Source organism: Candidatus Tenderia electrophaga, assembly GCA_001447805.1.
Taxonomy (GTDB): Bacteria; Pseudomonadota; Gammaproteobacteria; order Tenderiales; family Tenderiaceae; genus Tenderia; species Tenderia electrophaga.
Map to the genome: position 1 here is coordinate 1,321,768 of CP013099.1, position 115,343 is coordinate 1,437,110.

Here is a 115,343-nt window from a genome sequence, read left to right on the forward strand (position 1 = left end):
TGGTTTAGGTTTTAACCAATCCACCCCAAACGAGCTTCATGGCGAGCTTGTATGAGTCGACCCCGGTTGACCAAGCGTACAAGCACACATTGGGCCGAGGGCACCCTACCGGGTTTTAAGCGGCGAGTGCGTAGTTGTCTTCGTTGGCAACTATGAATTTGCGAATGGTTTTACGAGGTTATCCGCACCTCGGCATGCACCTTGGGTTTCGCGATCCACGTCGAAGCCAAATCGCCCCCTTGGTTACGAAGATAAGACATTGTACGCGAGGAAATAGTTCCCGGCCAGGGTATTGCAGGCTACCAGTGCAGGGCGCGCATGTGGGAGCGCTTCTTTTGCTGATGATCCTGCATGCGCACCAGGATGGAATTGAGGGTGCCGGCGGCGCTGAGGATGTATGGGCCCTTGTTGAGCATGACGCATTCGGCGCGGCCGGACATGGCGGCGTCGGTGAGTTCGGGGCGGCTGGAGATGCCTTTTTTGGCCAGGGTCTCCAGCACCTGGGTGGCCCAGATGACGGGCACGTGGGCGGCCTCGCAGAGCCATAGCAGTTCTTCCTGGATTTCGGCCATGCGCACGCCGCCGAGTTCCACGGCCAGATCGCCGCGGGCGATCATGACACCGAGACGGAAACGGGGCAGGGCGCTGAGGATGATTTCGGGCAGGTTTTTGACCGCCATACGGGTCTCGATCTTGGCGACGATGCCCAGGTGGGCGGCGTGACGTTGGTCCAATTCGGCGATCAGGGTCTGCATGTCGGCGCGGCTTTGGACGAAGGAGAAGCCGACCAGGTCGGCATGGCGGCAGACGAAGTCCAGGTCGTCCAGGTCCTTGGCGGTGAGACAGGGTAGCTGGATGTGGGTGTCGGGGAGGTTGATGCCTTTGTCCGCGCGCAGTTTGACGCCTTTGGGACGGCAGTGCACCACGTGCAGCCAGGCGCCGTGTTCGTCGATGCTGTCGACGATGGTGCCCAGTTTGCCGTCGTCAAACCAGGCCCACTGGTCCGCGTGCAGGCTGTCGATGAGCTGCGCATGGGAACAGCCTACGGCGGCGACGCCGCCGGGTGCGGTGGTGAGGTCGCGCGCCAGCAACAGGCGGTCGTCCAGGTGCAGGTGCAATTTGGCGGCGGCGGGGTCGAGGCGGGTGCGGATCTTTTGCCCGGCCAGGTCCATCAGCACGGCGCAGTCGGCACCGGTCTCGGCGCGCGCCTTGACGATGTTGTCCACCATGCACTGCCAGCTGGCATGGTCGTCGTGGGCGCAGTTGATGCGGGCGCAGTTCATGCCGCGCAGCATCAGATCGCGCACCAGGCGGGGGTCGTCGGCGGCCTCGCTGGGCAGGGTGACCATGATGCGCGTGCTGCGGTGTGCATCCGGCGGGCCGAACAGGCGGGCGGTGTTGTCGCTCAGCAAGCGCCGGCCCTCGCGGTAATCGGGGCCGCCGTAGAGGTCGGCTGGGTCGATGGGGGCGGCGACGTCACGCTGCAGCATATTGATGACCCGGTTCAGGGTGTACATGACGTGGGCCTCGCAGCGACCCAGGGAGGAGAGGCCGGCTTCCGCCAGCTGGTCTTGTAGCTGTCGCAGATCGTGGCGCCGGAGTGCTAAATAATGCCCCAAGTTCCTGGCGCTCTTGCTGTGCTGCAGGCAGGCCTCATTGGCACAGTACTGGGTCAGGATCTGGTGGGATTCCTGCTCGATTTGGCTGCGCAGGGCAATGAGCGGGTCGCTGAGAGAAGTTTGCAGGCGTTGCACGGGGGAACAGGGCATGATGAAGGTCACGGGTCACTCGGTGTTCCCGAGTGTAGGGGACGTGTATGACAATTGGATGACGGGGGTGTGCGCCCGCCCGTTTGCCCTCAGCCGCGTTTGAGAATGCGCTGTTTCTCGCGCGCCCAGTCGCGTTCCTTGAGGGTGGCGCGCTTGTCATGGCTTTGTTTGCCCTTGGCCAGGCCGATTTCGACCTTGACCCGGTTGTTTTTCCAGTAGAGGGCGATGGGCACGATGGTGTAGCCCTGGCGCTCCACCGCGCCGACGAGGCGATCTATCTCGCGCCGGTTGAGTAGCAGCTTGCGGGTACGGTTTTGGGTCGGCGTGACATGGGTGGAAACGGTCTGCAGGGGGGTGATCAGCACATTCACCATGAAGGCCTCGCCGTTTTTGACGAAGACGTGGCTGTCACGCATCTGCACCCGCCCGGCGCGCAGGCTCTTGACTTCCCAACCCTCCAACGCGATGCCGGCCTCGAATTTATCTTCGATGAAAAACTCGTGCTTGGCCTTTTTATTGAGGGCGATGGTGGAAGAGGGTTTTTTATCCTGTTTTTTAGGTTTTTTTGCCATGGCGGCAATTATAAAGCCTGACTGGCGTTAAATGTAAGTTTTCGGGGGTGATTTCAGCCCCGGCGAGTTGAGCATTAAGGATATTTTGCGGACAATACCGCGTTAGGGTCGCCGGCGCATAATTAGAGACAAGGGGAGCATCAATGGCACAACGGCGTAGCAGCATGCACGGGCAGTGGTCATCGCGCTGGGTGTTTGTCCTGGCGGCCACCGGCTCGGCCGTGGGGCTGGGGAATATCTGGAAATTTCCTTATATCACCGGTGAGAACGGCGGGGGTGCCTTCGTCTTGGTGTATCTGGTGTGCATCGCCGGCATCGGCATTCCCATCATGATGGCCGAAGTGCTGCTGGGACGGCGCGGTCGCCAGAGTCCGATCAATACCATGGCCACTCTGGCGCGGGAGGCCAAACACAGTCCGCACTGGAAATACCTGGGTTGGTCCGGTGTGCTGGCGGGGTTTTTGATTCTCTCGTATTACAGCGTGATCGCCGGGTGGGCGCTGTCTTATGTGTTTCGTGCGGCTTCCGGTCGATTCACTGACGCCTCGGCCGACGAGGTGGGCGCCATTTTCAATAATCTGTTGGCCTCGCCCGAAAGTCTGTTGGCCTGGCACACCATATTCATGGTGATGACCATGGTGGTGGTGGCGCGGGGGGTGCGCCACGGCCTGGAAAAGGCGATTCGTTTTCTCATGCCGGCCCTGTTCATGTTGTTGCTCATCATGGTGGGCTATGCCCTCAACACCGGTTATTTCGACGAGGGGCTGGCATTTCTGTTTGATGCCGATTTCTCCAGCCTCAGCGGCGATAGCGTTCTCATCGCCATGGGGCATGCCTTTTTCACCCTCAGCCTGGGCATGGGCGCGATTATGATTTACGGGTCCTATGTGCCGGAAAAGGCCTCCATTGCCGGGACCACTTTCATGATCGCCGGGGCCGATACCCTGGTGGCGCTGGTGGCGGGCATGGCCATCTTCCCCATCGTCTTCGCCAACGGCCTGGAGCCGGGGCAGGGGCCGGGACTGATCTTCGTCACCCTGCCCATCGCCTTCGGCCAGATGCCCGGCGGTCTGTTCTTCGGCACCCTGTTTTTTGTGTTGGTGGTGTTCGCCGCGTGGAGCTCGGCGATTTCACTGATCGAGCCCGCCATCACCTGGCTGGTGGAAAACAAGGGCATGAAGCGCGCCACAGCCAGTATCGGCGCCGGCATCGTGACCTGGTTCGTGGGGCTGGGGACGGTGTTGTCGTTCAACCTCTGGTCCGGCTACACCTTGTTCGACAAGACCTTTTTCGACTTGCTCGACTACCTCACCGCCAATATCATGTTGCCCCTGGGGGGCTTGTTCATCGCGGTTTTCGCCGGTTGGATCATGACCCGGGAAGCGACGCAGGATGAACTGCGCATGCGTGATCACGTCGGTTATCGGCTGTGGCGCTTTCTGGTACGTTATGTGACCCCTGCGGCGGTGATAGTTGTGTTTCTCGAAGCCACCGGTTTGCTGGGTTGGCTGATGACAGTATTGGAACGTTGATATGAAGACCATTAACCGTAACGCCCTTGTGCCCTATTCCGCGGCGGAGATGTTCGCCCTGGTGGACGATATCGAGTCCTATCAGGATTTTCTGCCCTGGTGCAGCTCCAGCAAGGTGCTGAGCCGGGACGAGGACCTGGTGCGCGGCGCCATCCGGCTGAGTAAGGGCGGCATCGAGAAGTCATTCACCACGGCGAATCGCATCCAAAAAAATAAAATGATCGAAATGCGTCTGGAGGAGGGACCGTTTCATCATCTGGAAGGCTTCTGGCACTTCGATGCCTTGGATGAGCAGGCCTGCAAGATCTCGCTGCTGATGGAGTTTGAGTTTTCCAGCAAATTACTGGGTCTGACCATCGGTCCCGTCTTTAATCAAATCGCCAACAGCATGGTGGATGCCTTTGTCAAACGAGCGGCCGATGTCTATGGAAAACGATAACAAGATACGCGTGGAGGTCGCCTTCGCCCGCCCGGATAATCAATTGATCATTCCTCTGGAAGTCGCGCCCGAGGCCACGGTGGAAGAGGTGATCAAACTCTCCGGCATTCTCGATAAGTTTCCCGAGATCGATCTGGAGGAGAACAAGGTCGGTATCTTCGGCAAGCTGACCAAGCCCAGCAATACCCTGCGCGAGGGCGATCGCATTGAGATCTATCGCAAGCTCTTGGCCGATCCCAAAGAGGTGCGCCGGCGCCGCGCCGCCGAGGGCAAAAAGACCAAAAAGGGCGGTGGCGATGATGCCTGAGCGGCGTCGCGCTTAGTCGTCGCCCTTCTCGTGTTCGATGCGGCTCAGCGTGTCACCGTCGAAGTAGAGAATCAGATGTTTGTAGGCGACGCGCTCGCCATCCTGCCTCAGGCTGTAAATATAGTCCCAGCGCTCTGGGTGAAACGGATCGTTGAGCTGCGGCGACCCCATTAGAAACCGCACCTGGCGGGTGCTCATGCCGGGCTTGAGCTGGGCCAGCATTTCATCGGTAATGATGTTGCCTTGCTGAATTTCCAGCTGGTGCGGACTGCAACCCAAAACAAAGGTTGCGCAAAACATGATAGAAATGAGAAGCTTTTGCATTGCTAAAATAATTATCTATTATTGAGGTTTCCGGGACGCCGCCACTATTTGGGGCGGAAATACGGGCGGCCTGATGCGGCAAGCAGGGCTTGCCCACAGCAACCGTTCGGCAGCCGGAAGCTTACACCAATCCCGGCCGTACTGTCATGGTGGCCGATTGTGGAGGAGTTGAACTTGGTGCAGACACAAGAATTAAAAAAGGCGGGGCTGAAGGCGACCGTGCCCCGGCTCAAGATTCTGGAAATCCTGGAGGCGCACAAGGATCAACACATGCGCGCCGAGGATGTCTACAAGGCCCTGCTGGACAGTAACGAAGACATCGGCCTGGCCACCGTCTACCGGGTATTGACCCAGTTCGAAGCCGCCGGCCTGGTGGAGCGTCATCACTTCGAGGGCGGCCATTCGGTGTTCGAGCTGGACCAGGGCGAGCATCACGATCATATGCTGTGCATCTCCTGCGGCCGGGTGGATGAGTTTGTCGATGACACCATCGAGGAGCGCCAAAAGGCGATCGCCAAGAAGGCCGGCTACAAGATCACCAATCACAGCCTGCATATCTATGGCGTGTGTCCCGAGTGCCAGAAGAAGGAAGCCGAGGGTAACTAGCCCGCATTTCTCACCACTGTTCGTTGCGAGAGCGCCAAGGCGCTGATTTGACGGGGTGCTCGGAGCGGAAGACGGTGCAGGCGTAGTCGACACTACGTCAAGCTGGCTGGAGTGAGAACGCCCCGTCAAATCAGATGGGTTGGCGTTCGCAGTAGGAGAGTGGTGAGAAATGCGGGCTAGCCTGCATTCCCCGCCGGCCTAGTCTTCGCGGCCGATTCAGTCCCCCCAACCAGCCACGCAGGCATCAGGCGTCATGCCGTGGCGGCACGGTTGATCATTTCCTCGGCATGGGCGCGGGTCTGATGGGTGATCTCCACCCCACCCAGCATGCGCGCGATTTCGTCCTGGCGCGCCCGCTCGTCAAGCCGTGCGATGCCGGTGCGGGTGCTGCCCTTGTCGATCTGCTTGCTGACCTGAAAGTGATGATGGCCGAGCGCCGCCACCTGCGGCAGGTGGGTGACGCACAGCACCTGGTGGCTCTTGCCCAGGGTGCGCAGCTGGCGGCCGACGGTTTCCGCCACGGCGCCGCCGATGCCGGTGTCCACCTCGTCGAAGATCAGGGTGGGGATGCGTTGGCTGTTGCTGAGCAATACCTGGATGGCCAGGGCGATGCGCGACAGCTCGCCGCCCGAGGCGACTTTCGCCAGCGCCTTGGCCGGCTGGCCGGGATTGGCGCTGACTTCGAAGCAGACCGTCTCCAGGCCGTGGCGATGCGGCGTGGTGGTGTCGCGCGGCGTCAGGGCGATGCTGAATTTGCCCGCCGGCATGCCCAGCGCCTGAATGATGGTCGTGGCCTGTTTGGCCAGCTTGGCGGCCGCCTTGCGGCGCTTCTGGCCCAGTTGGGCAGCGCTGTCGCTATAGTCGCGGCGTAACTGTTCGATTTCGCGTTCCAAGGTTTCCAGTTCGATGTCCACATTTTCCAGCTGCTGCAGTTCGGCGCTGAATTGGCTCAGCAGTTCGGGCAGGGCCTCGGGGTCGACATGGTGTTTGCGGGCCAGGTCGTGGATGCTGCCCAGGCGCTGCTCCACCCAGGTCAGGCGCTCCGGGTCCAGCTCCAGGCGGTCGACGTAGTGGCGCAGTTCGCCGCAGCCTTCCTGAATCTGGATGGCGGCCTCGCTGAGCAGGTCGCACACCGCTGCCAATTGCGGATCGAGCCGGCGCAGCGCCTCCAGTTCGGCGAGGTGCTGGTTGATCAGCTGCAGGGCATTGCCTTCGTCGCGCTCGTAGAGGGCCTCCAGGGCCGCGCCGCATTGCTCCAGTAGTTTGCCGCCGTTAGCCAGGCGGCGTTGTTCTTCATCGAGTTGTTCCAGTTCACCCTCATCCAGGTCGAGGGCCTCCAGTTCCTTTACGTGATAGCGCAGCAGTTCCAGGCGGGCGTCTTTTGCGCGTGCGTTGTCGCGCAGCGCCTCCAGCTTTTCGCTGGCCTCTTGCCAGCGCCGCTGCAGTGTGCGGACCTGCTCCACCAGCGCCTTGTGATCCGCGTAATCGTCCAGTAGCAGGCGTTGGACGCCGGGTTTGAGCAGGGATTGGTGCTGATGCTGGCCGTGGATATCCACCAGCATTTCGCCCAACTCCTTCATCAGTTGCAGCGGGGCCGGGCTGCCGTTGATATAGCCGCGTGAACGGCCTGCGGCGGAAATGACCCGGCGCAGCACGCATTCTTCGCTGGCGTCCAGGTCATGGCGGGCGAGCCAATCGCGCACCGTGCTGAGATGGGCGAGGTCGAAATAGGCGCAGATTTCGGCGCGCTCGGCGCCGTGGCGAACCACGTCACTCTCGGCGCGGTCGCCCAGCACCAGGCCCAGGGCGTCCACCAGGATGGATTTGCCGGCCCCGGTTTCGCCGGTCATGACGCTCATGCCCGACTCCAACTCGAGTTCGAGTTGGTCGATAATGGCGAAGTTGCGGATATAGATCTGGGTCAGCATCGCGACGCTGTGTCAGCCCCAGTTCAACTTGGCGCGCAGCAATTGAAAATGATCGTGGCCGGCCGGATGAATCAGGCGAATCGGCGCGTCTTTTCTGCGGATTACGATGCGGTCGTCATCGTTGACCTCGAAGTTGTCCTGGCCGTCCAGGGTGATGCGCACATGGGGCTGGCTGCCGGTGTTCACAATCAGTTCCACCACGCTGCCGCCGTCGATCACCAGCGGCCGGTTACTGAGAGTATGGGGGCAGATGGGCACCAGGGCGATGGCGTTCATGCTGGGATGCAGGATCGGGCCGCCACCGGACAGGGCATACGCGGTTGAGCCGGTGGGGGTAGACACAATGATGCCGTCGGAGCGCTGGCAGTTGACCAGCTGGCCGTCGACGCGGGTCTCGAACTCGATCATGCGCACTGAGTTCCATTTGTGCAGCACCGCATCGTTGAAGGCATAGCCCTCGATAACGCAGGCGCCGGCGCGTTCCACGTGGGTGGTGAGCAGAAAACGCCGTTCCTCGAAATAGTGGCCGTCCAGGATCTCGCCCAGCTTCTCGATCATCTCGTCGGGCAGGATGTCGGCCAGAAAACCCAGGCGGCCCAGGTTGACGCCCACCAGCGGGATGTCGGCGTCCGCCAGGGCCCGGGCGGAATGAAGAATGGTGCCATCGCCGCCGACGACAACGGCCAGATCGCAACGCCGGCCCAGGCGAGCCAGGTCGACCGTATCCAGTTCGGAGGGCGGCAGGGTCTTGGCGGCGCTTTCATCCAGCACCACGTTACAGCCCCGTTCGAGCAGAAAGTTGATCAGGGTGGTGACGCTGGCGCCGACGCTCAGGTCGCTGAACTTACTGATAATTCCGATGGTTTTAAATTCTGCCTTCATAACCCCCAACTCTATGATAACCGGGCTGGATTTTCCATCTTCTTTTTATATAGGCTCGGCTTGACACTCTCCAGGGCAGTTGATAGGTTTTTTGCAGGCTTGGCGTGTGGCGACCGCTTTCTGTCAAGCGCGATCCCTTGAAAGCGAATCTCAGCCCGGAAGAAGCGTTTCAACATGGCGATAGAAGGTCTCAATGAGCGTTCCCAGCACCTGCTTCGCACGCTGATCGAGACCTATATCCAGCAGGGTCAGCCGGTGGGTTCGCGCAGCCTGGCGCATGACTCAGGACTCGACATCAGTGCGGCCACGGTGCGCAATGTGATGGCTGACCTGGAAGCACTGGGCCTGATCGTCTCGCCCCATACCTCCGCCGGTCGCATTCCCACCGCCAAGGGCTATCGTCTGTTCGTTGACAGCCTGCTCCAGGTCAAACCGCTGCAGTCCGCCGAGGTGAAACGTATCGAGCACGAGTTGCAGGGCGCGTCGCTGCACAATACCGAGATGTTGATCAGCCGCGCCTCTGGCCTGCTGTCCGATGTCACCCGCCTGGCCGGGGTGGTGATGGTGCCCAACCAGGGCGGCATGTCGCTGCAGCACATCGAGTTTATGCCCTTGTCGGGCAAGCGGGTGCTGGCCATCCTGGTGATCAGCTCCACCGATGTGCGCAATGTGATCATCGATGCCGGGCGCGACTATGCCAAGTCCGAGCTGGAGCAGATCGCCAACTACCTGAATGCCGCCTTCGCCGGCAAGGGGTTGCGCGCGGTGCGCGAGACCCTGCTCAGGGAAATGCGCGAAACCAAGGCCGACATGGACGCGGTGATGCAGTCGGCCATCGAGATGGCGGACAAGGTGTTTTCCGGCTCCGAAGGCGGGGACGGCGATTACGTCATGGCCGGGCAGACCAATCTGATGGAAGTTTCCGAGCTGTCTCAGGTGGAGCGGTTGCGCCGGTTGTTCGAGGCCTTCAATGAAAAACGCGACATACTTTATCTGCTCGACAACTCGATGCAGGCCAAGGGCGTCAAGATCTTCATCGGCGAGGAATCCGGCTACCAGGTGCTGGACGAGTGCAGCGTGGTGACCGCCCCCTATGAGGTCGACGGCCAGTGCCTCGGCGTGCTCGGCGTCATCGGCCCCACACGCATGGCCTATGAGCGTGTCATTCCTATCGTGGACGTGACCGCAAAATTGTTGGGTTATGCCTTGAATCGGCGCTAAGCACCCCCATATCCCATAGTCAGTTTTGGACTAAGTGTTATCATGGCCGCCGCTATGACGGGGTTCAGTTTGGAGGAAAAGGCCGAAAGTCATGACTAAAAAGCATCAGGAAAACAACCAAGCAGAGGCACACGAGCAGCCTGAAGCCGAGGTTTTGCCGCCGCAGGAGGCGCAGACCGAGGCCCCGCCCGAGGGCGAGCAGGCGGCCCAGGAAGCAGCCGCCAGCGAGGCGCTGACGCAGCAGTTGCAGGAGGCCCAGCTCAAGGCGACGGAACACTGGGAACATGTGCTGCGCCTGCAGGCCGAGCTTGAGAATGTCCGCCGCCGCGCCGAGCGCGATGTGCAGGGCGCCCACAAATACGCGCTGGAAAAATTCGTCAACGAGCTGCTGCCGGTCAAGGACAGCCTGGAGCTGGGCGAGGCCGCGGCCCAGGTGGAAGAGACCGATCTGAACAAGGTGCGCGAGGGCATCGAGCTGACCTTGAAGATGATGGGCGATGTGATGGGCAAATTCGGCGTCACCGAAATCAATCCGGCGGGTCAGCCTTTCAATCCCGACCTGCACCAGGCCATGTCCATGCAAGATGTGCCGGACGCCAAGCCCAACACCGTAGTGACCGTCTACCAGAAGGGTTACCAGCTCAACGATCGCCTGGTGCGCCCCGCCATGGTGGTGGTGGCGAGCTCCAATTCCGGTTCGGACACGCCGCCCGGCGGCGGCAACGGCAACAACGGCAACAACATCGACGAAATGGCTTGAATTCCCGCGGCGCTGTCCCCATATGAGGGATAAGCAGCTGATACAGCCAAGAAAATTTGCACTACGAGATTAACAACGGAGATTTTTTCAATGGGTAAAATCATCGGTATAGACCTAGGTACCACTAATTCATGTGTGGCCATCATGGAAGGCGGCAAGCCGCGCGTCATTGAAAACAGTGAAGGCGGTCGCACCACCCCGTCCATCGTCGCCTATGCCGACGACGGTGAGGTGCTGGTGGGGCAGTCGGCCAAGCGCCAGGCGGTCACCAATCCGCAGAATACCCTGTTCGCCATCAAACGCCTGATCGGCCGCAAGTTCAAGGACGCCGAGGTGCAGAAGGACATCAAGATGGTGCCCTACAAGATCATCGCGGCGGACAACGGCGACGCCTGGGTCGAAGTCAACGGCAAAAAGATGGCAGCGCAGGAAATTTCCGCGCGCATTCTTATGAAGATGAAGAAGACCGCCGAAGACTATCTGGGCGAGCCGGTCACCGAAGCGGTGATCACCGTGCCGGCCTACTTCAACGACTCACAGCGCCAGGCCACCAAGGATGCCGGCAAGATCGCCGGGCTGGAGGTCAAGCGCATTATCAATGAGCCCACCGCCGCGGCCCTGGCCTACGGCATGGACAAGAAGGGCGGCGATCGCAAGATTGCGGTCTACGACTTGGGCGGTGGTACCTTTGATATCTCCATTATCGAGATCGCCGAGATCGAAGGCGAGCATCAGATCGAGGTGTTGTCCACCAACGGTGACACCTTCCTGGGTGGTGAGGATTTCGACCTGCGCCTGATTGATTATCTGGCCGACGAATTCAAGAAAGAGAACGGCATTGATCTGCACAATGATCCGCTGGCCCTGCAACGCCTCAAAGAGGCCGCTGAGAAGGCCAAGATCGAGCTGTCCTCGGCGCAGCAGACCGATGTCAATCTGCCCTATATCACCGCCGATGCCTCCGGGCCCAAGCATCTCAACATCAAGGTGACCCGCGCCAAGCTGGAGTCGCTGGTGGATGAGCTGGTGACGCGCACCATCGGACCCTGCCGCACCGCCCTCAAGGACGCCGGTCTGTCGGCTTCCGACGTGGACGAGGTCATCCTGGTAGGTGGCCAGACCCGCATGCCCAAGGTGCAGGACGCGGTGAAGGAATTCTTCGGCAAGGAGGCACGTAAGGACGTCAATCCCGACGAGGCCGTGGCCGTGGGCGCAGCGATCCAAGGCGGTGTCCTGGGCGGCGACGTCAAGGACGTGCTGCTGCTGGACGTTACCCCGCTGAGCCTGGGTATCGAGACCCTGGGCGGCGTCATGACCAAGCTGATCGACAAGAACACCACCATCCCGACCAAGGCATCGCAGGTGTTTTCCACCGCCGACGACAACCAGAACGCGGTGACCGTGCACGTGTTGCAGGGGGAGCGCGAGCAGGCCACGGCCAATAAATCCCTGGGCCGTTTCGACCTGGCCGATATCCCGCCGGCGCCGCGCGGCGTGCCCCAGATCGAGGTCACCTTCGACATCGACGCCAACGGTATCCTCAATGTCTCGGCCAAGGACAAGGCCACCGGCAAGGAGCAGTCCATCGTCATCAAGGCCTCTAGCGGTCTGAATGACGAGGAGATCGAAAAGATGGTCAAGGACGCCGAGGCCCACGCTGAGGAGGATAAGAAGTTCCATGAACTGGTGGCGGCGCGCAACGCGGCGGACAACATGATTCACGCGACCACCAAGTCCATGGAAGAGCTGGGTGACCAGGTCGAGGCCGACGAAAAGTCGCGTATCGAAACTGCCATCGAGGCCTTGCAGACCGCCATGAAGGGTGAGGACAAGGACGAGATCGAGGCCAAGACCAAGGACCTGGCTGAGGCCTCCGGCAAGCTGGCCGAGCGCGTTTATGCCCAGAAGGGCGGTGAGCAGGGCGCCGGCGAGGCCCAAGCCGAGGCCGAGAGTGGCGGTTCGTCATCCAAGGAGGATGTGGTGGATGCCGAGTTCGAGGAAGTCAACGACGACAAGAAGTAGTTTGACTCAGGTGTCCGGCGATGACAGGCGCGGCTGCCAGCCGCGCCTGTCATCGCACGTTAAAAAGAATGGAAAAGTTTACGCCCTCGGAGGGCTATAAAACCAGAAGTAGGCGATAAATGGCCAAACGAGATTATTACGAAGTACTAGGGGTGGCGCGCAACGCCAGCGAGGCGGATGTTAAAAAGGCCTACCGCCGCGCGGCGCAGAAGTACCATCCCGACCGCAATCCCGACGATGCCGACGCCTTGGCGAAATTCAAGGAGGCCAAGGAGGCCTACGAAATCCTGTCCGATGCCCAGAAGCGTGCCGCCTACGACCAGTTCGGTCATGCCGGGGTGGACGCCTCTATGGGCGGCGCCGGTCCGGGCGCAGGCGGCTTCGGCGGCGGCAGTTTCAGCGATATTTTCGGCGATGTCTTCGGTGACATCTTCGGCGCTGGCCGCGCCGGTGGCGGCGCCAATGTCTATCGCGGCGCCGATCTACGCTACAACCTGGAGCTGAGCCTGGAGGAGGCGGTGGCCGGCACCACGGTCAAGATTCGCGTGCCGACCCATGTGACTTGCAAGACCTGTCACGGCTCCGGTGCCAAGAAGGGCACCAGCCCGGTGACTTGTACCACCTGCGGCGGACGCGGTCAGGTGCGCATCCAGCAGGGCTTTTTCTCGCTGCAGCAGACCTGCCCCCAATGCCACGGTAAGGGCAATGTCATCAAGGATCCTTGCGGCACGTGTCACGGCCAAGGCCGGGTCAAGGAGCAGAAGACCCTGTCGGTGAAGATCCCGGCCGGCGTCGACAGCGGCGATCGTATCCGCTTGGCGGGCGAGGGCGAGGCCGGCGAGAACGGCGGTCCGCCCGGTGATCTCTATGTCCAGATCAAGGTGCGTCCGCATGCCATTTTTACCCGCGAGGACAGCGACCTGTATTGCGAAGTCCCCATCAGTTTCACCACCGCGGTGCTGGGCGGCGAGCTGGATGTGCCGACCTTGGAGGGCCGGGTCAAACTGAAGATCCCGCCCGAGACCCAGACCGGCAAGCTGTTTCGTCTGCGCGGCAAGGGGGTTAAATCGGTGCATGGCGGGGCGGTGGGTGATCTGCTGTGCCGTATCGAGGTGGAGACTCCGGTCAATCTGAACCGCAAGCAAAAAGAGCTGCTGGAAGAATTTGAGCGCTCCATGGAAGAAGGTAAGGGCAAGCATAGCCCGCGTACCAGCAACTGGTTCGATGGGGTAAAGAAGTTTTTCGAAGACATGAAGTTTTAGCCCGCCTTTCTCACCGGCGGGCCAACGGCTGTGGTATAGGTGATTTAAGCCGATGCAGGACGATCAACAATGTTGATCAACCCGGCGCTGTTCACGCCGCGCCTATGCCGGTGGGAGATACGGGCTAGGCTGAACACGCGACGCGATCAGTTCCAAGGGAGAGAATCATGACACGAGTGGCGATCGCCGGTGCCGCCGGCCGTATGGGGCGCAATCTGGTGACGGCCTGTCATCAGCATCCGGATCTAACGATTACCGCAGCCACGGAGCGTCCCGGCGGCGCCTTCGTGGGCGCCGACGCCGGTGAAGTGGCGGGTATCGGTAATATCGGGGTCAGGCTGGTGGAAGACCTGTCCAGTGTGATTGATCAGTTCGATGTCTTGATCGACTTTAGCTCCGTCGAAGCCACCCTGAAGCATATTGAGGTGTGTAGCGCCGCCGGTCGTTCCCTGGTGATCGGCACCACCGGTTTCAGCGATTTGCAAAAACAACAGATCGGCGTGGCGGCCAAGGACGTCGGCATCGTCTTCGCGCCGAATATGAGTGTCGGTGTCAATCTGTGTCTCAAGCTGCTGGATATGGCGGCGCGGGTGTTGGGCGACGCGGTGGATATTGAAGTGATCGAGGCCCACCATCGCCACAAGGTGGATGCGCCCTCCGGCACCGCGCTGCGCATGGGTGAGGTGGTGGCCGAGGCGCTGGGGCGTGACCTAAAAGAGTGCGCCGTCTACGGTCGCGAAGGCCAGACCGGCGCGCGCGAGCGCCACACCATCGGCTTCGAGACCATTCGCGCCGGCGATATCGTCGGCGAACACACGGTGATGTTCGCCGACATGGGCGAACGGGTGGAGATTACCCATAAGGCGTCCAGCCGCATGACCTTTGCCAACGGTGCGGCGCGGGCGGCGGCCTGGCTGGGTGTCAAGGAAAGCGGCTTGTACGACATGCAGGACGTCCTGGGCTTGAAAGAGTGAATTTGAAAACGCCTGAGACGGCGGGCTCCGCGTGGACAGGCAGAGCCCAATTTAGTAGAATTTGCGTAATTAAATTTGTCAGACGCAGGGGCGGGGTGAGTCGTAAGGGTCACCCCGTTTTTGCAGCTAGCGCTCGGAGGATCAATTGGATAAGTCGGCCCTGTTAGTCTTGGAAGACGGTACTGTGTTTCACGGGAGAGCCATCGGCGCGGAAGGGCAGACGGTGGGCGAGGTGGTGTTCAACACGTCCATGACCGGGTATCAAGAGATCCTCACCGATCCGTCCTATTGCAGTCAGCTCGTCACGTTGACCTACCCCCACATCGGTAATGTCGGCGTCAATCCCGAAGACGATGAATCGTCCAAGGTGTTTGCCAGCGGCCTGATCATTCGCGACCTGCCGCTGCTGGCCAGCAGCTGGCGCAAGCGTGAAGGCTTGGATATTTATTTAAAACGCAACGACGTGGTCGCCATCGCCGACATCGATACCCGCAAGCTGACTCGTATTCTGCGTGAAAAGGGCGCCCAGAACGGCTGCATTATTGCCGGCGACAGTGCGGATGAAGCGACCGCCCTGGCGGCGGCCAAGGCCTTTGGCGGCTTGCAGGGTCTGGATCTGGCCAAGGATGTCAGCACCCACGCACCTTATGAATGGGCCCAGGGGAGCTGGACCATCGAGAAAGGCTTGCCGGCGGCGCTGCACCCGGTCGATGAAATGCTGCCCTATCACGTGGTGGCCTATGACTATGGCTGTAAGCGCAATATTCTGCGCATGCTGGTAGACCGCGGCTGTCGCCTGACCGTCGTGCCGGCCCAGACCCCCGCCGGCGACGTGTTGGCCATGCAGCCCGATGGGGTGTTTCTCTCCAACGGTCCGGGTGATCCCGAGCCCTGTGACTATGCCATCACAGCGATCAAGGAGATCCTGGAGACCAATATCCCGGTATTCGGGATTTGCCTCGGGCACCAATTGTTGGCCCTGGCCAGCGGTGCCAAGAGCGTGAAGATGAAGTTCGGCCATCACGGCGCCAACCATCCGGTGTTTGACGAAGACGCCCGGCGCGTCATGATTACCAGCCAGAACCATGGCTTCGCCGTGGACGAAAAGACATTGCCCGACACCTTGCGCGTCACTCACCGTTCGCTATTCGACGGCACCCTGCAGGGCATCCATCGCACCGATGCGCCGGCGTTTAGTTTTCAGGGGCATCCCGAGGCAAGCCCGGGGCCGCATGATGCGGCGCCGCTGTTTGACCATTTTATTGAATTAATGCGATCAGTCCGCGAATGAACGCGGATGGACGCATATAAGGCTCCCCTCTTTTCTAAAGAGGGGCTGGGGGAGATTTATGGCTAACAGCTCCAAACCTTTAAATCCCCCTCAATCCCCCCTTTAAAAAAGGGGGAAGCTGGGAGTGTTTTTAATTTGAGTCCATCCGCGTTCATGCGCGGACTAAATTTTATTCAGAGTTAAAAAATGCCAAAACGTACTGACATCGAAAGCATCCTGATTATCGGCGCCGGCCCCATCGTCATCGGTCAAGCCTGCGAGTTCGACTACTCCGGCGCCCAGGCCTGTAAGGCGCTGCGCGAAGAGGGCTATCGCGTCATCCTGGTCAACTCTAATCCGGCCACCATCATGACCGATCCGGAGATGGCCGATGCCACCTACATCGAGCCCATCACCTGGCAGACCCTGGCCAAGATCATCGAACAGGAAAAGCCGGACGCTTTGCTGCCCACCATGGGCGGTCAGACGGCGCTGAATTGTGCCCTGGATCTGGACAAGCAGGGGGTGTTGCAGAAATACGGCGTGGAACTGATCGGCGCCAGCAAAGACGCCATCGATAAGGCCGAAGACCGCGACCGCTTCGCCCAGGCCATGCGCAAGATCGGTCTGGACCTGCCCACCTCGGCCGTGGCCCACAACATGGAAGAGGCCTTCAAGGTTCAAGAGACCGTCGGCTTTCCCACCATCATCCGCCCCTCTTTCACCATGGGCGGCAGCGGCGGCGGCATCGCCTATAACAAAGAAGAGTTCGTCGAGATCTGCGAGCGCGGTCTGGACTTGTCGCCTACCAACGAATTGTTGATCGAGGAATCCATTATCGGTTGGAAAGAATTCGAGATGGAGGTGGTGCGCGACCATCAGGACAACTGCATCATCGTCTGCTCCATCGAGAATCTCGACCCCATGGGCGTACATACCGGCGACTCCATCACCGTCGCCCCGGCCCAGACCCTGACGGACAAGGAATACCAGATCATGCGTGACGCCTCATTGGCGGTGCTGCGCGAGATCGGCGTTGATACCGGCGGTTCCAACGTCCAGTTCGCCATCAATCCGGTCGACGGTCGCATGATCGTTATCGAAATGAATCCACGCGTGTCGCGTTCATCGGCCTTGGCGTCCAAGGCCACCGGCTTCCCCATCGCCAAGGTGGCGGCCAAGCTGGCCGTGGGCTACACCCTGGACGAATTGCGCAATGAAATTACCGGCGGCGCGACGCCGGCCTCGTTCGAGCCGACTCTGGACTATGTGGTCACCAAGGTGCCGCGTTTTACCTTCGAGAAATTCCCGCAGGCGCAGCCGGTGCTGGGCACCCAGATGAAGTCGGTGGGCGAGGTGATGGCTATCGGCCGCACTCAGCAGGAGTCCCTGCAAAAGGCCTTGCGCGGTTTGGAGACGGGCGTCGACGGCTTGGACGATATTATGGATTTCGCCAACATCAGCGCCGAGGATGCCCTGTCGAAGCTGCGCCAGGAACTGCGTATCCCCGGCCCCGAACGGCTTTGGTATGTCGCCGAGGGTTTCCGTCTCGGCTGGTCGGTGGAAGAGGTGCACGAGCACAGCATGATCGACCCCTGGTTTTTGGTGCAGATCGAGGACCTGGTCAAAGAGGAAAAACTGGTCAAGGAGCAGGGTGTCAGCGCATTGACCAAGTCGCGTCTGTATAGCCTGAAGCGTAAGGGCTTTTCCGATCGCCGCCTGGCCACGCTGCTGGATACCGATGAGGATGAGATCCGCAAGCTGCGCCATGATCAGGATGTGCATCCGGTCTACAAGCGTGTGGATTCCTGCGCCGCGGAATTCGCCACGGCGACGGCCTATATGTATTCCACTTATGAAGAGGAATGCGAGTCCGATCCCACCGGCAAGGACAAGATCATGGTCCTGGGCGGCGGTCCTAATCGTATCGGACAGGGCATCGAATTCGACTATTGTTGCGTCCATGCCGCGTTGGCCATGCGCGAGGACGGTTATGAAACCATCATGGTCAACTGCAATCCGGAGACGGTCTCCACCGACTACGACACCTCGGATCGGCTCTACTTCGAACCGCTGACCCTGGAAGACGTATTGGAGATCGTGCGCAAGGAAAACCCCAAGGGCATTATTGTCCAGTATGGCGGCCAGACGCCGCTCAAGCTGGCTCGCCCTCTGGAGGCCGCCGGCGCGCCCATCATCGGGACGACGCCCGACTCCATCGATCTGGCCGAAGACCGCGAGCGCTTCCAGAAGATGCTGGAAAAGCTCGGTCTGCGCCAGCCGCCCAACTGCACCGCCCGCAACGCCGAAGCGGCGGTGGAGGCGGCGCGCGAGATGGGCTTTCCTCTGGTGGTACGGCCCTCGTATGTATTGGGCGGTCGGGCCATGGAGATCGTCTACAGCGAAGAAGGACTGCTCAACTATATGCAGAACGCGGTCAAGGTCTCCAATGATTCGCCCATTCTGCTGGACCGTTTTCTGGATAATGCCGTGGAGCTGGATGTGGACGCTGTCAGCGACGGCAAAGATGTCGTCATCGGCGGCCTGATGGAACACATCGAACAAGCCGGCGTCCATTCCGGCGACTCGGCCTGTTCGCTGCCGCCCTACAGCGTCTCCGCCGAGCACCAGGCCGAGCTGCGTGAGCAGGTGGTCAAAATGGCGCGCGAGCTCAACGTGATCGGTCTGATGAATGTGCAGTTTGCCATCCAGGACGACGAGATCTATGTTATCGAGGTGAATCCGCGCGCCTCGCGCACCGTGCCCTTCGTCTCCAAGGCGGTGGGTAAGCCGCTGGCCAAGGTCGCGGCCCGTTGTATGGCCGGCCAGACACTGGCGCAGCAGGGGTTTAGCAGCGAGATCGTGCCCAAGTATTTCAGCGTCAAGGAGGCCGTGTTTCCGTTTGTGAAGTTCCCCGGCGTGGACCCTATTCTCGGTCCGGAGATGAAATCCACCGGCGAGGTCATGGGCGTCGGACGCACCTTTGCCGAGGCCTTCGCCAAGGCCCAGCGCGGCGCCGGCGTGCTGTTGCCTTCGAGTGGCAAGGCCTTCGTCAGCGTGCGTGATGCCGACAAAGGCGGGGTGGTCAGAATCGCCCGCGATCTGGTTGAACTGGGCTTCCAGGTCTGTTCCACCCGCGGTACGGCGGAGGTGCTGTCCGTGGCCGGGGTTCCGTGCGAGGTGGTCAACAAAGTGGATGAGGGTCGTCCCCATATCGTGGATATGATCAAGAACGATGAAATCACCTTGATCGTCAACACCACGGAAGGGCGCCAGGCGATTGCGGATTCCTACGTCATCCGGCGCCAGGCCTTGCAACACAAAGTCACCTATGCCACCACGCTGGCGGGTGGCCGGGCCATGTGCATGGCGCTTAAGCACGCCGATGAATACGGCGTAAACCGTCTGCAAGATTTGCACGAGGAGTTGTCGGCATGAGTACCGTACCAATGACTGCCAAGGGCGCTGAACGCCTGCGTGAAGAATTGTCGCGTCTAAAAGCTGTGGACCGTCCGCGCATCATCCAGGCCATTGCCGAGGCACGCGCGCACGGTGATTTGAAAGAGAATGCCGAATACCACGCCGCCAAGGAGCAGCAGGGGTTTTGCGAAGGACGCATCGCCGAGTTGGAATCCCAGCTTTCCGCGGCGCAGATCATCGATGTCACCAAACTCAATGCCGGCGGCAAGGTAGTGTTCGGCACCACCGTCGATCTGTTGGAGTTGGAGACGGAAAAGCAGGTGACCTATCAGATTGTCGGCGATCTGGAAGCGGACATCAGCCAGCATCGTATCTCCATCAGTTCACCCATCGCCCGCGCTCTGATCGGCAAGGAGGCGGGTGACGAGGTCATCGTCAAGGCGCCGGGCGGCGACAAAGAATACGAAATCGTCGCTGTTCACTACGTTTAGATAGAAAATGAGTCCTTGGATAATGAATGCTTATCTCCTGAAACACGGCGTCCATACCTCCCTGCGCGCGCGGTGGCTGCGGCCATGCGGCCAACGGTTTCGGGAGACGAACATTCATTATTCCCGCGCCAGTGGTAAGTCTCGTTGACCCGTAAATTTTTAGTTGGTTTAGAAAGCGTCCTGCAAACCCTTTGGGTCGGTGGCCTGTGGGTGATCGGTTACCTGGTCGCCCCGATTCTGTTTGCCAGTCTTGATGAGCGCCGCCTGGCCGGCGAATTGGCCGGGCACATGTTTACCGCGATGAATTATGTCGGTCTGGTATGTGGGGGCCTGTTGCTGATATTTGCCCTCTTGCGCGCGGGTAGAGCATGGTTGAAAGAGCTCAGAGTGATTGCTCTGGTATCGATGCTGGCGCTGGTTCTGATTTCACTGTTCGTACTGCAGCCCATGATGCAGGAATTGAAACTGGCCGGACTGACGCCGGGCAGTGAAGCCGCTGGACGTTTCGGCATGTTGCACGGTGTTTCCTCGATCTTGTATCTGATCACCAGCTTGCTGGGCCTGCTGCTGGTGGTTCGCCGCGAGACGGGAGATTATCGTTCCAGATGAATTTTTGGGTTTTCCGGATTGCGGCGGTAAACTAAGGCCACATGACCGACGCGCTGTACGAGTTCGGCGGCGCAGCGCTCACAGAGTGATGCGATGATGGCATCGCGCTCGTCCCGGTCCGCGGCATTGACCTTGACTTTGAGTAGCTCGTGATGGGCCAGTGAGAGGTCGGCCTCATTGCACACAGCCTCGGTCAGGCCGTTGGCGCCGATCATGACCACGGGTTTGAGATGATGGCCGAGTTTGCGTAACTGGCGTTTTTGATGTTCCGATAATGACATTTCTGAAGTAACTCCGATATGGCCCAAGCGAAAGGCGACGAGAGTCTATCACGGCAAGGCAAAGGATTCACCGTCCCGGCCAGTCCGTTCAATGCGGTCAAGCTCGATCTGGCGCTGATCATTATCATCGCCGTGGTGCTGTGGTTGATCCATGATCGCCTGATTGCAAATCAGTTGGGGCAGTTTCTGCTGTTGTCGGGCTACGGCCTGGCGGCCATGGGCTGGATCGTATTCAGAACCCGGCGTGTGGCCCGGCGCTTGGCCGCGGCCGATAGTGCAACAGCTGTGGCCGCCGGCGCTGCCGCGCAAGCGCATGGATGGGAACGTGGCGAAGAGTAAGAGTAGTCGGCGCTGGTTGAAGGAGCACGAAAATGATCCCTTTGTGCAGCGTGCCCGTCAGGCAGGGTATCGTTCACGCGCGGTGTACAAGTTTCTCGAAATCAATGACAAGGACCGCCTGGTCAAACCCGGCATGACCGTGGTGGACCTGGGCGCCGCTCCCGGTGGTTGGTCCCAGGTGGTCGCCGGCATGGTCGGCCCCAAGGGGCGCGTCATCGCTATGGATATTCTGCCGATGGAGCCGTTAGCTAACGTAGCCTTCCTGCAAGGGGATTTTCGCGAGCAGGAGGTGTTGGACCAGTTGCTGGCGATGATCGGCGACCACGGGGTTGACCTTGTAATCTCGGATATGGCCCCCAATGTTAGTGGCATGGAGGCGGTGGATCAGCCGCGCGCCATGTATCTGGCGGAACTGGCATTGGATATGGCGCGGCAGGTGTTGAACCCCGGCGGCGATATTTTGGTCAAAGTGTTTCAGGGCGTTGGCTTTGATGAATATTTGCGTGATATGCGCGCTTGTTTCGCCACGGTGATCACGCGCAAGCCGAAGGCCTCCAGACCCCGCAGCAAGGAGGTCTACCTGCTGGCCAGAGGCTTTCAGATGTAGTATTTTGGGTTTCTTAATTGGCATATGTTGTTCCGGCTATCCCTGTCTGGACAGCAATACAAAAACCTTCCACTGGAGGGAAAATCGTTGAGTGATATGGCAAAAAATCTGATTCTATGGGTGGTCATCGCCGTTGTGCTGATGTCGGTATTCAGCAGCTTCGGTCCGACGCAGATCGGGCAGCAATCCACACCTTATTCGCAGTTTATCAACGACGTGCAAAACAACGTCGTGGATAAAGTGGTTGTCGAAGGGCGCACCATCCACGGTGTCACCCGTACCGGCGAGCGCTTCACCACCTACAGCCCCGGCGACCCCGGCCTGGTGGGCGATTTGCTCGACCACGGTGTTCAGATCACCGCCCGGCCACAGGAACAGCAGGGGCTGCTGACGCAGATCTTCATTTCCTGGTTCCCCATGCTGTTGTTGATCGGTGTGTGGATCTTCTTCATGCGCCAGATGCAGGGCGGCGGCGGTGGCCGTGGCGCCATGTCGTTTGGTAAGAGCAAGGCCAAGCTGCTGAGTGAAGACCAGGTCAAAGTGACCTTCGGTGACGTGGCGGGTGTGGAAGAGGCCAAGGACGAAGTCAGCGAGTTGGTCGAGTTCCTGCGCGATCCCAGCAAGTTCCAGAAGCTGGGCGGCAAGATCCCCCGCGGCGTGCTGATGGTCGGATCACCGGGTACCGGTAAGACCTTGCTGGCCAAGGCCATCGCCGGTGAAGCGAAAGTGCCGTTCTTCTCCATTTCCGGTTCTGATTTCGTGGAAATGTTCGTCGGTGTCGGCGCCTCCCGTGTGCGCGACATGTTCGAACAGGCCAAGAAGCACGCGCCCTGCATTATCTTTATCGATGAGATCGATGCGGTGGGGCGTCATCGTGGTGCCGGTCTGGGTGGCGGCCATGACGAACGTGAGCAGACCCTCAACCAATTGCTGGTGGAGATGGACGGCTTTGAAGGTAACGAAGGCGTCATCGTCATCGCTGCCACCAACCGCCCCGACGTATTGGACCCGGCCTTGCTGCGCCCCGGTCGGTTCGACCGTCAGGTGGTCGTGCCACTGCCCGATCTGCGCGGCCGTGAACAAATCCTGCGGGTGCACATGCGCAAGGTGCCGTTGGGCGATGATGTACAGCCCAGCCTGATCGCGCGCGGTACGCCCGGTTTCTCCGGTGCCGACCTGGCCAACCTGGTGAACGAGGCGGCGCTGTTCGCTGCGCGCGCCAATCGGCGCCTGGTGAGCATGGAGGAATTCGAGAAGGCCAAAGACAAGATCATGATGGGTGCCGAGCGCAAGTCCATGGTCATGAACGACGATGAGAAGAAGCTCACCGCCTATCATGAGGCCGGGCATGCCATTGTCGGTCGTCTGATGCCCTCACACGATCCGGTCTATAAGGTGAGCATCATTCCGCGCGGCCGTGCCCTGGGTGTGACCATGTTCCTGCCCGAGGAGGACCGCTACAGCTATAGCAAGGAGCGCCTGGAAAGCCAGATCAGCAGTATGTTCGGCGGTCGTATCGCCGAGGAGCTGATCTTCGGGCCGGAAAAGGTGACCACCGGCGCCTCCAATGATATCCAGCGCACCACCGAGCTCGCGCGTAACATGGTGACCAAGTGGGGGCTGTCCGAACGTCTCGGTCCGCTGACCTACAGTGAAGAAGAGGGCGAAGTATTCCTCGGTCACTCGGTGGCGCAACACAAGAATGTCTCGGATGAAACTACGCATATTATTGATGAAGAGGTGCGCGCGATTGTCGACCGCAACTATGAGCGGGCGCGCAACATTCTGACTGAGAAGTTGGATATCCTTCATCTGATGGCCAATGCCCTGATCAAATATGAAACCATCGATGCCAAGCAGATCGACGACATCATGGAGGGCAAGGAACCACGCCCGCCGCAAGGCTGGGTGGATCAGGAGCCGCGCGGCGGTTCCGGCTCCGGGTCTGATGCCGTGGCATCCGCGGATCAGGATCAGGACAAGGATACCGGCAAGGCCGACAAGCCGGGTGATGACAAGCTCGGGGATCCGGCCGGTTCGCACTGATCAGATATCCAAATGTCACCTGCAACGCCCTGCCTCTGGCAGGGCGTTTTGCTTACGGGTCTACTCACCCGCTGAGAAATACGAGCTAAAAGCAAAAGCGAGCGAGGCATACTGATGAAGCTGGTATTTGACCGCCCTAAAATTATGGGTATTCTCAATGTGACGCCCGATTCCTTTTCCGACGGGGGGCGATTTAATGCCCCTGATCGGGCCTTGCAGCGTGTCGAACAGATGGTGAGCGAGGGTGCGGATATTATCGACATCGGCGGTGAGTCGACGCGACCCGGTGCCCAGCCGGTCAGCGAGGCGGAGGAGATCGAGCGTGTCGCGCCCCTGATCGAGGCCGTGCGCAGCCGTTTCGAAATCCCGATTTCGGTCGATAGCAGTAAAGCGGGGGTGATGCGCGCTGCCGTGGCTGTCGGTGCCGATATGTTGAATGATGTGCGTGCCTTGCGCGACGAGGGCGCGCTGGCGGCGGCGGCCGAACTGGATGTGCCGGTTTGTTTGATGCACATGCAGGGGGAGCCGCGCACCATGCAGGCCGATCCGGTTTATGGCGATGTGGTGGGCGATGTGACGGCGTTTCTCTCCGGCCGGGTCCAGGCCTGCGTGGCGGCCGGCATCGCCAAAGACAGGCTGTTGATCGATCCCGGCTTTGGCTTTGGTAAAAAATTGTCACATAATCTGCTTTTGCTAAAGGAGTTGCATCGTTTCAAGGCTCTGGGGGTGCCGCTGTTGGTCGGTATTTCGCGCAAAAGCATGATCGGCGCGATCGTCGATAAGCCGGTGGAGCAGCGCCTTTGTGGAAGTCTGGCGGCGGCGTCCCTGGCGTTGTGGCAGGGGGCGGACATTGTGCGGGTGCATGATGTGGCGGCGACGGTGGACGTATTGAAGATTTGTCAGGCGGTCAGGCAGGCCTCTGCGTAGAACATAACAGGTGATTGGAATGGCGGGCGAGCGTAAATATTTCGGTACCGACGGGGTGCGCGGCGAGGTGGGACAATTCCCCATTACGCCCGAATTTATTATGAAGTTGGGCTGGGCCGCCGGTCGCGTGCTGGCTCAGTGTGAGGGCGACCAGAGCAAGGTGGTGATCGGCAAGGATACGCGCATTTCCGGCTACATGTTTGAGTCGGCGCTGGAGGCGGGATTGTCCGCGGCCGGCGTGGATATCATGCTGCTCGGGCCCATGCCGACACCGGGGATCGCTTATCTCACCCGTACCCTGCGTGCTGAGGCCGGGATCGTGATCAGCGCGTCCCATAACCCTCATTATGACAACGGTATCAAATTCTTTTCCGCCCAGGGTCTGAAGCTTGCCGATGAGGTGGAGTTGGCTATCGAGGCCGAGTTGGACAAGCCCATGGAAACGGTGGCGTCCAGCCGGCTGGGCAAGGCGGCGCGGGTAATCGACGCGGCCGGGCGTTACATCGAATTCTGCAAGAGTACCATCCCGTCGCGTATCTCATTGAACGGTCTAAAGATCGTCGTGGATTGCGCCCACGGCGCCACCTATGATATCGCACCTAAGGTGTTCGACGAGCTTGAAGCACAGGTGATCGAGATCGGGACGGAGCCCAACGGGCTCAATATCAACCAGGCGTGTGGCTCGACTCATCCTGCTGAATTGCAGCAGAGGGTGTTGGACGAGGAGGCCGATTTGGGGATCGCCCTGGACGGTGACGGTGATCGTGTCATCATGGTCGATCACAAGGGCGAAATCGTCGACGGGGATGAGATTCTTTACATCATCGCCTGCGCCAGTATCGATAAACCCGATTTTCGCGCCGGGGTGGTCGGCACCCTGATGAGTAATCTCGGCCTGGAACATGCCCTGACCGAGAAGGGTATCTGCTTGCATCGCGCCCAGGTCGGTGATCGTTATGTCATGGAAATGCTGCAGCGCCACAATCTGCTGCTGGGCGGCGAGTCCTCCGGTCACATCATTTGTCTGGAGCGCACCACCACGGGCGACGGTATCGTCTCGGCCCTGCAAGTGTTGGCGGCCATGGTGGAGCGGGACGTGTCCCTGCATGAGCTCAAATCAGGGATGACCAAGTACCCGCAGACCATGATCAATGTGCGCACCGCACAGCGCTTCGATTTTTCCGGCTCCGCCGAGGTGGCCGCTACGCAGCGCGAGATTGAATCCCAACTCAATGGCCGCGGGCGGGTGTTGTTGCGGGCCTCCGGCACCGAGCCGGTGATCCGGGTGATGGTCGAAGGGCAGGACGCCGACGAGGTCGATGAATGCGCCCGCCATCTGGCGCAAAAGGTTGAAGCCGCCTATCAAAGTTCACATTCCTGAGCAAGCCCCGGGGCTCCCGACGGCATTTCCAAGTGACTCAAAATATTTGATTTATCCCGTCCGGATCGGTAAGCTTGGCCTTCTTTTTTCAAAGCCCGGAAGAGGAATGTAATGCGTAAGCCGTTAGTAGCCGGAAACTGGAAAATGAATGGTTCCAGGGATGCCGCCCAGGACCTGATCGCAGGGATCAGGCGCGGGTTTGAGGCGGGTGTGTCCGCCGATGTGGCGATCTGTCCGCCGTTCGTTTATCTCACGCAAGTGGGCGGCCTGCTCGACGGTAGCGATATCGCGCTGGGCGGACAGAATGTGTCCCAGCACGAAAGCGGTGCCTATACCGGCGAGGTTGCACCGGCCATGCTCGCGGACGTGGGCTGCGAATACGTCATCCTGGGCCATTCCGAACGCCGTTCGTATTACGGTGAAGACGACGCGCTGGTGGCAGACAAGGTGGTCGCCGCTCATGCCGCGGGCCTCAAGCCTATTCTCTGTGTCGGTGAGACATTGGACCAGCGCGAAGCCGACCGCACCGAGGCGGTGGTGGCGAGCCAATTGGATGCACTGCTGAATTCAGCCGAGGGGCTGGCCGCCTTGAAGACCGGCGTAATCGCCTACGAACCGGTGTGGGCCATCGGTACCGGTAAGACGGCTAGCCCGCAACAGGCGCAGGATATGCACGCCTTTATCCGCCAGCGGGTGGCCGCGAAGGACGCCGAGCTGGGGGCCAAAATCCGTATCCTCTACGGCGGTAGTGTCAAAGGCAATAATGCGGCTGAGCTGTTCGCCATGGCCGATATCGACGGCGGCTTGATCGGCGGCGCTTCGCTGCAAGTGGACGAGTTTTTGACGATTTGTCAGGCGGCACAATAGCCCCGACAGTCGCAACGAGGTAATGCTTTAATGTTGAAGGTACTCACTGTATTTCATGTGCTGCTGACCATCTCCCTGATCGGGTTGGTACTGATTCAGCGCGGCAAGGGGGCGGATGTGGGCGCCGCCTTTGGCAGCGGCGCGTCCAATACCATGTTTGGCAGTCAGGGCTCGGCGTCTTTTCTGACGCGCACCACTGCCGCGGTCGCCACGCTGTTTTTTGTCACCAGCCTGACACTGGCCTATATGAGTGGCCAGCGGGTGGAGCGCAAGAGCGTGACCGAGATGGAGCAGTCGATCGCACCGGCGCCCGCCGAGGAAACGCAAACGGATGTGCCGACGGTACCGTCCGATAAGCCAGATTTACCCGCGTCGGGTAACTAGGCTTCATATCAACAGAGTTCACAATTTGTTGCCGATGTGGTGGAATTGGTAGACACGCTGTCTTGAGGGGGCAGTGGCGCAAGCCGTGCCGGTTCGACTCCGGCCATCGGCACCAACATTAGTAAGTAAAAGTAAAATAATTAAATTTTAGAAACTTAATCGAGGCTGTTGTTTTTTGTTAAGTTTTGCGCAAGGGGAAGCAATCTAACCTCATGAAATTAGCGGGTATTTGATGGGTTTCTTTTGGGTTGACACCCAAGAAAAGATAGGCCTAGACTGGCCGACCAATCCCGCTAAAAATAACAATAATATGTACCTTGGAGAGAAATGAGGGGTAAACCTTTCATTTTAGGATAAAGGGCTGATTAGGGGCGGCATCCGCACTATGCTAGAAAATTATCTACCGATTCTGGTTTTCATCATTCTAGGCGTTTTGTTTGGTCTTGGTCCCATCATCGTCGGCTTCGTTTTGGGGCCGCAGCGTCCGGACAGCGAAAAGCTCTCGCCCTATGAATGCGGCTTCGAAGCCTTTGAGGACTCGCGCATGAAGTTTGATGTGCGCTATTACCTGGTCGCCATTCTATTCATTATTTTCGACCTTGAGATTGCATTCCTGTTTCCCTGGGCGGTGGTGTTGGAAGACATCGGAATGTTCGGTTTTCTGGCCATGGTGTTGTTCCTCGGTATCCTGGTCATCGGTTTCATCTACGAATGGAAGAAGGGGGCGCTGGAATGGGAATAGCCGCACGAGTAGGGAGCAGGGGCCCCACCCAGTGGGGATGTGAGCGGCCACGCGTGCTGCCGGTCTATGCCCGTGCCGGCGCCGAAATGTTGAGAGGCGTGCGTTATGGGTATTGAAGGCATCCTTGAAAAGGGCGTGGTAACCACCACGGCCGACAAACTCATCAACTGGGCGCGTACCGGTTCACTCTGGCCCATGACGTTCGGCTTGGCCTGTTGCGCCGTCGAGATGATGCATGCGGGCGCGGCCCGTTATGACCTGGATCGCTTCGGTGTCGTATTTCGTCCCAGCCCGCGTCAGTCCGATGTGATGATTGTGGCGGGCACCTTGGTGAACAAAATGGCGCCCGCCCTGCGCAAGGTTTACGATCAGATGTCCGAGCCGCGCTGGGTGATCTCCATGGGATCCTGTGCCAACGGCGGCGGTTATTATCACTATTCTTATGCCGTCGTACGCGGCTGTGACCGCATCGTGCCGGTGGATATCTACGTGCCGGGCTGTCCGCCGACCGCCGAGGCATTGCTGTACGGTGTGATTCAACTGCAGAACAAAATCAAGCGCACTAACACCATCGCGCGCTGAGGGTAGGGACGATGTCAACTTCGAATGAGAAATTGGTCGAGCGCCTGGAAAATCGTTTTGGCGACAGTATTAAGAATTGTCGTGTGGCGGCTGACGAGGTCACTATTGAGATCAATCGCAACGAGCTGCTCGAGGTTTGCGCCGCCTTGCGTGATGATGCCGGGCTCCATTTTGAGCTGCTGATCGATCTTTGTGGCGTGGACTATTCCGAGTATGGCGAGGGCGCCTGGCAGGGGTTGCGCTTTGCCGTGGTGTATCACCTGCTGTCGATCAAGAATAACTGTCGCCTGCGTCTGCGCGTGTTCACCGACGATGACGAACCGCGGGTGGACTCGGTGGTCGGTATCTGGAGCGGCGCCAATTGGTTCGAGCGCGAGTGCTTCGATCTGTTCGGTATTCTGTTCGACGGCCATCCTGACCTGCGCCGTCTGTTGACCGACTACGGCTTTATCGGCCATCCCTTCCGTAAGGACTTCCCGCTGCTGGGGCATGTGGAGATGCGCTACGATCCGGAGCGCCGGCGTGTGGTGTATGAGCCCGTGGAGACCGAGATGCGCATGATCGTACCGCGCGTGATTCGCGACGACAATCGCTACGAAGCAGACTCAAAAGGGATTCCGGACCGTGGCTGAGATTCGCAACTACACCATGAACTTCGGGCCCCAGCATCCCTCCGCCCATGGGGTGCTGCGGTTGGTGCTGGAACTGGACGGCGAGGTCATCGAACGTGCCGATCCGCATATCGGTCTGTTGCACCGCGCCACCGAGAAGCTGGCCGAAGGCAAGCCCTATCATCACAATATCGGCTATATGGATCGGCTCGACTATGTTTCCATGATGTGTAACGAGCACGGTTACGTGCTGGCCATGGAAAAACTGCTCGATCTCGAAATCCCGATGCGGGCGCAATATATCCGTGTCATGTTCGACGAGGTCACCCGCATCCTGAACCACCTGCTGTGGCTGGGTGCCCATGCCCTTGATATCGGGGCCATGACGGTATTCCTCTACGCCTTTCGCGAACGCGAAGACCTGCTCGATGCTTACGAGGCCGTCTCCGGCGCTCGCATGCATGCGACCTATTATCGCCCCGGCGGTGTGGCGCGTGATCTGCCCGACACCATGCCCGCCTACCAGACCTCCAAGTGGCATAACGCCAAAGAGGTCGAGCGCATGAACCACAATCGCGGGGGTTCATTGCTGGACTTTCTGGAAGACTTTACCCGGCGCTTCCCGACCTATGTGGACGAATATGAGACCCTGCTGACCGATAATCGGATCTGGAAACAACGTACCGTCGGCATCGGCGTGGTCTCCCCCGAGCGTGCCATGCAGCTTGGGTTCACCGGCGCCATGCTGCGCGGTTCCGGTATTGAATGGGACTTGCGCAAGAAGCAACCCTATGAAGTTTACGATCGCCTGGATTTTGATATACCGGTCGGTGTGAACGGTGACTGTTATGACCGTTATCTGGTACGGGTCGAGGAGATGCGCCAGTCGAACCGTATTGTGCGCCAATGTATCGAATGGTTGCGCAAGAACCCCGGTCCGGTCCGGGTCGACAATTACAAGGTCACGCCGCCCAAGCGCGAATTGATGAAGGGCGACATGGAGGCGTTGATCCATCATTTCAAACTGTATACCGAAGGCTTTTGCCTGCCGGAAGGCGAGGCCTATGCGGCGGTGGAACACCCCAAGGGTGAATTCGGCATCTATCTGGTTTCCGACGGCGCCAACAAACCCTATCGCATGAAGATCCGGGCGCCGGGCTTTGCCCACATCTCGGCCCTGGATGAAATGTCCCGCGGCCACATGATCGCCGACGTCGTCGCCATCCTCGGCACGCAGGATATTGTATTTGGAGAGGTTGACCGCTGATGTCCCAAGCTAAGTCCCAGAGTAAATTAGATTTGATTAGCGACGCAGCACGCGCCGAAATCGATCAGTGGGTCGCCAAGTACCCGGAGGACCGCAAGGATTCCGCCTGTATGCCCGCGTTGCGGATTCTGCAGGATCAAAACGGTGGTTGGTTGACCACCGAACTGATGGACGCGGTGGCCGAATATCTCGACATGCCGCCCATCGCCGTCTATGAAGTGGCGACCTTTTATTCAATGTACGAGCATGAGCCCGTCGGTCGCCACAAGATTTGTGTCTGTACCAACATTTCGTGCATGTTGTGCGGCTCCGACGATGTCGTCAAACACCTCAACGAGAAGCTGGGCATCAAGTTCGGCGAGACCACCGAGGACGGTAGGTACAGCCTCAAGGAAGTGGAGTGCCTGGGTGCCTGCGGCGGTGCACCGATGATGCAAGTCGGTCGCAGCTATTACGAGAACCTGACCCCGGAAAAGATAGACGCTATCCTGGATAGCCTCGAGTAAAGACCATGGCTAACGAAGTCTGTTTTCGCAACAATCATCTGGACAAGCCCTGGACGCTGGATACCTATCAGAGTACCGGCGGCTATGAGGTGTGGAAAAAGATCCTCAAGGAGAAGACCTCGCCGGAGGAGATCATCGAGCAGGTCAAGCTCTCGGCCCTGCGCGGTCGCGGCGGCGCCGGTTTCCCCACCGGTCTCAAGTGGAGCTTTATGCCGCGCAATTCCGCCGGCCAGAAATATATCGTCTGCAACTCGGACGAGGGCGAGCCGGGGACCTTCAAGGATCGGGACATCCTGCGCTATAACCCGCACCAATTGGTGGAGGGCATGGCCATTGCCGGTTACACCATCGGCGCCACCATGGGTTACAACTATATTCGTGGTGAATTCTGGGAGCCCTATGAGCGTTTTCAGGCTGCCATTGAAGAGGCGCGCGCCGCCGGTCTGCTGGGCAAGAACATCATGGGCTCGGGCATCGATTTTGATCTTGAGACCCATCTGGGCGCCGGCGCCTATATCTGTGGTGAAGAAACCGCGCTGCTGGAGTCCCTGGAAGGCAAGAAGGGTCAGCCGCGTTTCAAGCCGCCGTTTCCCGCCAGTTACGGGCTCTACGGTCGGCCGACCACGATCAACAACACGGAGACCCTGGCCTCCGTGCCCATGATATTGAAGAACGGGGGGCAGTGGTTCCTGGATCTGGGCAAGCCCAACAACGGCGGCACCAAGATCTTTTCCGTTTCCGGTCACGTCAACAAGCCGGGCAATTATGAAGTCGCCATGGGTATGCCCTTCGCCGAATTGTTGGAGATGGCGGGCGGTATCCGCCACGGCCATACGCTGAAGGCGGTTATCCCGGGTGGCTCTTCGGTACCGGTGCTGCCGGGCGAGGTGATGATGGAAACCGATATGGATTACGATTCCATCGGCAAGGCCGGCTCCATGCTCGGCGCCGGCTCGGTCATCATCATGGACGAGACCACTTGTATGGTCAGGGCCTTGGGACGCTTGTCGCATTTTTATTATGAAGAGTCCTGCGGCCAATGCACCCCGTGCCGTGAAGGCACCGGCTGGCTGGCGCGCGTGGTGCATCGCATTGAACACGGTGAGGGGCGTCAGCAGGACTTGGACATGCTCGACGACGTGGCCGGCAAGATCATGGGGCGCACGATTTGCGCCTTGGGCGACGCCGCCGCCATGCCGGTGGCCAGCTTCCTGAAACATTTCCGCGATGAGTTCCAATACCACATCGACCATGGCAAGTGCATGGTGTGAATGTCGGATTGCATCGGATTGAGTGGATATAGCAGAACCTAACGGGGCCGATTGATGGTTAAGATAGAGATCGATGGAAAGAGGATCGAGGCGCAAGACGGGGCCATGATTATTGAGGCCGCCGACGAGGCCGGTATTCCGATTCCCCGTTTTTGTTATCACAAAAAGCTGTCCGTCGCGGCCAACTGCCGCATGTGTCTGGTGGAAGTGGAGAAGGCCGCCAAGCCGCTGCCGGCCTGCGCGACCCCCATCACCGAGGGCATGAAGGTCTTCACCCGCTCAACCAAGGCCGTTGACGCGCAGAAGAGCGTGATGGAATTCCTGCTCATCAATCATCCCTTGGACTGCCCCATTTGCGACCAGGGCGGTGAGTGCGATCTGCAGGACCTGGCTATGGGCTACGGCGGTGATCATTCTCAATACACCGAAGAGAAGCGTGTCGTTTTCGACAAGAACATCGGTCCCCTGGTGGCCACCGACATGACCCGCTGCATCCATTGCACCCGCTGCGTGCGTTTCGGTCAGGAGATTGCCGGTATTCGTGAGCTGGGCGCCACCGGTCGCGGGGAACACATGCAGATCGGCACCTATGTGGAAAAGGCCGTCGATTCCGAATTGTCGGGCAATATCATCGATCTGTGCCCGGTAGGCGCCCTGACCAACAAGCCCTTCCGCTTCGACGCCCGCAGCTGGGAGATGAATCTGCGCGAATCCATTAGCGCCCATGATTGTGTCGGTTCCAATCTGCAGCTGGAATCCCTGCGCGGTGAAGTGCGGCGTGTGACGCCCAAGGAGAACGAGGCGATTAACGAGACCTGGATCTCCGATCGCGATCGTTACAGCTGCGAGGGCCTGAATAGCGCTGATCGTCTGCGCGTGCCCATGATCAAGCAAGACGGCGAATGGCGCGAGGTGGATTGGCAGACGGCCCTGGAGACAACCGTGGCCGGTTTGAAAAAGGTCTTGGAACAGCATGGTGCGGGTCAGTTGGGCGCGCTGACTTCGCCTAGCGCCACGCTTGAGGAAATGTACCTGCTGCAAAAACTGGTGCGCGGCCTGGGGGGGTCCAATATCGACCACCGTGTCGGCCAGCTCGATTTTAGTGACCAGGACGCGATGCCTCTGTATCCGTCGCTGGGTCAATCCATCGCCGACTTGGAGCAGCTCGATGCTGCCCTGTTGCTCGGCGCCAACATCCGCATGGATCAGCCCTTGCTGGGCCATCGCATTCGCAAGGCGGCCTTGGCCGGCGGCAAGATCATGTGCGTCAACCCGGTGGATTACGAATTCAAGTTTCCCGTCAGCGAAAAGATTATCGCCGCCGGTGCGGCCCTGGAACAGGCCCTGGCGGGTGTCGCCAAGGCCCTGATCGACGGCGGCGCCAGCGCGCCGGAGGGGTTGGCCGAACTGGTGGGCGGCGTCCAGGTGGACGACGCGCATCGCCGTATGGCCGATACCCTGAAATCCTCCGGCAAGGCCACCGTGCTGGTCGGCAGCTATGCGATGGCCACCCCGGTCGCGGCCAATCTGCGCGCCCTGGCCCAGGCCGTCGCCATGATGAGCGGCGCCACCCTGGGCTACCTGACTAGCGGTGCCAACAGCGCCGGCGGCTACCTCGCCGGCGCCCTGCCGCACCGCGCGCCTGCCGGCAAGGGCGCCACCTTCGGTCTCAATGTCCAAGGTATGTGGGAGAAAAGGCTGGCCGGCTATGTACTGTTGGGTATCGAGCCTGAATATGACTGTGCTGATGGCGGCGCCGCCCTGGCGGCCTTGCGCAACGCGGATTTCGTCGTGGCCATGACACCTTATAAGAACGACGCCATGCTGGATTACGCCGCGGTGCTGCTGCCGGTGGCGCCGTTCAGCGAGACCTCCGGCACCTTCGTCAACGTCGAAGGCAAGTGGCAGAGCTTCGGCGGCGGCGTCAAACCCCTGGCCGAGACCCGCCCTGGCTGGAAAGTGATGCGTGTACTGGGCAATCTGTTCAGCCTGGACGGCTTTGATTACGTCACCTCGGAAGAGGTGCGCGACGAGCTGCACGCTCAGGCGGCCGGTTTGGAGAACAGCGCCGCGCAGTGGCGCTGTCCCAAGGCGCTGCATGTCCCCGGCAAGACCCTGGTGCGCGTGGCCGACAAAGCCGCGTATGCCGTCGACGCCGTGGTACGCCGTTCCGTGCCGCTGCAGCAAACCGCCCATGCCCAAGCGGCGCGCGCGGCGAGGATCAACTCATCCGTCGCCCAGGCCCTGGGCTTGAGTGACGCGGTGCGGGTGGAGGCGCGTCAGGGTGACGCCAGCTGTACGGTCGCCCTGGAGATCGACGACCGCGTCGCCGACGGCGCGGTGTGGCTGGCTGCCGGCATCGACGCATGCGCCGGTGTTGGCTGTGACGGGGCCGAGATCGGCCTCAAACCGGTATAGGAATGAATCGGGATAATAATAATGACTGACGCTGTCCTGAGTTTTTGGAACGACTTGCCTGAACTGGTCCAGATCAATTTCAAGATCATGGCCATTGTCATTCCGATCATGCTTTCGGTGGCCTACCTGACCCTGGCCGAACGCAAGGTGATCGGCTATATCCAGGTGCGTATCGGACCCAATCGCGTCGGTCCGCGCGGCCTGCTGCAACCCATCGCCGACGGACTCAAACTGGCGTTAAAAGAGATCATCGTTCCCAGCAACGCCAACCGGTTTCTGTTTTTATTGGGACCGATCGTCACCCTGGCGCCGGCGCTGGTGGCATGGGCGGTGATTCCTTTTGATGAAGACATGGTGCTGGCCAACGTGGACGCCGGTCTGCTCTATATTCTGGCCATGACCTCGGTGGGCGTTTACGGCGTCATCATCGCCGGTTGGGCCTCCAACTCGAAATACGCCTTTCTCGGCGCGCTGCGCTCCTCGGCGCAGGTGGTGTCCTACGAAATCGCCATGGGGTTTGCCCTTGTGGTGGTGTTGATGGCGGCCGGCAGTCTGAATCTGCAGGAGATCGTGTTGGCGCAGAAGGGTGGCTTGGGACTGCTCGACTGGTTCTGGTTGCCCTTGTTGCCCATGTTTGTCGTCTATTTCATCTCCGGCGTGGCCGAGACCAACCGCGCCCCGTTCGACGTTGCCGAGGGTGAATCGGAAATCGTTGCCGGTTTCCATGTCGAATATTCAGGCATGACCTTCGCGGTGTTCTTCCTGGCCGAGTACGCCAATATGATTCTTATCTCGGCCCTTGCGGCCGTGATGTTCCTGGGCGGCTGGCTGTCACCCTTCGAAGGCATCCCCGGATTGGCTGCGCTGTTCGCCTGGGTGCCGGGTATCGTCTGGCTGTTGGCCAAGATCGCGTTGTTGTTATTTTTGTTCCTGTGGTTCCGCGCCACATTTCCCCGTTACCGCTATGATCAGATCATGCGCTTGGGCTGGAAGGTGTTCATTCCGGTGACCATTGTCTGGATCCTGGTCGTGGGTGGTTTGGTAATGGGCAATGTGCCTCCGTGGTTCGATTAATAGGAGGAACTGCTATGAAGACCATGAATTATTACATCAAGAGCTTTATCCTCTGGGAATTGCTGAAGGGCTTGGCCCTGACCGGGAAATACCTGTTTGCCAGGAAGATCACGGTCCAGTATCCCGAGGAAAAGACACCGCAGTCGCCCCGTTTCCGCGGCCTGCACGCGCTGCGCCGCTATGCCAACGGCGAAGAACGCTGCATCGCCTGTAAGCTGTGCGAGGCCACCTGTCCGGCGCTGGCGATCACCATCGAGTCGGATCAGCGCGAGGATGGCAGCCGGCGCACCACCCGCTATGATATCGACCTGTTCAAGTGTGTTTATTGCGGTTTGTGCGAAGAGGCCTGCCCGGTGGATGCCATTGTCGAAACGCGCGAGTTCGAGTATCACTTTGAGAAGCGCGGTGAGAATGTCATGACCAAGGATATGCTGATGGCCGTAGGGGATCGCTTGGAGACACAGATTGCCGCCGACCGCGCCGCCGATGCACCCTATCGCTAATCACAATAAATCGACAATAATATGGAATCTCTGATTTTTTACGCTTTTGCCGCCATTCTGATCGCCTCCGCCTTGGCGGTGATCACTGTGCGCAATCCGGTGCACGCCGTGCTGTTCCTGGTGCTGACATTCTTTACCAGTGCCGCCATCTGGCTGCTGTTGGAGGCGGAATTCCTCGCCATCACCTTGGTATTGGTTTACGTCGGCGCGGTGATGGTGTTGTTCCTGTTTGTAGTTATGATGCTGGATATCAATATCTCGGTGCTGCGCGAGGGCTTTGTCAAAAATGCCTATATCGGCGTGCCCGTGGCACTGATCGTGGTCTTCGAACTGATTGCGGTGGTGGGCAGTGAGCGTTTTGGTCTAGAGGAAATGGCGGCCCCGGCGCGCCACGCCGCCGATTACAGTAATACCAAGGAACTGGGCCGGGTTCTGTATACCGACTATGTCTATGCATTCGAGCTGGCTGCGGTGGTGCTGGTGGTGGCGATCATCGCCGCCATCGCCCTGACCATGCGGCGTCGGCCGGATACCAAATACCAAGATCCTGCGCAACAGGTCAGCGTGCGCCGCAACGATCGCGTTCGTATCGTGAAAATGGCGGCTGAGAAAAAGAATAAGGCAAACCAGTAACAAGCCTTATCAAATAAAACTAGGGGACACAATGATCGCACTGTCAGATTTTCTGGTTCTGGGCGCCATCCTGTTTTGTATCAGCGTGGCGGGGATCTTCCTTAACAGGAAGAACGTCATCGTGTTGCTGATGGCCATCGAATTGATGTTGCTGGCGGTCAACATGAACTTCATCGCCTTCTCTTATTTCATGGGCGACCTGGCGGGCCAGGTCTTCGTCTTCTTTATTCTGACCGTGGCGGCTGCGGAAGCCGCCATCGGCCTGGCGATACTGGTGGTGTGGTTCCGTAATCGTCGCACCATCAATGTAGAAAACCTCGACACTCTGAAGGGATAGGGCAGAATAATTATGGAAAACGTCTATCTCGCCATCGTTCTCGCGCCCCTGGTCGGCGCCATAGTCGCCGGTCTGTTCGGCAGACAAATCGGTCGCAGCGGTGCTCACTGGGTCACTATCGCCGGTGTGGCGATCGCCTGTCTGCTATCGGCCGTTGTCTTTAATGAGATCGTTCTGAATGACGCCGCGACCTACAACCAATCTCTCTACACCTGGTTGGTGAGCGACGGTATTCGCTTCGAAATCGGTTTCCTGATCGACGAACTCACCGCCACCATGATGCTGGTGGTCACCTTCGTGTCGCTGATGGTGCACATCTACACCATCGGTTATATGCGTGACGATCCCGGTTATCAGCGTTTCTTCAGTTATATTTCGCTGTTCACCTTTTCCATGCTGATGCTGGTGATGGCCAATAACTTCATGCAGCTGTTCTTCGGCTGGGAGGCGGTGGGCTTGGTCTCCTACCTGTTGATCGGCTTCTGGTATAAGCGCGAGTCGGCCATTTACGCCAATCTAAAGGCCTTCCTGGTCAATCGGGTGGGCGACTTCGGTTTTCTGCTGGGCATCGCCGCGGTGGTGATGTATTTCAACAGCCTGGACTATGCCGATGTCTTCAACGCCGCGCCGCATCTGGCCGACCTCACCATCCAGGTCATCCCGGGTGTGGATTGGTCCCTGATGACCGTGATCTGCATTCTGCTGTTCATCGGCGCCATGGGTAAATCGGCCCAGGTGCCGCTGCATGTGTGGCTGCCCGATTCCATGGAAGGCCCGACGCCGATCTCGGCCCTGATCCACGCCGCGACTATGGTCACCGCCGGTATCTTCATGGTGGCGCGCATGTCGCCGCTGTACGAACTCTCCACCACCGCACTGAGCGTGGTGTTGATCATCGGCGCCATCACGGCATTGTTCATGGGGTTCCTCGGCATTGTGCAGAACGACATCAAGCGCGTCATCGCTTATTCCACGCTGTCCCAGCTCGGTTACATGACCGTGGCCCTGGGCGCCTCAGCCTATGCCGCCGGTATCTTTCATCTCATGACCCATGCCTTCTTCAAGGCGCTGCTGTTTCTGGCCGCCGGCTCCGTCATCGTGGCCATGCATCATGAGCAGGATATCCGCAAAATGGGCGGCTTGAAGAAATACTTGCCCATCACCTACTGGTGTATGTTGATCGGTTCGTTGGCCTTGATCGGCACGCCGGGCTTTTCCGGGTTCTTCTCCAAGGACGCCATCATCGAGGCGGTGCATGCCTCTGATATCGCGGGATCGGGCTTCGCCTATCTCTGTGTGCTGTTGGGGGTGTTTGTCACCGCCCTGTACAGTTTCCGCATGTTCTTTCTTGTGTTTCACGGCGAGGAGCGTATCGACCCCCATGCCAAGGAGCATTTGCATGAGTCGCCGGCGGTGATTACCCTGCCCTTAATCCTGCTGGCGATCCCCTCGGTTGTGATCGGCGCCATCGCCGTCGGTCCATGGCTGTTCGGCGATTATTTTGGTGATGCCATTACCGTGCTGGAAGAGCATGACGTGCTCGGGCAATTGGGCGAGCATTATACGGGTGTGATGGGCTTCATCCTGCACGGCGTCATGGCCCTGCCGTTCTGGTTGGCGCTGGCCGGTGTCGGCACCGCTTACTACCTCTATATGAAGCGTCCCGATTTGCCGGCGCAGATCAAGCAGCGCTTTGCCGGCATCTACAACATATTGGATAAAGCATATGGTGCGGACGCCTTCAACGAGAAGTTTTTCGCCGGCGGTAGTCGCAAGGCGGGTAACTTCTTCTGGCAGCTCGGCGATGTCAAAAGTATCGACGGCGTTATGGTGAACGGTACGGCAAAATTGGTCGGTTGGGTCGCAGGGGCGATGCGCCACATGCAGACCGGTTACCTGTACCATTATGCCTTCGCGATGATTATTGGATTGCTTGTTCTGGTGAGCTGGATGCTGGCTCACGCATAAGAATAAAAAGGATTGCACGGAATGTCGGATTTACCGCTCCTCAGTTTGGTTATATGGCTGCCGATTATCGGAGGCTTGCTCGTGTTGGCCGTCGGTGCCGGCGGCAATAATAATGCCGTGCGCTGGTCGGCTCTGGCGGTTTCCGTGGTTACCTTTTTAGTCTCCCTGCCGCTTTGGACGGGGTTTGACACCACCACGGCGCAGATGCAATTCGTCGAGCAGGCGGCCTGGATTCCGGCCTTTAATATCGTCTATCACCTGGGCGTGGACGGTATCTCCATGCCCTTGATCCTGTTGACCACCTTCACCACCATCCTGGTGGTAATCGCCGGTTGGGAGGTGATCCAGTACAAAGTCGCCCAGTACATGGCCGCCTTTCTGATCATGGAAGGGATGATGAACGGCGTCTTCGCCGCGCTCGATGCGGTGTTGTTCTATGTCTTTTGGGAGGGCATGCTCATCCCCATGTTCCTGGTTATAGGTATCTGGGGCGGGGTGCGCCGTATCTACGCCACCATCAAGTTCTTCCTGTACACCTTCCTCGGTTCCGTGTTGTTGTTGGTCTCGCTGATCTATCTCTATTTTCAGACCGGTAACTTCCAGATCCTGGATTTCCATACCGTACAGATCGGTATGACGGCGCAGATCCTGATGTTCCTGGGGATGCTTATCGCCTTCGCCGTCAAGGTGCCCATGTGGCCGGTGCATACCTGGCTGCCCGATGCCCACGTCGAAGCGCCCACCGGTGGCTCGGTGATCCTGGCGGCTATTATGCTGAAGCTGGGCGCCTATGGTTTTGTCCGTTTCATGTTGCCCATGTTGCCCGACGCCAGCGCCGAACTGGACTGGCTGGTGATCACCTTGTCGCTGATCGCGGTGGTCTACATCGCCTTGGTGGCTCTGGTGCAGGAGGATATGAAGAAACTGGTGGCCTACTCATCCATCTCGCACATGGGTTTCGTCACCCTGGGCTTCTTCCTGGTCTTTTCCATCTACGAGCAGACCGGCAGTGTCTCGGGTGCCGCCATGGGCATGGAAGGTGCCCTGGTGCAGATGATTTCGCATGGTTTTGTTTCGGGCGCCATGTTCCTTTGTATTGGCGTCATGTATGACCGTATGCACTCGCGCAAGATCAGCGACTACGGCGGCGTGGTGAACACCATGCCCTGGTTCGCCACCTTGCTGGTATTTTTCGCCATGGCCAACGCCGGCTTGCCGGGCACGTCCGGTTTTGTCGGCGAGTTTATGGTGGTGCTGAGCGCCTTCCAGGCCAATTTCTGGTACGCCTTTCTGGCGGCCACCACCTTGATCCTGGGCGCCGCCTACACCCTGTGGATGGTGAAGCGCGTGGTGTTCGGCGATATTAAGAACGACAACGTGGCATCGCTGAAGGATATCAACGCGCGAGAGGCGCTGGTGTTGGGTTCCCTGGCTGTAATGGTTTTGCTGCTCGGTATTTATCCGGCGCCGCTGCTGGAGGTGATGCACGCCACGGTGGATAACCTGTTGCAGCAGGCCGTGACCTCTAAAATTTGATTATTGACTGAATTGATCGCCGGCTGGTGATAAAGGCAGAAGGCTGAGAGACGGATGGCTATGGTGAATTTTGAAGTGCCGAATTTTGTACCCGCATTGCCCGAGATATTTGTCTTGGCCATGGCGTGTTTTATTTTGATCCTCGATCTGTTCATCAAGCAGAGTGACCGGGTCTTGACCTACCTGTTGTCGATAGCGACCTTGGCCGGTGCCGCCATCCTGACCATCAGCCTGTCGGACGGTACCCGCCAGTTGACCTTCAACGGCAGCTTCGTGTCCGATCCCATGGGCGACGTGCTCAAGGTCTTTATATATCTGGTGACGGCGGTGGCGTTTCTGTATTCGCGTCAGTATCTGCAAAAGCGTGATCTGTTTAAGGGCGAGTATTATGTCCTGGGCCTGTTTGCCGTGCTGGGTATGATGGTCATGGTCTCCGCCCACAGCATGTTGACGGTGTATCTCGGTCTCGAACTGCTGTCCCTATGCCTTTATGCCATGGTGGCCTTTCAGCGTGACTCGGTGACTTCCACCGAGGCGGCTATGAAATACTTCATTCTCGGCGCCCTGGCCTCGGGCATGCTGCTCTACGGCATGTCGATGATCTACGGCGCCTCGGGCAGTCTCGATTTGGGTGAGATCGGCGCCTACGTGGCTCTCAACAGCGATAGCACCGTGCTGCTGTTCGGTCTGACCTTCGTTATCGTCGGTCTGGCCTTCAAGCTGGGTGCCGTGCCGTTCCATATGTGGCTGCCCGATGTCTATCACGGCGCGCCGACGACGGTAACGGTATTCATCGGTACCGCGCCCAAGATCGCCGCCTTCGCCATGGTCATGCGCCTGCTGGTGGAAGGCTTGGGGGGGCTGCACACCGAATGGCTGACCTTGCTGGTGGTGTTGGCGGTGCTCTCCATCACCATCGGTAACATCATCGCCATCGCCCAGACCAATATCAAGCGCATGCTGGCGTACTCGACCATTTCCCATGTCGGTTTTATCCTGCTGGGTATCCTGGCGGGCACCGAAAATGGCTACTCTTCGGCCATGTTTTATGTGGTGGTGTATTCGCTCATGACGCTGGGTGGCTTCGGTATGGTTATATTGCTCAGCCGCGCCGGTTTCGAGGCCGATAAGCTGGACGATTTCAAGGGTCTGAACGAACGCAGCCCGTGGATGGCTTTCATGATGTTGATCCTCATGTTCTCCATGGCCGGGGTGCCGCCCACCGTCGGTTTCTACGCCAAGCTGTCGGTGTTGCAGGCCGTTGTTGAGATCGACCTGGTTTGGCTTGCCGTATATGCAGTCATCTTCTCCGTCATCGGCGCCTTCTACTATTTGCGTATCATCAAGTTGATGTATTTCGATAAGCCGGAGGACACGGCCCAGATCGAGGCGGGTATGGACATGCGCATCGTGCTCTCCGCCAATAGCTTGGGGATGCTGTTGCTGGGTATCTATCCGGCCGCCCTGATGCAATGGTGTATGGCGGTAATGTGATCCAGGCGGGACGCGGCGGCAGGAAGCACGGCGCGATCCCGGTACTCCGAGGCCTTTAAATGAACACTTTCCGGCTTGGCAATAAGGTAGACTGAGCCATGCGCATTTTGGTTAGTAATGATGATGGTTTCCAGGCCCCGGGCATCCAGGTCTTGGCCCAGATCTTGCGCAGCATGGCGGAGGTCACCGTCGTGGCCCCGGATCGCAATCGCAGCGGTGCCAGCAACTCCCTCACTCTGGAACGTCCCCTCAGGCCGCGCACTATCGAAGAGAATCTGATTTCCGTGGACGGCACGCCGACCGATTGCGTGCACCTGGCCATTACCGGATTGTTGCAGCATGAGCCGGACATGGTGATTGCCGGCATCAACGCCGGGGCCAATCTGGGCGATGATGTGCTGTACTCCGGTACCGTGGCGGCGGCGACGGAAGGACGATTTCTCGGTCTGCCCGCCATCGCCGTATCGCTGGTGGGTGAGCAGCTGATCCATTACGATACCGCGGCGCGGGCCGCCATCACCTTGATCAAGCGCTTGCACAATAACCCGCTGCCGGTCGATACCATCCTCAATATCAATGTGCCCGACGTGCCGTGGGACAAGCTGGAAGGCTTCGAGGCCACGCGCCTGGGACGACGCCACAAATCGGAGCCGGTGATCCGCAGTCACGATCCGCGCGGCCGCGAAATCTTCTGGGTTGGTCCCGCCGGCGCCGAGCAGGACGCCGGCCCCGGCACGGATTTTCACGCCATCCGTTATAACCGCGTTTCGGTAACCCCTATCCAAATCGATTTGACCCGCTACACGGCTCTGGATCAGGTGGCGAGCTGGCTGCATGGAGTGAAGTAAAGTGGCTGTGGGTATTCATAACGGCATCGGCATGACGTCGCAGCGCACCCGTGAACGCCTGGTGAGCCGGTTGCGCGAGTCGGGCATCCGCAACAAGAAGGTGCTGGAGGTGATGCTGAAGACACCACGCCACGTCTTCGTCGACGAAGCCTTGGGCAGCCGCGCCTATGATGATACCGCCCTGCCTATCGGCTTTGGTCAGACCATTTCCCAGCCCTACATCGTCGCCCGTATGACTGAGATCCTGCTCGAGACCGGTCTCTGCGACAAGGTGCTTGAGATCGGCACCGGCTCCGGTTATCAGGCCGCGGTGCTGTCCCAGCTCGTGGGGCAAGTGTATAGCGTGGAACGTATCGGCGCATTGTTGACCCGGGCGCGCAAACGTATTCGCGCACTCAATCTCTACAACGTGCGCATGAAGACCTTCGACGGCCACCTGGGCTGGCGCGAAAACGCGCCTTACGACGCGATCATTCTCACCGCCGCGCCGGAGGAGATACCGCCGGAATTGCTGGCGCAATTGAAGCACGGCGGGCGCCTGATCGCGCCGGTGGGGGTTGCCGGGCAGCAGCAGCTCCATTTGATTATGCACACGCCCAGCGGTTACGAATGTTCGATTATTGAGGATGTGAGTTTCGTCCCCTTGTTGCCGGGGAATCGGTAAGCGTCCATGGGTTTCTTCTCCCGCCTCTATGACAAGGTGCTGATCTGGGCCGCGCATCGTCATGCCGCCTGGTACCTGGGCGGGCTGAGTTTCGCCGAGTCGTCGTTCTTTCCCATTCCGCCCGATGTGATGCTGGCCCCCATGGCCCTGGCGCGACCCGAGCGCGCCTGGCACTACGCCCTGATCACCACCGTCACCTCGGCGCTGGGCGGTGTGTTCGGCTATTTGATCGGCGTGTTCGCCTTTGAGCTGATCGAACCCTTGTTGCATGAGTTCGGGTATTGGGAGAACTTTCAGTCGGCGGTGGAATGGTTTAAGGAGTGGGGCTTCTGGGTGGTGTTTCTGGCCGGTTTCTCGCCCATTCCCTATAAGGTCTTCACCATCTCCGCCGGCACCGTCGGCATGGCGTTTTTGCCCTTCCTGGTGGCGTCGTTGATCGGACGCGGCGCGCGCTTCTTTTTAGTGGCCGGTTTAATTCGCTGGGGTGGGGTGCGCATGGACCGCATGTTGCGTAGCTATATCGACCGTCTCGGCTGGATTTTTGTTGTGGCGGCGATCGTGCTATATCTAGTGCTTAATGGCGTTTAAATGTAAGCGATTATTTCATTCCGTCCGCCTCGGCCTATGCGTGCTTCTCGGTGTTTTGCTTTCCGGCTGCGGCGCGCATGTATATCATCAGGTGCGGCCGGGCGACACCCTGTATTCCATCAGTTGGCATTACAAGCAGGATTACCGCGAACTGGCGGCCTGGAACGGCCTCGCGCCGCCGTACACCATTCGCCAAGGCCAGTGGCTGCGCGTCGCCCCGCCCGGCCCCGAGGCCGGACTGGCGCCGCCGGTCTATACCCAGCGGCCGGACCTGGCCGAGGGCAAAAATGCCTCTAAAACTATGGAAACTAGCCGTCGTCCTGATTCCACCGCGACACAAGCAGAGGAATCGCTAGCCTCTCTCTCTGCATCGTCGCCAAGTGATTGGATCTGGCCGGTAAAGGGGACGCTGTTACGCAAGTTTGCCGCCGGCACGCCCGGTAAGCAGGGTATCGATATCGGCGGCGAGGCCGGTGCCGTGGTGCGGGCCGCCGCCGGCGGCAAGGTGGTCTATAGCGGCAATGGTTTGCGCGGTTACGGCAATCTGATCATTATCAAACACAATGAAAAGTTTCTCAGCGCCTACGCCCATAATCAGAGTATTCTGGTTCGCGAAGGGGCTCTGGTAAAACAGGGTGACGCGGTTGCCCGCATGGGTAACAGCGAAACCCGTGAGCCAAAGTTGCATTTCCAGATCCGCATTAGCGGCCAGCCGGTCGACCCGTTACGCTACCTTCCCGAGTGATTTTCATGTTAGGCTTTTGTGGACAATGAAACACATACTGGGTTACCCAATTTCATCAAACAAAGACGTGAGCGGCGAATCTTTATCTCTTCGCCGGCGGGTCACGCAAAGCAGCGAGGGGGCTTTGTAGTGGTTGATAAGCGGGATGATGACAGCGCCGTTGACGAGAATGTTGAATTGAAAGGCGTTGATGAAGAGTTGAAAACGAGGTCGTCATGGCCCGAAGATGAGGACAGCGGCAGCAAGCCGGCTGCAACAGCTCCCCAGGAAAATGCAGAGTCATCCTGGCAATCGGTGGAAACCTCCCTGGACGCGACGCGCCTGTATCTCAATGAGATCGGATTTTCGCCTTTGCTGACGGCGGAGCAAGAGGTCTATTACTCGCGCCTGGCCCAAAAAGGGGACGAGGCGGCGCGTAAGAAAATGATCGAGAGCAACCTGCGCCTGGTAGTCAAGATTGCGCGTTACTACATGAAACGCGGTCTGGCCTTTCTCGATCTGATCGAAGAGGGCAACCTGGGTCTGATTCATGCGGTGGAGAAGTTCGATCCCGAACGCGGTTTTCGTTTTTCCACCTATGCCACCTGGTGGATTCGCCAGACCATCGAACGCGCACTGATGAATCAAACCCGCACCATTCGTCTGCCAGTGCACGTGGTCAAGCAAATCAACAGCTATCAAAAGGCGGCGCGCAGGCTGGCCCAGACCCTCGACCACGAGCCCAGCGCCGAAGAGGTGGCAGAGAACCTGGATCTGCCGCTCAAGGATGTGCAGAACATCCTCGGCCTGAGCGAACAACTGTCCACGGTGGAGTCGGCCAATCTCGACAAGGACAAAATGCTGCAAGAGACGGTGGCCGACGACAAGCAGCTCGATCCCTCATCCGTGCTGCAAATGGAAGAGGTGCAGGCCTGTCTGCATGACTGGCTGGCCCAGCTCAATGACAAGCAACGGCAAGTGGTGGAGCAGCGCTTCGGCCTCAACGGCGACGACGTGGCTACCCTGGAAGAAGTGGGCGAGCGTATCGGCGTGACCCGCGAACGGGTCCGCCAAATTCAGGTGGAGGCGCTGAAAAAGCTGCGCAAGATTCTGGAAAAAGAGGGTGTGTCCGGCGACCAACTATTGGGCTAGCCCGCGTCCTGCGCGGGCTTAGATCATCATCAAGGCCGCCGCGACGCGGCGTTCTTCATACGACAACACATTGTAGGTACGGCAGGCGGCCGCCGTATCCATGATCTCGAAACCGATACCCGCCTCGACCAGCGGTCGCAGCAGGGCCCGCTTCGGCCACTGCAGCCGGGCGCCGGTGCCGATGATGGCCACCTCCGGATTCAATTGCGCCAGCGCCGCCACATGCGCTTGGGTCAATTCTTCGACGCACTGCGGCGGCCAGTCGCGGATCAGCTGTTTCGCGGTAATGATGGCGCTGCTGGTGAGGCTCTCCTGCTGCAGGCCCTTGGCCGGGTTTCCCGCGGCATCGGTCTCTTCATTGAGTTCTGCCAGCAGGGGGACCAGCACCACGACTTCGCCCCTGTCATAGCCCTTGATGCTGTAGTGGTGGATGTCCAGATCCTGGTGGATTTGCATCGTCCCCGTCCCTTGATGATAAAAATGTCTATTTTTACTGACTGTAACGCTGGGTTCAAGGGTGAAAATCTAGCATAATTGACAGTTTTTGGGGCCGTCGGTATGTTACGCCCTTTGGTTCGGGTGCCCGCGAACCCGCTAGCTGGAAGTACGACTTTGATCGAAGAATTTCCGAGAATAAAACGACTGCCGCCGTATGTCTTTAATATCGTCAACGACCTCAAGGCCAAGGCCCGGGCCCGCGGCGAGGACATTATCGATTTCGGCATGGGCAACCCGGATCAGCCCACGCCCAAGCACATTGTCGACAAGCTGGTGGAGGCGGCGCAACGCGGCGATACCCACCGTTATTCCCTCTCGCGCGGCATTCCGCGGCTGAGGAAGGCGATCTGCACCTGGTACCGCAACCGCTACCAGGTTGAGTTGGACTATGACAGCGAGGCCATCGTCACCATCGGCTCCAAGGAAGGGCTGGCCCATCTGGCCCTGGCCACCGTGGGGCCGGGCGACGCCGTGCTGGTGCCCAATCCCTCGTATCCGATACATCCCTACGGCTTCGTCATCGCCGGGGCGGACATCCGCCACGTGCCCATCGTGCCGGGCGGTGACTTTTTCGACGAGCTGGAAAAGGCCATCCGCGACTCCTGGCCCAAGCCCAAGATGCTGGTGCTGAATTTCCCCAGCAATCCCACCACTCAGTGCGTCGAGCTGGAATTCTTCGAAAAGGTGGTGGCCATCGCCAAGGAGCACCAGATCTGGGTGGTCCATGATCTGGCCTATGCGGATATCGTCTTCGACGGCTACAAGGCGCCCTCCATCCTGCAGGTGCCGGGGGCCAAAGAGGTGGCGGTGGAATTCTTCACCCTGTCGAAAAGCTACAACATGCCCGGCTGGCGCGTCGGTTTCATGGTGGGCAATCCCGTCCTGGTGGCGGCGCTGGCGCGCATGAAATCCTATCTCGACTACGGCATGTTCACGCCGGTGCAGGTGGCCGCCATCCACGCCCTGGAGGCCTCGCAGGAATGCGTCACGGAGATCTGCGCCATGTACCAGAGTCGCCGCGACGTGCTCTGCAACGGCCTTAACTCCATCGGTTGGCAGGTGGAGCCGCCCAAGGGCACCATGTTCGTGTGGGCGCCGATCCCCGAGCAATATCGCCACATGGGCTCGCTGGAGTTTTCGAAAAAGCTGCTCAAAGAGGCTAAAGTTGCCGTATCGCCCGGGGTCGGGTTCGGCGAATACGGCGATGATTTTGTGCGCTTCGGTCTGATCGAAAACGAACATCGCACGCGCCAGGCGATTCGCGGTATTCGTGATATGCTGCGCCACGATGCGCAAGCATAAATCAAATAAAATATATTATAAATAACAGGTTAGGAGATATATCTTGAAACCAGTTAAAGTCGGTTTGTTGGGCTTAGGAACGGTCGGCGGCGGTACCGTCAGTGTTTTGCAACGCAATGCGGAGGAGATCCAGCGCCGTGCCGGGCGCGGCATCGAAATCGCCATCGCCGCCGCCCGGGACCTCGATAAAGAACGCCCCTTCGACAGCTCCAAAATCGAACTCACCACCGATCCTCAGGCCGTGGTCAGCCACCCCGAGGTGGAGGTGGTGATCGAGCTCATCGGCGGCACCGACACCGCCCGCGAATTGGTGATGCAGGCCATCGCCAACGACAAGCACGTGGTCACCGCCAATAAGGCGCTGATCGCCAAGCACGGCAACGAAATCTTCGCCGCCGCGCAAAAGCAGGGCGTGATGGTGGCCTTCGAGGCCGCCGTGGCCGGCGGCATCCCCATCATCAAGGCCATCCGCGAGGGCCTGGCGGGCAATCGCATCGAATGGCTGGCCGGCATTATCAACGGCACCGGCAACTTCATCCTCACCGAGATGCGCGACAAGGGCCGCGACTTCGCCGACGTACTGGCCGAGGCGCAGAAACTGGGATATGCCGAGGCCGATCCCACCTTCGATGTGGAAGGTATCGATGCCGCCCACAAGCTCACTATCCTGGCCTCTATCGCCTTCGGCATCCCCTTGCAATTCGACGCCTGTTATACCGAAGGCATCAGCCACATCACCCCCGAAGACGTGGAATACGCCGAGGAACTGGGCTATCGCATCAAGCACCTGGGCGTGTCGCGCCGCACCGATAGCGGCGTAGAATTGCGCGTGCATCCGACCCTGATCCCGTATCGTCGCCTGATCGCCAATGTGGACGGGGTCATGAACGCCGTGCTGGTCAAGGGTGATGCCGTCGGGCCCACACTGTATTACGGCGCCGGCGCCGGCGCCGACCCCACCGCCTCCGCCGTGGTGGCTGACGTGGTCGACGTGGTGCGGGTGCTGACCGCCGATCCGGAGAACCGGGTGCCGCATCTGGCCTTCCAGCCCGACCAGCTGTCGGATCTGCCGGTGTTGCCCATGGCCGATATCGAGACCGCCTACTACCTGCGCCTGGAGGCCAGCGACAAGCCCGGCGTGTTGGCCGACGTCACCCGTATCCTGGCCGACTTGGATATCAGCATCGAGGCCCTGCTGCAGAAAGAGCCGGCCGAAGAGGCCGCCAGCGTGCCGGTGATCATCCTCACCCATCGCATCCGCGAGGGGCGCATGAATGACGCCATCAGCCGCATCGAGGCGCTGGCGACCATCCAGGGCAAGGTGACGCGCATCCGACTTGAGGCCTTAGACGCCTAATCGAGCCCAACTAATAGGCCCCCCCCCTTTGAAAAGGGGGGCTAGGGGGGATTTAAGGCCGAGCCCCCACACCCGGCAATGGAATAAAATCCCCCCAACCCCCCTTTACAAAAGGGGGGAACAGGGCGAGGTGGCCAATAACTGGTGCTGCCCTGCGGTCTGGGGATCGTTTATAATTGCCCGCCCGATAAAGAGTTTTTGTAAAAGTTAAAGCAGTTTCTCAAGGAGCCGCAGCCATTAGGTTCCCCCCTTTGAAAAGGGGGGCTAGGGGGGATTTAAGGCCGAGCCCCCACACCCGGCGATGAAATGAAATCCCCCCCAACCCCCCTTTACAAAAAGGGGGAACAGGGCGGGGCGGCCAATAACTGGTGCTGCCCTGCGGTCTGGGAATCGTTTATAATCGCCCGTCCAACAACACATTTTTGCAAAAGTTAAAGTAGTTCCTCAAGGAGTCACAGCCATGCCTTTCCGTCCCCGCTATACCGGCCTGATCGAAAAATACCGCGACCGCCTGCCGGTGCACGACGACACCCGCATCATCAGCCTGGGCGAGGGCAACACGCCGCTGATCCGCCTTAACAACATCCCGCGTGAGCTGGGCAAGGACGTGGATATCTACGTCAAATACGAAGGCCTCAACCCCACCGGTTCCTTCAAGGACCGCGGCATGACCATGGCCGTGACCAAGGCGGTGGAAGAGGGCAGCAAGGCCATCATCTGCGCCTCCACCGGCAATACTTCGGCTGCTGCCGCGGCCTATGCCGCACGCGCCGGTATCACCGCCTTCGTGCTGATCCCGGAAGGCAAGATCGCCCTGGGCAAGCTCTCCCAGGCCATGATGCACGGCGCCGTGGTGATCCAGATCAGGGGCAACTTCGACGCCGGCATGCAGATCGTGAAGGACGTGGCTAAACAGGCGCCGGTCACCATCGTCAACTCCATCAATCCCTATCGCCTGCAGGGCCAGAAGACCGCCGCCTTCGAGATCGTCGAAGAGCTGGAGTGCGCGCCCGACTACCACTGCCTGCCGGTGGGCAACGCCGGTAACATCTCGGCCCACTGGATGGGGTACAAAGAGTACAAAGAGCACGGCATCGTCAACAAGCTGCCGCACATGGTGGGTTATCAGGCCACCGGTTCCGCGCCCTTCATGCGCGGCGCGATGGTTGACGACCCCGACACCGTCGCCACCGCCATCCGCATCGGTCATCCGCAGAGCTGGGATCTGGCCTGGAAACTGAAAGAGGAGTCCAACGGCTGGTTCGACGAGTGCAGCGATGCAGAGATCCTGGCGGCGCAGAAACTGCTGGCGCAGAAAGAGGGTGTCTTCTGCGAGCCCGCCTCCGCCGCCTCCCTGGCCGGCGCCATGCGCGATATCCAGAGCGGCAAGATCCCCGAAGGCAGCAAGATCGTCTGCACCCTTACCGGGCACGGTTTGAAGGATCCGGACGTGGCCATCGAGCAAAGCAAGGGCGGCATGGTCACCGTCGAGGCCAGCATGGATGCGGTCAAGCAGGCGATTCTGGACAATATGGCGGATTAAGGCTTGAGCGCATCCGGCTGAAAGGGGGTTGACAAACCGGCAACCGACCGTGAGAATCATTCGCTAATGAAGCAGACGATCTCATTAATGCTGTTAATCACCACCCTTTGGTCGGGGCTGGCCTTCGCTTGGGATAGCCACCCCGAGGCCGCCATGGGCCATGGGGCGGCGCTCGTGTTGGCCGACGACCCCGCCGACCATCCTGATAACGATCTCCATCACGCCGATCACTGTTGTCACGGCGCCTCACACCTGACGGGGATTTTCAACGACTTCGCGATGCACCTGGATGCCCCGCACGGGGCTTATCAACGGCCTCGCGCCATTGCACTACCCTCGCTGTATATTCCCCCTTTCCTGAAACCGCCCATCGTTTAAATCCTTCGTCACCCGATATGTGCCGCGTCCCCGTTGACGGCGGTGCCTAGATTCGTCACCTCTCCGAAGGATTGAACAATATGTCTCTGAAACGCGTGTTTTGCGCGGCCGTGTCCGTCTGTCTGGCACTGCCCGCGTGGGCGGTCACCGCGCCCGCTACGAAAACGACGCCGTTATCGATCGCCGCCGGCCCGGCAGCGCAGATCGATCCGGCGTTGCAGATCTTCATACAGCAGGTGTGGGCCGAAAGTCCGGCGCTGCAAAAGGCCCAGGCCGAACTCGAAGCGGCCCGCGCCCATGCCGCCGGTGCCGACAAACCGTTGCACAATCCGGTGCTGGAACTGGAGACCGAGCGCACGGAGATCAACACCACCACCGTCGGCGTGAGTCAGACCCTTGACTGGAGCGATAAGCGTGACGCCGCAAGCCGCATCGCCGCGCGCGAAGTGGAGGCGGCGCAGGCACAACGCGACCAGGCCCGGCAACGGGTTGCGATCGACGCATTGAATGCCCTGGCCGATTACTACAGCGCCGGCGAGATGCAGGCCCTGGCGCTGCGGCGCAGCCAGTTGATGAAGGGGTTTATCGACGTGATCGACAAACGCCAGGCGGCGGGCGACGTGACGGCGTTGGAAGCCAATTTGGCCCAGGTCGCCTACAGCGAGGCGTTGATGGCGCAGGCCAACAGCGAAAGCGCGTTGGCCGAAGCCGAAGCGGCATTGCAGGCCGCCAGCGGCCTGGCGCCGCCGCAATGGCCCGGCCTGCCGGACAGGCTGTCGCCGCCGCCCGAACAGGCCGACATCGCACAGCTTGATGCGCTGCCCGAACTGGTGGCGCTGAAAAAGCGTCTGCAGGCCGCCACGGCGCGCATCGACTTGGCGCGGCGCGAGGGGCGCATCGACCCTACTGTCGGTTTGCGCGCCGGGCGCGAAGACTCCGAAACCCTGCTGGGCGTGACGCTGGAGATCCCCCTGTTTGTGCGCAACAACTTTCAATCCGGGGTGCGTGCCGCCGGCCGCAATGCCGCCGCCGAAGAGCAGGCCTATCGTCAGGCGCATCGCCTCGCCGTCGGCCGACTCCGGGCCGCCCTGGGCCGCTACCACCACACCAGTCGCGCTTGGCGTGCCTGGGTCAGCACCGGCTTGCAGGCCCATCGCGAGCAGGCGGCGCTATTGGAACGCATGTGGCGCGCCGGCGAGTTGAGCGCCACCGATTTTCTGGTGCAGGCCAAGCAGAACATCGACACCCAGGTCAGCGCCACCCGGTTGAAGGGTGAAGTGTGGCAGGCCTTTTTCGAATGGCTGGACGCCACCGGCCAAGTGGAACAGTGGCTGGGGCTTACACCTGAGTCAGCCAGCCGGACAAACACTTTTGGAGCACAACAATGAAACCGATTTTTTTACTGATTATGTTGGCCTTTTGCGCACCTGCCGCATTTGCCCAGATGGACAATCACAATCACGATCACGAAGCCGAAGCGGCCTCGGGGCACGACGAAGCAGAGCATGAAGCCGAAGCGGCCTCGGAGCACGACGAAGCAGAGCATGAAGCCGAGGCGGCCTCGGGGCACGATGAAGCAGAGCACGAAGCGCATGGTGACCATGGTGAAGACCAGCACGATGCACACGGCGAGGAGGAGGCACAACACGCCCAACTCGACGCCGCACAGCGCACCACTGCCGCGATCACCACGGTAACGGCACAGCGACAAGCACTGCCGCAATTGATCACCGCCCCGGGCGAGGCGGTGGTCAACCGCTATCGCACCAGTGTGGTCACGCCGCGGGTCGATGCCCAGGTCGTCAAACGGCACGTGCAGCTCGGCGATCATGTCGATGCCGGCCAGGCGCTGGTCACCTTGAGCAGCGTGGCCATGGCCACAGCCCAGGGGGCTTTGTTGGAGGCGGATACCGAATTGCGCCGGGTGAAACAGCTGGGGCGCGACGTGGTGTCGGAAAAGCGTTTCGTCACCGCCCAGGTGGCCTACCAACAGGCGCGTGCCCAAGTCGGCGCCTACGGCATGAGCGATCGCCAGATCGACGCGTTGATTCGCCAGGGCGATGCCGCCCGGGCCGACGGCCGCTTTCAACTGCTGGCGCCGCAAGCCGGTACCGTTATCAACGACCCGTTCGTTATCGGCCAGATCGTGGCACCGGGCTATGAATTGTTGCGTATCACCGATGAATCACGCATCTGGGTGGAGGCGCGCTTACCGGTCAATGAAGCGGAGTGGATTATGAAAGACGTTGCCGCCATTGTCACCGTGGGCGACACCCAGCTCAACGGCAAAGTGGTGCAGCTACACCATCAACTGGACGACACCACCCGCACCCGCGCGGTACACATCGAGGTGGCCAATCCCGACCACCGTTTGCACCCCGGTCAGTTTGTGAACGTGGTCATTGAAGGCAAAGCGCAGCAGGCACAACAAGGCATCGTGGTGCCGAAGGCGGCCGTCATGCGCAGCAAAGACGGCGATTGGCAGGTGTTCGTCGAGACCGCACCCGGGCGTTTTGAAGCCAAAGAGGTGGCACTGCTGCGCACGGCGGGCGAGCGGGTCATGATCGACGGCATCGCGCCAGGCACCACCGTCGTCGCCCGAGGGGCCTTCTTCGTGCAATCCGAAATCGCCAAGGGCGGTTTTGAAATCCACAATCACTGAGGTGTGTGAACGATGCTGAATAGACTCATAGACCTCGGCGTGCAAAACCGCCTGCTGGTAGTGCTGGCCCTGCTCGCCACCCTGGTGGGCGCGGTGCTGGTACTGCCCAAACTCAATCTCGACGCCTTTCCCGATGTCACCAACGTTCAGGTGCAGATCAACACCGAGGCGCGCGGCCTGGCGGCGGAAGAGGTGGAGCAACTCATCACCTTTCCCATCGAGGCGGTGATGTATGCCCTGCCCGATGTGGAAGAGGTGCGCTCCATCTCCAAGACCGGCCTGTCGGTCATCACCGTGGTGTTCGAAGAGGGCACCGATATCTACTTCGCCCGTCAGTTGGTGTTCGAACGTTTGCAGGCCGCGCGCGAGGAGATCCCCGCCGGCATCGGCACCCCCGAAATGGGGCCCAACAGTTCGGGGCTGGGGCAGGTGTTCCAGTATGTACTGGAGGCCGAGAGCGGTTCGCAATATGATGCCACCGCCCTGCGCAGCCTCAATGACTGGGTGGTGAAACTGATGCTGATGCCGGTGGAAGGGGTGACCGAGGTACTCTCCTTCGGCGGTGAGGTACGTCAGTATCAGGTGCAGCTCCAACCGCAACAGCTATTGGCCCATGGCCTGGATGCCCACGATGTGGCCGACGCCATCGAGGCCAACAACCGCAACGCCGGCGGCTGGTATCTGGATCGCGGTGAGGAGCAGTTGGTGATCCGCGGCGTGGGTTGGGTGCGCAGCGGCGCGGCCGGCTTGCGCGACATCGGCAACGTACCGCTGAAAACGGTCGACGGCACGGCGGTGCGCGTCGCCGATGTGGCCACGGTTGAATTCGGCCCCGAGATCCGCCAGGGCGCGGTCACCATGACCCGCCGCGCCGCCGACGGCAATCCGGAACCCATGGGTGAAGTGGTCGCCGGCGTGGTGCTCAAACGCATGGGGGCCAACACCCAGGCCACCATCGAAGGTATCAAACAGCGCCTGCCCGCCATTCAACAGGCCCTGCCCGACGGCGTCAAACTGGACGCCTTCTACGATCAGTCCGACCTGGTGAACAAGGCAGTCAACACAGTCAGCAAGGCATTGCTGGAAGCGTTTGTGTTGATCGTGATTATTTTGATGCTGTTTCTGCTCAATCTGCGCGCCACTTTGTTGGTATTGATCTCGGTGCCCGTCTCCATCCTGCTGGCCTTGATGGTGATGGCGCAGTGGGGGGTGTCCGCCAACCTCATGTCGCTGGGTGGGCTGACCATCGCCATCGGCATGATGGTGGACGGCTCGGTGGTGATGATGGAGCACATCTTCCGCCACCTCACCACGCCGGATCGTGAGCATCACGCCCAGGCGCAGCAATTGGCCGCGGGTGAGGCACACCCGTATAACGCCGCCCAGGATCGCCACGGCATCGCCCTGCGCATCCGGCAGGCGGCGCGCGAAGTGGGGCGGCCGGTGTTCTTCGCGGTGATGATTATCATCATCGTCTTCGCACCGTTGTTCACCCTTGAAGGGGTGGAGGGCAAACTGTTTCAGCCCATGGCGATCTCGATCGTGCTGGCCATGCTCGCCTCGCTGCTGGTGGCCTTGATCGTGGTGCCGGCGCTGGCCACCTATCTGTTCAAAACCGGCGTGCGTGAGCGCCGCAATCTGCTGATGGAAAAGCTGGAGGCGCTTTACCGTCGTGCCCTGAACGGGGCGCTGAAGATGCGCGCCCTGGTGATCGGCACGGCGCTGGCGCTGTTCGTCGGTGCTTTGGCACTGGTGCCGTTTCTGGGCACGGAGTTCGTACCGGAGCTGGAAGAGGGTACGCTCAACATCCGTGTCACCCTGGCGCCGTCGGCCAGTCTCGATACTTCGCTCAAGGTGGCGCAGAAACTGGAGCAGCGTTTGATGACCATTCCCGAAGTCACCTACGCCTCCAGCCGTGTCGGTCGCGCCGAACTGGGCGGTGACCCGGAGCCGGTCTCCAATATCGAAATCTATGTCGGTCTGAAACCGACCGGGCAGTGGCGCAGCGCTGAAACGCGTGAAGGTTTGCAGGCGTTGATGGAGCAGAAGATGTCGGTCCACCCCGGTCTGCTGTTCACCTTCTCCCAACCCATCGCCACCCGTGTCGATGAACTGCTCTCGGGTGTCAAGGCGCAACTGGCCGTCAAACTGTTCGGCCCGGAGCTGGAGCAACTGGCCGACTACGGCAAACGCATCGAAGCGCTGGTGCGTGAGGTGGACGGCACCCGCGACGTGGAGATGGAACAAATCGCCGGAGAATCCCAACTGGTGGTACGTCCCGACCGCGACCGGTTGGCGCGTTACGGCATCCCGGTGGCCCAAGTGATGGAGGTGGTGGAGGATGCCATCGGCGGTCGTCAGGCCGGGCAAGTCATCAAGGGCAACGAACGTTACGACATCTATGTGCGTCTGGCCCAACAGCACCGTGACAGTGTGGAGGCGCTACGCGCCCTGATACTGCAGGCCGCCGACGGCGCCTGGGTACGACTGGGTGATGTGGCCAGTGTGGGCATTGAATCGGGCCCGCCGCAGATTCGCCGCGACGACGTGCAGCGCCGGGTGGTGATCCAGTCCAATGTCGAAGGGCGCGACATGGGCGGCCTGGTGGCCGAGTTGCGCCAACGCATCGATCGCGAAATCGAGCTGCCGCCGGGCTACAGCGTGGTCTTCGGCGGTCAGTTCGAAAACCAACAGCGCGCCCAGGCGCGCCTGATGATCGTGGTGCCGTTGTCGCTGGGGTTGATCTTCCTGCTGCTCTATTTTGCTTTCAACTCCGTCGGCCAGGCGCTGTTGATTATGCTCAACGTGCCGCTGGCGTTGATCGGCGGCATTGCTGCCTTGTTTGTTTCCGGACAATACCTCTCGGTACCCGGCTCCATCGGCTTTATCGCCCTGTTCGGCGTTGCCGTGCTCAACGGCGTGGTGATGGTCAATGCCATCAATCAACGGCTGGCGGGCGGCAGTGACCCACGCAATGCCGTGTTCGAAGGCGCTCTGTCACGGCTGCGGCCGGTGCTCATGACCGCCTCCATCGCGGCATTAGGGCTTATTCCCATGCTGTTGGCCAGCGGCGTGGGCTCGGAGGTGCAACGCCCCCTGGCCACGGTGGTGGTCGGCGGACTGTTGTCCTCGACACTGCTGACTTTGTTCGTGCTGCCCGTGCTCTATGCCGTTTTTTCGCGCGCTGTCACGTCATCTTCCAACGACAAATAATTGCAGGAGATTTATCATGAACACACGTTTGATCATGTTGGGCCTGCACGGTGGTGCTCCTCGGCATGCCGATCACCGGCATGGGCCAAGCACCCGTGCCAGTCACTGGTGTGACCATCGAAATCGAGGGCTCTCTGCTGGCGGTGCCGGAGGACATCCAGCTGCGGCGCACCGATCAGGTCATTGAGGTAACGGGCAAACTTAATCGTAGGCGGCACAACAACCAAGGCCTACGCGGCCACGTGGATGTGGAACTGGTGGTTGAAGCCGGTCGGATGATGAAGAGCGAAAGCGTGGCGATTCCACGTTCGCTCGTGTCCGCCAAGCATGATCATTTTCGGGAGTTCAGCGTCATGCTGCCGTTGCTGTAATCGCAGCATTACAGCGCGCGCGTGCGACACAGTATGGGCTCCTAAGACCACAAGTAGAGCCGTGAGGGTTAGCTATGGGGCATATACATCAGCATGACACCGAGGCCATGGGCGACCGTCGGCTGCTGGCGGCCATCGCCGCGAATATGCTGTTGACCCTGGCCCAGGTCGTCGGTGGTATCCTCTCCGGCAGTCTCGCCCTGATCGCCGATGCCCTGCACAACTTCAGCGATGCCGCGGCCCTGCTGATCGCCTGGGTGGCGCGCAGGATCGGCAGGCAACCCGCCGACCATTTGAAGACCTTCGGCTACAAGCGCGCCGAGCTGATCGCCGCTCTGATCAATCTGGTGGTGTTGGTGGTCATCGGCCTCTATCTGGTCTACCAGGCCCTGTGGCGCGTGTTCGAACCCCAGGTTATCCAGGGCTGGACAGTGGTGATCGTGGCCGGCATCGCCCTGGCCGTCGATGTCGTCACCGCCATGCTCACCTATCGCCTGTCGAAACAGAGCATGAACGTGCGCGCCGCCTTCCTCCATAACGTCTCCGACGCTCTGGCCTCGGTGGGGGTGATCGTCGCCGGCACCCTGATTCTGCTCTACGATTGGTACTGGACCGACACTGTGCTCACCCTGGTCATCGCCGGATACGTGCTCTATCAGGCCTTTACCCTGCTGCCCAAGACCATTCACATCCTGATGCAGGGCACGCCGGAAGGCATCTCCATCGATGAGGTGATCAAGGCCATGGAGCAGGTGGACAAGGTATTGAACGTCCACCATGTGCATCTATGGCAAGTGGACGAACACCGCAACAGTGTCGAGGCCCACGTGGTGATCGCCGATTTTGCCGATACCGAAACCGTCAAGGCCGCCCTGAAACAGGAACTGGAACAACGCTTCGCCATCGCCCACTCGACGCTGGAGTTCGAGGTCGAGCATTGTGGCTTTGGGCGTTGTTGAGGGGGCGCGGGTTATGCCCATAAGGCGCAAATGCTAAGTGCAGCGCACCCCAATACGTCCAGCCGGCGAGGCAACGCCATGCGCCTGGACAGGGTATATTCCCCGCCCAACAGCTTAGGCGTTTCCGCGCCGGCCAATGTTCGCTTGCGCTGCACTCACCCCAACTTATGGCGCACGTTTGAATAGCGGCAGGGCGTCCGTGTTGACGCTGCTGATGGGGACCTGATGAATCACCACATCGGCGCTGGGAACCGCCTCCTTGATCTTGCGCTCCACCTCGTCGGCAATGGCGTAGGCCTTCACCAGGGGCAGATTGTCGTCCAGCTCCAGATGCATCTGGATGATCAGTTCGCGCTTGTCCTGCGGCAGTTCATGATCGAGCAGGTCGGTCTTGTAGTGCAGGGCGTCGGCGCGCGACAAGCTGCGACATTATGTCGCATTGTCTGCCGCGCGCCCCGTCGATAATCTTCTTTTCTCACAGAAAAATAATAAGCGGGAGAATGAATGCGCAGATTATCCAAACCCACGGTGGCCTTGATCACCCTGGCGCTGGCCCATACCGGTCGCGCCGCCGAGCCTGTCACTCTGGACGAGGTCACCGTGACGGGCACCCGCGAGGCCCAGGCGATCGCCGAAACCCCCGCCTCGGTGGGTGTGATCATCACCAAGGACATCGATGAGCTGAAGGCCTCCCATCCAAGCGAGATCATGGGTACGGTGCCCGGCGTCCACGTCAATGTCACCGGCGGAGAGGGCCACATGACCGCCATCCGTCAGCCCATCACCACCGCACCGGTCTATCTGTTTCTGGAAGACGGCGTGCCGACCCGGTCCACCGGCTTTTTCAATCACAACGCCCTGTACGAGATCAACCTGCCCCAGGCCGGCGGCATCGAGGTGACCAAAGGGCCGGGCTCCGCCCTCTACGGCAGCGACGCCATCGGCGGTGTGATCAATGTGCTGACCCGCCCTGCGCCGCTGCAGCCGGAGGCGGAGGTGAGCGCGGAGGCGGGCGGGCATGGCTGGCGGCGGTTGCTGCTCAGCGGCGGCGACAGCGACAGCACGGGCACGGACGGCTATCGCGGCGACCTCAACCTGACCCATACCGACGGCTGGCGCGACACCACCGATTACGACCGCCAGAGCGCCACCCTGCGCTGGGACCGCTTCCTCGACAGCGGCGCCGCGCTCAAGACCGTCATCAGCGCCGCGAACATCGACCAGCAGACCGCCGGCACCTCACGCCTATCGAAACAGGATTACCTGCACAACCCCACGCTCAACTACACCCCGGTCTCGTTCCGCGAAGTCGAGGCCTTGCGTATCTCCACCGCCTACGAAGACGAGACCCAGGACAGCCTGCTCAGCCTCACCCCCTACGTGCGCTACAACCGCATGGAGATCCTGCCTAACTGGTCGCTGAGCTACGACCCGCAGCGCTACACCACCGAGAACACCTCGGTCGGCCTGCTGAGCAAGTACCGCCGCGATTTCGCGCCGCGGCGTAGCCGCATGATCGTCGGCCTGGATCTGGATTACAGCCCCGGCAGCTACCAGGAAAACGCCATTGACCCGACCCGGGTCGGCGCGATCTACGTCAGCTACACCGAGCTGGCGCGTACCTATGACTATGACATCAGCTTCACCAGCGTCTCGCCCTATGTGCACCTGGAGACCTCGCCGACAGAGAAACTGCGTCTCCAGGCCGGCCTGCGTTTCGACTACATGCACTACGACTACGACAACCACCTCGGGGTGCAGAGCAGCGGCGCGCACCGCCGTCCCGCCAGCACCGACGTCGACTTCGATCATATCAGTCCCAAGCTCGGACTGACCTATGCCCTTAGCGAGCGGCTCAATACCTTCGCCGCCTACCGCAACAGCTTTCGCGCGCCCAGCCAGAGCCAGCTGTTCCGCCAGGGCCAGGCCGAAAACACCGTCGGCCTGAAACCGGTGGATGCGCACAGCTACGAAATCGGCCTGCGCGGCCAGGCCGGGCCGGGCAGTTACGAGGTGTCGCTGTACTACATGCGCGTCGAGGACGACATCGTCAGTTTCCGCAACACCGTCGACGGCACCCGCGAGACCCAGAACGCCGGCGAAACCCTGCACCGCGGCATCGAGATCGGCCTCGAGACCCCGCTCACGGCCAGCGTGCAACTGGACATCGCCTACAGCTATGCCAAGCACAGCTACGAGGAGTGGCGCCCGGCCACCGGCACCAACTACGGCGGTAATGAGATCAACTCGGCGCCGCGCCAGATCGGCGACGTGCGCCTGAGTTGGCGTCCCGCCCTGCTCAAGGGCGGTCGCCTCGAACTCAACTGGGAACACCTGGGCGACTACTGGCTCGACGACGAAAACACCCATCGCTACGACGGTCACGACCTCTATCACCTGCGCGCCAACTACAAGGTGACCACGCAACTGGAGCTGTTCGGGCGGCTGGAAAACCTCACCGACGAGCGTTACGCCACCGGTGCTTCCTACAGCCAGTTCCGCGGCGAGGAGTTCGCCCCCGGTCTGCCGCGCACCTTTTATGCCGGTGTCAGCTACCACTGGAGATAAACCATGAAACGCCCCCGCGCGGTATTGTTCGCTGTGATCTTCCTGCTGGCCGGCCCCGCGCCCGGCCATGCCCAGCCCCACGCCCATGCCGGGCACACACCGGTCGCGGCGGACGCGCCGGTCAGCATCGCCAACGGCCGCGTCCCCAGCGCCGCCTTCGATGCGCGCGGCCGCCTGTGGCTGGCCTGGGTGCAGAATGATCATGTCTACGTCAACTACTCCGACGACCTGGGCCAACGCTTCAGCCCGCCGGTGGCGGTGAACCCGGAACCGGAACAGATCCACGACAACGGCGAGGCGCGGCCCAAAGTGGCGCTGGACCGGGACGGCCGGGTCTTCGTCGCCTACACCCGGAAACTGCCAAAACGCTTCACCGGCAATATCCGTTTCAGCCGTTCGCTTGATGGCGGGCGCAGTTTCAGCCGCCCGCTCACCGTCAACGACGACCGCGAGATGATCAGCCACCGCTTCGTCTCCATGGCCGTCGACGCCCGCGGAGGTGTCCATCTCGCCTGGCTGGATGCGCGCGACGCCGTCGCCGCCGCGGACAGCGGGCGGCCCTACGACGGCTCGGCGCTGTACTACAGCTATTCCGACGACCATGGCGCCGCCTTCCAGCCCAATCGCAAGCTCGCCGACACTACTTGTCAGTGCTGCCGCATCGCCCTGGCGCTGGATGGCACTCAGCGGCCGGTGTTTTTCTGGCGCCACATCTTCGCCAATGCCAGCGGCCCGGGCAGCCGCGACCATGCCCTGTTGCGTCTGGGGACGGACGCGGCACCGCAACGCATCAGTCACGAAAATTGGCGCGTGGAGAGCTGTCCCCACCACGGCCCGGCGCTGGCCATCGGCGCGGACGGCCGCCGCCACATGGCCTGGTTCAATATTGCGGCGGGCGCTCCGGGGCTCTACTACGCCTACAGCGACGACGGGGGCCGCACGCGCTCGCCTGTCCATCCCTTCGGCGGCGCCGACAGCCAGGCCCAGCATCCCCATCTGCTCGAACGCGACGGCCGCGTCTATCTGGTATGGAAGGCCTTCGACGGCCGCCGGACCACGGTGCAGCTGATGCGCTCCAGTGACGGCGGCGCCAGCTGGGGCGCACCCGAGGCGCTGGCCGCCACCTCCGGCGAATCGGACCATCCCTTCCTGTTGCAGCACGACGGCCAGGTCTATCTTTCGTGGCACAGTGCCGCCGACGGCTACCGCCTGGTGGCCATCCCATGAGGCGGCGGCTGGCCTTGGTGCTGTTGCTGCTGTTGCCGCCGGTGCTGCTGGCGGCCGAAGTGCGGCCCTTCGTCAGCGGTTCCATGGCCGCGATCACGGCCCGGCAGGCCGACGAACCACTGATCGTCAGCTTCTGGTCCATCGACTGTCCGCCCTGTTACAAGGAGCTGGACCTGTGGCGCGCGCTGAGTCGCCGCTATCCGGCCCTCGATCTGGTGCTGGTCTCCACCGACGCCCCGGCGGCGGGCGCCGAGGTGAACCGGGTGTTGCGGCAGCGCGGTGTAGCGCATCTGGAGTCGTGGCAGTTCGCCATCAGCGAGGTGCAGCGGCTGCGCTACGAGATCGACAGGCGCTGGTACGGCGAGCTGCCGCGCAGCTATTTCTTTTCCCCCGACGGTGACGTGTCCGCCGTCAGCGGCGTCATCGACGACGAGCAGGTGGACGCATGGTTGGCGCAGTACTATCCGGCCACCGACTAGCCGGCCTGCCTGCGCCATTGGCGGCGGGGGTTGCCGGCGAAGGCTGGGGATTCCCGGCCCGCACGCGGCGCCATTTTGCTTTCGCGCTGGCCGCCGCCATCCTGCTGCACCTGCTCTCCTTCGCCGCCCTGATCGACGCCGGTCCGGCGGTGGTCGGGCCGCTGTCGCAACCGGCTATCAGCCTCACCCTGGTGACAGCGCCGGCAACGGCGCCCGCCCCGCCGCCCCCGGCCGTCCCGTCCACGCCACCCGCTGCTCACCCCCCGCCGCCCAGGCCCGCCCCGACACAGCCGGCGCCAACGCCAACGCCGCCCGAACCGGCGGCCAGCGTCGCGCCCACCACTCCGGCACCGCCCGCGCCGGTTGCCGCCGTGCCGGCATCTCCGGCACCGTCGGAAGCGGACATTCCCGTCGCCGCCGAGCCCGCCGTGGCCGAGGCGCCTCCGGCGCAGCCGGTCGCGTCCGCCCAACGCCATACGCCGCCCTCCAGCGAGGTGGCCTATCACCGCAATCCCGATCCGCATTACCCCCGCGCCGCCCGGCGCCGCGGCATGGAAGGGGTGGTCGAGCTGGCGGTAACGGTGGATCGCGATGGCCTGCCATTGGAGATCCGCATCAGGCAGTCCTCCGGTTTCGAGGTGCTCGACCGCGAGGCGCAGCGGGCGGTGCGGCAGTGGCGTTTTGAACCGGCGCGGCGCGGCGGCATCGCTGTGACGGGTGAGGTGGTGGTGCCGATACGCTTCCGCTTGCAAGCGGGCTAGGCCGAAATTCTCACGCCTTTAACGAGCGACCTCCGTGACGGAGGGCGCGCGCGGGCGTTGGCGGATGCCAGCGGGATGCTGCAGCCGGCGGCGGGGGAGAAATCGGGGTCAGGGCAGGCGCTTGAACACCGGCAGCGTGTGCAGGTCGACGCTGCTGACCGGGTCCTGGTGGATCACCACGTCGGCGCCGGGGATGGCCTGTTTGATCTTTCTCTCCACCTCGTCGGCGATGGCGTGCGCCTCGATCAGGGGCAGATTGTCGTCCAGCTCCAGGTGCATCTGGATGAATTCGGTGCGGCCGGAGAGCCGGGTGCGCAGGTCATGCATGCCCTCCACCTTGGCGTGGTCTTTGGCGATCTGGATAATCAGCTGTCGTTTCTCGTCCGGCAGTTCGTGGTCGAGCAGGTCGTGGAAAGCGTCGTTGCCGATGCCCCAGGCGCTGTAGAGGACGTAGGCGGCAATGGCCAGGGCGAAGACCGGGTCGATGCCCAGCCAGCCCAGTTCCGACAACAGCAGCGCGGCGATGATGGCGCCGTTGGTGAGCAGGTCGGTCTTGTAGTGCAGCGCGTCGGCGCGGATGGCTGTGGAGTGGGTGCGCTTGATGACATAGTGCTGGAAGGTCATGAGGATGCCGGTGGCGATGATGGCGAAGACGATCACCCCCAGGCCGATACCCACAGCTTCTAAGGGTTTGGGATGCAGTAGCCGGTCCACCGCCTCGATGATCAGGAACACGCCGGAGCCGGCGATGAAGGTCGCCTGGGCCAGGCCGGCAATGGATTCGGCCTTGCCGTGGCCGTAGCGGTGTTCGCGGTCGGGCGGCGCCAGGGCGTAGTGCACCGCCAGCAGATTGATCAGCGAGGCCCCGGCATCCATGAGCGAATCCACCAGCGAGGCCAGTACGCTCACCGAGTTGGTGAGCAGGTAGGCGGCTAGCTTGGCGGCGATGAGAATGGCAGCGGTGACGACTGAGGCATAGGTCGCCAGTTTCAGCAGCCGCGAGCTTTCGGCCTGGGTAATGGGTTCGGACATGGGCGGGTTCTTTTGGTTTTTTACTGCCGGGCGAAAATCCGGACTCATTATAAATGAGTTGAGCGGGGTTCTCGAATTGCGTTTTTCGGCGGGTGTGAGGGGAGGGGGTTTGCGCGCGATGAGTAGATCAAAGGAGCCGCAATCAATGACTCTGACCCTGTTGATTCGGGCCCTGTTGATTCGCTGGTGAGCTGGGTATTCCGCTTCACGTCGCTGCTTACACCATCACGCCAAAGATTGGCCCGTAGCGGGCGATCTTTCAACAGCCTGTCAATCTCGGTAAGCGCCATGACTTCGCTTTTGCGGTGTTGCCTTCCACACAGGCGTACTTAATTTTATAGGCGCCAGAAAAACCCAGCCGCTTCAGCTTGATAGCGTTTCACAATAAAAGCCAAGCCGGTTAAGCTAGCCGCATGACCTTGTCTCTATTTCTTATCGTCTTTGCTGGCAGCGCCCTCACCGCCTGGGTGTCGCGCTTTGGGCGCCTATATTCGGCCTGGGCCGCGGGGGCGGTGACCAGTCTGGCGTTGCTGCAACTCGTGTGGCAACTGCCTGCGGTCTTCGCCGGCGAGACCCTCATCGAACGCTGGACCTGGATCCCCAGTGCAGGCTTGGACCTGGTGTTCCGCATCGATGGTCTGGGTCTGCTATTTGCCTTATTGATCTTGTGTATTGGTCTGCTGGTAATTTTTTATGCACGCTACTATCTGTCGGCGCGGGACTGCATGGGACGGTTTTACAGTTATCTGCTCCTGTTTATGGGCGCCATGCTGGGCATTGCATTGTCGGAAAACATCATCCAGTTGCTGGTATTTTGGGAGCTGACCAGCCTTACCTCCTTCCTGCTCATCAGTTACTGGCAGTTCCGTGCCGACGCCCGCCAGGGGGCACGCATGGCGCTAGCCATTACCGGCGCTGGCGGGCTGGCCCTGCTGGGCGGCTTTATCATGCTGGGCGAGATTACCGGCAGCTATGAGTTGTCGGTGATACTGGCCTCGGGGGATATCATCCGCGCCCATCCGCTCTATTTATCCATGCTGGTCCTGGTGCTGCTGGGGGCCTTTACCAAGTCGGCGCAATTCCCCTTTCACTTCTGGTTACCCAATGCCATGGCCGCGCCAACGCCGGTGTCTGCCTATTTACATTCGGCCACCATGGTCAAGGCCGGCCTGTTTCTGCTGGCGCGGTTGTTCCCGGCCCTGTCAGGCACCCCGGAATGGTCATGGCTAGTCGGTGGCGTGGGCCTGGCGACGTTTCTGGTGGGTGCCTTTTTTGCCCTGTTTCAGCACGACCTCAAGGGGCTGCTGGCCTACTCCACCATCAGTCACCTTGGCCTGATTGCGGTGCTGTTTGGTATCGGCACGCCACTGGCGGCCGTAGCGGGGGTGTTTCACATCATCAACCATGCGATTTTCAAGGCCTCACTGTTCATGGCCGCCGGGATTATCGACCACGAGAGTGGCAGCCGGGACATGCGCAAGCTCAATGGCCTGTGGAAATGCATGCCCCACACCGCGCTGCTGGCCATGGTGGCCGCCGCCGCTATGGCCGGGGTGCCGCTGCTCAACGGCTTCTTGTCCAAGGAAATGTTCTTTGCCGAGGCCGTGAGCGCCGGCACGCACTTTAAACTCGGCTGGATCCTGCCGGCCTTGATCACCCTGGGCGGTATTTTTGCGGTGGCCTATTCGTTTCGTTTCATTCACGATGTGTTCTTCAACGGCGACCCCATCGACCTGCCCAAGATTCCGCACGAGCCACCGCGTTGGATGAAAGTGCCGGTGGAGATGTTGGTGGCGCTGTGTCTGCTGGTGGGCATTCTGCCGGGGCTGACCGTGGAGCCCATATTGCGCATCGCCGCCGCCGGTCTGTTACAGGCCCCGTTACCGGAGTTTGACCTGGCCATCTGGCACGGCTTTAGTGCCGCATTGCTCATGAGTGTGGTGGCCATAGTCGGTGGCGGCATGCTCTATGCCGTACGTAAGCCTCTGTTTGCCCTGCAGGAAAAAAGCGCTGGCCTCCAGGGCAAGGTGCTTTTCGATGCGCTGATCGCGGGCTTGCTGGCCTCGGCGCGCGGCGTCACCCGCCTACTGGATACCGGTAGCCTACAGCGCCTGGTGCTGTTGTTCTTTTGCGCGGTTCTGGTGCTGGGCGTGGCAGGTTACTGGAGCAGTGGCAGCCCGCTCAGCGGCGAACGTGAATTGTTGCCCCTGGACGGCATTAGTCTTATCGCCGTGGTCGGTCTGTTCCTTACAGCCATTGCCACAGTGGTGATGCATCGGCAACGCTTTATCGCACTGGTATTGATTGGCGCCGTCGGCCTGGTGGTCGCGCTGATTTTCGTCAAGTTCTCCGCCCCCGACCTTGCCCTGACCCAACTGTCGGTCGAGATTGTCACCATTGTCCTGCTATTGCTGGCCCTCTATTTTCTACCACAACAACCCGCGCCTGAGTCCGGCCGGACCCGGGTCGTACGCGATGGCGTGGTCGCCACGCTGGTCGGTGGATGTGCCGCCCTGCTGAGCTGGTCGGTGCTCACCCGGCCCTACCAGAGTATTGCCGATTTCTTCCTCGCCAATGCGAAACCTGGCGGTGGCGGCAATAATGTGGTCAATGTCATTCTGGTGGATTTTCGCGGCTACGATACCCTGGGTGAGATTGCCGTGCTGGCGCTGGCCGCGCTGGGTATCTTCGCCATGCTGGAACGACTGCGCCTGCCAGGGCTACAACATGACGGCAAACGCCCCTGGAACTGGGATCTGCATCCGCCGGTCATGGCCTCGCTCACCCGCCTGTTGCTACCCCTGGCCTTACTGGTATCGATATTCATTTTGCTGCGCGGCCATAACCTGCCGGGTGGCGGTTTCATTGCCGGCCTGATTACCGCGATAGCATTGATTATGCAGTACCTGGCCAACGGTGCGGTCTGGACCCAGTCACGTCTGCCGGACAACATGCACCCCACCATTGCCGTGGGCCTGCTCATCGCCACCCTGACCGGGCTGGGCAGCTGGCTGGTGGGACATCCCTTTTTGACCTCCACCTTCACCTACCTGACCTGGCCGCTGGTAGGCAAATTCGAAGTAGCCTCTGCCATGGTCTTCGACCTCGGGGTTTATCTGGTCGTGGTCGGTGCGACGCTGCTGATCCTGATTCACCTCGGCCTGCTGCACGACAGCAGCCACGCCCCGGCAAAAACTGAGGCATCCCACTGATGGAGGCCTTGCTTTCCCTGGTCATTGGCGTGCTTACGGCCTGCGGGGTCTATCTGGCACTGCGCGCCAGGACCTTTCCCGTTGTCCTCGGGCTCACCTTGCTGTCCTACGCCGTAAACCTGTTTCTGTTCAGTATGGGCCGTCTGACCATTGGCCAGCCCCCCATTATTGACGCGGCGGCCGCCGGCTACGCCGATCCTTTACCCCAGGCCCTGGTGCTCACCGCTATTGTGATCAGCTTTGCCATGACGGCCTTTATCATTGTGCTGGCACTCAAGGCCCGCGCCGAGCTGGGGAACGACCACGTCGATGGCAAAGAGGACGACGCATGAATCATCTGGTTTTCGCGCCGGTACTCTTGCCATTGCTCGCCGCTATTCTGCTACTGCTATTGCGCCCGCTTGATCTCGGCCTGCGCCGCTTGTTGAGCCTGTTCGCCGTCGTGGCACAGATCGGCCTGGCTGCGGCGCTACTGCCGGATGTCCATAGTGGCGAAATCCTCACCTACGCCCTCGGTGACTGGGCGCCCCCCTTCGGCATTGTCCTGGTAGCCGACCGACTGGCGGTGTGGATGCTGCTGATTACCGCACTGCTAGCGTTGTTTGCCCTGTTGCATGCCGTGCGTGGCAGTGACAGCAGTGGCCGCCATTTTCATGTCCTGTTCCAGTTACAATTGTTTGGTCTCAACGGCGCCTTTCTCACCGGCGACCTGTTCAACCTGTTTGTCTTTTTCGAAATCCTGCTGCTGGCCTCATACGGGCTGTTGTTGCATGGCGGCGGCCGCCGGCGCACCCGCGCCGGTCTACACTTTGTGGTCATCAACCTCGCCGGTTCAACCCTGTTCCTGTTCGCCGCCGGAACCCTCTATGGAGTGCTCGGCACGCTCAACATGGCCGACCTGGCGCGTCAGGTGGCGACGCTGCCGCCGGAAAATCTCGGCCCGGTCAAGGCCGCCGCTCTGCTGCTGTTCGGGGTGTTTGCCTTAAAAAGCGCCCTACTGCCGCTGCACCTGTGGCTACCGGCGGCCTATGCCAATACCAGTGCCCCGGTGGCGGCCCTGTTCGCCATCATGACCAAAGTCGGGGCCTACAGTATCCTGCGCATCGATACACTGATTTTCGGCGGCAGCGCCGGCCCCCTGGCGGGCATGCTCGGCGGCTGGTTATTACCCCTGGCCCTGCTGACCCTGGTCGTCGGCATGCTCGGCGTGCTTGCGGCGACTGCCCTGCGACAGCAGATCGCCTACCTGGTGGTAGCCTCGGTGGGCTCACTACTCACCGCCTTCGCCCTCGGCTCCACGGCCGGTATCGCCGCAGGACTCTACTATTTACCCCATGCCACCTTCGCCGCGGCGGCCTTCTTTTTACTCGCCGACACGCTGGCCTGCCGCCGCGGCAAATACGATGATCGCTTTGTCCCTGAGGTCGCCCTGGCCGATCGGAAAATCCTCGGTAGCCTGTTCTTTGTGGTGGCGGTACTCATGGCGGGCCTGCCGCCGCTGTCGGGATTTATTGGTAAGTGGCTCACCTTGCAGGCCGCCATCCAGCACCCGCACATGCCCTGGATCATGGGCGTGATTCTCGTCACCAGTCTGCTCGCCATTATTGCCCTGGCACGCGCCGGCAATGTGTTGTTCTATCGCGCCGAAACGGCGGTGATGCGTAGCGACCCCGGTGCTACGCACCATCCCGAGGGTAGTCAGAGAGGGGGCCGGGGATTGGCGCTCGAATTGTTACCCACCGTGGCTCTGCTACTGCTTTGCGGGGCCCTGGTGGTCGGGGCCGGCCCCGTCGATGAATATACCCGCGCCACCTCCATGCAGTTGTTACAACCCGATGCCTATGTACACGCCGTGCTGGGTTCGCCGACGACAACTCATCTGGGCGCCATGCCGGTCTTGACGCAGGAAGACATTCTCGGGGGCAGGCCATGATCAGACGACTGCTCCCGCACCCCCTGCTGATTCTGATCCTGACGATGGTCTGGGCACTGCTGGCCAATAGCTTTTCCTTCGGCAATCTTGTTCTCGGTTTACTGCTGGGCTGGACCATTCCCCTGTTCACTGCGAACTTCTGGCCCGAGCGCGTGAATATCCGCCACCCGCTGACACTGCTGCGCTTTATTGCCACGGTGTTGATGGACATTATCCTTGCCAACTTTATTGTCGCCGGTCTGATCCTGCGGGGCCCGAAGCGACTCAAGCCTGCCTTTATGCGCCTGCCCCTGGATCTGCAATCGGATCTCGCCATCAGTCTACTTTCCAACACCATCTGCCTGACACCGGGCACGGTCTCAGCGGAACTTTCCGCCGATCGCCGCTACCTGCTGGTACACGCGCTCAATACCGATGACGCCGATGCCCTGCTGCGGACCATCAAGCAACGCTATGAAGCACCGCTGAAGGAGGTTTTTGAATCATGATCCATACCGCCTTAATCATCGCCTTCACTCTGGTGGGCATTGCCGTGATCTTCGCCTTCTGGCGGCTGTTGCGCGGCCCCAGCGCCCCGGATCGCATCCTCGCGCTGGACACGCTGTATGTGAACACCATTGCACTGCTGGTGTTATTCGGCATTTATCTTGGCAACAACATTTACTTCGAAGCCGCCTTGTTGATCGCGCTCATGGGTTTTGTCGGCACCGTGGCACTCTGCAAATACCTGTTGCGCGGCGATATCATCGAATAAAGGAAATATTTATGGAGATTCTGTTTTCACTGCTCATCATTGCCGGTGCGGCCTTCACCTTCATCGGCTCGCTCGGTCTGGTACGCCTCAAGGACTTCTACACCCGCCTGCACGGCCCCACCAAAGCAACAACGCTGGGCGTTGGCTGTATCCTGATCGCCTCGGCGGTGTATTTCAGCCATCACGACGATGGCATTAGCCTGCACGAAATTCTGGTGACCCTGTTCCTGTTTATCACCGCACCGGTAAGCGCCCATCTGCTGGGCAAGGCGGCGTTGCACCTGCAGATCGATACACAGGCTCGTCACCAGGACAAAGACAGGCCGCGCTAGCTCAAGAAGTGGTGGCACTGCCGACCAGAAAACGGCGAACCACTTAAAGTGGGTCAGAGCCCCTTAGACTCTTGGCGCGGAAACCAGTGCTGTGTGCGGTTGGCGAAAGCCACCAGCGACAGCATTACCGGCACTTCCACCAGCACGCCCACCACGGTCACCAGGGCCGCGCCCGAGTTGAGCCCGAACAGGCCGATAGCCACGGCCACCGCCAGTTCGAAAAAGTTTGAGGTGCCGATCAGGGCGCAGGGGGCGGCGATGTTGTAGGGCACGCGCCAGGCGCGCGCCGCGGCATAGGCGATGGCGAAGATGCCGTAGGATTGGAACAGCAGCGGCACCGCGATCAGGGCGATGAGCAGCGGTTGTTCGACGATGACATGGCCCTGAAAGCCGAACAACAGCACTACGGTGGCCAGCAGGCCGAGCACCGACAGGGGTTTGACCCGGTGGGTGAAGCGGGCCACCGCCTGTTCAGCTGCTGCCGCCGAGGCGGCCCGGGCGCTGAGCAGCATGCGCGTGGCAATACCGGCGGCCAGCGGGATCACCACGTACAGCAACACCGACAGCAGCAAGGTGTCCCAGGGTACCTCGATATCGGTGACGCCGAGCAGCAGGGCGACGATGGGGGCGAAGGCGAACACCATGATGACGTCGTTGAGCGATACCTGCACCAGGGTGTAATTGGGGTCGCCGCGGGTGAGTTGGGACCAGACGAATACCATGGCGGTGCAGGGGGCGGCGCCCAGCAGGATCAGGCCGGCGATGTACTGGTCGGCGTTGGCCGGATCGATCAGGTCGGCGAACAGGTATTCAAAGAACAGCACCCCCAGGGCCGCCATGCTGAAGGGTTTGAGCAGCCAGTTGACCGCCAGGGTGATGATCAGCCCTTTGGGTCGGGTGTGGACGCGTTTGAGGCTGGTGAAATCCACCGACACCATCATGGGGTAGACCATGCACCAGATCAGGACGGCGACGACGAAATTGACCGAGCCGTATTCGAATCTGGCCAATCGCTGAAACAGGCCCGGAAACAGGTTGGCCAGGGCGATGCCGGCAAAAATGCACAACGCCACCCAGAGTGACAGATAACGCTCGAAAAAGCCGATGGCCTGCGGTTTGCTCATGATGACGGTTCTTCCATGTGGGGCAGGGCGGTGAACTCGTCGAAGGCGGCGATCTCGGCGTCGCAGACACCGGTGCTGCAGCACAGGGCGGGGTCACAGATAGGGATGGTTTTCATTTTAATGCTCCATCGATTATTGAAATAATGCTTACGGCAAAAGGCGGCCGATGCGATCCAGCTCGGCCTTGAGGCGTTCGCGGTCCTGCTCAAGCGCGTCCAGCGGCAGGGCCAGAAAGGCCTCGATGCGGGCGCGCAGGATGCGGTAGGCGGTCATGAAGGCGGCATGGATCTCGGCGTCGCTGCCGCTGGCGTGGGCCGGGTCATCGACGCCCCAGTGGCTGCGCAGCACCGGGCCCAGGTAGGCCGGGCAGGTCTCGCCGGCGGCGCTGGCGCAGACGGTGATGACGATGTCGGGTGTGACCGGCAGGTCGTCCCAGGATTTGCTGTGGTAGCCCGCGGTGGCGATACCCTCGCGCTGCAACAGGGCCAGGGAACGCGGATGGACCTGGCCGGTGGGCCGGCTGCCGGCGCTGACGGCGCGCCAGCCGGCGGGCGCCAGGTGGTTGAAGGTGGCTTCGCCGAGGATGGAGCGGCACGAGTTGCCGGTGCAGAGAAACAGGACATTCATGATTTTGATCGCGTCGGGATTGGGGACTCGGGAGATGACACGGGCGGCGCGCAGGGCGACAACGTGCCCGGATCCAGGCATTGTTCCGGCTGGCCGGCGCAGCACTCCTCGGTCAGGTAGGCGATCAGGTCCAGCATCTGGGGCAGGTTGGCGCGGTAACGCTGATAGCGCCCCTCCTGCGTCACCGTCAGCATGCCGGCCTGGGTCAGCGCCTTGAGGTGGAATGACAGGTTGGTGGGCGGCACATCCAGGGTGCTGGCGATCTCACCCGCCACCATGCCCGCGTTGCACTGTCTGACCAGCAGGCGATAGATGTCCAGCCGTACGCCGGAGGCGAGCGATTCAAACAGGGTGATTGCCGTGATCTTGTCCATATTTTGATTCTACAACTATTATTGAAATAATGGCAAGGGTGGCGGAACGGGGATATTCAATAAAGCAAGTTTGGAGGTCTGAAGGGCGGAATTCCGCCCGCCAGGCTGTTGCGGCTAATGACGGCTTTTCATAGAGAAGACGCCGGACAATTCCATGTCGATGGCAAACACGTAGTCGAGGGATCCATAGGGTCGGATCAATAGGATCAATAGAGTCAGAGTCATTGATTGCTAGTCCCGGCGGGATTAACTTCGTATGCTGATCTCAACAAGGAAGATCAAATGGCCCGGTTACCACGACTCTATTTACCCGGCTGTGCCCAGCATATCATCCAACGGGGCAATAACCGGGACGCCTGCTTCTATGGCGAAGCGGATTACCAGGCCTATCTGGCATTCCTCAAAGACGCCGCAGCCAAATACCAGGTTGATATTCATGCCTTTGTATTAATGACCAACCATGTACATTTGCTGGCGACCCCGGCTGATGAACAGGGAATTGGCCGTCTGATGCAGGCACAAGGCCGCAAGTATGTTCAATATTTTAATCACACCTATGGCCGCACAGGAACGCTGTGGGAAGGGCGCTATAAATCGACCCTGGTTGATGCTAACGCCTACCTGCTTACCGTGTATCGCTATATCGAACTGAATCCGGTGCGGGCGGGAATGGTCACACACGCCTCTGAATACCCCTGGTCCAGTTACTCATCCAATGCGATGGGTAAAGCAATCCAACTGTTAACACCCCACCCTCAGTATGCTCAACTGGGCAAGACGGCGAAGGAACGGCAACAAGCTTACCGGTCGTTATTCCGGGGTAGGATGTCGGAGCGAGACCTGATGGCGATCCGTGAATCGACGAATAAAGCCTGGGCGCTCGGAAATGATCGATTCAAGGCTCAAATTGAAGCCAAGACGGGGCGACGGGCTATCCCACTCGGTCGGGGAGGGGATAGGAAATCGGAGAAGTACCGGAGGACTAAATATCAATGACTCTGATCCCATTGAACTATCTGCTAACACATACTGGAGCGGAGGCTAAATGAGAAAGTTTACAGGTTTACTATTGGCATTGTTCATACATGCGTTATTCCTTCAAACAGCATTAGCACAGGAAGAAAAAACAGCTTTGGTGCCTTTGCCTTCGATCGACGACTTCACGAGGGGTAATGATGGCTGGAGCTTTGGGCTGGGCCTGGGTGTTGAATACGAATCTGCCTACGAAGGATCGGATGAGTTTGGCTTCGAAGTCCAGCCTGCTGGTGCAGTACAATGGCGTAGAGGTGATGATATTTTCTTCTGGGCCGGTGAGGCGCTGGGGTGGCGTGGTCTTCGTTCTGACACGTGGCTATTAGAGGCCATCGTCGGCTTCGAAGAGGGCCGCGAAGAAAGTGATTCCGATGACGGTCGGTTGGATGGACTCGGCGATACAGATGAGGGTTTTGAACTCGCGCTGCAGGCGCGTCGTGCTTTCGATGCTGATTGGCGTTATTGGTTAGATGGTCGAATTGTAACCGGTGAAAACGGAAGTCTTGGTATTTTTGGGGTGGGTCGTCGCTTCGGCGAGCGGAAAGACGGCTCCGGTTCTGAATTTTCTATCGTTGCGGTTTTTCATGATAGCGATCTTGCCAATACAGAGTTTGGCGTAGACCCAATGCAGGCAGCTGCATCTGGACTGAATGAGACCAACCTAAGCGGAGGATTCCGCGCGATTGGAGCCCATTACAATTATCGTAATTATATCAACGATAATTGGCAGATTTTCGGCGAGGTGCTCTATGAACGATATAGCAGCGACATTGCGGACAGCCCAATAGCACGCAACAACTATGAAGCCGAAGTAGGCGTCGGAGTCATTTACGTATTCTAGACCGCCTAACGTGAATTAGTTTCGACTTGATCTGATAGTCACTTCCGCAAAATCGGTATCTGTCAGATCAGGTCGCGACTACTACAACTAAAAATCAATGACTCTGACCCGAATGGCACTTACTTAAGCCCAAGCACTTGATTATCAAATAGAAAGACCGGCACCATGGTAGGGTGTAAATCGCCAAACCCACAACCTACCAAAAGGAACCGGTCTCGATGAAGCTTAGCCATACTGCCAAAAAACATCAACATACTCGAGTTGAGGCATACCGTGGAAACAGCAACAGCTATCGTTTCTTCAATCTTCTCACCAGCGACACGCTGCTGGACAAAGTGGAAGCGCTCTTGCCCGAGCACCGGGAACGCCTCTATCCACCTACGGAAACCTTATCCATGTTCCTGGCCCAAGCCATGAGCGCCGATCGTTCCTGTCAGAGCATTGTTAACCAGGCAGCAGTCCAGCGACTCGCCGGCGGGTTTAGCGCCCGAAGCACATACACGGGTGGCTATTGTCGTGCCAGGCAACGATTGCCTTTGACGATGGTCGCAGAACTGACCCAACATCTGGGCGACCAGCTTGACGAACGAGCGCCTGATGAATGGCAATGGCAGGGTCGACACATCAGGATTATCGACGGCACCACCGTCACGATGCCCGACACGGCTGCCAACCAAGCCGTATTCCCACAACAACGCGGTCAACAGCCTGGTTTAGGGTTTCCCATTTGTCGCATCGTCGGCATCACCAGTCTGGCCAGCGGTGCGCTATTGAATGCAGCGATCGGCCGTTTCAACGGCAAGGGGGGTGACGAACAAACCCTGTTGCGCGCCATACAGAACACCTTGCAGCCCGGTGATATCGCGCTCGGCGATGCCTTCTTTGCCACCTATTTCTTTATTGCCGCCATGCAGGCCGACGGGATCGATATTCTAATGGAGCAGAACGGTTCCAGAAAGCGCGTGACAGATTTTCGTCTCGGTCAAAGGCTGGGAGAACGCGATCATCTGATCGTGATCGACAAGCCCAAGCGACGACCGGAGTGGATGAGTGAAGAGGACTATAACGCGGCGCCAGAAAGACTCACGGTCAGGGAATTCCAGGCCGGCGGCAAAACAATGATCACGACTTTGGACGATCACAACAACTACCCGAAAGAGAAGCTAAAAGCCCTGTACAAAATGCGCTGGCATATCGAACTGGACCTGCGCAACATCAAAGACACTATGGGCATGAATGTGCTCAGTTGCAAAACGCCCGAGATGGCGATCAAGGAAATATGGATCCATCTACTTGCCTATAACCTGATCCGCCTCATGATGGCGCAATCCGCCTTGCTGGCGGATATCAGCCCAAGACGTATAAGTTTCAAGCACTGCTTGCAGATATGGCTGATCTATCTACAAAACGCGCAGTATTTGGATGATGAATATATCGGTTATTTATTCCGCATGATGGTGCAGAAAAAGGTGGGGAATCGTCCTGGCCGAATCGAACCGAGAGCGGTGAAGCGAAGACCAAAAGCCTATCCCTTATTGACGAGAACACGGCATGAAGCAAGAGCGGAAGTGATGAAAAATGGTCACCCTAAGAAGCTTAAGTAAGTGCCATTCGACTCTGACCCACTGCTGTCCCATAAACTTTTACACCAAGCATAGCTGCCGTATTTCCAGAGCATTTTGTTTTGGCGGATCACCACGAAGTAATGCCATCAGGTCTCTTCGTAGAAACAAATTCAGATGCAATAATCGCAACATACTTTGTAAGGACCATCCTAGCTTGGCACTGAATTTCAAATAGGCCAGTATCAAATAGGTACAGAGCGCGATCCATATCTGCGTCATAATGGCATTCTTGCTATTGCCCACGAAGGCCTTGATCTTTAGATTTTGTTTGATCCATTTGAAGAATAATTCTACTTGCCACCGTTCTTTATAAATCTCTGCGATGGTCTGTGCACTTAAAGCGAAATTATTTGTCAGGAACTCATAGGCTTTTCCGCTCTCAGGATCTCGATAGCCAATTCGTCGTAGCTTTGGCATGCCGATCTTTTTTGGCTTAACACCTGTTAAAACGATTGTTTGATCCGATGTCAGTCCTTTGGATTTATCGACGGCTCTTCGCTCTTCAATCTTCCATATGGCATTCTTCCTGATCCGGGTAACAAAGAAAATACCCTTGTTATTAAGGGCCTTAAACCATTCATAGTCCGTATATCCTTTGTCAAAGACGACGATGCTGCCTTTGCTATAGTGGAGTGTTCTCCCTATTTCTATATCGGATGCTTTACCTTCGGTAATAGCTGCGAAATTCGGGATGTATCCATCATGATCTAAACTCAGGTGGAGTTTCATTGCTGATTTTCCCAAGGCATAGTGGGCCCAGGGAAATATTTTTAGTGATAAGTCAATCAAGGAGGCGTCTAATGAATAGAGCTTGTTCTTGAAACGGAACCGGTGGCCGGACGTCAGCTTCTGACAGTTGGCATAAAGCTTTGCAAACAAGGCCTCATATAACTTAGCAGGTTGCTTTTCATTTAATCTGGCCAGGCTTGAGCGTGCAATGGGTTTGGCTCCTAAGTGATAAAGACGACTGGATTGTGCGCTCATATTGCTCTCAATATCCCTTAGGCTATGGCGGCCTGCCAATTGCCCCAGAGACAACGCGACAAACTGGGACCAGCGGCTTGTTTTCCGCAACTGTCTACCTTCATGATGCGTTTTTGAGAGGCTTTCAAATTCATGTCTCGGTACGAATTTTAGCAATTGTGCGAAAATAGTATTATGATGTGCCATGGCTTAAATCTCTCTGTTATTACAGTGTTTGGTCGCACTTTCATTGTAACAACTTGTTGGGATTTAAGCCTTTTTTATTCCATGTTTATGGGACAGCAGTGGGTCAGAGTCGAATGGCACTTACTTAAGCTTCTTAGGGTGACCATTTTTCATCACTTCCGCTCTTGCTTCATGCCGTGTTCTCGTCAATAAGGGATAGGCTTTCGGTCTTCGCTTCACCGCTCTCGGTTCGATTCGGCCGGGACGATTCCCCACCTTTTTCTGCACCATCATGCGGAATAAATAACCGATATATTCATCATCCAAATACTGCGCGTTTTGTAGATAGATCAGCCATATCTGCAAGCAGTGCTTGAAACTTATACGTCTTGGGCTGATATCCGCCAGCAAGGCGGATTGTGCCATCATGAGGCGGATCAGGTTATAGGCAAGTAGATGGATCCATATTTCCTTGATCGCCATCTCGGGCGTTTTGCAACTGAGCACATTCATGCCCATAGTGTCTTTGATGTTGCGCAGGTCCAGCTCGATATGCCAGCGCATTTTGTACAGGGCTTTTAGCTTCTCTTTCGGGTAGTTGTTGTGATCGTCCAAAGTCGTGATCATTGTTTTGCCGCCGGCCTGGAATTCCCTGACCGTGAGTCTTTCTGGCGCCGTGTTATAGTCCTCTTCACTCATCCACTCCGGTCGTCGCTTGGGCTTGTCGATCACGATCAGATGATCGCGTTCTCCCAGCCTTTGACCGAGACGAAAATCTGTCACGCGCTTTCTGGAACCGTTCTGCTCCATTAGAATATCGATCCCGTCGGCCTGCATGGCGGCAATAAAGAAATAGGTGGCAAAGAAGGCATCGCCGAGCGCGATATCACCGGGCTGCAAGGTGTTCTGTATGGCGCGCAACAGGGTTTGTTCGTCACCCCCCTTGCCGTTGAAACGGCCGATCGCTGCATTCAATAGCGCACCGCTGGCCAGACTGGTGATGCCGACGATGCGACAAATGGGAAACCCTAAACCAGGCTGTTGACCGCGTTGTTGTGGGAATACGGCTTGGTTGGCAGCCGTGTCGGGCATCGTGACGGTGGTGCCGTCGATAATCCTGATGTGTCGACCCTGCCATTGCCATTCATCAGGCGCTCGTTCGTCAAGCTGGTCGCCCAGATGTTGGGTCAGTTCTGCGACCATCGTCAAAGGCAACCGTTGCCTGGCACGACAATAGCCACCCGTGTATGTGCTTCGGGCGCTAAACCCGCCGGCGAGTCGCTGGACTGCTGCCTGGTTAACAATGCTCTGACAGGAACGATCGGCGCTCATGGCTTGGGCCAGGAACATGGATAAGGTTTCCGTAGGTGGATAGAGGCGTTCCCGGTGCTCGGGCAAGAGCGCTTCCACTTTGTCCAGCAGCGTGTCGCTGGTGAGAAGATTGAAGAAACGATAGCTGTTGCTGTTTCCACGGTATGCCTCAACTCGAGTATGTTGATGTTTTTTGGCAGTATGGCTAAGCTTCATCGAGACCGGTTCCTTTTGGTAGGTTGTGGGTTTGGCGATTTACACCCTACCATGGTGCCGGTCTTTCTATTTGATAATCAAGTGCTTGGGCTTAAGTAAGTGCCATTCGTATCTGACCCCATTGACCCTTGTCTGGCACCATGTCCTTTTGAACGCCTGCGTTGATCTATAGTCTTATTCGCAACGCATTTGTTTGCATGTCATATTTAAGCTTGGATTTAAAAGCGTCTAAATTGCCCTATGAAAAATCAACTATTCCAGGAATCTGCCCCTAGCGTCTCGACGTTAGAAGACCTCGCTAAACTCGCCGACTATTCCTTCATGGACACGCTCAATAGCGATCCTGAGGCGAATGAAAGCGGCGCTGATCACGCACCGCGTCAGGTGTTCTCGGGACATTATGTCCCGGTTAAACCCACGCCCCTCGATAACCCCGAGTACGTCGCGCATAGCAAGCACTTTTTTCAGGAACTGGGCTTTGCCGACAGCCTGGCAGAGTCCGACGGGTTTATGCGTGTGTTCAGCGGCGACCTTTCGCAGGTTCCGGAACCGATGCGCAACGTGGGCTGGGCGACGGGTTACGCCCTCTCTATTTTCGGCACTGAATACGTCCGGCAGTGTCCGTTTCAGACTGGGAATGGCTATGGTGATGGCCGTGCCGTGTCTGTGCTTGAAGCGGTGATGCCTGATCGGAACGGGGATCGGAACAGGGGTCGACGCTGGGAGATGCAACTCAAAGGGGGCGGTCGCACGCCCTACTGCCGCGGCGGAGACGGCCGCGCGGTGTTGCGCTCGAGTGTCCGGGAGTTCCTGGCACAGGAGCACATGCACGCCCTGGGGGTACCGACATCCCGGTCTTTGAGCCTGTATGTATCGAAAACGGAGCAGGTGCAGCGGCCCTGGTATTCGGAGGGCTCGCGCTCACGCGATCCCGACAGAATGGTCTCTGAAGCGGTGGCGATCGCGACGCGCGTGGCACCGTCATTCATTCGGGTGGGTCAGCTCGAGCTGTTTGGTCGCCGTGCGCGTAAGCAGGAACACCCCGCTGCGATAGAGGAGCTGGAAAAGCTGGTGCTGCACCTGATTGACCGTGAGTACCCGGATGTCATCGACCGGAATCTGAGCACCCCCGAGAAAGTGGTGTCGCTGGCGCGGGAATTTCGCAGCCGCCTGACCTCACTGGTGGCGAACTGGATCCGTGTCGGTTATTGCCAGGGCAATTTCAACAGCGACAACTGCGCCGCCGGTGGCTTTACCCTGGATTACGGCCCGTTCGGCTTCATGGAAGTCTTTGATCCCTATTACCAGCCCTGGACGGGCGGCGGGGAGCACTTCGCGTTCTGGAATCAACCCGTGGCAGCGGAACGCAACTTCGAGATGTTCTGTACGGCGTTGATGCCGTTACTGGAAAAGCATTCTGAAATGTTGCAACAGCTTGACGAGCTGCGAAATGGCTTTGCCGCAGTGATGCAAACGGAAATTGAAAAGGTGTTTGCGGACAAGCTGGGACTGGATGCGTTTGACACAGAGTTGTTCGGTGAACTCGTCAAACTCATGATGAAAACGTCTGTCGATTATACCATCTTCTTTCGCGAACTCTCGTCGATACCGGGTGATATTGGCCCACTTAAAAAGAGCTTCTACAGTCATTTGAATGCAGAGATGGAAAAGCACTGGTCTGAATGGCTGACAAAATGGAAGTCGCTCGTTACCGATACACCGCGCACGCTGGAAGACATTTCAGCACAGATGAAACGCGTTAATCCAAAATACAGTTTGCGAGAATGGTTGCTTGCCCCCGCATATCAGCAAGCGGCCCTGGGTGACTACGCGCTAATCAGAGAACTGCAAGACGTGATGACGCAACCTTACGCCGAGCAATCGCCAGAGGTGGAAGAGAAATACTATCGACCGAAACCCCCTGAATTCAAGGAGCTCGGTGGGGTGTCGCATATGAGCTGCTCGTCATGAAGACCTGGGCGGGGTCTGACTCGCGTAAGTTAAGGCAACGGCGTGTGCCTTGTAATGGTGCGGATTGACGTTTTAAAGATTATTTTGGGGGCGCTTGGATGACCATCTGGCGCTTTGAGCGTTGGTTGACACAGAGTTTTGAACACCCTCCTTGTAGCATTCGGCCACAAACGAGCACCGCGGAAGACTGTCCGAACTAATTGGTATGGTTAGGTGTATTCGCCCAGATAGAATCGCGTTTATACGAATACAAGTACAACCCACTGCTGTCCCATAAACTTTTACACCAAGCATAGCTGCCGTATTTCCAGAGCATTTTGTTTTGGCGGATCACCACGAAGTAATGCCATCAGGTCTCTTCGTAGAAACAAATTCAGATGCAATAATCGCAACATACTTTGTAAGGACCATCCTAGCTTGGCACTGAATTTCAAATAGGCCAGTATCAAATAGGTACAGAGCGCGATCCATATCTGCGTCATAATGGCATTCTTGCTATTGCCCACGAAGGCCTTGATCTTTAGATTTTGTTTGATCCATTTGAAGAATAATTCTACTTGCCACCGTTCTTTATAAATCTCTGCGATGGTCTGTGCACTTAAAGCGAAATTATTTGTCAGGAACTCATAGGCTTTTCCGCTCTCAGGATCTCGATAGCCAATTCGTCGTAGCTTTGGCATGCCGATCTTTTTTGGCTTAACACCTGTTAAAACGATTGTTTGATCCGATGTCAGTCCTTTGGATTTATCGACGGCTCTTCGCTCTTCAATCTTCCATATGGCATTCTTCCTGATCCGGGTAACAAAGAAAATACCCTTGTTATTAAGGGCCTTAAACCATTCATAGTCCGTATATCCTTTGTCAAAGACGACGATGCTGCCTTTGCTATAGTGGAGTGTTCTCCCTATTTCTATATCGGATGCTTTACCTTCGGTAATAGCTGCGAAATTCGGGATGTATCCATCATGATCTAAACTCAGGTGGAGTTTCATTGCTGATTTTCCCAAGGCATAGTGGGCCCAGGGAAATATTTTTAGTGATAAGTCAATCAAGGAGGCGTCTAATGAATAGAGCTTGTTCTTGAAACGGAACCGGTGGCCGGACGTCAGCTTCTGACAGTTGGCATAAAGCTTTGCAAACAAGGCCTCATATAACTTAGCAGGTTGCTTTTCATTTAATCTGGCCAGGCTTGAGCGTGCAATGGGTTTGGCTCCTAAGTGATAAAGACGACTGGATTGTGCGCTCATATTGCTCTCAATATCCCTTAGGCTATGGCGGCCTGCCAATTGCCCCAGAGACAACGCGACAAACTGGGACCAGCGGCTTGTTTTCCGCAACTGTCTACCTTCATGATGCGTTTTTGAGAGGCTTTCAAATTCATGTCTCGGTACGAATTTTAGCAATTGTGCGAAAATAGTATTATGATGTGCCATGGCTTAAATCTCTCTGTTATTACAGTGTTTGGTCGCACTTTCATTGTAACAACTTGTTGGGATTTAAGCCTTTTTTATTCCATGTTTATGGGACAGCAGTGACTCTGACCCCATTGATCTTGACCCCATTGATCTCCCAGCCGCTCAGCAACGTTGCGGTTAGTATCGCGACTAAACTTCGCAGCATCGTTATGTGATGGCTAACGCCATGCTCAGCGTCCGCTGCAGCAACTTATTGGGCTACAACTCATATATCAGCAAATACCTTCAGGATGGCTGCAGAAGGGTAGCTCGATAAAGATGCAACACCGTTGGCAAGCTCTACCGGAACCAAAGCGCATTCGTGTCGATGACTGAGAATCGGCGGCAAAGAAACAAGTATTTTATTCAGGCTCAGAAATACATCGAGTGAACCGGTGTCAGTGTAATGTCCGGTAGGAGAAAACCGGGTCAGGAGAAAACCGGGTCAGAGAGCAATAGTTTCTAATATACTAGTCAATCAAATATACCCCATCATTCTCCTCAACTCTTGGTCGTCCTGGCTGACCTAGACGGGCTTGCCTTTGCGTAACTCTCTCAATTTTGTCTTTGAAATATGAGCGCCCCAAAACCAACTCATGATTCAATGTTTCCCGTATCTCATGTAGGACATCATTATCCATGTGATGCCTAAATAATTCCCTATATGATACTTGGCGCACTTCTCTTTTCGAACCCAATTCCTCGTAAAGAGGATGTGCCTCGACAACCGGATCAATACTTCCTTGGGCATTTGCATGATAACTCGACCATTTATACTCACCAGGATGTTCAACCATATTGGCACGAATGGGATTAAGTTCGATATAGCGCATACACGTCAATAAATACCTGTCACTGTCAATCAGGCTGGATTTATATCTGCCTTCCCAGAGTGTCCCCGTCCGTTTGTAGGTTTTATTAATATAGTAAACATATCGCCGCCCCAACGCCTGCATCATTTGAGAAACACCCGAATCGACCATAGGCGTCACCAATAGGTGAACATGATTGGTCATAAGAACGTAGGCGTGAATATGACAATTGTACTTAGTCGCCGACTTGGCCAAATCGTCTAAATAACGCCGGTAATCTTCTTCTGCAAAAAAACATGGCTCGCGATTATTGCCACGCTGGATAACGTGCTGAGGTATACCAACAAGATTAAATCTAGCTTTTCTCGGCATTATTCGCCCCCGTAAAGAATGCCTGTTAGATAGGTGCCTAATCCCTATCTTACCCATAAACCATATTAGAAACTATTGCTCTCTGACCCGAATGGCACTCTTTATTGCCGCCATGCAGGCCGACGGGATCGATATTCTAATGGAGCAGAACGGTTCCAGAAAGCGCGTGACAGATTTTCGTCTCGGTCAAAGGCTGGGAGAACGCGATCATCTGATCGTGATCGACAAGCCCAAGCGACGACCGGAGTGGATGAGTGAAGAGGACTATAACGCGGCGCCAGAAAGACTCACGGTCAGGGAATTCCAGGCCGGCGGCAAAACAATGATCACGACTTTGGACGATCACAACAACTACCCGAAAGAGAAGCTAAAAGCCCTGTACAAAATGCGCTGGCATATCGAGCTGGACCTGCGCAACATCAAAGACACTATGGGCATGAATGTGCTCAGTTGCAAAACGCCCGAGATGGCGATCAAGGAAATATGGATCCATCTACTTGCCTATAACCTGATCCGCCTCATGATGGCACAATCCGCCTTGCTGGCGGATATCAGCCCAAGACGTATAAGTTTCAAGCACTGCTTGCAGATATGGCTGATCTATCTACAAAACGCGCAGTATTTGGATGATGAATATATCGGTTATTTATTCCGCATGATGGTGCAGAAAAAGGTGGGGAATCGTCCCGGCCGAATCGAACCGAGAGCGGTGAAGCGAAGACCGAAAGCCTATCCCTTATTGACGAGAACACGGCATGAAGCAAGAGCGGAAGTGATGAAGAATGGTCACCCTAAGAAGCTTAAGTAAGTGCCATTCGACTCTGACCCACTGCTGTCCCATAAACTTTTACACCAAGCATAGCTGCCGTATTTCCAGAGCATTTTGTTTTGGCGGATCACCACGAAGTAATGCCATCAGGTCTCTTCGTAGAAACAAATTCAGATGCAATAATCGCAACATACTTTGTAAGGACCATCCTAGCTTGGCACTGAATTTCAAATAGGCCAGTATCAAATAGGTACAGAGCGCGATCCATATCTGCGTCATAATGGCATTCTTGCTATTGCCCACGAAGGCCTTGATCTTTAGATTTTGTTTGATCCATTTGAAGAATAATTCTACTTGCCACCGTTCTTTATAAATCTCTGCGATGGTCTGTGCACTTAAAGCGAAATTATTTGTCAGGAACTCATAGGCTTTTCCGCTCTCAGGATCTCGATAGCCAATTCGTCGTAGCTTTGGCATGCCGATCTTTTTTGGCTTAACACCTGTTAAAACGATTGTTTGATCCGATGTCAGTCCTTTGGATTTATCGACGGCTCTTCGCTCTTCAATCTTCCATATGGCATTCTTCCTGATCCGGGTAACAAAGAAAATACCCTTGTTATTAAGGGCCTTAAACCATTCATAGTCCGTATATCCTTTGTCAAAGACGACGATGCTGCCTTTGCTATAGTGGAGTGTTCTCCCTATTTCTATATCGGATGCTTTACCTTCGGTAATAGCTGCGAAATTCGGGATGTATCCATCATGATCTAAACTCAGGTGGAGTTTCATTGCTGATTTTCCCAAGGCATAGTGGGCCCAGGGAAATATTTTTAGTGATAAGTCAATCAAGGAGGCGTCTAATGAATAGAGCTTGTTCTTGAAACGGAACCGGTGGCCGGACGTCAGCTTCTGACAGTTGGCATAAAGCTTTGCAAACAAGGCCTCATATAACTTAGCAGGTTGCTTTTCATTTAATCTGGCCAGGCTTGAGCGTGCAATGGGTTTGGCTCCTAAGTGATAAAGACGACTGGATTGTGCGCTCATATTGCTCTCAATATCCCTTAGGCTATGGCGGCCTGCCAATTGCCCCAGAGACAACGCGACAAACTGGGACCAGCGGCTTGTTTTCCGCAACTGTCTACCTTCATGATGCGTTTTTGAGAGGCTTTCAAATTCATGTCTCGGTACGAATTTTAGCAATTGTGCGAAAATAGTATTATGATGTGCCATGGCTTAAATCTCTCTGTTATTACAGTGTTTGGTCGCACTTTCATTGTAACAACTTGTTGGGATTTAAGCCTTTTTTATTCCATGTTTATGGGACAGCAGTGACTCTGACCCCATTGATCTAAAAATCAATGACTCTGACCCCATTGATCTCTTGAGCTTCTTTTTCTTAAGATCGGCCTGGGTGCCGCTCCACTCCTTGCTGGCATTGCTGGGCAGCTTGCAGCCATCGATGGCGAACATGTCTTTGCCGATCAGGCCTGCCTGGTCACAGACCATCAATACCTGAAGAAATAGCTTTTCGATCTCTTCATGTGAGGATGAGATGAAGTCGGCGATGGTGGTGAAGTGAGGCTGTGTATTGGCAGATATTGCTATAAATAGAATGTTATCGCGGCACAGCTGCTCGATCTTGCGGCTGCTGGTGATGCCTTTTGAATAGGCCAACAAAACAATCTTTAACAGGATCGCTGGATCATACGCTGGACGACCGCCATCGTCGTTCTTGTAGCGATGGTGAAAAATAGAGGGGTCCAGGCACTCTTCAATGAGATAGGTGAGATTGTATTCGAAACTGCCGGGAAGTATCTGTCGATCAAACGACACCGGCAACATGGTCATCTGCTCGTAGCTGTAGTCTTTGAAGCGTGCCATCAATCCCCCCGACGATGTTTTTATATATAGAGTGATGTTAGCAAATTTGGGGTTTTTCTACAGCCTCAACGAGTCTGTAGAAAAACCCAAATACAAGTCACTCCACCATCACTCGCCTCAGTTGATTTTTTACTGCTCTATATTTGGTCTAATCCCGTACCGGGAATCAATATAAATTGTATTCTTCCCGATACTTGATACCTATTCCATTCTTTATGAACCATTCCATGCATATCGGTGTATTTTTAATATGTTGTGGATCATGCTAATCAATTGCCACTGGCCGTTGACCTTCTGTTTTCCTCGCAGACTAAATCGCTTGAATCCTATACTGCTGGTGATATTTCCGAATACAGGTTCAACAGTGCCCAGTCGTTGGCTGTAGATATGCCGTCCCATGGCGCTGTCGATCTTTTGTTTCATCTTCTCGATGAGACTGGTTTGTTGATGTTTTTTGGTGTTGCCTAGCTTTACGGCAAACTGGCGCGGGCTCTTTTGTTGCTCTGATCTGAGGCAGCGTTTTCTAAGATGACAGTGACGGCAATCATTTTCATAGCCCTGGAATTTCATGAACAGGCTGTTGCCGATTTTTGTCTCTTCGCACTGCAACCACATGGCATTGCCGGCGGGACAGATACAGGTTTTGTGCTTGAGATCGACCTTGAATTCATTTGAGGTGAAGCGCTCTTTGGGCTTGAGCCGTGTGACGGGCTTGTGGCGTTCGTAGTCCTTGAAACGGGGATCGCGTGATCGAAAGCCAACATCGGCGATGTAGCCGTCGAGCTTTTCCTGATCCAGGTATTGCAAGGCGCTTAGGTTGTGATAGCCGCTGTCGGCGGTGATCTTGATCTGGCGACGCTCCTGCTTGTTGAGTTTGAGATTGGCACTGGCCGATTCGAGGCTGGGCTTGAGCAGGTTGTGCTCCTGACCTTGACCGTGGGCTTGGGCACTGACGATGACCTGGTGCTTGGCGTCAACGGTGGCGACGCCGGTGTAGCCTTGAATGACGCCGTGACTGGTTTTCATCTTGGCGCTGTCGTTATCAGTGATGTTGCTCTGTACGGTGCGACCACTGACGCCTTTGCGGTCGTCGTGGCTGTCGAGAAAGGCCTGGATCTTTTTGGCGGTCTTGGCCAGCTTTCGGCACTGTTGTTTTTGCCGCTCGACGATCGTTTCATCGAGACCATGCTTGTCTACTTCGCGATGTTTGCTGAGCATGCGCCGCACGGCCTTTTCCATTTTGAGCTTCTTTTTCTTAAGATCGGCCTGGGTGCCGCTCCACTCCTTGCTAGCATTGCTGGGCAGCTTGCAGCCATCGATGGCGAACATGTCTTTGCCGATCAGGCCTTCCTGGTCACAGACCATCAGTACCTGGAGGAACAGCTTTTCGATTTCTTGATGAGAGGAGGAAATAAAATCGGCGATGGTGGTGAAGTGAGGCTGACTATTGGCGGATATGGCTATAAATAGAATGTTATCGCGGCACAGCTGCTCGATCTTGCGGCTGCTGGTGATCCCTTTTGAATAGGCCAACAAAACAACCTTCAACAGGATCGCTGGATCATACGCTGGACGCCCGCCATCATCGTTTTTGTAGCGATGGTGAAAAATGGAGGGGTCCAGGCACTCTTCAATGAGATAGGTGAGATTGTATTCGAAACTGCCGGGAAGTATCTGTCGATCAAACGACACCGGCAACATGGTCATCTGCTCGTAGCTGTAGTCTTTGAAGCGTGCCATCAATCCCCCCGACGATGTTTTTATATATAGAGTGATGTTAGCAAATTTGGGGTTTTTCTACAGCCTCAACGTCGCCGGTAAGCGGCATGCCGCAGCAACGAGAGGCTTGTGGCATTCGCCACAAACGAGCGTTGCGGAGGCATGTCCGACTTAACCGGCCTTGTTATACGCATGATAGATAACTATATGTAACCACAACCAATATCACTAAATGAAATCCACCAAACACAAATGGTATTGCTTTTGATCTAGCTGCATATTTATACCGATGAATTTTAACAGCCCAATTTGGTTCAAATGACGAAGGAGTGTGCCCAGTTATTAATATACTTTCTTGCTTTTCTCGCCAATTATATAGGTTTGTAAATGTTGAAATACCCTTGAAACTATCTTTTGCTTCCATACCTCTAAGTTCCCACTCAAAATAACTATTTTGACCCGAAAATCTAGATAAAGCGACGGCCATTTGAAATGCCACGAAGATTCCAGTTAAGGCAACACTAAAACAGACAATAGCAAGTGCTCCGTTATGTTGGGACTCTAAAAACGATTTCGCTAACAGTATGCTAGCAGCTATGAATATTGAGTTAGCAGTAAGGTATGCTGAGAAAAGACTATGATAGGACGAAACTCCCGATGACCAGGCAGACATTATGGCCTTGTATTGATCATGTTCTTCCATAGCCCTTCCTAAAACTTATTTTGCGTATAACAGCTGGATAAACGAGACCCGCTGTCTCGTTATCCTTTTTTAGGCTTGCTTACCATTTATCTATTGTTTCTTCCCAGCCTTCTGACTCTGGCAATTCATTTTTCTCAACCAGTACTGGTTTACCATTTTTGCGTACAACCCTGTAGCGCTTACCTTCTTTAACATTAACTATAATCTTTTCAGGAGCACCATATTCGTGAGTAAACTCAACAGGCTTTGCATATCTAACCGTTAATCGGTGTAAACCTTCACCGACTTGCACCAACGGAACCACTGTAACAAATGACCCGTGCTTAGCACGCTCAGCGGGAAGACCATCAACTTCAACGATTTCATACTCTGCACCTACAATATAATCATCTATTGTTATTAGTTTTTTATTTGCTCCACAGCCAACAAGAAAAGAAACAAGCACTGATACAGAAATTATTATATGAAGATTATTCATTTCCTAATGAGCCTAACATCTAAGCATTTATACGCCGTGCCGCGCATGGCGTATAAATGTCTGTTGGACTAAGCCGCGGCGCCACGACTGTCATATATAGGGGATTGTATTTTGTCGGGCCATGGAAACCAAGCCCATTATGTGGTTTTGTTGGGACTCTTTTCAGCTCGATATCGAATTGGCAAGGTAATTTTTCATACGCGACTCGGTCTTCTGGTGATTGAAATGCCGTCTGTTTTGGGTGTTGACGCGTGCAGCCCCAGGGGGCTCTGCCCTGTATAAACATCAGCCGGCTGTAATATTGGGTTTAGGGTTAATCGGTCACCTCTCGTCGTCGTTGGGGCAACAGCGTTGCAATGATGACAAGTCTTCCGTTTTTGCAGCGTGGGCAGCGACAGACCGTTGCCGCGGGTGGAATAGGCGCCGGGCTGTGAGGACTGTCTTGATCGCGCGTATCTACATCGAGTTCAGCCGTGACGGCCAGGGCGTGCTTGATGGAGTCGGTTCGCTGTTGCCGACAGCGGTTGGCGAGAATGCCGTAATGGCGGATGCGCATGAAGCCGTCGGGCAGGATATGTTGCAGGAAGCGGCGGATGAATTCGCCATGCTCGAGCTGCATGATTTTGTGCTTGTCGTGGTCGCGGTAGTCTTTGTAGCGGAAGCGTACATGCTGGTCATCGCTGTCGATGAGACGGTGGTTATCCATCGCGATCTTGTGAGTGTAGCGGGCGAGGTAGTTGATGATGGTCTCGGGACGCTGGATGTTGGCTTGGGTGTAGACCACCCAGTCGGTCTGCATGAGTTGTTTCAGGGTATCGTTGAAGTGTTTGTCATCCGTGAGGCGATGCAGCGCCTGCGCTTGACGTGATTTCCTCAAGGCATTGACCATCGCGCCTCTAAATTTTCGTGACAGGGCGCGCACCGGGAAGAGGTAGCTGCTCTTGGCCGGGTGCCATTGCTGTGTCTCTTCGTTCCAGGCGCCGCCGGGGATCAGGCAGTGGAGATGGATATGGCGGCTGAGGTTTTGGCCCCAGGTATGGAGGACGGCGATCATGCCGAGGTCGCCGTCGAGCCGTTTGGGGTCGTTGGCGAACGTCTTGAGGGTCGACCAGACGCATTGAAACAGCAGGCGGTAGATCACCTCGGGGTGCAGGTCGACCCAAGGGTTGAGCTGATGCGGCAAGGTGAACACCAGGTGAAAATAGGGCACCGGCAGTAGTTGGGCGGTGCGTTGCCGGCTCCAGGTTTCACTGGCATTGCGCTGACATTGCGGGCAGTGGCGGTTGCGACAGGAGTGGTAGCGGTATTGTTCGAAGTCGCATTGGCTGCAGCGGACCTGTTCGCCGCCCAAGGCGGCGCTACGGCACAACCCGATGCGATGACAGGCCCGGGCCTGTTGTGGGGTAAGCGTATGATGTTGGCGATAGTGGTCCAGATGGGTGGCGAGGATGGATTGCATTGAGACATTACTCATGACCCACCTCCAATCCTTGAATCAGGTCCGTCCCATGAGCTTTGGTGTATTGCGGTACCCAGTGGAGATAGCGCATGGTCGAGTGCAGGTCGCCGTGTCCCAGCATTGCTTTCAGTTGCGGTAGCGGCATGCCCGCCGCCAGCTGATGGGTGGCATAGGCGTGACGCAGGCTGTGGATGCCGCCGACCTTTTCTATTCCCGCCCTTTGCTTGGCTGCCTGAAACACCTTCTGCGCTGTGGTGATACTCAGGCGCGTCAACGGACTGCGGCCATAGAAGAGCCACGTCGCAGGATGGAAAACAGACCAGTAACGGCGCAACAGATGCAGCAACGATTGGGAAAGCAGCACCTGTCGGTCTTTGCCGCCCTTGCCTTGGGTCACGCGCAACAACGCGCGTTCGCCATCGATGTCACTGACCCGCAGCGCCACTAACTCGCTGACCCGCAGACCACAGCCGTAACAGGTGGTCAACATCATGCGGTGTTTGCGGTTCTCCACCACTGCCAGCAGCCGCGCCACCTCGTCGCAGCTCAACAAGTCGGGGATGCGTTGCTTGCGTTTGGGCGTATTGATCTCCAACGCCATCTCGTCCCAGCCCACCACCTCGAGGTAGAGAAAGCGGATCACATTCAAATACAACCGGCAGGTCGCCGGTGATAGTTGCCGTTCCTTCGCCAGATAGAGAAAATAGTCCTGCAATTGCGCTGTCGTTAACTGCTCGGGTGAACAGCGGTAATACTTCACCAGCTGAATCACGGCATCCAGATAACTGCGTTGTGTCCGCACCGCAAAACCACGCACCAGCATGGCATCGATCATTTTTTGACGTAGTGGGGTCATGACTTATCTCCTGGGTTAACCCCCGGGATGGGGTGGAGATAAGTATGGAAATTATGGTGCGGTAAATCGAAGGGAAAAAGCCCCGCGTAAGCGGTTTAGTTCAACAGCTGGATAAACGAGACCCGCTGTCTCGTTATCCTTTTTTAGCTTATTTTTTTTATAACTTTAGATGGCCAACATCCACGACCTTGCCCACCCTTAAACCAAATACGGTAATTTGAGCTTATAGAAGAAATAACATCTTCTTTCTCATGACCATATTGCTCACTAATAATTATGTCGCCTGCTTTTAATTTTAATTTTTTTATTGCAGCAATGTTTCGTTTTTGTAATTCTTCGTCAATTAATGCAGAAACAATAATAAAGTCATTAGATTTAGTGGTTACACCTAATGCAGCCAAAAAGTCCTTTTGTTTTTCTGTAGCTTCTCTTCTTTCAACATCAGGATAAATAGCCTCAAATACTTCACTTTCTATTTTTGCAGCAGCAATAATGCTACTGTCTTTTGCTACATTAATGCCAAGCTTCTTGGATATTTGAATTTGTTCTTCTGTTGCGGTTTTCATCGATTTTATTTATATAAGCTAACAGTGTAAAACAGAATGCGTAGATATTGCGCTACACAGATTCTGTATAGCACTATCCCACACGCCAACAGCGAGGCTGCCGAATCCATGTATTATCATGAGAACCCGACGTGCAAACCGGGATGATCGCTCTGGCGCGCACGGAATAGACATGACCCCACACCATTGTTTTTATACTCAAATCCGAGTTTCCACAATATGGCCGCAGATTGTCAACGGCCACCAACGAGTCATGGTGGCTCACCGCCCAGAGGAAGGACCCCGCAATCACTGAGGCCATGCTATACAGAATGCGTAGATAGGTGGCTATACAGAATTCACCCATTGCGATTATCAGCGGGGCCCATGCTGCACAAAACCACAGCATCATGACTGGCGGGGAGTGTGGGCAACTTATCTGACAACGCTTAACGCCGCCTGCACACAGCGCAACACCCCGTAATCCACCTCACCCTCCAATGCCTCAAACACCGGTTTCAGTTTGCCGTCTTCGTGTTGTTCGAAGGCGAAGCGGATCGCTTTGAAAGTTTCATCATCCAGCGCCACCGCATCTTGCAGCTCGATCTCGCCGCTTTCGATAGCCTTGGCCAGGTGGTTGTAGACGCTGGTCAGCGTCAGGTCGCGCTGTTGGGCGATGGCCGGCGGCGTCATGCCCTGGCTGAGTAATTTCAGCGTTTCGTCCACCGTGTCGGTGACGGCGGCGGGCTGGCTGTGTTCGAGGATCACATCGAGGAAGGCGTCGCCGTAGGCATCCAGTTTACGATCGCCGATGCCGGAGATGCGCCCCAGTTGTTCCAGGGTCTGGGGCTGGCGCTCGACCATCTCGGCCAGGGTGGCGTCGTGGAAGATGACGTAGGCGGGCACGCCTTGTTCCTCGGCCAGTTCGCGGCGGCGGTTGCGCAGGGCGTCCCACAGACGTTGGTCGGCCGCCTTGCCGAACTGGGCGCTGCGTTTGCGTTCGGCCTTGGCCGATTTGCGTAGCTTGCGCAGCATCAGTTGGGTCTCGCCGCGCAGTACCGGGCGCGCCGCTTCGGTGAGCTGCAGACCGCCGTAGCCTTCCAGGTCCACACTCAGCAGGCCGCGGGCGATGAGCTGGCGATAGACGCCGCGCCATTCATTGACGCTGTACTCCTTGCCGATGCCATAGGTGCTGAGCGTGTCATGGCCGAACTGTTTGATGCGTTCACTCTCGCTGCCGCGCAGCACGTCGATGAGATAGTTCACCCCGAAGCGCTGGCCGGTGCGGTGCACGCAGGAGAGCGCCTTCTGCGCCGCCACCGTGGCGTCCCAGGTCTCGGGCGGGGTGAGGCAGTTGTCGCAGTTGCCGCAGGGTTGGTCCATGACATCGTCGAAATAGTGCAGCAGTGCCTGGCGCCGGCAACTGGTCAGTTCGCACAGGCCGAGCATGGCGTCGAGCTTGTGGCGTTCGACGCGCTTGTGCTGTTCGTCGGCGTCCGAGCCCTCCTGCATCTGGCGCAGGGTGATCACGTCCTGCAGGCCATAGGCCATCCAAGCGTCGGCGGGCAGGCCGTCGCGCCCGGCACGGCCGGTCTCTTGATAATAGGCCTCGATGCTTTTGGGCAGGTTGAGATGGGCGACGAAGCGCACGTCCGGCTTGTCGATGCCCATGCCGAAGGCGATGGTGGCGACGATGATCACGCCGTCCTCGCGCAGGAAGCGTTCCTGGTGCTGCTGGCGTTGTTGCTGCGACATGCCGGCGTGGTAGGGCAGGGCGGTGAGCCCCTTGTCGGCGAGCCAGCGCGCGGTCTCGTCCACCTTTTTGCGCGACAGGCAGTAGACGATGCCGGCCTCGCCTTCGTGTTCGTTGCGGATGAAGCGCAGCAGCTGCTCGCGCGCGTTGCCCGGGTTCTCGCTGATGCGGTAGCGGATGTTGGGGCGGTCGAAGCCGCTGTTGAAAATCCTCGCTTCGTGCAGTGACAGCCGTTCCACGATTTCGCGCCGGGTGGGGGCGTCGGCGGTGGCGGTGAGGGCGATACGCGGCACCTCGGGGAAGCGCTCGTGCAGCATGGAGAGCTGAATGTACTCGGGGCGGAAGTCATGCCCCCATTGCGACACGCAGTGGGCCTCGTCGATGGCGAACAGGGCCAGCTTGAGCCGGCCGAGCAGCGCCAGCATGCGGCCGTTGAACAGGCGTTCCGGCGCCACGTAGAGCAGGTCCAGCGCGCCGCGCTGCAGCTGTTCCTCAATGTCGGCGGCCTCGGCCGGATTCAGACTGGAGTTGAGATAGGCCGCCTTGACGCCGTATTGGCGCAGCGCCGCCACCTGGTCCTGCATCAGGGCGATGAGCGGCGAGACCACCACGGCGACGCCGTCGCGGACGATGGCGGGGATCTGGTAACAGAGCGACTTGCCGCCGCCGGTGGGCATGAGCACCAGGGCATCACCGCCGTTGCAGACCTGCGCGACGATGGCGGCCTGCTCGCCGCGGAACTCATCGTAACCGAAGACGGATTGCAGGATGTGCAGGGCGGGAGAGATGTCCGGAGTGGTCGCAGTCATGGCGGGCATTATACCGGTTCAGCGCCAAAGAATCGTGGTGCCTGGGGTGGGGATTGTCTATCATCGGGGCATGGCTAAGCGCAACAGATGGATGATTCTAAACATAAGCGTCGCGCTGGGCATGAGCCTCGCACTGGCGGCCTGTGCCGGCAAACCCACGCCCCGCGTCGAGGCGGCCGAGCGAGTCGCCTGGCAGGCGGCGTTTTACCAGGAAGAGGCCGCCGGGTGGCGTGGGGCCGGTAACGCGGGCATGGCACGACATTTCGAACAGCGCGCCGCGCGTACGCGCGCCCAGCCCGATGACGCGGAAGATAATTTGTTCGATTTTCTGTTCGATATTGTCTTCGAGTAAGGCCGCTCAATGCAGCTTCCAGAACTTCTCCATGGCGAGATAAGTGAACGAGGCGCTCCAGGTAATCATCATCAGGCCCACCAGGGATTCCATGGCGGTGAGCAGGCGCAGTCCCTCCATGGGCGCGAAATCGCCGATGCCCAAGGTGGTGTAGGTGGTCATGGAATAATAGAAATAATCATAAAAGCCGGCCAGGGGCAGACCGCTGATTTGCCCGGCGCCCAGCACCTCGGCCAGGGCCAGATAGCTGGCGGCATAGAGCGTGACCTCCACCAGATGGGCGAAAAAGGCGGCGCCGATGACCACTAGAATACGCTGGCGCGGCGACATGTGCAGCCGCGCCAGCGACAGGGAGGTGAGGCGCAGGGTCTCGTAGTGGATCAGCACCACTGCGACGGCCAGCGCCATGGCGAGGCTGAATTCAAGCAAGGTGTTCACTGCGTCCCCCCTTTTGGCGTTGATGATGTCCGTGTCGGCTACTTCAGATATGTCTGCAGGCGCGCACGCCAGCCCGGCAGCCAACGCGATTCGTCACGCGGCGCATTGGCCACCCGGCGCGTGAGCACCGCGTCGGCGGCGCGCACGAATTCCGGCAGCGCCGGCGGCGTATCACGCATCGTTTCCAGCACCTGTAACAGGCCCCAGCCCTGCCCCCGGTAACGCTCCTTGGGTGACGTCCCTTCACCCTTGAAATTGACATAGTCGATCAGGGCATAGAGGCCGTTGGGTTGTTGCGCCACACGATAAAACTGATCTTTTACATGCCGGCGTTGTGCTTCAGTCGGCAGGGCGGCCAGTATTTGCGGCAGGGCCGCCTCCATGCGCGCGACGATGAAAGCGACCTGTTGCGGCACGGTCTGATGCAATAGATGGCGCAGTTGTTTCATCTCGGTGCTGTCGATGGCGGCATAAAATTGCTCACGATTGCGCCAGGGCGCAGCGGCGCTCTGCGTCAGCCAGCGCGGTAAGGCAGTGTGCTGTTTGAGGTGTTGTAGAAGTTGCGGAAAGCTTTCACGGAACGGACCCTCGATGCCGGCCGGGTACCAGATGAAATGGCCGATGCCGAAGGACGGGAAGTCCTCGCCCTTATTCCACACAGTCAGGTTTTCAATCTTACCGGCGCCTTCGTTGAGCCAGATACGCTCGCCGATGCTGTGCGCCTGGTTCGGTGTCAGGTGCAGATTCGGCGCTGCCGCGACGGGCCAGATAAGCAGACACAGCAGGGTGAGCAGGGCGCCGCGTAATGACTTCATTGGCCTCCCCCTTTGTGTTTGAGCGCGACGCGCGCGGCCTTTGGTGCGGCCGGGCAGATAGGACAGGGCATGTAGAATATACAGGGTCATGAGGTCAAAGGCTTATGCTGCTCCCGCCCATTGTAGCCCGAAGCGGCTCTGACCGGGTGGCCGCGCGATGTTAGAATCGGGGCGCCGGCGTCAAACGCCGGCATTCAAACAATAGCTCTTAGGGAGAGGATTATGAAACCAGGCGTCACCGTATTCGCTGTAATGGCCCTGCTGGCGACGGGCTGCAGCCAGCCCAATAATTATGTGCCGCGCGTCGGTGCCAGTGGCGAAGATATGTTCAGGAATGCCTGTTTCGAATGCCACAAGCCGCAAGAAAACGGCCGTTATTTCGATTTGGACGCCGAGATGGCCAGTGTCGCGGCCATTGCCGACAAGATCTCCGAGGGCGGCTTCAGTATGCCCGCCTTCCCCCACATCGAAGGCGAAGAACTGCAGCGTCTGAGTGAATACGTGCTGGCACACAGCAAGACGCCAGAGGGCGACAACGACTGAAACCATGGCCGTTCAGTTGTTCATTCTACGCGGGGTCCCCGAGGACGAGGCGGAGGAAATACGCGCCTTGCTGGCTGAGCAACACATCGATTACTACGAGACGCCGGCGGGCAGCTGGGGCATGTCCCTGCCCGCCCTGTGGCTGACGGACGAGACCCAGCTGGAGCGCGCCCAGGGTCTGTTGGCACAGTATCAGCAGCAACGTCTGTCTCAAGCCCGGAGCGAATTCGAGGCCTTGAAGGCAGAGGGCCGACAACGCAGTATTATAGATTTGTTTCGCGAACATCCGCTGCGGTATTTGTTGTACTTGGTGTTAGTGGGCGTGATCGCCTATTTTTCCATCTCCCCCTTCGTCACATTGGGTCAGTGAGCGTGACGCTCGCGATTTATGCGCGGTTGTCCGATACTCGCTGGATATAAAGGAAAACGATCCATATGACCGACCGAGGCGATCATGTTCGAAGCCGTTGAGCTGGGACAATCCCTGTCGAAAGCCGAATTCAAGCAGGCCGAGACGACGTTCCGCGCCGAGTTGCTGCAGTTGCAGCGGCAATTGGCCGAGGCCAAGGTGGCCGCCCTGATTGTCATTGCCGGGGTCGAAGGGGCCGGCAAGGGCGCGGTGGTCAACCGTCTCAATAAGTGGTTGGACAACCGCGACATGGCCACCCACGCCTTTTGGGATGAAACGGCGGCGGAGACACAGCGACCCGAATACTGGCGCTACTGGATGGGTCTGCCGGCGCGCGGCGCCATCGGCATTATGTTCGGCGCATGGTATTGGGATCCCATTTATCGTCACTGCCGCGGTCAGGCCAGCGATGCCGAACTGGACGATGGCGGCCAGCGCATCAAAGAGCTGGAGCACATGTTGCACCAGGACGGCATGTTGATCATAAAGCTCTGGTTTCACCTTTCCAAAAAGACCTTTCATCAGCGTATCAAGCAGCGCAGCGAGGCGGCCAAGCATGTGCGGGCTGAGAAAGGCGATGAACACGGCGGCGTCGACTATAAGCCGTTTGTGCTCTCCGCCGCACGCCTGATCAGTCGCACCGACACCCGTGTGTGTCCGTGGAACTTGATCGAGGCGGAGGATGATTATTTTCGCGACATCAGTGTGGCGCAGGCGATCCGCGCCGGGCTTACGCAACGCTTGGCCGAGCATCGCGTCGCGGATCGTCGCCTGGCGGTGCCGAATCCTCTGGTCGGCGTCGATGCATCCGGCGCAAGTATCTTGGATACGCTGGATATGGGCACGGCCTTGGCCAAGTCGGACTACAAGGCGCAACTCAAACACTATCAGAAGCAACTTTCCGAATTGGCCTGGCAGGCCTACGACGCCGGTATGTCCACGGTGATCGTGTTCGAGGGCTGGGATGCGGCCGGCAAGGGCGGCGCTATCCGTCGGCTTACCAGTGCCGTGGACGCGCGGTTGTATCGCAGCCATTCCGTCGCCGCGCCCAGCGACGAGGAGCTGGCTCACCATTACCTGTGGCGGTTCTGGCGTCAGGTGCCCAGGGCCGGTTACATGACACTCTACGATCGCTCCTGGTACGGCCGGGTGCTGGTGGAGCGGGTGGAGCAACTGGCCCGGACGGATGAGTGGCAACGGGCCTATCAGGAAATCAATGATTTTGAAGAGCAGCTGGTGGACAGCGGGGCGGCGGTGCTCAAGTTCTGGCTGCACGTGACACCCGAGGAGCAATTGAAGCGTTTTGAGCAACGCCAACAAACACCGTGGAAACAATACAAGCTCACCGATGATGATTGGCGTAACCGCGACAAGCGTGATGCCTATGAGGCGGCGGTGAACGAAATGGTGCTGCGCACCAGCACCGGCAAGGCGCCCTGGTGTCTGATTCCGGCTGATGACAAATACTATGCCCGTATCAATGTGCTGAAAGAGGTGTGTGAGCGTCTGGACCAGGCCTTACACACAAACTAAGCCTGTTTCCGTTATTCTTAGGCGATGGCTGCGCAAACCTCAACAAGACTACTCGCCTGGGTCGAGCGAACCGGTAATCGCCTGCCCCATCCGGCCACGCTGTTTGGTTTTGCCGCCCTGGGGGTCATGCTGGTTTCACAATTGGCGGCCGCACTGGATTGGCGTGTCAGCAAAAGCGTCACCGACGTGGCGGGCGTGAAGCAACAGGTCGAGGTTGAAGCGGTGGGGCTGCTGGACAGCGACGGCATCTGGTGGGTGCTCAGCCATCTGGTGGATAACTTCATCAACTTTCCGCCCCTGGGCCTGGTGTTGGTGGCCATGATCGGCATCGGTGTGGCCGAGCGCAGCGGCCTGGTGGCCGCCCTGTTACAGAGCGGCGTGCGCAAAACCCCCGGTGGGTTGCTGACGCCCATGGTGTTTTTCCTGGGTGTCATGTCGTCCATGGCGCTGGATGCCGGTTATGTGGTGCTGCCGCCCTTGGCCGCAGCCTTGTATTTAGCCATGGGGCGTTCGCCCCTGGCGGGCATCGCCGTGGCCTTCGCCGCCGTGTCGGCGGGCTTCAGCGCCAATCTGTTGATCACGGCGCTGGATCCGCTGTTGGCGGGCTTTTCCCAGGCCGGTGCGCAATTGGTCGACCAGGCCTATCGGGTCAGCGCCACGGCCAATTGGTGGTTTATGATCGCCTCCACTATTGTGTTAACGCTGACAGGTTGGTGGGTGACGGCGCGCATTGTCGAGCCTCGGTTGGCCGCGGCCGACTATGATTATGTCCGTGTAGATGACGACCCTGCCACGCAGATCTCCGCTGACAATATGCGCCGCGGGCTTAAAATGGCGCTTGTCTCAGTGGTGATCTCACTGGCTATCGTCTTGGCATTGATCTTTATTCCCGATGCCCCTTTGTACGGACAAGGCGAACGCTTCGCGCGTTGGATCGAGGCCATTGTGCCCTTGATCCTGATCCTGTTTCTCATCCCCGGCCTGGCCTACGGCTTTGCCGCCCGCACCCTGCAGTCGGAAAAGGACGTGGCGCGGCTGATGAGCGAGACCATGTCGGCACTTGGTCCCTATATCGTGTTGGCCTTTTTCGCCGCCCAGTTCATCGCCTTTTTCAATCATTCCAACCTGGGCGAGATGTTGGCCGTGGTCGGCGGTCAATTACTGGCCCAGGCCCAAGTGGCGCCCTGGTTTCTGATCGCGGCCTTCGTCATGGTAGTGATGCTGGGTAATCTGTTCATCGGTTCGGCCTCGGCCAAGTACGCCTTTTTCGCGCCGGTATTCGTGCCCATGTTCATGCAGGTGGGCATCAGCCCGGAACTGACCCAGGCCGCCTACCGCGTCGGCGATTCGGTCAGCAATGTGATCACGCCGCTGAATCCTTACATGGTCATCGTGTTGGCGTTTCTGCAGCGTTATCTGCCTCAGGCCGGTTTCGGTACGCTGGCGGCCTTGATGTTGCCCTATGTCGTCGTCTTCGCGGTGATCTGGATTGCGCTGCTGCTGGTATGGATGGTAATTGGTGTGCCCTTGGGGCCCGCTGGACCGCTCTGGTATCAGGCGGGTTAGGAGTTTCCTTTGACGCAGATTCACAGGCGCGAAAGGAAACGCTTGCTGCGTGACATCCTCAAAGGGGTGTCGCGCAGTTTCTATCTCACCCTGCGCGTGTTGCCGGGGCCCTTGCGCGAGCCCATCGGCCTGGCCTATTTATTGGCGCGTGCCGCCGATACCCTGGCCGATACTCCCGTGGTGCCGCCAAATCGGCGGCTGCAGTATCTGCAGTGTTTTAAAACCTATATTGCAAGCCCGGGCGCGGCCGGTGGCTGCGACGAGATTCAATTCGCATTGCGGAACAGGCTGGCCAATCGGGATGAGGCACGTTTGCTGGAAAGCTTGCCGCAACTGTTCACCTTATTCGCGGCACAGCCCGCGGCGGACCGTGAGCGCATGCGCCAGGTGGTCACGACACTGACCGACGGCATGGTGTTTGATCTAAATACCTTTCCGGCCGAGGAGAGCGGCGCGATCAAGGCATTGCAGCGGGAGGATGAACTCGACCGGTACACCTATCTCGTGGCCGGCTGCGTCGGGCAGTTCTGGACCGAAATGAGCATGGTCCATGTCGCCGCACTGAAGCACTGGGACCAAGACGCACTGGTGGAGAAGGGCGTGCGTTTCGGCAAGGCTTTGCAGCTCACCAATATCCTGCGCGACCTGCCGCGCGACCTGCGCATCGGCCGCTGTTATCTGCCCCGGCAATGGCTGCGGCAATACGATCTGAGCGTGGCGCAGTTATTGGAACCGAACAACAGCGCTCACGCCAAGCCCTTGCTCGAGCACGGCATCACCCTGGCGCTGCAACACTTTGCGGCGGCGGAGGCGTATGTGCTGGCTATCCCGCGCCGGTGTGTGCGTCTGCGCCTGGCAGCGCTGTGGCCCTTGATGATCGGCTTGGAGACGTTGGCAAGGCTGGCGTCCAGCGATCACTGCTTGGATGCGGACATCAGCATCAAGGTGGAACGGCGGCGGGTCTATGCCATCATGCTCAGGTCGGCATTACTGGTGCTGTCGAATACCGCCTTGCGGCGTTGGCTGGTTGCGGCCAGGGGCGCTGCTCACGCGCGCCGCCAAAGCGGGTAGAATGGGCGCGTGGGGGCGCCGAGGCAATCAATAAATCAGCAGCATAAGTGTGGATGGACTATGTCATCAGCCGTGATATCGATTTCGAATCAAAAAGGGGGAACGGGTAAAACCACCCTGACCATGAATCTGGCCGCCGGCCTTGCGCGGCGCGGGCGTACCCTGGTGGTCGACGCCGACCCACAGGGCTCGGCGCTGCAATGGGCCGGTCTGTCGAGCGATGAAAAGCCGTTTCCGGTGTCGGTCATCGCGGTGGCCGATAATCTGGGGCGCGAGGTGGGGCGCTTCGCCGAGGACTATCAATACGTCCTGATCGATTGTCCGCCGACACTAGAGACCGAGGTAACCCGGGCGGCCATGCGCATCGCGGATACGGTGTTGATACCGACCCTGCCCTCGCCGGTGGACCTGTGGGCCAGCCTGCGCCTGGCCAATGCCATCGAGGAGGTGAAGCTGCGCAACCCGCGCCTGGCGGCCTATATCCTGGTCAATCAACTGGAACCGCGTTCCGCATTGTCCCAGGGTATGAAACAGGCGCTGGAGGAATTTGATATCCCCGCACTGAACAGCCACCTGCGCCGTCGCGCCATCTATCGCAATGCGGCACTGGAAGGGCTGAGTGTGTATTGTATGGGTAAGCGCGGCGAGCCCGCCGCGGCGGAAATTGATGCAATCATCGAGGAGGTGTTATGAGTGAAAGAGCGCAAACCGGAACCAAACTGGCCAACAGCGTGCGCCAGGCCAAGATGAAACAGGCGGCCGGGCAGCACACGCCCGCGGTGCGGCCCCGGATCTCGGCCGAGCAGGACGCGCCGGCGATAGTGTTTGCTGCGCGTCGGGTCTGGCCTGACTGATGGGTGCGCCACCGGCTGTCGTACTTGGGGCGGCGCCGCGACAGACTTAGGGTTTGCGTCCGGCGCGGCGCGCGCGTGGCCAGCCGCCGCCAGGCCAAACCCGCCATGGCGGCACTGAATGAGTCCAACAGCATCCCGTGCTACGCCAGCAGCACTAATTCCATCGTGTCGTCGTACACCAGAGCGGCGCTATGCAGCGACAGGGTGACGCCGGCGTCCGCGCACAGGCTCACACCGATGACGTGCGTGCGCCCGGTCTCGTCCGGCAGTTCACCCAGGCCGCTTTTGACACCTGTCCTGCCTAACGCGGTAACGCCGTTGGATTTGCCCGCACCCAACCCCAAGCGAACCCTGAAGTGACCGGATGCAGCAGGGGTGGCGCCAGGATGTCGGGATTAATATTGGAATTTCTTTAAAGTCGATGAAAGGGACGTACGTGGAACCGGTAATATCGATCGCAGGTCTTGGCAAAACCTATGACTCCGGCTTTCAGGCCTTGGCCCATATCGATCTGGATATTCGGCGCGGCGAGATCTTCGCCTTGTTGGGCCCCAATGGCGCGGGCAAGACGACCCTGATCAATATCATCTGCGGCATCGTCACCCCGAGCGCGGGCAGCGTGCGTGTCGACGGCTGCGACATCATCAGCGACTATCGTTCGGCGCGCGCCAAGATCGGCCTGGTGCCGCAGGAACTGTTCACCTCCGCCTTTGAAAGCGTGGAAGCCACCATGAAGTTCAGCCGCGGCCTGTTCGGCAAGTCAGCGAATGCGGGGGTGATCGAACGAATCCTGCGTGAGCTCGCCCTGTGGGATAAGCGTAAAACCAAGGTGATGGAGTTATCGGGCGGCATGAAGCGGCGCCTGCTCATCGCCAAGGCGCTGGCCCATGAACCAGAGATCCTGTTTCTCGACGAACCCAGCGCCGGTGTGGATGTGGAGCTGCGGCGTGACATGTGGCAAATGGTGCGCCGCCTGAAGGCGCAGGGCGTGACTATTATTCTGACCACCCATTACATCGAAGAGGCGCAGGAGATGGCGGATCGTATCGGGGTGATCAACCGCGGCGAGATCGTCATCGTGGAAGAGAAGGCGGCACTGATGAAACAACTGGGCAAGAAGCGGTTGAGTCTGTCGCTTGCCAAGCCCTTGGCCGCCGTGCCGGAGGCACTGTCGGATTATCCCCTCGAACTGTCGGAAGACGGCTATACCCTCGACTACAGCTTCAATACCCAGAACGAACACAGCGGCATCCATGAATTATTGCGGCGTCTGGATCAATTGGGCATCGAGTTTAGCGACTTGCACACCAGCGAAAGTTCGCTGGAAGATATCTTCGTCGATCTGGTGAAATGAATATGAATATCTACGCTATCGGCGCAATCTATAGACATGAAATGGCGCGCACCGCCCGCACCCTGACCCAAAGCGTCGCCTCGCCCATATTGTCGACCTCGCTGTATTTCGTGGTGTTCGGGGCCGCCATCGGTTCACGTATGGGCGCGATCGACGGCATCAGCTACGGCGCCTTTATCATCCCCGGCCTGCTCATGCTGTCCCTGCTCAACGAAAGCATTTCCAATGCCTCGTTCGGAATCTACTTTCCGAAATTCATGGGCACGATTTACGAAGTGCTCTCCGCGCCCATTTCGCCAATCGAAATCGTGCTTGGCTATGTTGGCGCGGCGGCGTCCAAGTCGATTGTGCTCGGTTTGTTGATCCTGGCCACGGCGCGATTGTTTGTCGATTACGATATTGCCCACCCGGGCTGGATGGCGGCCTTTCTGCTGCTCACTGGGATTACCTTCAGCCTGTTCGGCTTTATCATCGGGCTGTGGGCGGACGATTTTCAAAAGCTGCAGATCGTGCCGCTGATGGTCGTCATGCCACTGACCTTCCTCGGTGGCGCCTTTTATTCCATCGATATGCTGCCGGAACCCTGGCACACCATTTCACTGTTCAATCCGGTGGTCTATCTCATCAGTGGTTTCCGTTGGAGTTTTTACGGCGTCGCCGACGTCCACGTCGCGCTCAGCCTGGCTATGATCTGCCTGTTTATGCTTGCCTGCCTGGCCCTGATTGCCTGGATATTCAAGACCGGCTACCGCTTGAAGCAATGACAGGTGGGCAGGCTTCGTGGCCAGCGCTAAACGCAACAGCGGTGCGCCCCGCGCCTCGTCCAACAATGGATTTGCAGCCTTACCCGGCTCCATGCGCCGCCGGCGGAGGCGTGTCTCGGCCTGGGGCTGTAACCGCGGGGAGCCGCCTTAATCGAGGTGGCTGACGATCTCGTCCAGTCGCCGCCGTTGGGTGGGCTCGGGCAGTTCCGCGGGGTAGCCGAGGCTGAGCATGGCGACGGGCACCGGCCCGGACTCAAGGCCAATGATCTCCCTCACCTTGGCTTCATCGAAATAGCCGACCCAGGTGGAGGCCATGCCGGCGGCGACCACGGCCAGCTGGGCGTAGGCGGCGGCGATGGTGGTGTCCTGCAGGGCGTAGAGGTCGCGCCCGCGCTCGCCGTATTTTTGCGCGGAGCGCTCCGGTTCGGCACAGAAGATCAGGCACACCGGGGCTTCGGCGATGAAGGCCTGTTGTTGTGCCGCGCCCGACAGCGCCCGGCGTTTTTCCGGGCTGCTGACCACTATGATCCGGTAGGACTGAAGGTCCCCGGCGGAGGGGGCGCTGCAGGCGGTCTCGAGAATGGCGTGGAGTTTTTCCTGTTCGACGGGCTGATCGCTCTGATAACTGCGTACCGAATGACGATGACGTACCGTTTCAAAAAAGTCCCACATGCGCTGGTTCCTCGCGTCAGTTGAGTTGGTTCAGGGCCTCGTGATCGGGGTAGTTCAGTTGCATTACCTCTAAGGCATCGGCGGCCAGGTCTGCGACGCCGAGGCGGCGATAGGCCTTGATCATTATAACAAGGGCGTCGGGGATGGCCGGTGTCTGAGGATAGTTTTCCAGGGCGTATTTGGCGCGGTTGGCAGCGGACAGGTAGGCGCCGCGGCGGAAATAATAATCGGCTACATTGAGTTCGTAGCGCGCCAGTTGATTGCGCAGATGCAGCATGCGCTGTTTGGCGTCAGCGACGTATCGGCTGTCGGGAAAGCGCTTGATCAGTTCTTCAAAATAGCGGTAGGCGTTACGGGCGCTTTGCGGTTGACGCCTGTCGGCCTCCAGGCCGAGCCACAGGTCGAGACTGCCCATGCCGCGTTCGAAACTCACCAGGCCGCGCAGGTAGTAGGCGTAGTCCACGTCTGCGGCGCGCGGATAAAGCTTGATGTAACGGTCGGCGGCGGCGATGGCCGACTCGGGCTCGTCGTATTTATAGTAGGCGTAGATCACTTCCAGCTGGGCCTGCTGGGCGAAGGGACTGAAGGGGTGGTGGATCTCCAGATCCTCGTAATATTTGATAGCGCTTTGATAATCCTCCACCTCCATGGCGTCGCGGGCTTCGTCATAAAAGCGCTTGGCGGACCAGGTGCTCGGGTCCTGCGTCGAGGCGCAGCCGCTCAGCAGGGCGAGTAGCAGGGAAAAGGCGACTATCTGTTTCAAAAATGACATAGCGGTTCCGGAATGGTTTGTGCTGGTGCGGGTGTGCGGCGCGGTCCGGCGTAGCCTAGCATAGTGCTGCCGGCCTGTGGGCCGGATTAATTGTCGTGGCCTTCCATGATGGAGGCCTGCACGTCGTTAAAGCGCCGGATCCAGATATTGTCCAGCCCCAGTTCGGTCTTGAGCCGCTCGGCGGCGTCGATGGCCTGGTCGCGGCTGCCGTAGTTGCCGTAGAGCAGGGAATACCAGGCTTTATTGTTGTGCATGCGGCGAAAGTAGGCGCTCTGATCCTGCAGCTGGTGCTGCTCGATATAGCGCTGCAGACCTTCCTGGCTGCTGGTGCCGGCGATCTGCAGGGTGAAGTGCCGGGGGTTTTGTTGTAGCAGCCATTCTTCGCGGTGAATGGATTCCTGCGCCAAGGTGGGGGCGATGGGCGCGGTGACCGGCATTACCTCGACGCCCGAGATGGTGGTGCTGGCGGAGGAGGTGATCAGCTCCAAGGCTTCGCGCGCGGCGGGGGTCTTGGGATATTGTTCGGCGATATATTTGGCACGTCGGATCGCGGCCTGCTGCCGGCCCTGTTCGAGTTGTTGCCTGACGCTTTCCAGTTCGTGGCGTGCCAGCAGGTTGCGCAGCTGGGCCATGCGCTGCAGGGCGTTGTCGCGATAGCCGCTGTCGGGAAAACCTTGCACCAGCAGGGAGAAACTCTGGAACGCTTGGCGGGCATGCTCGGGATCGACGATGGCCTGCTGAGCGGGCGCCGCCTCCGGGTTGGCCGTGCCTTGGGCGGAGCGGATCAGGCCCTTGAGATAATAGGCGTAGTCCAGATTGGCGTGCTCGGGATGGTTGGTGATGAAGCGCTCGGTCTGGGCCGCGCCGGCGTCGTATTCGCCCAGTTTGTATTGCGCGTAGGCGATCTCCAGCGGCGCCAGCTGGGCATAGGGGCTGAGTGGATACCGGTCTTCTAGTTCCTTGAAGGCCTGGATGGCGCCGGCGTGGTCGCCGCCGGCCTGGGCCTTGCGCGCCTCGCCGTAGTAGTGTTCGGGGGACAGGCTGGCCTGCACTTGCTGAGTTTGCGGTGTCATGCTGGCGCAGCCGCTGATCAGGGTAATGAGTATCAGGGCGGCGAGTGGGGAGTACGCTTTCATGTGCAAAGTTTGAACAAGCAATCGTTAAGAAGTCAGGCTAGAATACCGACTGCATATCCATTTGGCCAGTGGGGCTGTGGACGGTGGCGAGGAGGGGGATGACTCTGCTCGCATCGCGGTGTTTGGTGTAGGTGCGATTTTTTATTTTTCAAGTATTTATGTCCGATTTAGAAACTCTTTCTGCAGCGGTACCGGCGGCCCTGGCCGGACAGCGCCTGGATCAGGTGCTGGCGCAGCTGTTTCCCGATTATTCCCGCGCCCGTTTGCAGCAGTGGATCAAGGCGGGCCAGGTGCAGGTGGATGGCAAACAACTGCGCCCCAAGGATAGACTGCTGGGCGGCGAGCAGGTGGCGGTCCAGGCCACCGCCGCGCGCGAGGTGACTTGGCAGGCGCAGCCCCTCCCGTTAAACATCGTCTATGAGGACGAGCACATCCTGGTCATCGACAAGCCGGCGGGGCTGGTGGTGCATCCGGCCAGCGGCAATCCGGATGGCACCCTGGTCAACGCCTTGCTCAACCACGCCCCGGAGCTGGACGCGGTGCCGCGCGCCGGCATCGTCCACCGACTCGATAAGGAGACCAGCGGCCTGCTGGTGGTGGCACGCACTCTGAAGTCGCAAAAACACTTGGTGGACATGCTGCAGGCGCGGGTCATGAAGCGCCAGTACCAGGCGGTGATCTGCGGCGTTATGCCCAGCGGCGGCACGGTGGAGGCGCCCATCGGCCGGCATCCGGTGGACCGCAAGCGCATGGCAGTGGTGGCCAACGGCAAGCCGGCCGTGACCCACTACCGCGTTATCCGGCGTTTTCGCGCCCACAGCCATATCCGTGTCGATCTGGATACCGGCCGCACCCACCAGATCCGTGTCCACATGGCCCATATTCGCCATCCCCTGGTGGGCGATCCGGTCTACGGCCAGCGTTTGCGCATTCCGCCCGATAGCAGCGAGCAGATGATGGCAACCCTGCGCCGCTTTAGGCGCCAGGCTCTGCACGCGGCGCGGCTCGGGCTGGAGCACCCCGCCAGCGGCGAGCCGCTGGAATGGCAGGCGCCGTTGCCCGACGACATGGTCCGCCTGCTGGAAGTCTTACAACAGGACGCCGATGAGCATGCCTGATCAGAATGTTGGCTGGATTGTGCCTGACTGGCCGGCACCGGCGCGGGTACGGGCGGGCAGCACCACACGTTTGGGCGGGGTGAGTGTGGCGCCCTATGACAGCCTTAATCTGGGTGACCATGTGGGCGATGTCCCCGATGCAGTGGCTGAAAATCGTCGTCGCTTGCGCCAACAACATCAGCTGCCCGCAGACCCTGTCTGGCTCAAGCAGGTGCACGGTGTGGTGGTGGTGGATGCGGCGACCGTCCACGGCAGGCCCGAGGCCGACGCCGCCTTTAGCCGTCAATCCGGTGTGGTGTGCACGGTAATGACCGCCGATTGCCTGCCGGTATTGCTGTGCGACCGGCATGGCACCGTCGTGGCCGCGGTCCATGCCGGTTGGCGCGGCCTGGTGCACGGCGTGATCGAGGCGACCGTGCGGCGCATGGGCGTGTCGGCGGACAAGCTGATGGCCTGGCTGGGGCCGGCCATCGGCCCGGCCGCCTTTGAGGTGGGCGAGGCGGTGCGCGCCCAGTTTCTCGACGTCGATGCGCAGGCCGCGACCGCGTTTCAGCCGTCACCCCGGGGGCGCTGGCTGGCGGACATCTACCAGTTGGCGGCACAGCGTCTGACCCGGCTCGGGGTCGAACGGGTCTATGGCGGTCATTGGTGTACGTTCAGTGATCAGGAACGCTTCTATTCCTACCGCCGCGACGCTGTCACCGGGCGCATGGCCAGCCTGATCTGGCTGGCCCACGAATGAGCTATGATGAGGCCGGACACGCCTTGTCGGAGGTAAACGTATGACCCATTGGTACATCCTGTCAGTGGTCGGTAAAGACCGGCCGGGTATCGTCTCCCATGTCACCACCGCCCTATATGATGGTGGCTGCAACCTGGGCGAGACCTCCATGATCCGGCTCGGCGACAGTTTCACCATCATGATGATGGTGCGCCACGACGGCACGGTGAAATCGCTGCAAAACCTGCTCGCCACGGTGGCCGAGTCCATGGGCCTGCATGTGCACGTGGATAACATGGACGGCCACCTGCACCGCCACCTGGAGCCGGATGTGCACATCACCGTCTACGGCGCCGACCGTCCCGGCATCGTCGCCCATGTCACCGGGGCCTTGGCCGAGGCCGGGCTCAACATCGTCAATCTGGACTCCGATGTGGGCGGTACGGAAGACCAGCCCCTCTACGTCATGCATATCGACGGTGTCGCCGGGGAGGGGATCAAGGCACTGGAATCGGCGCTCGACGTGGTGGTTAAAGAGGGCGTCGAGGCCCGGCTGAGCCCCATCGATACCATGATCGGTTAGCCGTGGCGGTGTTGGAAATATTGAAGTATCCCGACCCGCGCCTCAAGCAGTCCTCGACGCCGGTAGAGACCTTTGATGACTGTCTGCGCGAATTCATCGCAGAGCTGGAACGGACCATGCGCGCCGGGCCGGGCGGCGTGGGCATTGCCGCGCCGCAGGTGGCTGAGTTTATCCGCGTGGCCGTCGTCGATGTCTCAGGCAAGCCCGACATCGAGCATCACGGCCGCCTGGTGCTGGTGAATCCGGAAATCGTCGCCTACGACGGTTTCACCAAGGGCCGCGAGGGGTGCATGTCGGTGCCGGACTACACCGGCAACGTCGTCCGCGCCGAGCACATCAGCGTGGAATATTTCGATGAGTACGGCCAGCCGCACGCCCTGCAAAGCAGCGGTTTCGAGGCGCGCGCCATTCAGCACGAACTGGATCATCTCGAGGGGCTGCTGTTCCTCGACCGGCTGGTGAGCCGCCGTAGCGATCTGTTTCGGCGCAAGGTTTACACCTAACACGCAAAAGCGTTGGCTATGAAGCTGCAAAAAATCATGATGAGCCTTGTCTTCGGCGGTTTGATTCTGCTGATGCTGGTGCTTACGGTACTGAACGGGTTTATCTAGTGTCTGATCTCCCCCCGGCCATTTTTGTTATGGGCCCGACGGCGGCCGGTAAGACCGACTTGGCCATCGCCCTGGCCGAAACACTGCCCTGCGAGTTGATCAGTGTCGATTCCGCCCTGGTCTATCGCGGCATGGATGTGGGCACGGCCAAGCCTGAGCCGGAGATATTGCAGCGGGCGCCGCACCGCTTGATCGATATCCTCGATCCGGCCGAGACGTATTCCGCCGCCCGCTTTCGCGAGGATGCCCTGGCGGCTATGGCGCAGATCACGGCGGCCGGGCGCATTCCCCTGCTGGTGGGCGGGACCATGCTTTATTTCCGTGCCCTGGAGCAGGGCCTCTCGCAACTGCCGGCGGCGGATGCCGCGGTTCGCGCCCGGCTTGACGCCGAGCTGGAGGAAACGGGCCTGGCGGCGATGCACAAGCGCTTGCAGCAGGTCGATCCTCAGGCCGCCGCGCGCATTCATCCCCACGACCCGCAACGTATCCAGCGCGCCCTGGAGGTCTTTGAAATCAGCGGTAAACCCATGAGCGAACTGCAGGCCCGGACCGCCGGGAACCGCCTGCCCTATCGCCTGTCGAAGCTGATCATCGCCCCCGCGTCCCGCGCCACTTTGCATGCGCGCATCGAAAAACGGTTTAAGCGCATGCTTGAACAGGGGTTTATCAACGAGGTGGCACGGCTGCGGCAACGCAGCGATTTGGCGCTGTCTATGCCCGCCATGCGCGCGGTGGGCTACCGCCAGGCGTGGGAATACCTTGATGGAAAGTACGGTTATGAGGCATTGGTCGAACGCGGCGTCGCGGCGACGCGCCAGTTTGCCAAGCGTCAGTTGACGTGGTTGCGGGCCGAGCAGGGCGCGGCCTGGCTGGATAGCGAAGCCGACGATTTGTTGCCGCAGGCCTTGAAATATATAAGTACTACCCTCAACTTATCCGAATAGATGTGGGTGTGCTAGTATTTTCAGGTGTTGCGTATCAGGGAAGAACGCGCCAAACCGAACCCCGGCCCTTGAAGACAAGGCGTCCGGCGGCTTGGCATAACGAAGTACGCTCCATAAACAATAACTAAAGGAGAGTAACGTAATGAGTAAAGGGCAAAGCTTACAAGACCCTTTTTTGAATACCCTGCGTAAGGAGAAGATTCCGGTCTCCATCTATCTGGTGAACGGCATCAAACTGCAGGGTCAGATCGATTCATTCGATCAGTTTGTGGTGTTATTGAAAAACAGTGTCAGTCAAATGGTTTACAAACATGCCATTTCCACCATTGTGCCGGCCAAAACGGTTAAACTGCCTCAGGCTGATGATGCCGCCGGTTAATCATTCAGGCCGTCGGGTAAACGATTAAGTGGAGTTTTTTGAACGCCCCAATGTGGGTGAACGTGCCGTTCTGGTGCACCTGGACTTTCAGGTGGAGGACGCGCGTGAAGAGTTAGAGGAGTTCAAAGAACTCGCTTTGTCGGCCGGCGCTGCCCCTGTGGCCATCGTGCAGGGCAGCCGCCGGGCGCCTGATCCCAAGTATTTTATCGGTGGCGGCAAGGCCGAGGAGATCGTTGATATCGCCGGGGCCGAAGCGGCCGAGCTGGTGATCTTCAACCACACCCTGTCGCCGTCCCAGGAGCGTAATCTGGAGCGTTTATTGAAATGCCGGGTATTGGACCGCACCGGTCTGATCCTGGATATCTTCGCCCAGCGCGCCCATACCTTCGAAGGCAAGCTGCAGGTGGAACTGGCCCAGTTGCGCCACTTGTCCACCCGCCTGGTGCGGGGCTGGACCCATCTGGAGCGGCAAAAGGGCGGTATCGGCCTGCGCGGCCCGGGGGAGACCCAGCTGGAGACTGACCGCCGCTTGATCGGTCAGCGTATCAAGCAGCTCAACAAGCGCTTGGAAAAGGTGCGCCGCCAGCGCGAGGACCGGCGCCGGTCGCGGCGCAAATCCATGGTGCACACGGTGTCGCTGGTGGGCTATACCAACGCCGGTAAATCGACCCTGTTCAATACGCTGACGGACTCGGATGTGTATGCCAAAGACCAGCTCTTTGCCACGCTGGACCCGACCCTACGCAAGTTGGAGGTGGAGACCCAACATGACACCATCCTGGTGGATACGGTCGGGTTTATTCGCCATCTCCCCCATAGCCTGGTGGCGGCGTTTCGCTCCACCCTGGAAGAGACCGAACAGGCGAACTTGCTGCTGCACATCATCGACGCCCATGATGATGAGCGACACGAGCGCATCAACGAGGTCAATGAGGTATTAAAAGAGGTGGGGGCCGAGAACGTCCCCCAGCTTGAAATTTATAACAAGATCGATTTGATCGCCGGCGCGGCACCGCGTATCGACCGCGACGCAGACGGCCGGCCGCTGCGGGTCTGGGCGTCGGCCAAGAGCGGAGCCGGTTTGGACTTGCTGAAGCAGGCCTTGACGGAACTACTGCAGTGGCGCGAGGCCAAAGAAGCAGGTGAGGAGATTTCCTTCGGGCAGGTAAGCTGCCGTCAGCACTACCGTTTACGTCTCGAACCCCAGGCCGGTCGTTTGCGCGCCGAGCTCTTCGAGCGCGACTTGGTACAGCACGAGGAAGTGCTTGAAAACGGCGACTGGCTGCTGGAAATCCTCGCCTGGCCGCGTCAGGTGGACGCCTTGTGCCACGGTAAGGAGTGCAAGGTTGTTTCAGACGAACCGCTTAATTCGGTTATAAATCTTTAGTTTAGCCTTGCAGCTAAGGGCTAAGATTCCTAAAATTGCCAGTTCCGGTTTAGCAATGCCGGCTGGCTTACGACTTTTATAGCGATTGGAGAAACGAATGGCCTGGAATGAGCCGGGTGGGTCGAAGGACAACGATCCCTGGGGAAACAAGAACAAAGGTGATCAAGGTCCGCCGGACCTGGACGAAGTGATCCGCAAGATGCAGAACAAGCTGGGCGGCCTCTTCGGTGGTAAGAAAGGCGGCGGTGGTGGTGGCCAATCCCCGGGTAAGGGCGGCACCGCCGGCATGGGGATCATGATCCTGGTGCTGGTCGGGGGTTGGTTGGTCTATGACATGGTCCACATCATACAGCCGGCGGAACGCGGCGTGGTGATGCGCTTCGGCGAGTACGTGGACACCATGCAGCCGGGCCTGGGCGTGCGCCTGCCGCGACCGATTGAAACGGTGGAGCGCGTCGATGTCGCCCAGATCCGTAACGTCGAGATCGGCTATCGTTCTTCCAGCGGCGGTCGGTCGACCACGAGCACCTCGGTCGGCAGCGAGTCGTTGATGCTGACCCGTGACGAAAACATCGTCGACGCCCAGTTCGCGGTGCAGTACCGCATCAAGTCGGCGCGCGATTATCTGTTCAATGTGCGCAATCCCGACCTGACCCTGCGTGAGTCCACCGAGAGTGCGGTGCGCGAAGTGGTGGGTAAAAGCAATATGGACTTTGTGCTGACCGAAGGTCGCGGTGAAATCGTCAATCGTATCCAGGCCCTGACACAGGACATCCTCGACCGCTATGAGACCGGCCTGATAGTAACCAGTGTCAACATGCAGGATGCCCAGCCGCCGGACCAGGTTCAAGACGCCTTTGACGACGCGGTCAAGGCGCGTGAGGACAGGATCCGTTTGATCAACGAGGCCGAGGCCTACTCCAATAATGTTCTGCCCCGAGCACGCGGTGCCGCGGCACGGCAAATCGAGGAGGCCAATGCCTACAAGGAAGAGGTGGTTGCCAAGGCCGAGGGTGAGGCGCAACGTTTTGAGAACATCCTAAGTGAGTATACCGCCGCCCCGGATGTGACACGCCAGCGTCTTTATCTTGAGACCATGGAAGAAGTGCTGTCCAATTCATCCAAGGTGATGGTGGATGTGGAAGGCGGCAACAATATTATGTACCTGCCGTTGGATCGGATTATGCGTGATTCGGACTCGACACCGCTTTCATCTTCCTCATCCGATTTCAGTTCGGCCCTGTCGGGCCTGAAAGATCAGGCGCAATCGGCCCAGCAGTTAATGCGGCGTGACAGCGACGTCCGCAGCAGGGAGAGACGTTAATGAATCAGAATAAGAGTATCGCCATTGTCATCGTCCTGGGTTTTGCCCTGATCTTAGGGCTATTCTCGGTCTATACCGTCAATGAGCGGCAGAAGGCCATCCTGTTGCGCTTGGGTGAAATCGAAAAGTCGGAAATTGAGCCCGGCCTCCATTTCAAGATCCCGTTCATCAATAACGTGCGCAAGTTCGACAGCCGTATCCTAACCATGGACGCCGAGCCCGAGACCTTCCTCACCGCGGAAAAGAAGAACGTGGTGGTGGACGCCTTCGTCAAATGGCAGATCACTGATGCGGCCGAGTTCTTTACCTCCATGGGCGGGGATGAACGGCTGGCCAATGTGCGCCTGTCGCAGATCATCAAAAACGGCCTGCGCGATGAGTTCGGTAAGCGCACCATCCAGGAGGTGGTCTCCGGTGAGCGTGCCGAGATCATGGACATCCTGGTGACCAGCGCCGACAAACAGGTGGAAGAGTTCGGTATGGACGTGGTGGACTTGCGCATCAAGCGTATCGACCTCAAAGGCGATATCAGCGAGGCCATCTACCGTCGTATGGAGGCGGAACGTACCCGCGTCGCCAACGACCTGCGTTCGCTGGGTGCCGAGGAAGCGGAGAGAATCCGCGCCGATGCCGACCGCCAGCGCACCGTGATCCTGGCCGAGGCCTACCGTGAAGCCGAGCAACTGCGCGGTGAAGGGGACGCGACGGCGGCGAAGACCTACGCCACCGCTTTTGAAAAAGATCCCGAGTTCTATGCCCTGTATCGTAGTCTCGGCGCCTACCGCAGCTCGTTCAGAAGCAAGAACGACATGCTGGTAATCGAGCCGGATGCGGACTTCTTCCGCTATTTTGCGGACCCGAAGGGGACGGCTAAATAGTCGCAGACCTCCATTTTCGCGCATAAACAGGTACAATAACCCCGTCGGGCATCATTCCATGATGCCCGCTTTTTTTGAAAATTATGATGTGGCAAGACTTATGGGCCGCCCTGGCTCTGGTACTGGTGATCGAGGGCTTGTTGCCCTTTATCAGCCCCAGCGGCATGCGCAGCGCCTGGCAACAAATGACGCAGATGGACGATAAGACCCTGCGCCTCACCGGTCTGGTAAGCATGATCGCCGGCCTGGTGGTATTGGGCCTGGTGCGTTAGCCACGAACACGAGACGAATCCGTACAGACACATGGCTGGAAACGTGACACCCAAAAATGATCGCTGGCTGCTGCCCGAAGGCATCGTCGAGCTGTTGCCGGCCCAGGCGCAACAACTAGAACAGTTGCGCCGCCGTCTGCTCGACACCTTCAACGGTTGGGGCTATGAACTGGTGATGCCGCCGCTGATCGAATATCTGGAATCCCTGCAGGTCGGCACCGGTAACGATCTCGATCTGCAAACCTTCA

The 115,343-nt window shown here is 58.7% G+C and carries 109 protein-coding genes, 1 tRNA gene and 2 pseudogenes (1 of these 112 running past the window's edge); 85 read left to right on the forward strand and 27 right to left on the reverse strand.

Annotated elements, in window-relative coordinates; all coding sequences use genetic code 11:
* Window positions 1–299: 299 nt before the first annotated feature.
* Window positions 300–1,769 carry a hypothetical protein gene (locus tag Tel_06135; GenBank protein ALP54753.1) on the reverse strand — a complete coding sequence of 490 codons (1,470 nt, stop codon included), beginning with the start codon at window positions 1,767–1,769 and terminating at the stop codon, window positions 300–302.
* A gap of 89 nt (window positions 1,770–1,858) precedes the next feature.
* A complete protein-coding gene (gene smpB, locus Tel_06140; protein ALP52767.1) occupies window positions 1,859–2,341 on the reverse strand; it encodes an SsrA-binding protein in 483 nt (160 codons plus the stop codon).
* Between the two features lie 143 nt (window positions 2,342–2,484).
* Between smpB and Tel_06145 the strand changes: the two genes are divergently transcribed.
* The 3 genes from Tel_06145 to Tel_06155 are packed head-to-tail and all read left to right on the forward strand — an operon-like array spanning window position 2,485 to window position 4,619.
* On the forward strand, window positions 2,485–3,873 hold the full coding sequence (locus Tel_06145; GenBank protein ID ALP52768.1) for a transporter: 1,389 nt from the start codon (window positions 2,485–2,487) through the stop codon (window positions 3,871–3,873).
* Between the two features lies 1 nt (window position 3,874).
* Window positions 3,875–4,312 (forward strand): cyclase, encoded by a 438-nt coding sequence (locus Tel_06150; protein ALP52769.1) that lies wholly within the window; start codon window positions 3,875–3,877, stop codon window positions 4,310–4,312.
* Window positions 4,293–4,619 (forward strand): hypothetical protein, encoded by a 327-nt coding sequence (locus tag Tel_06155; protein ALP52770.1) that lies wholly within the window; start codon window positions 4,293–4,295, stop codon window positions 4,617–4,619. Before Tel_06150 ends, Tel_06155 begins: the two co-directional genes overlap by 20 nt.
* Before the next feature lie 12 nt (window positions 4,620–4,631).
* On the opposite strand, the gene Tel_06160 is transcribed toward Tel_06155, so the two are convergent.
* Window positions 4,632–4,943, reverse strand: coding sequence for a hypothetical protein (locus Tel_06160; GenBank protein ALP52771.1), 312 nt, complete (start codon window positions 4,941–4,943; stop codon window positions 4,632–4,634).
* Window positions 4,944–5,117: 174 nt separating this feature from the next.
* Between Tel_06160 and Tel_06165 the strand changes: the two genes are divergently transcribed.
* Window positions 5,118–5,549 carry a Fur family transcriptional regulator gene (locus Tel_06165; protein ALP54754.1) on the forward strand — a complete coding sequence of 144 codons (432 nt, stop codon included), beginning with the start codon at window positions 5,118–5,120 and terminating at the stop codon, window positions 5,547–5,549.
* A gap of 251 nt (window positions 5,550–5,800) precedes the next feature.
* Here Tel_06165 and Tel_06170 read toward each other — a convergent pair whose 3' ends face one another.
* Together Tel_06170 and Tel_06175 are read right to left on the reverse strand one after the other, a co-directional pair.
* Complete coding sequence (locus Tel_06170; protein ID ALP52772.1) at window positions 5,801–7,477, reverse strand: DNA repair protein RecN; 1,677 nt, start codon at window positions 7,475–7,477, stop codon at window positions 5,801–5,803.
* A gap of 12 nt (window positions 7,478–7,489) precedes the next feature.
* Window positions 7,490–8,359 carry a hypothetical protein gene (locus tag Tel_06175; protein ALP52773.1) on the reverse strand — a complete coding sequence of 290 codons (870 nt, stop codon included), beginning with the start codon at window positions 8,357–8,359 and terminating at the stop codon, window positions 7,490–7,492.
* 174 nt (window positions 8,360–8,533) lie between these two features.
* On the opposite strand from Tel_06175, the gene Tel_06180 reads away from it, so the two are divergent.
* From Tel_06180 to Tel_06220, 9 genes are all read left to right on the forward strand, one after another.
* Window positions 8,534–9,580, forward strand: coding sequence for an HrcA family transcriptional regulator (locus Tel_06180; GenBank protein ID ALP52774.1), 1,047 nt, complete (start codon window positions 8,534–8,536; stop codon window positions 9,578–9,580).
* A gap of 91 nt (window positions 9,581–9,671) precedes the next feature.
* Entirely contained in the window at window positions 9,672–10,340 is a 669-nt protein-coding gene (locus Tel_06185; GenBank protein ALP52775.1) for a hypothetical protein, read from the forward strand.
* A 90-nt stretch (window positions 10,341–10,430) separates the two neighbouring features.
* A complete protein-coding gene (dnaK, locus tag Tel_06190) occupies window positions 10,431–12,362 on the forward strand; it encodes a Fe-S protein assembly chaperone HscA (GenBank protein ALP52776.1) in 1,932 nt (643 codons plus the stop codon).
* Between the two features lie 119 nt (window positions 12,363–12,481).
* A complete protein-coding gene (locus Tel_06195; GenBank protein ID ALP52777.1) occupies window positions 12,482–13,624 on the forward strand; it encodes a molecular chaperone DnaJ in 1,143 nt (380 codons plus the stop codon).
* A gap of 167 nt (window positions 13,625–13,791) precedes the next feature.
* Window positions 13,792–14,598 (forward strand): 4-hydroxy-tetrahydrodipicolinate reductase, encoded by an 807-nt coding sequence (locus Tel_06200; protein ID ALP52778.1) that lies wholly within the window; start codon window positions 13,792–13,794, stop codon window positions 14,596–14,598.
* 145 nt (window positions 14,599–14,743) lie between these two features.
* Complete coding sequence (locus tag Tel_06205) at window positions 14,744–15,889, forward strand: carbamoyl-phosphate synthase small subunit (protein ID ALP52779.1); 1,146 nt, start codon at window positions 14,744–14,746, stop codon at window positions 15,887–15,889.
* Between the two features lie 186 nt (window positions 15,890–16,075).
* Entirely contained in the window at window positions 16,076–19,306 is a 3,231-nt protein-coding gene (gene carB, locus Tel_06210) for a carbamoyl phosphate synthase large subunit (protein ALP52780.1), read from the forward strand.
* Window positions 19,303–19,779, forward strand: a complete 477-nt coding sequence (gene greA / locus Tel_06215; protein ALP52781.1) for a transcription elongation factor GreA — start codon at window positions 19,303–19,305, stop codon at window positions 19,777–19,779. Before carB ends, greA begins: the two co-directional genes overlap by 4 nt.
* Before the next feature lie 144 nt (window positions 19,780–19,923).
* Window positions 19,924–20,388 (forward strand): hypothetical protein, encoded by a 465-nt coding sequence (locus tag Tel_06220; GenBank protein ALP52782.1) that lies wholly within the window; start codon window positions 19,924–19,926, stop codon window positions 20,386–20,388.
* On the opposite strand, the gene Tel_06225 is transcribed toward Tel_06220, so the two are convergent.
* The gene (locus Tel_06225) at window positions 20,373–20,669 is read right to left on the reverse strand and encodes an RNA-binding protein (GenBank protein ALP52783.1); all 297 of its coding nucleotides are present in this window, start codon (window positions 20,667–20,669) and stop codon (window positions 20,373–20,375) included. The two genes, Tel_06220 and Tel_06225, sit on opposite strands and share 16 nt — an antisense overlap.
* An 18-nt stretch (window positions 20,670–20,687) precedes the next feature.
* On the opposite strand from Tel_06225, the gene Tel_06230 reads away from it, so the two are divergent.
* The 27 genes and pseudogenes from Tel_06230 (at window position 20,688) to Tel_06360 (ending at window position 46,138) form a co-directional block, all read left to right on the forward strand.
* Complete coding sequence (locus tag Tel_06230; GenBank protein ID ALP52784.1) at window positions 20,688–21,008, forward strand: hypothetical protein; 321 nt, start codon at window positions 20,688–20,690, stop codon at window positions 21,006–21,008.
* Entirely contained in the window at window positions 20,995–21,615 is a 621-nt protein-coding gene (locus tag Tel_06235; protein ALP52785.1) for a 23S rRNA methyltransferase, read from the forward strand. The genes Tel_06230 and Tel_06235 overlap by 14 nt, the downstream gene beginning before the upstream one ends.
* A gap of 87 nt (window positions 21,616–21,702) precedes the next feature.
* Window positions 21,703–23,583 (forward strand): annotated as a pseudogene (hflB, locus tag Tel_06240) (ATP-dependent metalloprotease).
* A 192-nt stretch (window positions 23,584–23,775) separates the two neighbouring features.
* Window positions 23,776–24,588 carry a dihydropteroate synthase gene (gene folP, locus Tel_06245; protein ALP52786.1) on the forward strand — a complete coding sequence of 271 codons (813 nt, stop codon included), beginning with the start codon at window positions 23,776–23,778 and terminating at the stop codon, window positions 24,586–24,588.
* A 19-nt stretch (window positions 24,589–24,607) separates the two neighbouring features.
* Window positions 24,608–25,969: a phosphoglucosamine mutase gene (glmM, locus tag Tel_06250; GenBank protein ID ALP52787.1), complete on the forward strand. Its 1,362-nt coding sequence runs from the start codon at window positions 24,608–24,610 to the stop codon at window positions 25,967–25,969.
* 111 nt (window positions 25,970–26,080) lie between these two features.
* Window positions 26,081–26,836 carry a triosephosphate isomerase gene (locus Tel_06255; protein ID ALP52788.1) on the forward strand — a complete coding sequence of 252 codons (756 nt, stop codon included), beginning with the start codon at window positions 26,081–26,083 and terminating at the stop codon, window positions 26,834–26,836.
* A 30-nt stretch (window positions 26,837–26,866) separates the two neighbouring features.
* Window positions 26,867–27,220 (forward strand): preprotein translocase subunit SecG, encoded by a 354-nt coding sequence (locus Tel_06260; GenBank protein ALP52789.1) that lies wholly within the window; start codon window positions 26,867–26,869, stop codon window positions 27,218–27,220.
* 30 nt (window positions 27,221–27,250) lie between these two features.
* Window positions 27,251–27,335: transfer RNA gene (locus tag Tel_06265), tRNA-Leu, on the forward strand.
* Between the two features lie 270 nt (window positions 27,336–27,605).
* On the forward strand, window positions 27,606–27,962 hold the full coding sequence (locus Tel_06270) for a hypothetical protein (protein ALP52790.1): 357 nt from the start codon (window positions 27,606–27,608) through the stop codon (window positions 27,960–27,962).
* A 105-nt stretch (window positions 27,963–28,067) separates the two neighbouring features.
* Window positions 28,068–28,544, forward strand: a complete 477-nt coding sequence (locus tag Tel_06275) for an NADH dehydrogenase (protein ID ALP52791.1) — start codon at window positions 28,068–28,070, stop codon at window positions 28,542–28,544.
* Window positions 28,545–28,555: 11 nt separating this feature from the next.
* On the forward strand, window positions 28,556–29,176 hold the full coding sequence (locus Tel_06280; GenBank protein ALP52792.1) for an NADH dehydrogenase: 621 nt from the start codon (window positions 28,556–28,558) through the stop codon (window positions 29,174–29,176).
* The gene (locus Tel_06285) at window positions 29,169–30,422 is read left to right on the forward strand and encodes an NADH dehydrogenase (GenBank protein ID ALP52793.1); all 1,254 of its coding nucleotides are present in this window, start codon (window positions 29,169–29,171) and stop codon (window positions 30,420–30,422) included. Before Tel_06280 ends, Tel_06285 begins: the two co-directional genes overlap by 8 nt.
* Complete coding sequence (locus Tel_06290) at window positions 30,422–30,928, forward strand: NADH dehydrogenase (protein ID ALP52794.1); 507 nt, start codon at window positions 30,422–30,424, stop codon at window positions 30,926–30,928. The genes Tel_06285 and Tel_06290 overlap by 1 nt, the downstream gene beginning before the upstream one ends.
* 5 nt (window positions 30,929–30,933) lie before the next feature.
* Window positions 30,934–32,199, forward strand: coding sequence for an NADH dehydrogenase (locus tag Tel_06295; protein ALP52795.1), 1,266 nt, complete (start codon window positions 30,934–30,936; stop codon window positions 32,197–32,199).
* A 54-nt stretch (window positions 32,200–32,253) separates the two neighbouring features.
* Entirely contained in the window at window positions 32,254–34,617 is a 2,364-nt protein-coding gene (locus Tel_06300; GenBank protein ALP52796.1) for an NADH dehydrogenase, read from the forward strand.
* 21 nt (window positions 34,618–34,638) lie between these two features.
* A complete protein-coding gene (locus tag Tel_06305) occupies window positions 34,639–35,691 on the forward strand; it encodes a hypothetical protein (GenBank protein ID ALP52797.1) in 1,053 nt (350 codons plus the stop codon).
* Window positions 35,692–35,705: 14 nt separating this feature from the next.
* Window positions 35,706–36,194 (forward strand): NADH-quinone oxidoreductase subunit I, encoded by a 489-nt coding sequence (locus Tel_06310; protein ALP52798.1) that lies wholly within the window; start codon window positions 35,706–35,708, stop codon window positions 36,192–36,194.
* A gap of 21 nt (window positions 36,195–36,215) precedes the next feature.
* Complete coding sequence (locus Tel_06315) at window positions 36,216–36,827, forward strand: NADH:ubiquinone oxidoreductase subunit J (protein ALP52799.1); 612 nt, start codon at window positions 36,216–36,218, stop codon at window positions 36,825–36,827.
* A gap of 31 nt (window positions 36,828–36,858) precedes the next feature.
* Window positions 36,859–37,164, forward strand: a complete 306-nt coding sequence (locus tag Tel_06320) for an NADH-quinone oxidoreductase subunit K (GenBank protein ID ALP52800.1) — start codon at window positions 36,859–36,861, stop codon at window positions 37,162–37,164.
* A 12-nt stretch (window positions 37,165–37,176) separates the two neighbouring features.
* Entirely contained in the window at window positions 37,177–39,132 is a 1,956-nt protein-coding gene (locus Tel_06325) for an NADH:ubiquinone oxidoreductase subunit L (GenBank protein ID ALP52801.1), read from the forward strand.
* 21 nt (window positions 39,133–39,153) lie between these two features.
* Window positions 39,154–40,668, forward strand: a complete 1,515-nt coding sequence (locus Tel_06330; GenBank protein ALP52802.1) for an NADH:ubiquinone oxidoreductase subunit M — start codon at window positions 39,154–39,156, stop codon at window positions 40,666–40,668.
* 63 nt (window positions 40,669–40,731) lie between these two features.
* Window positions 40,732–42,162, forward strand: coding sequence for an NADH:ubiquinone oxidoreductase subunit N (locus tag Tel_06335; protein ALP54755.1), 1,431 nt, complete (start codon window positions 40,732–40,734; stop codon window positions 42,160–42,162).
* Between the two features lie 98 nt (window positions 42,163–42,260).
* Complete coding sequence (locus Tel_06340) at window positions 42,261–43,010, forward strand: stationary phase survival protein SurE (protein ALP52803.1); 750 nt, start codon at window positions 42,261–42,263, stop codon at window positions 43,008–43,010.
* 31 nt (window positions 43,011–43,041) lie between these two features.
* The gene (gene pcm, locus Tel_06345) at window positions 43,042–43,674 is read left to right on the forward strand and encodes a protein-L-isoaspartate O-methyltransferase (GenBank protein ALP54756.1); all 633 of its coding nucleotides are present in this window, start codon (window positions 43,042–43,044) and stop codon (window positions 43,672–43,674) included.
* A gap of 6 nt (window positions 43,675–43,680) precedes the next feature.
* The gene (locus tag Tel_06350; protein ALP52804.1) at window positions 43,681–44,262 is read left to right on the forward strand and encodes a hypothetical protein; all 582 of its coding nucleotides are present in this window, start codon (window positions 43,681–43,683) and stop codon (window positions 44,260–44,262) included.
* Between the two features lie 55 nt (window positions 44,263–44,317).
* A complete protein-coding gene (locus tag Tel_06355) occupies window positions 44,318–45,007 on the forward strand; it encodes a hypothetical protein (protein ID ALP52805.1) in 690 nt (229 codons plus the stop codon).
* 129 nt (window positions 45,008–45,136) lie between these two features.
* Window positions 45,137–46,138 (forward strand): RNA polymerase sigma factor RpoS, encoded by a 1,002-nt coding sequence (locus tag Tel_06360; GenBank protein ALP52806.1) that lies wholly within the window; start codon window positions 45,137–45,139, stop codon window positions 46,136–46,138.
* Between the two features lie 18 nt (window positions 46,139–46,156).
* On the opposite strand, the gene Tel_06365 is transcribed toward Tel_06360, so the two are convergent.
* Window positions 46,157–46,594, reverse strand: coding sequence for a hypothetical protein (locus Tel_06365; GenBank protein ID ALP52807.1), 438 nt, complete (start codon window positions 46,592–46,594; stop codon window positions 46,157–46,159).
* Between the two features lie 156 nt (window positions 46,595–46,750).
* Here Tel_06365 and Tel_06370 point away from each other — a divergent pair, with 156 nt between their 5' ends.
* The 9 genes from Tel_06370 (at window position 46,751) to Tel_06410 (ending at window position 58,421) form a co-directional block, all read left to right on the forward strand.
* Window positions 46,751–47,938 carry a glutamate-pyruvate aminotransferase gene (locus tag Tel_06370; protein ALP52808.1) on the forward strand — a complete coding sequence of 396 codons (1,188 nt, stop codon included), beginning with the start codon at window positions 46,751–46,753 and terminating at the stop codon, window positions 47,936–47,938.
* A gap of 43 nt (window positions 47,939–47,981) precedes the next feature.
* Window positions 47,982–49,295: a homoserine dehydrogenase gene (locus Tel_06375; protein ID ALP52809.1), complete on the forward strand. Its 1,314-nt coding sequence runs from the start codon at window positions 47,982–47,984 to the stop codon at window positions 49,293–49,295.
* A gap of 460 nt (window positions 49,296–49,755) precedes the next feature.
* The gene (locus Tel_06380; GenBank protein ID ALP52810.1) at window positions 49,756–50,838 is read left to right on the forward strand and encodes a threonine synthase; all 1,083 of its coding nucleotides are present in this window, start codon (window positions 49,756–49,758) and stop codon (window positions 50,836–50,838) included.
* Between the two features lie 66 nt (window positions 50,839–50,904).
* Window positions 50,905–51,216, forward strand: a complete 312-nt coding sequence (locus Tel_06385; protein ID ALP52811.1) for a hypothetical protein — start codon at window positions 50,905–50,907, stop codon at window positions 51,214–51,216.
* Between the two features lie 80 nt (window positions 51,217–51,296).
* Window positions 51,297–52,604, forward strand: a complete 1,308-nt coding sequence (locus tag Tel_06390; GenBank protein ID ALP52812.1) for a hypothetical protein — start codon at window positions 51,297–51,299, stop codon at window positions 52,602–52,604.
* Window positions 52,605–52,930: 326 nt separating this feature from the next.
* Window positions 52,931–53,878 (forward strand): RND transporter, encoded by a 948-nt coding sequence (locus Tel_06395; protein ID ALP54757.1) that lies wholly within the window; start codon window positions 52,931–52,933, stop codon window positions 53,876–53,878.
* A gap of 12 nt (window positions 53,879–53,890) precedes the next feature.
* Window positions 53,891–57,091 carry a cytochrome C peroxidase gene (locus Tel_06400; GenBank protein ALP52813.1) on the forward strand — a complete coding sequence of 1,067 codons (3,201 nt, stop codon included), beginning with the start codon at window positions 53,891–53,893 and terminating at the stop codon, window positions 57,089–57,091.
* Window positions 57,092–57,141: 50 nt separating this feature from the next.
* Entirely contained in the window at window positions 57,142–57,462 is a 321-nt protein-coding gene (locus Tel_06405) for a hypothetical protein (GenBank protein ALP52814.1), read from the forward strand.
* 74 nt (window positions 57,463–57,536) lie between these two features.
* Entirely contained in the window at window positions 57,537–58,421 is an 885-nt protein-coding gene (locus Tel_06410) for a cation transporter (GenBank protein ID ALP52815.1), read from the forward strand.
* A 165-nt stretch (window positions 58,422–58,586) separates the two neighbouring features.
* Here Tel_06410 and Tel_06415 read toward each other — a convergent pair whose 3' ends face one another.
* Entirely contained in the window at window positions 58,587–58,841 is a 255-nt protein-coding gene (locus tag Tel_06415; GenBank protein ALP52816.1) for a hypothetical protein, read from the reverse strand.
* Window positions 58,842–58,925: 84 nt separating this feature from the next.
* On the opposite strand from Tel_06415, the gene Tel_06420 reads away from it, so the two are divergent.
* From Tel_06420 to Tel_06435, 4 genes are read left to right on the forward strand one after another with little or no spacing between them, the layout of a single operon-like run.
* Window positions 58,926–60,989, forward strand: coding sequence for a TonB-dependent receptor (locus Tel_06420; protein ALP52817.1), 2,064 nt, complete (start codon window positions 58,926–58,928; stop codon window positions 60,987–60,989).
* A 3-nt stretch (window positions 60,990–60,992) separates the two neighbouring features.
* Window positions 60,993–62,216, forward strand: coding sequence for a hypothetical protein (locus Tel_06425; protein ID ALP52818.1), 1,224 nt, complete (start codon window positions 60,993–60,995; stop codon window positions 62,214–62,216).
* The gene (locus Tel_06430; GenBank protein ALP52819.1) at window positions 62,213–62,695 is read left to right on the forward strand and encodes a hypothetical protein; all 483 of its coding nucleotides are present in this window, start codon (window positions 62,213–62,215) and stop codon (window positions 62,693–62,695) included. The genes Tel_06425 and Tel_06430 overlap by 4 nt, the downstream gene beginning before the upstream one ends.
* 17 nt (window positions 62,696–62,712) lie before the next feature.
* Entirely contained in the window at window positions 62,713–63,456 is a 744-nt protein-coding gene (locus Tel_06435) for a hypothetical protein (GenBank protein ID ALP52820.1), read from the forward strand.
* A gap of 108 nt (window positions 63,457–63,564) precedes the next feature.
* On the opposite strand, the gene fieF is transcribed toward Tel_06435, so the two are convergent.
* A complete protein-coding gene (gene fieF / locus Tel_06440; protein ID ALP54758.1) occupies window positions 63,565–64,449 on the reverse strand; it encodes a ferrous iron transporter in 885 nt (294 codons plus the stop codon).
* A gap of 25 nt (window positions 64,450–64,474) precedes the next feature.
* Between fieF and Tel_06445 the strand changes: the two genes are divergently transcribed.
* From Tel_06445 to Tel_06475, 7 genes are all read left to right on the forward strand, one after another.
* On the forward strand, window positions 64,475–64,678 hold the full coding sequence (locus Tel_06445; protein ID ALP52821.1) for a hypothetical protein: 204 nt from the start codon (window positions 64,475–64,477) through the stop codon (window positions 64,676–64,678).
* 223 nt (window positions 64,679–64,901) lie between these two features.
* A complete protein-coding gene (locus tag Tel_06450) occupies window positions 64,902–67,700 on the forward strand; it encodes a cation:proton antiporter (protein ALP52822.1) in 2,799 nt (932 codons plus the stop codon).
* On the forward strand, window positions 67,700–68,032 hold the full coding sequence (locus tag Tel_06455) for a hypothetical protein (GenBank protein ID ALP52823.1): 333 nt from the start codon (window positions 67,700–67,702) through the stop codon (window positions 68,030–68,032). Before Tel_06450 ends, Tel_06455 begins: the two co-directional genes overlap by 1 nt.
* Window positions 68,029–69,633 carry a cation:proton antiporter gene (locus Tel_06460; protein ID ALP52824.1) on the forward strand — a complete coding sequence of 535 codons (1,605 nt, stop codon included), beginning with the start codon at window positions 68,029–68,031 and terminating at the stop codon, window positions 69,631–69,633. The genes Tel_06455 and Tel_06460 overlap by 4 nt, the downstream gene beginning before the upstream one ends.
* The gene (locus tag Tel_06465; GenBank protein ID ALP52825.1) at window positions 69,630–70,121 is read left to right on the forward strand and encodes a cation:proton antiporter; all 492 of its coding nucleotides are present in this window, start codon (window positions 69,630–69,632) and stop codon (window positions 70,119–70,121) included. Before Tel_06460 ends, Tel_06465 begins: the two co-directional genes overlap by 4 nt.
* Window positions 70,118–70,387: a cation:proton antiporter gene (locus tag Tel_06470; protein ID ALP52826.1), complete on the forward strand. Its 270-nt coding sequence runs from the start codon at window positions 70,118–70,120 to the stop codon at window positions 70,385–70,387. The genes Tel_06465 and Tel_06470 overlap by 4 nt, the downstream gene beginning before the upstream one ends.
* 11 nt (window positions 70,388–70,398) lie before the next feature.
* Window positions 70,399–70,719, forward strand: a complete 321-nt coding sequence (locus tag Tel_06475) for a cation:proton antiporter (GenBank protein ID ALP52827.1) — start codon at window positions 70,399–70,401, stop codon at window positions 70,717–70,719.
* A 53-nt stretch (window positions 70,720–70,772) separates the two neighbouring features.
* On the opposite strand, the gene Tel_06480 is transcribed toward Tel_06475, so the two are convergent.
* From Tel_06480 to Tel_06490, 3 genes are all read right to left on the reverse strand, one after another.
* Window positions 70,773–71,843: an arsenic transporter gene (locus Tel_06480; GenBank protein ALP52828.1), complete on the reverse strand. Its 1,071-nt coding sequence runs from the start codon at window positions 71,841–71,843 to the stop codon at window positions 70,773–70,775.
* A gap of 147 nt (window positions 71,844–71,990) precedes the next feature.
* Complete coding sequence (locus tag Tel_06485) at window positions 71,991–72,470, reverse strand: ArsC family transcriptional regulator (protein ID ALP52829.1); 480 nt, start codon at window positions 72,468–72,470, stop codon at window positions 71,991–71,993.
* Window positions 72,467–72,844, reverse strand: coding sequence for an ArsR family transcriptional regulator (locus Tel_06490; protein ID ALP52830.1), 378 nt, complete (start codon window positions 72,842–72,844; stop codon window positions 72,467–72,469). The genes Tel_06485 and Tel_06490 overlap by 4 nt, the downstream gene beginning before the upstream one ends.
* 282 nt (window positions 72,845–73,126) lie before the next feature.
* On the opposite strand from Tel_06490, the gene Tel_06495 reads away from it, so the two are divergent.
* The 3 genes from Tel_06495 to Tel_06505 all read left to right on the forward strand — a co-directional run bounded on the left by Tel_06495 (window position 73,127) and on the right by Tel_06505 (window position 76,321).
* On the forward strand, window positions 73,127–73,840 hold the full coding sequence (locus Tel_06495) for a transposase (GenBank protein ALP52831.1): 714 nt from the start codon (window positions 73,127–73,129) through the stop codon (window positions 73,838–73,840).
* A 49-nt stretch (window positions 73,841–73,889) separates the two neighbouring features.
* Entirely contained in the window at window positions 73,890–74,717 is an 828-nt protein-coding gene (locus Tel_06500) for a structural protein MipA (GenBank protein ALP52832.1), read from the forward strand.
* 218 nt (window positions 74,718–74,935) lie between these two features.
* Window positions 74,936–76,321 (forward strand): transposase, encoded by a 1,386-nt coding sequence (locus Tel_06505; protein ALP52833.1) that lies wholly within the window; start codon window positions 74,936–74,938, stop codon window positions 76,319–76,321.
* Between the two features lie 39 nt (window positions 76,322–76,360).
* On the opposite strand, the gene Tel_06510 is transcribed toward Tel_06505, so the two are convergent.
* Both Tel_06510 and Tel_06515 read right to left on the reverse strand, forming a co-directional pair.
* Window positions 76,361–77,512 (reverse strand): transposase, encoded by a 1,152-nt coding sequence (locus Tel_06510; protein ALP52834.1) that lies wholly within the window; start codon window positions 77,510–77,512, stop codon window positions 76,361–76,363.
* Between the two features lie 120 nt (window positions 77,513–77,632).
* Entirely contained in the window at window positions 77,633–79,018 is a 1,386-nt protein-coding gene (locus tag Tel_06515) for a transposase (GenBank protein ID ALP52835.1), read from the reverse strand.
* 240 nt (window positions 79,019–79,258) lie between these two features.
* Between Tel_06515 and Tel_06520 the strand changes: the two genes are divergently transcribed.
* Window positions 79,259–80,989 (forward strand): hypothetical protein, encoded by a 1,731-nt coding sequence (locus Tel_06520; GenBank protein ALP52836.1) that lies wholly within the window; start codon window positions 79,259–79,261, stop codon window positions 80,987–80,989.
* Window positions 80,990–81,270: 281 nt separating this feature from the next.
* Here the strand turns inward: Tel_06520 and Tel_06525 are convergent, their stop codons facing one another.
* Window positions 81,271–82,422 (reverse strand): transposase, encoded by a 1,152-nt coding sequence (locus Tel_06525; GenBank protein ID ALP52837.1) that lies wholly within the window; start codon window positions 82,420–82,422, stop codon window positions 81,271–81,273.
* Between the two features lie 1,296 nt (window positions 82,423–83,718).
* On the opposite strand from Tel_06525, the gene Tel_06530 reads away from it, so the two are divergent.
* The gene (locus tag Tel_06530) at window positions 83,719–84,435 is read left to right on the forward strand and encodes a hypothetical protein (GenBank protein ID ALP52838.1); all 717 of its coding nucleotides are present in this window, start codon (window positions 83,719–83,721) and stop codon (window positions 84,433–84,435) included.
* A gap of 39 nt (window positions 84,436–84,474) precedes the next feature.
* Here the strand turns inward: Tel_06530 and Tel_06535 are convergent, their stop codons facing one another.
* From Tel_06535 to Tel_06560, 6 genes are all read right to left on the reverse strand, one after another.
* On the reverse strand, window positions 84,475–85,626 hold the full coding sequence (locus Tel_06535) for a transposase (protein ALP52839.1): 1,152 nt from the start codon (window positions 85,624–85,626) through the stop codon (window positions 84,475–84,477).
* 63 nt (window positions 85,627–85,689) lie between these two features.
* Entirely contained in the window at window positions 85,690–86,277 is a 588-nt protein-coding gene (locus Tel_06540; protein ID ALP52840.1) for a transposase, read from the reverse strand.
* Window positions 86,278–86,490: 213 nt separating this feature from the next.
* Window positions 86,491–88,017 carry a transposase gene (locus Tel_06545; protein ALP52841.1) on the reverse strand — a complete coding sequence of 509 codons (1,527 nt, stop codon included), beginning with the start codon at window positions 88,015–88,017 and terminating at the stop codon, window positions 86,491–86,493.
* A 1,473-nt stretch (window positions 88,018–89,490) separates the two neighbouring features.
* A complete protein-coding gene (locus Tel_06550; protein ALP52842.1) occupies window positions 89,491–90,651 on the reverse strand; it encodes a transposase in 1,161 nt (386 codons plus the stop codon).
* A complete protein-coding gene (locus Tel_06555; GenBank protein ID ALP52843.1) occupies window positions 90,644–91,492 on the reverse strand; it encodes an integrase in 849 nt (282 codons plus the stop codon). Before Tel_06555 ends, Tel_06550 begins: the two co-directional genes overlap by 8 nt.
* Before the next feature lie 980 nt (window positions 91,493–92,472).
* Window positions 92,473–94,608 (reverse strand): ATP-dependent DNA helicase RecQ, encoded by a 2,136-nt coding sequence (locus Tel_06560; protein ALP52844.1) that lies wholly within the window; start codon window positions 94,606–94,608, stop codon window positions 92,473–92,475.
* An 82-nt stretch (window positions 94,609–94,690) separates the two neighbouring features.
* Here Tel_06560 and Tel_06565 point away from each other — a divergent pair, with 82 nt between their 5' ends.
* Window positions 94,691–94,951, forward strand: a complete 261-nt coding sequence (locus Tel_06565; GenBank protein ALP52845.1) for a hypothetical protein — start codon at window positions 94,691–94,693, stop codon at window positions 94,949–94,951.
* 6 nt (window positions 94,952–94,957) lie between these two features.
* On the opposite strand, the gene Tel_06570 is transcribed toward Tel_06565, so the two are convergent.
* Both Tel_06570 and Tel_06575 read right to left on the reverse strand, forming a co-directional pair.
* Complete coding sequence (locus Tel_06570; GenBank protein ALP54759.1) at window positions 94,958–95,359, reverse strand: hypothetical protein; 402 nt, start codon at window positions 95,357–95,359, stop codon at window positions 94,958–94,960.
* A 68-nt stretch (window positions 95,360–95,427) separates the two neighbouring features.
* Window positions 95,428–96,204 (reverse strand): hypothetical protein, encoded by a 777-nt coding sequence (locus Tel_06575; protein ID ALP52846.1) that lies wholly within the window; start codon window positions 96,202–96,204, stop codon window positions 95,428–95,430.
* 252 nt (window positions 96,205–96,456) lie between these two features.
* On the opposite strand from Tel_06575, the gene Tel_06580 reads away from it, so the two are divergent.
* The 6 genes from Tel_06580 (at window position 96,457) to Tel_06605 (ending at window position 102,019) form a co-directional block, all read left to right on the forward strand.
* A complete protein-coding gene (locus Tel_06580; GenBank protein ALP52847.1) occupies window positions 96,457–96,747 on the forward strand; it encodes a hypothetical protein in 291 nt (96 codons plus the stop codon).
* A gap of 4 nt (window positions 96,748–96,751) precedes the next feature.
* Complete coding sequence (locus tag Tel_06585; protein ALP52848.1) at window positions 96,752–97,117, forward strand: hypothetical protein; 366 nt, start codon at window positions 96,752–96,754, stop codon at window positions 97,115–97,117.
* An 84-nt stretch (window positions 97,118–97,201) separates the two neighbouring features.
* A complete protein-coding gene (locus Tel_06590; GenBank protein ALP52849.1) occupies window positions 97,202–98,689 on the forward strand; it encodes a polyphosphate kinase 2 in 1,488 nt (495 codons plus the stop codon).
* 24 nt (window positions 98,690–98,713) lie between these two features.
* On the forward strand, window positions 98,714–100,255 hold the full coding sequence (locus Tel_06595; protein ID ALP52850.1) for a hypothetical protein: 1,542 nt from the start codon (window positions 98,714–98,716) through the stop codon (window positions 100,253–100,255).
* Window positions 100,256–100,273: 18 nt separating this feature from the next.
* Window positions 100,274–101,326, forward strand: coding sequence for a hypothetical protein (locus tag Tel_06600; GenBank protein ALP54760.1), 1,053 nt, complete (start codon window positions 100,274–100,276; stop codon window positions 101,324–101,326).
* A 60-nt stretch (window positions 101,327–101,386) separates the two neighbouring features.
* On the forward strand, window positions 101,387–102,019 hold the full coding sequence (locus Tel_06605; protein ALP52851.1) for a cobyrinic acid a,c-diamide synthase: 633 nt from the start codon (window positions 101,387–101,389) through the stop codon (window positions 102,017–102,019).
* A gap of 301 nt (window positions 102,020–102,320) precedes the next feature.
* Here the strand turns inward: Tel_06605 and Tel_06610 are convergent, their stop codons facing one another.
* Window positions 102,321–102,524 carry a hypothetical protein gene (locus Tel_06610; GenBank protein ID ALP52852.1) on the reverse strand — a complete coding sequence of 68 codons (204 nt, stop codon included), beginning with the start codon at window positions 102,522–102,524 and terminating at the stop codon, window positions 102,321–102,323.
* Window positions 102,525–102,601: 77 nt separating this feature from the next.
* On the opposite strand from Tel_06610, the gene Tel_06615 reads away from it, so the two are divergent.
* Both Tel_06615 and Tel_06620 read left to right on the forward strand, forming a co-directional pair.
* Window positions 102,602–103,534, forward strand: a complete 933-nt coding sequence (locus Tel_06615; GenBank protein ALP52853.1) for a multidrug ABC transporter ATP-binding protein — start codon at window positions 102,602–102,604, stop codon at window positions 103,532–103,534.
* Between the two features lie 2 nt (window positions 103,535–103,536).
* Complete coding sequence (locus Tel_06620) at window positions 103,537–104,298, forward strand: sugar ABC transporter permease (GenBank protein ALP52854.1); 762 nt, start codon at window positions 103,537–103,539, stop codon at window positions 104,296–104,298.
* A gap of 147 nt (window positions 104,299–104,445) precedes the next feature.
* Here Tel_06620 and Tel_06625 read toward each other — a convergent pair whose 3' ends face one another.
* The 3 genes from Tel_06625 to Tel_06635 form a co-directional block, all read right to left on the reverse strand.
* Window positions 104,446–104,970, reverse strand: a complete 525-nt coding sequence (locus tag Tel_06625) for a nitroreductase (GenBank protein ALP52855.1) — start codon at window positions 104,968–104,970, stop codon at window positions 104,446–104,448.
* Between the two features lie 16 nt (window positions 104,971–104,986).
* The gene (locus Tel_06630; GenBank protein ALP52856.1) at window positions 104,987–105,742 is read right to left on the reverse strand and encodes a hypothetical protein; all 756 of its coding nucleotides are present in this window, start codon (window positions 105,740–105,742) and stop codon (window positions 104,987–104,989) included.
* Between the two features lie 86 nt (window positions 105,743–105,828).
* Window positions 105,829–106,878 (reverse strand): hypothetical protein, encoded by a 1,050-nt coding sequence (locus tag Tel_06635; GenBank protein ID ALP52857.1) that lies wholly within the window; start codon window positions 106,876–106,878, stop codon window positions 105,829–105,831.
* A gap of 158 nt (window positions 106,879–107,036) precedes the next feature.
* Here Tel_06635 and Tel_06640 point away from each other — a divergent pair, with 158 nt between their 5' ends.
* From Tel_06640 to hisZ, 11 genes and pseudogenes are all read left to right on the forward strand, one after another.
* Window positions 107,037–107,996, forward strand: coding sequence for an RNA pseudouridine synthase (locus Tel_06640; GenBank protein ALP52858.1), 960 nt, complete (start codon window positions 107,037–107,039; stop codon window positions 107,994–107,996).
* A complete protein-coding gene (locus Tel_06645) occupies window positions 107,983–108,738 on the forward strand; it encodes a laccase (GenBank protein ID ALP52859.1) in 756 nt (251 codons plus the stop codon). Before Tel_06640 ends, Tel_06645 begins: the two co-directional genes overlap by 14 nt.
* A gap of 40 nt (window positions 108,739–108,778) precedes the next feature.
* Window positions 108,779–109,300 carry an amino acid-binding protein gene (locus Tel_06650; protein ALP52860.1) on the forward strand — a complete coding sequence of 174 codons (522 nt, stop codon included), beginning with the start codon at window positions 108,779–108,781 and terminating at the stop codon, window positions 109,298–109,300.
* 2 nt (window positions 109,301–109,302) lie between these two features.
* Window positions 109,303–109,803 carry a peptide deformylase gene (locus Tel_06655; protein ALP52861.1) on the forward strand — a complete coding sequence of 167 codons (501 nt, stop codon included), beginning with the start codon at window positions 109,303–109,305 and terminating at the stop codon, window positions 109,801–109,803.
* A 107-nt stretch (window positions 109,804–109,910) separates the two neighbouring features.
* On the forward strand, window positions 109,911–110,855 hold the full coding sequence (gene miaA, locus Tel_06660) for a tRNA dimethylallyltransferase (GenBank protein ID ALP52862.1): 945 nt from the start codon (window positions 109,911–109,913) through the stop codon (window positions 110,853–110,855).
* Between the two features lie 142 nt (window positions 110,856–110,997).
* A complete protein-coding gene (locus Tel_06665; GenBank protein ALP52863.1) occupies window positions 110,998–111,234 on the forward strand; it encodes an RNA-binding protein hfq in 237 nt (78 codons plus the stop codon).
* A gap of 28 nt (window positions 111,235–111,262) precedes the next feature.
* Window positions 111,263–112,558: pseudogene (locus Tel_06670) on the forward strand (hypothetical protein).
* A 160-nt stretch (window positions 112,559–112,718) separates the two neighbouring features.
* Window positions 112,719–113,945, forward strand: a complete 1,227-nt coding sequence (locus Tel_06675; GenBank protein ALP52864.1) for an HflK protein — start codon at window positions 112,719–112,721, stop codon at window positions 113,943–113,945.
* Window positions 113,945–114,823 (forward strand): protease modulator HflC, encoded by an 879-nt coding sequence (locus Tel_06680; GenBank protein ALP52865.1) that lies wholly within the window; start codon window positions 113,945–113,947, stop codon window positions 114,821–114,823. Before Tel_06675 ends, Tel_06680 begins: the two co-directional genes overlap by 1 nt.
* 83 nt (window positions 114,824–114,906) lie before the next feature.
* Window positions 114,907–115,095, forward strand: coding sequence for a hypothetical protein (locus Tel_06685; protein ID ALP52866.1), 189 nt, complete (start codon window positions 114,907–114,909; stop codon window positions 115,093–115,095).
* A gap of 43 nt (window positions 115,096–115,138) precedes the next feature.
* Window positions 115,139–115,343, forward strand: the start of a protein-coding gene (gene hisZ / locus Tel_06690) for an ATP phosphoribosyltransferase regulatory subunit (protein ALP54761.1). The gene runs 980 nt beyond the window's last position; only the first 205 of its 1,185 coding nucleotides appear in the window; the start codon lies at window positions 115,139–115,141; its stop codon lies off the right edge, out of view.

Excerpts from the sequence above, each read along its gene's own strand:
- Tel_06160 (ALP52771.1), bottom strand. The coding sequence starts at position 4,943 with ATGCAAAAGCTTCTCATTTCTATCATGTTTTGCGCAACCTTTGTTTTG.
- Tel_06320 (ALP52800.1), top strand. The coding sequence starts at position 36,859 with ATGATCGCACTGTCAGATTTTCTGGTTCTGGGCGCCATCCTGTTTTGT.
- Tel_06510 (ALP52834.1), bottom strand. The coding sequence starts at position 77,512 with ATGGCACATCATAATACTATTTTCGCACAATTGCTAAAATTCGTACCG.
- Tel_06540 (ALP52840.1), bottom strand. The coding sequence starts at position 86,277 with ATGGCACGCTTCAAAGACTACAGCTACGAGCAGATGACCATGTTGCCG.
- Tel_06330 (ALP52802.1), top strand. The coding sequence starts at position 39,154 with ATGTCGGATTTACCGCTCCTCAGTTTGGTTATATGGCTGCCGATTATC.
- Tel_06305 (ALP52797.1), top strand. The coding sequence starts at position 34,639 with ATGACTGACGCTGTCCTGAGTTTTTGGAACGACTTGCCTGAACTGGTC.
- Tel_06470 (ALP52826.1), top strand. The coding sequence starts at position 70,118 with ATGATCCATACCGCCTTAATCATCGCCTTCACTCTGGTGGGCATTGCC.
- Tel_06315 (ALP52799.1), top strand. The coding sequence starts at position 36,216 with ATGGAATCTCTGATTTTTTACGCTTTTGCCGCCATTCTGATCGCCTCC.
- Tel_06520 (ALP52836.1), top strand. The coding sequence starts at position 79,259 with ATGAAAAATCAACTATTCCAGGAATCTGCCCCTAGCGTCTCGACGTTA.
- Tel_06530 (ALP52838.1), top strand. The coding sequence starts at position 83,719 with ATGGCACTCTTTATTGCCGCCATGCAGGCCGACGGGATCGATATTCTA.
- Tel_06200 (ALP52778.1), top strand. The coding sequence starts at position 13,792 with ATGACACGAGTGGCGATCGCCGGTGCCGCCGGCCGTATGGGGCGCAAT.
- Tel_06535 (ALP52839.1), bottom strand. The coding sequence starts at position 85,626 with ATGGCACATCATAATACTATTTTCGCACAATTGCTAAAATTCGTACCG.
- glmM (ALP52787.1), top strand. The coding sequence starts at position 24,608 with ATGGCGGGCGAGCGTAAATATTTCGGTACCGACGGGGTGCGCGGCGAG.
- Tel_06385 (ALP52811.1), top strand. The coding sequence starts at position 50,905 with ATGAAGCAGACGATCTCATTAATGCTGTTAATCACCACCCTTTGGTCG.
- Tel_06620 (ALP52854.1), top strand. The coding sequence starts at position 103,537 with ATGAATATCTACGCTATCGGCGCAATCTATAGACATGAAATGGCGCGC.
- Tel_06525 (ALP52837.1), bottom strand. The coding sequence starts at position 82,422 with ATGGCACATCATAATACTATTTTCGCACAATTGCTAAAATTCGTACCG.
- Tel_06595 (ALP52850.1), top strand. The coding sequence starts at position 98,714 with ATGGCTGCGCAAACCTCAACAAGACTACTCGCCTGGGTCGAGCGAACC.
- Tel_06460 (ALP52824.1), top strand. The coding sequence starts at position 68,029 with ATGAATCATCTGGTTTTCGCGCCGGTACTCTTGCCATTGCTCGCCGCT.
- Tel_06475 (ALP52827.1), top strand. The coding sequence starts at position 70,399 with ATGGAGATTCTGTTTTCACTGCTCATCATTGCCGGTGCGGCCTTCACC.
- Tel_06480 (ALP52828.1), bottom strand. The coding sequence starts at position 71,843 with ATGAGCAAACCGCAGGCCATCGGCTTTTTCGAGCGTTATCTGTCACTC.
- Tel_06455 (ALP52823.1), top strand. The coding sequence starts at position 67,700 with ATGGAGGCCTTGCTTTCCCTGGTCATTGGCGTGCTTACGGCCTGCGGG.
- Tel_06615 (ALP52853.1), top strand. The coding sequence starts at position 102,602 with ATGAAAGGGACGTACGTGGAACCGGTAATATCGATCGCAGGTCTTGGC.
- Tel_06340 (ALP52803.1), top strand. The coding sequence starts at position 42,261 with ATGCGCATTTTGGTTAGTAATGATGATGGTTTCCAGGCCCCGGGCATC.
- Tel_06260 (ALP52789.1), top strand. The coding sequence starts at position 26,867 with ATGTTGAAGGTACTCACTGTATTTCATGTGCTGCTGACCATCTCCCTG.
- Tel_06300 (ALP52796.1), top strand. The coding sequence starts at position 32,254 with ATGGTTAAGATAGAGATCGATGGAAAGAGGATCGAGGCGCAAGACGGG.
- Tel_06565 (ALP52845.1), top strand. The coding sequence starts at position 94,691 with ATGATTCTAAACATAAGCGTCGCGCTGGGCATGAGCCTCGCACTGGCG.
- Tel_06650 (ALP52860.1), top strand. The coding sequence starts at position 108,779 with ATGACCCATTGGTACATCCTGTCAGTGGTCGGTAAAGACCGGCCGGGT.
- Tel_06625 (ALP52855.1), bottom strand. The coding sequence starts at position 104,970 with ATGTGGGACTTTTTTGAAACGGTACGTCATCGTCATTCGGTACGCAGT.
- Tel_06425 (ALP52818.1), top strand. The coding sequence starts at position 60,993 with ATGAAACGCCCCCGCGCGGTATTGTTCGCTGTGATCTTCCTGCTGGCC.
- Tel_06430 (ALP52819.1), top strand. The coding sequence starts at position 62,213 with ATGAGGCGGCGGCTGGCCTTGGTGCTGTTGCTGCTGTTGCCGCCGGTG.
- greA (ALP52781.1), top strand. The coding sequence starts at position 19,303 with ATGAGTACCGTACCAATGACTGCCAAGGGCGCTGAACGCCTGCGTGAA.
- Tel_06590 (ALP52849.1), top strand. The coding sequence starts at position 97,202 with ATGTTCGAAGCCGTTGAGCTGGGACAATCCCTGTCGAAAGCCGAATTC.
- Tel_06420 (ALP52817.1), top strand. The coding sequence starts at position 58,926 with ATGCGCAGATTATCCAAACCCACGGTGGCCTTGATCACCCTGGCGCTG.
- Tel_06630 (ALP52856.1), bottom strand. The coding sequence starts at position 105,742 with ATGTCATTTTTGAAACAGATAGTCGCCTTTTCCCTGCTACTCGCCCTG.
- Tel_06555 (ALP52843.1), bottom strand. The coding sequence starts at position 91,492 with ATGACCCCACTACGTCAAAAAATGATCGATGCCATGCTGGTGCGTGGT.
- Tel_06605 (ALP52851.1), top strand. The coding sequence starts at position 101,387 with ATGTCATCAGCCGTGATATCGATTTCGAATCAAAAAGGGGGAACGGGT.
- Tel_06255 (ALP52788.1), top strand. The coding sequence starts at position 26,081 with ATGCGTAAGCCGTTAGTAGCCGGAAACTGGAAAATGAATGGTTCCAGG.
- Tel_06545 (ALP52841.1), bottom strand. The coding sequence starts at position 88,017 with ATGGCACGCTTCAAAGACTACAGCTACGAGCAGATGACCATGTTGCCG.
- Tel_06365 (ALP52807.1), bottom strand. The coding sequence starts at position 46,594 with ATGCAAATCCACCAGGATCTGGACATCCACCACTACAGCATCAAGGGC.
- Tel_06280 (ALP52792.1), top strand. The coding sequence starts at position 28,556 with ATGTCAACTTCGAATGAGAAATTGGTCGAGCGCCTGGAAAATCGTTTT.
- Tel_06155 (ALP52770.1), top strand. The coding sequence starts at position 4,293 with ATGTCTATGGAAAACGATAACAAGATACGCGTGGAGGTCGCCTTCGCC.
- Tel_06195 (ALP52777.1), top strand. The coding sequence starts at position 12,482 with ATGGCCAAACGAGATTATTACGAAGTACTAGGGGTGGCGCGCAACGCC.
- Tel_06135 (ALP54753.1), bottom strand. The coding sequence starts at position 1,769 with ATGCCCTGTTCCCCCGTGCAACGCCTGCAAACTTCTCTCAGCGACCCG.
- Tel_06445 (ALP52821.1), top strand. The coding sequence starts at position 64,475 with ATGGGTTCGGACATGGGCGGGTTCTTTTGGTTTTTTACTGCCGGGCGA.
- Tel_06325 (ALP52801.1), top strand. The coding sequence starts at position 37,177 with ATGGAAAACGTCTATCTCGCCATCGTTCTCGCGCCCCTGGTCGGCGCC.
- Tel_06230 (ALP52784.1), top strand. The coding sequence starts at position 20,688 with ATGGCCCAAGCGAAAGGCGACGAGAGTCTATCACGGCAAGGCAAAGGA.
- Tel_06665 (ALP52863.1), top strand. The coding sequence starts at position 110,998 with ATGAGTAAAGGGCAAAGCTTACAAGACCCTTTTTTGAATACCCTGCGT.
- smpB (ALP52767.1), bottom strand. The coding sequence starts at position 2,341 with ATGGCAAAAAAACCTAAAAAACAGGATAAAAAACCCTCTTCCACCATC.
- Tel_06390 (ALP52812.1), top strand. The coding sequence starts at position 51,297 with ATGTCTCTGAAACGCGTGTTTTGCGCGGCCGTGTCCGTCTGTCTGGCA.
- Tel_06580 (ALP52847.1), top strand. The coding sequence starts at position 96,457 with ATGGCCCTGCTGGCGACGGGCTGCAGCCAGCCCAATAATTATGTGCCG.
- Tel_06410 (ALP52815.1), top strand. The coding sequence starts at position 57,537 with ATGGGGCATATACATCAGCATGACACCGAGGCCATGGGCGACCGTCGG.
- Tel_06225 (ALP52783.1), bottom strand. The coding sequence starts at position 20,669 with ATGTCATTATCGGAACATCAAAAACGCCAGTTACGCAAACTCGGCCAT.
- Tel_06675 (ALP52864.1), top strand. The coding sequence starts at position 112,719 with ATGGCCTGGAATGAGCCGGGTGGGTCGAAGGACAACGATCCCTGGGGA.
- Tel_06380 (ALP52810.1), top strand. The coding sequence starts at position 49,756 with ATGCCTTTCCGTCCCCGCTATACCGGCCTGATCGAAAAATACCGCGAC.
- Tel_06175 (ALP52773.1), bottom strand. The coding sequence starts at position 8,359 with ATGAAGGCAGAATTTAAAACCATCGGAATTATCAGTAAGTTCAGCGAC.
- Tel_06680 (ALP52865.1), top strand. The coding sequence starts at position 113,945 with ATGAATCAGAATAAGAGTATCGCCATTGTCATCGTCCTGGGTTTTGCC.
- Tel_06560 (ALP52844.1), bottom strand. The coding sequence starts at position 94,608 with ATGCCCGCCATGACTGCGACCACTCCGGACATCTCTCCCGCCCTGCAC.
- pcm (ALP54756.1), top strand. The coding sequence starts at position 43,042 with ATGACGTCGCAGCGCACCCGTGAACGCCTGGTGAGCCGGTTGCGCGAG.
- Tel_06645 (ALP52859.1), top strand. The coding sequence starts at position 107,983 with ATGAGCATGCCTGATCAGAATGTTGGCTGGATTGTGCCTGACTGGCCG.
- Tel_06275 (ALP52791.1), top strand. The coding sequence starts at position 28,068 with ATGGGTATTGAAGGCATCCTTGAAAAGGGCGTGGTAACCACCACGGCC.
- Tel_06550 (ALP52842.1), bottom strand. The coding sequence starts at position 90,651 with ATGAGTAATGTCTCAATGCAATCCATCCTCGCCACCCATCTGGACCAC.
- Tel_06685 (ALP52866.1), top strand. The coding sequence starts at position 114,907 with ATGATGTGGCAAGACTTATGGGCCGCCCTGGCTCTGGTACTGGTGATC.
- Tel_06180 (ALP52774.1), top strand. The coding sequence starts at position 8,534 with ATGGCGATAGAAGGTCTCAATGAGCGTTCCCAGCACCTGCTTCGCACG.
- folP (ALP52786.1), top strand. The coding sequence starts at position 23,776 with ATGAAGCTGGTATTTGACCGCCCTAAAATTATGGGTATTCTCAATGTG.
- Tel_06400 (ALP52813.1), top strand. The coding sequence starts at position 53,891 with ATGCTGAATAGACTCATAGACCTCGGCGTGCAAAACCGCCTGCTGGTA.
- Tel_06295 (ALP52795.1), top strand. The coding sequence starts at position 30,934 with ATGGCTAACGAAGTCTGTTTTCGCAACAATCATCTGGACAAGCCCTGG.
- Tel_06640 (ALP52858.1), top strand. The coding sequence starts at position 107,037 with ATGTCCGATTTAGAAACTCTTTCTGCAGCGGTACCGGCGGCCCTGGCC.
- dnaK (ALP52776.1), top strand. The coding sequence starts at position 10,431 with ATGGGTAAAATCATCGGTATAGACCTAGGTACCACTAATTCATGTGTG.
- Tel_06575 (ALP52846.1), bottom strand. The coding sequence starts at position 96,204 with ATGAAGTCATTACGCGGCGCCCTGCTCACCCTGCTGTGTCTGCTTATC.
- carB (ALP52780.1), top strand. The coding sequence starts at position 16,076 with ATGCCAAAACGTACTGACATCGAAAGCATCCTGATTATCGGCGCCGGC.
- Tel_06450 (ALP52822.1), top strand. The coding sequence starts at position 64,902 with ATGACCTTGTCTCTATTTCTTATCGTCTTTGCTGGCAGCGCCCTCACC.
- Tel_06500 (ALP52832.1), top strand. The coding sequence starts at position 73,890 with ATGAGAAAGTTTACAGGTTTACTATTGGCATTGTTCATACATGCGTTA.
- Tel_06515 (ALP52835.1), bottom strand. The coding sequence starts at position 79,018 with ATGAAGCTTAGCCATACTGCCAAAAAACATCAACATACTCGAGTTGAG.
- Tel_06570 (ALP54759.1), bottom strand. The coding sequence starts at position 95,359 with ATGGCGCTGGCCGTCGCAGTGGTGCTGATCCACTACGAGACCCTGCGC.
- Tel_06170 (ALP52772.1), bottom strand. The coding sequence starts at position 7,477 with ATGCTGACCCAGATCTATATCCGCAACTTCGCCATTATCGACCAACTC.
- Tel_06485 (ALP52829.1), bottom strand. The coding sequence starts at position 72,470 with ATGAATGTCCTGTTTCTCTGCACCGGCAACTCGTGCCGCTCCATCCTC.
- Tel_06495 (ALP52831.1), top strand. The coding sequence starts at position 73,127 with ATGGCCCGGTTACCACGACTCTATTTACCCGGCTGTGCCCAGCATATC.
- Tel_06490 (ALP52830.1), bottom strand. The coding sequence starts at position 72,844 with ATGGACAAGATCACGGCAATCACCCTGTTTGAATCGCTCGCCTCCGGC.
- Tel_06310 (ALP52798.1), top strand. The coding sequence starts at position 35,706 with ATGAAGACCATGAATTATTACATCAAGAGCTTTATCCTCTGGGAATTG.
- Tel_06270 (ALP52790.1), top strand. The coding sequence starts at position 27,606 with ATGCTAGAAAATTATCTACCGATTCTGGTTTTCATCATTCTAGGCGTT.
- Tel_06585 (ALP52848.1), top strand. The coding sequence starts at position 96,752 with ATGGCCGTTCAGTTGTTCATTCTACGCGGGGTCCCCGAGGACGAGGCG.
- Tel_06290 (ALP52794.1), top strand. The coding sequence starts at position 30,422 with ATGTCCCAAGCTAAGTCCCAGAGTAAATTAGATTTGATTAGCGACGCA.
- Tel_06150 (ALP52769.1), top strand. The coding sequence starts at position 3,875 with ATGAAGACCATTAACCGTAACGCCCTTGTGCCCTATTCCGCGGCGGAG.
- Tel_06185 (ALP52775.1), top strand. The coding sequence starts at position 9,672 with ATGACTAAAAAGCATCAGGAAAACAACCAAGCAGAGGCACACGAGCAG.
- Tel_06635 (ALP52857.1), bottom strand. The coding sequence starts at position 106,878 with ATGAAAGCGTACTCCCCACTCGCCGCCCTGATACTCATTACCCTGATC.
- Tel_06505 (ALP52833.1), top strand. The coding sequence starts at position 74,936 with ATGAAGCTTAGCCATACTGCCAAAAAACATCAACATACTCGAGTTGAG.
- Tel_06465 (ALP52825.1), top strand. The coding sequence starts at position 69,630 with ATGATCAGACGACTGCTCCCGCACCCCCTGCTGATTCTGATCCTGACG.
- Tel_06145 (ALP52768.1), top strand. The coding sequence starts at position 2,485 with ATGGCACAACGGCGTAGCAGCATGCACGGGCAGTGGTCATCGCGCTGG.
- Tel_06350 (ALP52804.1), top strand. The coding sequence starts at position 43,681 with ATGGGTTTCTTCTCCCGCCTCTATGACAAGGTGCTGATCTGGGCCGCG.